Annotated in this window: 115 protein-coding genes and 1 tRNA gene (1 of these 116 only partly in view); 52 read left to right on the forward strand and 64 right to left on the reverse strand. The window is 62.4% G+C overall.

What is annotated here, in order from left to right; genetic code table 11:
* From NKI72_RS10085 to NKI72_RS10105, 5 genes are all read right to left on the reverse strand, one after another.
* Window positions 1–568, reverse strand: a 568-nt coding sequence (locus tag NKI72_RS10085; protein WP_352850104.1) for a phosphotransferase, incomplete at its 3' end; no start/stop codon positions are given.
* Between the two features lie 118 nt (window positions 569–686).
* Window positions 687–1136 carry a DNA polymerase III subunit chi gene (locus tag NKI72_RS10090; RefSeq protein ID WP_023719810.1) on the reverse strand — a complete coding sequence of 150 codons (450 nt, stop codon included), beginning with the start codon at window positions 1134–1136 and terminating at the stop codon, window positions 687–689.
* A 38-nt stretch (window positions 1137–1174) separates the two neighbouring features.
* Window positions 1175–2671, reverse strand: coding sequence for a leucyl aminopeptidase (locus NKI72_RS10095; RefSeq protein ID WP_352850135.1), 1497 nt, complete (start codon window positions 2669–2671; stop codon window positions 1175–1177).
* Window positions 2672–2720: 49 nt separating this feature from the next.
* Complete coding sequence (locus NKI72_RS10100; RefSeq protein WP_352471101.1) at window positions 2721–3104, reverse strand: VOC family protein; 384 nt, start codon at window positions 3102–3104, stop codon at window positions 2721–2723.
* A 73-nt stretch (window positions 3105–3177) separates the two neighbouring features.
* Window positions 3178–4344, reverse strand: coding sequence for a flavin-containing monooxygenase (locus tag NKI72_RS10105; protein ID WP_352471100.1), 1167 nt, complete (start codon window positions 4342–4344; stop codon window positions 3178–3180).
* Window positions 4345–4698: 354 nt separating this feature from the next.
* Here NKI72_RS10105 and lptF point away from each other — a divergent pair, with 354 nt between their 5' ends.
* From lptF to NKI72_RS10140, 7 genes are all read left to right on the forward strand, one after another.
* On the forward strand, window positions 4699–5901 hold the full coding sequence (lptF, locus tag NKI72_RS10110; RefSeq protein WP_352850105.1) for an LPS export ABC transporter permease LptF: 1203 nt from the start codon (window positions 4699–4701) through the stop codon (window positions 5899–5901).
* Window positions 5898–6983, forward strand: a complete 1086-nt coding sequence (gene lptG / locus NKI72_RS10115) for an LPS export ABC transporter permease LptG (RefSeq protein WP_023677695.1) — start codon at window positions 5898–5900, stop codon at window positions 6981–6983. Before lptF ends, lptG begins: the two co-directional genes overlap by 4 nt.
* Window positions 6983–9400: an LPS-assembly protein LptD gene (locus NKI72_RS10120; RefSeq protein ID WP_352850106.1), complete on the forward strand. Its 2418-nt coding sequence runs from the start codon at window positions 6983–6985 to the stop codon at window positions 9398–9400. Before lptG ends, NKI72_RS10120 begins: the two co-directional genes overlap by 1 nt.
* Window positions 9401–9517: 117 nt before the next feature.
* Window positions 9518–10444 (forward strand): peptidylprolyl isomerase, encoded by a 927-nt coding sequence (locus NKI72_RS10125; protein ID WP_352453231.1) that lies wholly within the window; start codon window positions 9518–9520, stop codon window positions 10442–10444.
* A 12-nt stretch (window positions 10445–10456) separates the two neighbouring features.
* Window positions 10457–11476: a 4-hydroxythreonine-4-phosphate dehydrogenase PdxA gene (pdxA, locus tag NKI72_RS10130; RefSeq protein ID WP_352850107.1), complete on the forward strand. Its 1020-nt coding sequence runs from the start codon at window positions 10457–10459 to the stop codon at window positions 11474–11476.
* A gap of 67 nt (window positions 11477–11543) precedes the next feature.
* Window positions 11544–12383: a 16S rRNA (adenine(1518)-N(6)/adenine(1519)-N(6))-dimethyltransferase RsmA gene (gene rsmA / locus NKI72_RS10135; RefSeq protein ID WP_352471097.1), complete on the forward strand. Its 840-nt coding sequence runs from the start codon at window positions 11544–11546 to the stop codon at window positions 12381–12383.
* 74 nt (window positions 12384–12457) lie between these two features.
* Complete coding sequence (locus tag NKI72_RS10140) at window positions 12458–12751, forward strand: DUF1330 domain-containing protein (RefSeq protein ID WP_352471096.1); 294 nt, start codon at window positions 12458–12460, stop codon at window positions 12749–12751.
* On the opposite strand, the gene gmk is transcribed toward NKI72_RS10140, so the two are convergent.
* The 9 genes from gmk to fabD all read right to left on the reverse strand — a co-directional run bounded on the left by gmk (window position 12752) and on the right by fabD (window position 19805).
* Window positions 12752–13408: a guanylate kinase gene (gmk, locus tag NKI72_RS10145; RefSeq protein WP_023677701.1), complete on the reverse strand. Its 657-nt coding sequence runs from the start codon at window positions 13406–13408 to the stop codon at window positions 12752–12754. It lies immediately after the preceding gene.
* A gap of 33 nt (window positions 13409–13441) precedes the next feature.
* Window positions 13442–14332 carry a YicC/YloC family endoribonuclease gene (locus tag NKI72_RS10150; RefSeq protein ID WP_352471095.1) on the reverse strand — a complete coding sequence of 297 codons (891 nt, stop codon included), beginning with the start codon at window positions 14330–14332 and terminating at the stop codon, window positions 13442–13444.
* 138 nt (window positions 14333–14470) lie between these two features.
* Window positions 14471–15697 carry an endolytic transglycosylase MltG gene (mltG, locus tag NKI72_RS10155; RefSeq protein WP_352471094.1) on the reverse strand — a complete coding sequence of 409 codons (1227 nt, stop codon included), beginning with the start codon at window positions 15695–15697 and terminating at the stop codon, window positions 14471–14473.
* 93 nt (window positions 15698–15790) lie between these two features.
* Window positions 15791–17053: a beta-ketoacyl-ACP synthase II gene (fabF, locus tag NKI72_RS10160; RefSeq protein WP_352454402.1), complete on the reverse strand. Its 1263-nt coding sequence runs from the start codon at window positions 17051–17053 to the stop codon at window positions 15791–15793.
* Between the two features lie 34 nt (window positions 17054–17087).
* The gene (locus tag NKI72_RS10165) at window positions 17088–17324 is read right to left on the reverse strand and encodes an acyl carrier protein (protein WP_006203723.1); all 237 of its coding nucleotides are present in this window, start codon (window positions 17322–17324) and stop codon (window positions 17088–17090) included.
* Window positions 17325–17511: 187 nt separating this feature from the next.
* Entirely contained in the window at window positions 17512–18249 is a 738-nt protein-coding gene (gene fabG / locus NKI72_RS10170; protein ID WP_352471093.1) for a 3-oxoacyl-[acyl-carrier-protein] reductase, read from the reverse strand.
* Between the two features lie 54 nt (window positions 18250–18303).
* Window positions 18304–18570, reverse strand: a complete 267-nt coding sequence (locus NKI72_RS10175) for a type II toxin-antitoxin system RelE family toxin (RefSeq protein WP_352471092.1) — start codon at window positions 18568–18570, stop codon at window positions 18304–18306.
* On the reverse strand, window positions 18554–18775 hold the full coding sequence (relB, locus tag NKI72_RS10180; protein ID WP_352467166.1) for a type II toxin-antitoxin system RelB family antitoxin: 222 nt from the start codon (window positions 18773–18775) through the stop codon (window positions 18554–18556). The genes NKI72_RS10175 and relB overlap by 17 nt, the downstream gene beginning before the upstream one ends.
* A gap of 52 nt (window positions 18776–18827) precedes the next feature.
* Complete coding sequence (fabD, locus tag NKI72_RS10185) at window positions 18828–19805, reverse strand: ACP S-malonyltransferase (protein WP_352471091.1); 978 nt, start codon at window positions 19803–19805, stop codon at window positions 18828–18830.
* 247 nt (window positions 19806–20052) lie between these two features.
* On the opposite strand from fabD, the gene NKI72_RS10190 reads away from it, so the two are divergent.
* Window positions 20053–21978 (forward strand): LTA synthase family protein, encoded by a 1926-nt coding sequence (locus NKI72_RS10190; RefSeq protein ID WP_352471090.1) that lies wholly within the window; start codon window positions 20053–20055, stop codon window positions 21976–21978.
* Window positions 21979–22009: 31 nt separating this feature from the next.
* Here NKI72_RS10190 and NKI72_RS10195 read toward each other — a convergent pair whose 3' ends face one another.
* A complete protein-coding gene (locus tag NKI72_RS10195) occupies window positions 22010–23554 on the reverse strand; it encodes a pilus assembly protein TadG-related protein (RefSeq protein ID WP_352835437.1) in 1545 nt (514 codons plus the stop codon).
* A 453-nt stretch (window positions 23555–24007) separates the two neighbouring features.
* On the opposite strand from NKI72_RS10195, the gene rpsF reads away from it, so the two are divergent.
* From rpsF to NKI72_RS10265, 14 genes are all read left to right on the forward strand, one after another.
* Window positions 24008–24508, forward strand: a complete 501-nt coding sequence (gene rpsF, locus NKI72_RS10200; protein ID WP_292663863.1) for a 30S ribosomal protein S6 — start codon at window positions 24008–24010, stop codon at window positions 24506–24508.
* Window positions 24508–24756: a 30S ribosomal protein S18 gene (gene rpsR, locus NKI72_RS10205; protein WP_006203718.1), complete on the forward strand. Its 249-nt coding sequence runs from the start codon at window positions 24508–24510 to the stop codon at window positions 24754–24756. Before rpsF ends, rpsR begins: the two co-directional genes overlap by 1 nt.
* A gap of 272 nt (window positions 24757–25028) precedes the next feature.
* Window positions 25029–25613 (forward strand): 50S ribosomal protein L9, encoded by a 585-nt coding sequence (gene rplI / locus NKI72_RS10210; RefSeq protein WP_254820243.1) that lies wholly within the window; start codon window positions 25029–25031, stop codon window positions 25611–25613.
* Between the two features lie 153 nt (window positions 25614–25766).
* A complete protein-coding gene (locus NKI72_RS10215; RefSeq protein WP_352471088.1) occupies window positions 25767–27056 on the forward strand; it encodes a cyclopropane fatty acid synthase in 1290 nt (429 codons plus the stop codon).
* Window positions 27057–27138: 82 nt separating this feature from the next.
* Window positions 27139–27462 (forward strand): YnfA family protein, encoded by a 324-nt coding sequence (locus NKI72_RS10220; RefSeq protein ID WP_352467171.1) that lies wholly within the window; start codon window positions 27139–27141, stop codon window positions 27460–27462.
* Between the two features lie 3 nt (window positions 27463–27465).
* Window positions 27466–28434, forward strand: coding sequence for a small ribosomal subunit Rsm22 family protein (locus NKI72_RS10225; RefSeq protein WP_352835440.1), 969 nt, complete (start codon window positions 27466–27468; stop codon window positions 28432–28434).
* Between the two features lie 206 nt (window positions 28435–28640).
* Entirely contained in the window at window positions 28641–30131 is a 1491-nt protein-coding gene (locus tag NKI72_RS10230) for a replicative DNA helicase (RefSeq protein WP_023677714.1), read from the forward strand.
* Window positions 30132–30152: 21 nt separating this feature from the next.
* On the forward strand, window positions 30153–30758 hold the full coding sequence (locus NKI72_RS10235) for a hypothetical protein (RefSeq protein ID WP_352835443.1): 606 nt from the start codon (window positions 30153–30155) through the stop codon (window positions 30756–30758).
* Entirely contained in the window at window positions 30758–32176 is a 1419-nt protein-coding gene (radA, locus tag NKI72_RS10240; RefSeq protein WP_352453216.1) for a DNA repair protein RadA, read from the forward strand. The genes NKI72_RS10235 and radA overlap by 1 nt, the downstream gene beginning before the upstream one ends.
* A gap of 47 nt (window positions 32177–32223) precedes the next feature.
* On the forward strand, window positions 32224–32895 hold the full coding sequence (locus NKI72_RS10245) for a CvpA family protein (RefSeq protein ID WP_023677716.1): 672 nt from the start codon (window positions 32224–32226) through the stop codon (window positions 32893–32895).
* A 125-nt stretch (window positions 32896–33020) separates the two neighbouring features.
* Window positions 33021–34490, forward strand: a complete 1470-nt coding sequence (gene purF / locus NKI72_RS10250) for an amidophosphoribosyltransferase (RefSeq protein WP_023677717.1) — start codon at window positions 33021–33023, stop codon at window positions 34488–34490.
* A gap of 74 nt (window positions 34491–34564) precedes the next feature.
* Window positions 34565–35305, forward strand: coding sequence for an SDR family NAD(P)-dependent oxidoreductase (locus NKI72_RS10255; RefSeq protein ID WP_254820236.1), 741 nt, complete (start codon window positions 34565–34567; stop codon window positions 35303–35305).
* Between the two features lie 89 nt (window positions 35306–35394).
* On the forward strand, window positions 35395–36015 hold the full coding sequence (locus tag NKI72_RS10260) for a hypothetical protein (RefSeq protein ID WP_502906756.1): 621 nt from the start codon (window positions 35395–35397) through the stop codon (window positions 36013–36015).
* Between the two features lie 130 nt (window positions 36016–36145).
* On the forward strand, window positions 36146–36367 hold the full coding sequence (locus tag NKI72_RS10265) for a hypothetical protein (RefSeq protein WP_254820234.1): 222 nt from the start codon (window positions 36146–36148) through the stop codon (window positions 36365–36367).
* A 34-nt stretch (window positions 36368–36401) separates the two neighbouring features.
* On the opposite strand, the gene NKI72_RS10270 is transcribed toward NKI72_RS10265, so the two are convergent.
* A complete protein-coding gene (locus tag NKI72_RS10270; protein WP_352835447.1) occupies window positions 36402–36908 on the reverse strand; it encodes an OsmC family protein in 507 nt (168 codons plus the stop codon).
* A 322-nt stretch (window positions 36909–37230) separates the two neighbouring features.
* Between NKI72_RS10270 and NKI72_RS10275 the strand changes: the two genes are divergently transcribed.
* Window positions 37231–38139 carry a DMT family transporter gene (locus tag NKI72_RS10275; protein ID WP_502898612.1) on the forward strand — a complete coding sequence of 303 codons (909 nt, stop codon included), beginning with the start codon at window positions 37231–37233 and terminating at the stop codon, window positions 38137–38139.
* Window positions 38140–38335: 196 nt separating this feature from the next.
* Here the strand turns inward: NKI72_RS10275 and NKI72_RS10280 are convergent, their stop codons facing one another.
* The gene (locus tag NKI72_RS10280) at window positions 38336–39190 is read right to left on the reverse strand and encodes a LysR substrate-binding domain-containing protein (RefSeq protein ID WP_352835450.1); all 855 of its coding nucleotides are present in this window, start codon (window positions 39188–39190) and stop codon (window positions 38336–38338) included.
* A gap of 112 nt (window positions 39191–39302) precedes the next feature.
* Here NKI72_RS10280 and NKI72_RS10285 point away from each other — a divergent pair, with 112 nt between their 5' ends.
* Together NKI72_RS10285 and NKI72_RS10290 are read left to right on the forward strand one after the other, a co-directional pair.
* Window positions 39303–39710 carry a tautomerase family protein gene (locus NKI72_RS10285; protein WP_023677725.1) on the forward strand — a complete coding sequence of 136 codons (408 nt, stop codon included), beginning with the start codon at window positions 39303–39305 and terminating at the stop codon, window positions 39708–39710.
* Between the two features lie 157 nt (window positions 39711–39867).
* Entirely contained in the window at window positions 39868–42090 is a 2223-nt protein-coding gene (locus NKI72_RS10290) for an AMP-binding protein (protein ID WP_352835452.1), read from the forward strand.
* A 121-nt stretch (window positions 42091–42211) separates the two neighbouring features.
* Here NKI72_RS10290 and NKI72_RS10295 read toward each other — a convergent pair whose 3' ends face one another.
* From NKI72_RS10295 to NKI72_RS10305, 3 genes are all read right to left on the reverse strand, one after another.
* Complete coding sequence (locus NKI72_RS10295; RefSeq protein ID WP_352471079.1) at window positions 42212–42475, reverse strand: hypothetical protein; 264 nt, start codon at window positions 42473–42475, stop codon at window positions 42212–42214.
* 224 nt (window positions 42476–42699) lie between these two features.
* Window positions 42700–43515: a CDP-alcohol phosphatidyltransferase family protein gene (locus NKI72_RS10300; protein WP_023677728.1), complete on the reverse strand. Its 816-nt coding sequence runs from the start codon at window positions 43513–43515 to the stop codon at window positions 42700–42702.
* 3 nt (window positions 43516–43518) lie between these two features.
* Window positions 43519–44217 (reverse strand): phosphatidylserine decarboxylase, encoded by a 699-nt coding sequence (locus NKI72_RS10305; RefSeq protein WP_023677729.1) that lies wholly within the window; start codon window positions 44215–44217, stop codon window positions 43519–43521.
* Window positions 44218–44518: 301 nt separating this feature from the next.
* Between NKI72_RS10305 and NKI72_RS10310 the strand changes: the two genes are divergently transcribed.
* Complete coding sequence (locus NKI72_RS10310) at window positions 44519–45349, forward strand: SMP-30/gluconolactonase/LRE family protein (RefSeq protein ID WP_502908942.1); 831 nt, start codon at window positions 44519–44521, stop codon at window positions 45347–45349.
* A gap of 5 nt (window positions 45350–45354) precedes the next feature.
* Here NKI72_RS10310 and NKI72_RS10315 read toward each other — a convergent pair whose 3' ends face one another.
* The 4 genes from NKI72_RS10315 to NKI72_RS10330 form a co-directional block, all read right to left on the reverse strand.
* Complete coding sequence (locus tag NKI72_RS10315) at window positions 45355–45702, reverse strand: antibiotic biosynthesis monooxygenase (RefSeq protein ID WP_352850108.1); 348 nt, start codon at window positions 45700–45702, stop codon at window positions 45355–45357.
* 89 nt (window positions 45703–45791) lie between these two features.
* The gene (locus tag NKI72_RS10320; protein WP_352501837.1) at window positions 45792–47678 is read right to left on the reverse strand and encodes an ABCB family ABC transporter ATP-binding protein/permease; all 1887 of its coding nucleotides are present in this window, start codon (window positions 47676–47678) and stop codon (window positions 45792–45794) included.
* A 19-nt stretch (window positions 47679–47697) separates the two neighbouring features.
* Window positions 47698–48072 (reverse strand): ArsR/SmtB family transcription factor, encoded by a 375-nt coding sequence (locus NKI72_RS10325; protein ID WP_352471075.1) that lies wholly within the window; start codon window positions 48070–48072, stop codon window positions 47698–47700.
* A 59-nt stretch (window positions 48073–48131) separates the two neighbouring features.
* Complete coding sequence (locus NKI72_RS10330; protein ID WP_352835463.1) at window positions 48132–49637, reverse strand: LysM peptidoglycan-binding domain-containing protein; 1506 nt, start codon at window positions 49635–49637, stop codon at window positions 48132–48134.
* A 114-nt stretch (window positions 49638–49751) separates the two neighbouring features.
* On the opposite strand from NKI72_RS10330, the gene NKI72_RS10335 reads away from it, so the two are divergent.
* A complete protein-coding gene (locus NKI72_RS10335; RefSeq protein ID WP_352501912.1) occupies window positions 49752–50363 on the forward strand; it encodes an LOG family protein in 612 nt (203 codons plus the stop codon).
* A 73-nt stretch (window positions 50364–50436) separates the two neighbouring features.
* Here the strand turns inward: NKI72_RS10335 and NKI72_RS10340 are convergent, their stop codons facing one another.
* Entirely contained in the window at window positions 50437–51342 is a 906-nt protein-coding gene (locus tag NKI72_RS10340; protein ID WP_352743309.1) for a LysR substrate-binding domain-containing protein, read from the reverse strand.
* A gap of 100 nt (window positions 51343–51442) precedes the next feature.
* Between NKI72_RS10340 and NKI72_RS10345 the strand changes: the two genes are divergently transcribed.
* Window positions 51443–51733, forward strand: a complete 291-nt coding sequence (locus tag NKI72_RS10345; RefSeq protein WP_352448978.1) for a muconolactone Delta-isomerase family protein — start codon at window positions 51443–51445, stop codon at window positions 51731–51733.
* Between the two features lie 56 nt (window positions 51734–51789).
* On the opposite strand, the gene rarD is transcribed toward NKI72_RS10345, so the two are convergent.
* The 8 genes from rarD to cysS form a co-directional block, all read right to left on the reverse strand.
* Complete coding sequence (gene rarD, locus NKI72_RS10350) at window positions 51790–52722, reverse strand: EamA family transporter RarD (RefSeq protein ID WP_352850109.1); 933 nt, start codon at window positions 52720–52722, stop codon at window positions 51790–51792.
* A gap of 150 nt (window positions 52723–52872) precedes the next feature.
* The gene (locus NKI72_RS10355; protein ID WP_352501831.1) at window positions 52873–53412 is read right to left on the reverse strand and encodes a hypothetical protein; all 540 of its coding nucleotides are present in this window, start codon (window positions 53410–53412) and stop codon (window positions 52873–52875) included.
* A gap of 3 nt (window positions 53413–53415) precedes the next feature.
* Entirely contained in the window at window positions 53416–55038 is a 1623-nt protein-coding gene (gene cimA, locus NKI72_RS10360) for a citramalate synthase (protein WP_352471068.1), read from the reverse strand.
* Window positions 55035–55991 carry a prolyl aminopeptidase gene (gene pip / locus NKI72_RS10365; RefSeq protein WP_352540787.1) on the reverse strand — a complete coding sequence of 319 codons (957 nt, stop codon included), beginning with the start codon at window positions 55989–55991 and terminating at the stop codon, window positions 55035–55037. Before pip ends, cimA begins: the two co-directional genes overlap by 4 nt.
* The gene (locus tag NKI72_RS10370) at window positions 55988–56464 is read right to left on the reverse strand and encodes a GFA family protein (protein WP_352835472.1); all 477 of its coding nucleotides are present in this window, start codon (window positions 56462–56464) and stop codon (window positions 55988–55990) included. The genes pip and NKI72_RS10370 overlap by 4 nt, the downstream gene beginning before the upstream one ends.
* Window positions 56461–56952 (reverse strand): GFA family protein, encoded by a 492-nt coding sequence (locus NKI72_RS10375; protein ID WP_352471066.1) that lies wholly within the window; start codon window positions 56950–56952, stop codon window positions 56461–56463. Before NKI72_RS10375 ends, NKI72_RS10370 begins: the two co-directional genes overlap by 4 nt.
* Before the next feature lie 6 nt (window positions 56953–56958).
* On the reverse strand, window positions 56959–57345 hold the full coding sequence (locus NKI72_RS10380) for a VOC family protein (protein WP_352835475.1): 387 nt from the start codon (window positions 57343–57345) through the stop codon (window positions 56959–56961).
* Complete coding sequence (cysS, locus tag NKI72_RS10385; protein WP_352615885.1) at window positions 57342–58811, reverse strand: cysteine--tRNA ligase; 1470 nt, start codon at window positions 58809–58811, stop codon at window positions 57342–57344. Before cysS ends, NKI72_RS10380 begins: the two co-directional genes overlap by 4 nt.
* A gap of 413 nt (window positions 58812–59224) precedes the next feature.
* On the opposite strand from cysS, the gene NKI72_RS10390 reads away from it, so the two are divergent.
* A complete protein-coding gene (locus tag NKI72_RS10390; protein WP_023677745.1) occupies window positions 59225–59374 on the forward strand; it encodes a hypothetical protein in 150 nt (49 codons plus the stop codon).
* Between the two features lie 57 nt (window positions 59375–59431).
* Here the strand turns inward: NKI72_RS10390 and NKI72_RS10395 are convergent, their stop codons facing one another.
* A complete protein-coding gene (locus NKI72_RS10395; RefSeq protein ID WP_352850110.1) occupies window positions 59432–60193 on the reverse strand; it encodes an SOS response-associated peptidase in 762 nt (253 codons plus the stop codon).
* Between the two features lie 123 nt (window positions 60194–60316).
* Between NKI72_RS10395 and NKI72_RS10400 the strand changes: the two genes are divergently transcribed.
* From NKI72_RS10400 to NKI72_RS10415, 4 genes are all read left to right on the forward strand, one after another.
* Window positions 60317–60742 carry an NUDIX hydrolase gene (locus tag NKI72_RS10400; protein WP_352833244.1) on the forward strand — a complete coding sequence of 142 codons (426 nt, stop codon included), beginning with the start codon at window positions 60317–60319 and terminating at the stop codon, window positions 60740–60742.
* Window positions 60743–60790: 48 nt separating this feature from the next.
* On the forward strand, window positions 60791–61168 hold the full coding sequence (locus NKI72_RS10405) for a TIGR02301 family protein (protein WP_023677748.1): 378 nt from the start codon (window positions 60791–60793) through the stop codon (window positions 61166–61168).
* A gap of 372 nt (window positions 61169–61540) precedes the next feature.
* Window positions 61541–61798 carry a hypothetical protein gene (locus NKI72_RS10410; protein WP_023677749.1) on the forward strand — a complete coding sequence of 86 codons (258 nt, stop codon included), beginning with the start codon at window positions 61541–61543 and terminating at the stop codon, window positions 61796–61798.
* Between the two features lie 80 nt (window positions 61799–61878).
* On the forward strand, window positions 61879–62679 hold the full coding sequence (locus tag NKI72_RS10415) for a hypothetical protein (RefSeq protein WP_352833241.1): 801 nt from the start codon (window positions 61879–61881) through the stop codon (window positions 62677–62679).
* On the opposite strand, the gene NKI72_RS10420 is transcribed toward NKI72_RS10415, so the two are convergent.
* Window positions 62676–64007: a dihydroorotase gene (locus NKI72_RS10420; protein WP_352833238.1), complete on the reverse strand. Its 1332-nt coding sequence runs from the start codon at window positions 64005–64007 to the stop codon at window positions 62676–62678. The genes NKI72_RS10415 and NKI72_RS10420 overlap by 4 nt on opposite strands.
* A gap of 83 nt (window positions 64008–64090) precedes the next feature.
* On the opposite strand from NKI72_RS10420, the gene ygfZ reads away from it, so the two are divergent.
* The 3 genes from ygfZ to NKI72_RS10435 all read left to right on the forward strand — a co-directional run bounded on the left by ygfZ (window position 64091) and on the right by NKI72_RS10435 (window position 67786).
* Window positions 64091–64951, forward strand: a complete 861-nt coding sequence (gene ygfZ / locus NKI72_RS10425) for a CAF17-like 4Fe-4S cluster assembly/insertion protein YgfZ (protein WP_352833235.1) — start codon at window positions 64091–64093, stop codon at window positions 64949–64951.
* A complete protein-coding gene (locus NKI72_RS10430) occupies window positions 64951–65583 on the forward strand; it encodes an HD domain-containing protein (protein ID WP_023677753.1) in 633 nt (210 codons plus the stop codon). Before ygfZ ends, NKI72_RS10430 begins: the two co-directional genes overlap by 1 nt.
* A gap of 64 nt (window positions 65584–65647) precedes the next feature.
* A complete protein-coding gene (locus NKI72_RS10435; protein ID WP_352850111.1) occupies window positions 65648–67786 on the forward strand; it encodes a putative bifunctional diguanylate cyclase/phosphodiesterase in 2139 nt (712 codons plus the stop codon).
* 129 nt (window positions 67787–67915) lie between these two features.
* Here the strand turns inward: NKI72_RS10435 and NKI72_RS10440 are convergent, their stop codons facing one another.
* From NKI72_RS10440 to rpoZ, 19 genes are all read right to left on the reverse strand, one after another.
* Window positions 67916–68188: a DUF3303 domain-containing protein gene (locus NKI72_RS10440; RefSeq protein WP_352833230.1), complete on the reverse strand. Its 273-nt coding sequence runs from the start codon at window positions 68186–68188 to the stop codon at window positions 67916–67918.
* A gap of 22 nt (window positions 68189–68210) precedes the next feature.
* Complete coding sequence (locus tag NKI72_RS10445) at window positions 68211–69674, reverse strand: RimK family ATP-grasp domain-containing protein (RefSeq protein WP_352833227.1); 1464 nt, start codon at window positions 69672–69674, stop codon at window positions 68211–68213.
* Window positions 69671–70777 carry a peptidase C39 family protein gene (locus NKI72_RS10450; protein WP_352833224.1) on the reverse strand — a complete coding sequence of 369 codons (1107 nt, stop codon included), beginning with the start codon at window positions 70775–70777 and terminating at the stop codon, window positions 69671–69673. The genes NKI72_RS10445 and NKI72_RS10450 overlap by 4 nt, the downstream gene beginning before the upstream one ends.
* A gap of 209 nt (window positions 70778–70986) precedes the next feature.
* Entirely contained in the window at window positions 70987–71778 is a 792-nt protein-coding gene (locus tag NKI72_RS10455; protein WP_352471054.1) for an anti-sigma factor family protein, read from the reverse strand.
* Entirely contained in the window at window positions 71775–72293 is a 519-nt protein-coding gene (locus NKI72_RS10460; RefSeq protein WP_023719875.1) for a sigma-70 family RNA polymerase sigma factor, read from the reverse strand. The genes NKI72_RS10455 and NKI72_RS10460 overlap by 4 nt, the downstream gene beginning before the upstream one ends.
* A gap of 154 nt (window positions 72294–72447) precedes the next feature.
* Complete coding sequence (locus NKI72_RS10465) at window positions 72448–75165, reverse strand: DUF2339 domain-containing protein (protein ID WP_352833221.1); 2718 nt, start codon at window positions 75163–75165, stop codon at window positions 72448–72450.
* 37 nt (window positions 75166–75202) lie between these two features.
* A complete protein-coding gene (locus NKI72_RS10470) occupies window positions 75203–75424 on the reverse strand; it encodes a hotdog family protein (protein WP_352833219.1) in 222 nt (73 codons plus the stop codon).
* A gap of 97 nt (window positions 75425–75521) precedes the next feature.
* Window positions 75522–76310 (reverse strand): DNA repair protein RecO, encoded by a 789-nt coding sequence (gene recO / locus NKI72_RS10475; RefSeq protein WP_352833216.1) that lies wholly within the window; start codon window positions 76308–76310, stop codon window positions 75522–75524.
* A gap of 117 nt (window positions 76311–76427) precedes the next feature.
* Window positions 76428–77516, reverse strand: coding sequence for a porin (locus NKI72_RS10480; protein ID WP_352540773.1), 1089 nt, complete (start codon window positions 77514–77516; stop codon window positions 76428–76430).
* A 362-nt stretch (window positions 77517–77878) separates the two neighbouring features.
* Window positions 77879–78583: an antitoxin Xre/MbcA/ParS-like domain-containing protein gene (locus tag NKI72_RS10485; protein WP_352833213.1), complete on the reverse strand. Its 705-nt coding sequence runs from the start codon at window positions 78581–78583 to the stop codon at window positions 77879–77881.
* A gap of 369 nt (window positions 78584–78952) precedes the next feature.
* Entirely contained in the window at window positions 78953–79879 is a 927-nt protein-coding gene (era, locus tag NKI72_RS10490; protein WP_352501817.1) for a GTPase Era, read from the reverse strand.
* Window positions 79876–80601: a ribonuclease III gene (gene rnc, locus NKI72_RS10495; protein WP_352833209.1), complete on the reverse strand. Its 726-nt coding sequence runs from the start codon at window positions 80599–80601 to the stop codon at window positions 79876–79878. Before rnc ends, era begins: the two co-directional genes overlap by 4 nt.
* 4 nt (window positions 80602–80605) lie before the next feature.
* The gene (gene lepB / locus NKI72_RS10500; protein WP_352471047.1) at window positions 80606–81355 is read right to left on the reverse strand and encodes a signal peptidase I; all 750 of its coding nucleotides are present in this window, start codon (window positions 81353–81355) and stop codon (window positions 80606–80608) included.
* 77 nt (window positions 81356–81432) lie between these two features.
* Window positions 81433–81846 (reverse strand): holo-ACP synthase, encoded by a 414-nt coding sequence (gene acpS, locus NKI72_RS10505; RefSeq protein ID WP_352467214.1) that lies wholly within the window; start codon window positions 81844–81846, stop codon window positions 81433–81435.
* Complete coding sequence (locus tag NKI72_RS10510) at window positions 81843–82424, reverse strand: DUF2062 domain-containing protein (protein WP_023677769.1); 582 nt, start codon at window positions 82422–82424, stop codon at window positions 81843–81845. The genes acpS and NKI72_RS10510 overlap by 4 nt, the downstream gene beginning before the upstream one ends.
* Before the next feature lie 230 nt (window positions 82425–82654).
* Window positions 82655–83065, reverse strand: a complete 411-nt coding sequence (locus NKI72_RS10515; RefSeq protein WP_352820945.1) for a VOC family protein — start codon at window positions 83063–83065, stop codon at window positions 82655–82657.
* 42 nt (window positions 83066–83107) lie between these two features.
* Window positions 83108–83686, reverse strand: a complete 579-nt coding sequence (gene pyrE, locus NKI72_RS10520; protein ID WP_352471045.1) for an orotate phosphoribosyltransferase — start codon at window positions 83684–83686, stop codon at window positions 83108–83110.
* 129 nt (window positions 83687–83815) lie between these two features.
* Entirely contained in the window at window positions 83816–86044 is a 2229-nt protein-coding gene (locus NKI72_RS10525; RefSeq protein WP_352501814.1) for a RelA/SpoT family protein, read from the reverse strand.
* 111 nt (window positions 86045–86155) lie between these two features.
* Entirely contained in the window at window positions 86156–86557 is a 402-nt protein-coding gene (gene rpoZ / locus NKI72_RS10530; protein ID WP_023677773.1) for a DNA-directed RNA polymerase subunit omega, read from the reverse strand.
* 278 nt (window positions 86558–86835) lie between these two features.
* On the opposite strand from rpoZ, the gene NKI72_RS10535 reads away from it, so the two are divergent.
* Window positions 86836–87417 (forward strand): LabA-like NYN domain-containing protein, encoded by a 582-nt coding sequence (locus NKI72_RS10535; RefSeq protein ID WP_023677774.1) that lies wholly within the window; start codon window positions 86836–86838, stop codon window positions 87415–87417.
* A complete protein-coding gene (locus tag NKI72_RS10540) occupies window positions 87414–88091 on the forward strand; it encodes a uracil-DNA glycosylase (protein ID WP_245274739.1) in 678 nt (225 codons plus the stop codon). The genes NKI72_RS10535 and NKI72_RS10540 overlap by 4 nt, the downstream gene beginning before the upstream one ends.
* 30 nt (window positions 88092–88121) lie before the next feature.
* On the opposite strand, the gene NKI72_RS10545 is transcribed toward NKI72_RS10540, so the two are convergent.
* From NKI72_RS10545 to dapA, 4 genes are all read right to left on the reverse strand, one after another.
* On the reverse strand, window positions 88122–88643 hold the full coding sequence (locus NKI72_RS10545) for a hypothetical protein (protein ID WP_352471043.1): 522 nt from the start codon (window positions 88641–88643) through the stop codon (window positions 88122–88124).
* Between the two features lie 63 nt (window positions 88644–88706).
* Window positions 88707–89435, reverse strand: a complete 729-nt coding sequence (locus NKI72_RS10550) for a GH25 family lysozyme (RefSeq protein WP_352471042.1) — start codon at window positions 89433–89435, stop codon at window positions 88707–88709.
* A 106-nt stretch (window positions 89436–89541) separates the two neighbouring features.
* Window positions 89542–90021, reverse strand: coding sequence for an SsrA-binding protein SmpB (gene smpB, locus NKI72_RS10555; protein WP_023768487.1), 480 nt, complete (start codon window positions 90019–90021; stop codon window positions 89542–89544).
* Between the two features lie 25 nt (window positions 90022–90046).
* Window positions 90047–90928, reverse strand: a complete 882-nt coding sequence (gene dapA / locus NKI72_RS10560) for a 4-hydroxy-tetrahydrodipicolinate synthase (protein WP_352540767.1) — start codon at window positions 90926–90928, stop codon at window positions 90047–90049.
* 327 nt (window positions 90929–91255) lie between these two features.
* On the opposite strand from dapA, the gene NKI72_RS10565 reads away from it, so the two are divergent.
* Together NKI72_RS10565 and NKI72_RS10570 are read left to right on the forward strand one after the other, a co-directional pair.
* Complete coding sequence (locus tag NKI72_RS10565) at window positions 91256–93295, forward strand: lytic transglycosylase domain-containing protein (protein ID WP_352833250.1); 2040 nt, start codon at window positions 91256–91258, stop codon at window positions 93293–93295.
* A gap of 667 nt (window positions 93296–93962) precedes the next feature.
* Complete coding sequence (locus NKI72_RS10570) at window positions 93963–94850, forward strand: alpha/beta fold hydrolase (RefSeq protein WP_352850112.1); 888 nt, start codon at window positions 93963–93965, stop codon at window positions 94848–94850.
* Between the two features lie 313 nt (window positions 94851–95163).
* Here the strand turns inward: NKI72_RS10570 and NKI72_RS10575 are convergent, their stop codons facing one another.
* The 4 genes from NKI72_RS10575 to NKI72_RS10590 all read right to left on the reverse strand — a co-directional run bounded on the left by NKI72_RS10575 (window position 95164) and on the right by NKI72_RS10590 (window position 98191).
* On the reverse strand, window positions 95164–96222 hold the full coding sequence (locus tag NKI72_RS10575) for a tyrosine-type recombinase/integrase (protein WP_352850113.1): 1059 nt from the start codon (window positions 96220–96222) through the stop codon (window positions 95164–95166).
* Between the two features lie 238 nt (window positions 96223–96460).
* Window positions 96461–97657: a porin gene (locus NKI72_RS10580; RefSeq protein WP_352833207.1), complete on the reverse strand. Its 1197-nt coding sequence runs from the start codon at window positions 97655–97657 to the stop codon at window positions 96461–96463.
* Between the two features lie 97 nt (window positions 97658–97754).
* On the reverse strand, window positions 97755–98006 hold the full coding sequence (locus tag NKI72_RS10585; protein WP_352850114.1) for a GIY-YIG nuclease family protein: 252 nt from the start codon (window positions 98004–98006) through the stop codon (window positions 97755–97757).
* Between the two features lie 94 nt (window positions 98007–98100).
* Window positions 98101–98191: transfer RNA gene (locus NKI72_RS10590), tRNA-Ser, on the reverse strand.
* Between the two features lie 449 nt (window positions 98192–98640).
* Between NKI72_RS10590 and NKI72_RS10595 the strand changes: the two genes are divergently transcribed.
* Entirely contained in the window at window positions 98641–99792 is a 1152-nt protein-coding gene (locus NKI72_RS10595) for a porin (protein ID WP_352616846.1), read from the forward strand.
* A 262-nt stretch (window positions 99793–100054) separates the two neighbouring features.
* On the opposite strand, the gene NKI72_RS10600 is transcribed toward NKI72_RS10595, so the two are convergent.
* Both NKI72_RS10600 and NKI72_RS10605 read right to left on the reverse strand, forming a co-directional pair.
* Window positions 100055–101707 carry a tetratricopeptide repeat-containing sulfotransferase family protein gene (locus NKI72_RS10600; RefSeq protein ID WP_352850116.1) on the reverse strand — a complete coding sequence of 551 codons (1653 nt, stop codon included), beginning with the start codon at window positions 101705–101707 and terminating at the stop codon, window positions 100055–100057.
* Between the two features lie 80 nt (window positions 101708–101787).
* Window positions 101788–103440 (reverse strand): tetratricopeptide repeat-containing sulfotransferase family protein, encoded by a 1653-nt coding sequence (locus NKI72_RS10605; protein ID WP_352850118.1) that lies wholly within the window; start codon window positions 103438–103440, stop codon window positions 101788–101790.
* Window positions 103441–103559: 119 nt separating this feature from the next.
* Here NKI72_RS10605 and NKI72_RS10610 point away from each other — a divergent pair, with 119 nt between their 5' ends.
* The 11 genes from NKI72_RS10610 to NKI72_RS10660 form a co-directional block, all read left to right on the forward strand.
* Window positions 103560–104672 carry a pyridoxal phosphate-dependent aminotransferase gene (locus NKI72_RS10610; RefSeq protein ID WP_352850120.1) on the forward strand — a complete coding sequence of 371 codons (1113 nt, stop codon included), beginning with the start codon at window positions 103560–103562 and terminating at the stop codon, window positions 104670–104672.
* Window positions 104673–104762: 90 nt separating this feature from the next.
* Window positions 104763–105041 (forward strand): acylphosphatase, encoded by a 279-nt coding sequence (locus NKI72_RS10615; protein ID WP_352850121.1) that lies wholly within the window; start codon window positions 104763–104765, stop codon window positions 105039–105041.
* 145 nt (window positions 105042–105186) lie between these two features.
* The gene (locus tag NKI72_RS10620) at window positions 105187–105849 is read left to right on the forward strand and encodes a TetR/AcrR family transcriptional regulator (RefSeq protein ID WP_352850122.1); all 663 of its coding nucleotides are present in this window, start codon (window positions 105187–105189) and stop codon (window positions 105847–105849) included.
* 47 nt (window positions 105850–105896) lie between these two features.
* The gene (locus tag NKI72_RS10625; RefSeq protein ID WP_352850124.1) at window positions 105897–107060 is read left to right on the forward strand and encodes an isovaleryl-CoA dehydrogenase; all 1164 of its coding nucleotides are present in this window, start codon (window positions 105897–105899) and stop codon (window positions 107058–107060) included.
* An 82-nt stretch (window positions 107061–107142) separates the two neighbouring features.
* Window positions 107143–107535 carry an AbrB/MazE/SpoVT family DNA-binding domain-containing protein gene (locus tag NKI72_RS10630; RefSeq protein ID WP_352833191.1) on the forward strand — a complete coding sequence of 131 codons (393 nt, stop codon included), beginning with the start codon at window positions 107143–107145 and terminating at the stop codon, window positions 107533–107535.
* Entirely contained in the window at window positions 107532–107915 is a 384-nt protein-coding gene (locus NKI72_RS10635; RefSeq protein ID WP_023677795.1) for a type II toxin-antitoxin system VapC family toxin, read from the forward strand. Before NKI72_RS10630 ends, NKI72_RS10635 begins: the two co-directional genes overlap by 4 nt.
* Window positions 107916–107919: 4 nt before the next feature.
* Window positions 107920–109527: a carboxyl transferase domain-containing protein gene (locus NKI72_RS10640; protein ID WP_352833188.1), complete on the forward strand. Its 1608-nt coding sequence runs from the start codon at window positions 107920–107922 to the stop codon at window positions 109525–109527.
* A gap of 1 nt (window position 109528) precedes the next feature.
* Window positions 109529–110059, forward strand: a complete 531-nt coding sequence (locus tag NKI72_RS10645; protein WP_352471028.1) for an O-acetyl-ADP-ribose deacetylase — start codon at window positions 109529–109531, stop codon at window positions 110057–110059.
* Window positions 110060–110174: 115 nt separating this feature from the next.
* Window positions 110175–110549 carry a hypothetical protein gene (locus NKI72_RS10650; RefSeq protein ID WP_352850137.1) on the forward strand — a complete coding sequence of 125 codons (375 nt, stop codon included), beginning with the start codon at window positions 110175–110177 and terminating at the stop codon, window positions 110547–110549.
* Between the two features lie 29 nt (window positions 110550–110578).
* Window positions 110579–110959, forward strand: coding sequence for a hypothetical protein (locus tag NKI72_RS10655; protein ID WP_245274740.1), 381 nt, complete (start codon window positions 110579–110581; stop codon window positions 110957–110959).
* Window positions 110960–111488: 529 nt separating this feature from the next.
* Window positions 111489–112593, forward strand: the 5' portion of a protein-coding gene (locus NKI72_RS10660; protein ID WP_352566152.1) for an acetyl/propionyl/methylcrotonyl-CoA carboxylase subunit alpha. 884 nt of this gene lie beyond the right edge of the window; only the first 1105 of its 1989 coding nucleotides appear in the window; its start codon is at window positions 111489–111491; its stop codon lies beyond the right edge, outside the window.

Genomic DNA, 112593 nt, shown 5'->3' on the forward strand with positions numbered 1-112593 from the left:
CCCCCCCCCGGGCCGGCGTTGCCCACGGGGCGCCCGGGCCCGGCGCCCACACGGCCTCGGCGGCGGCCTTGTCGATGCGGCCGCCGAGCGCCGAGAGCGCGGCTCGGGTCTCGGCGTCGTAGACCGAAAGCCGGCCACCGCGGTGGAAATTATGCTGCCCTGCCGGTGGCCCGTCGGCAGCGTCGATCCGGTAGAGCGCAACCAGAAAGCCGGCCAGCGAACGGGCGAACTCAGTAAGATCGGCAATCAGTCCACCAGCCGCCGGTCTGCCGCCAAGCCAGCGATAGACGGACCAAGGCCATAGATAGCCTTCCCCGGGCGCGCCTTTGGCCAGCGGCACGGGTATCGGCAGAGGCAGGTGAGGCGCCAAGCGGGGCAGCCAGCGATGCTCCTTCTCGACCTGGGCGACATAGGCGGCAGCGCTCGGCAGCCGCACCGACATGCTGTCGCCCAGCCGGAACGTGCGGTTGTCCCAGCCGCCAGGCTCGACCGTCTCTACCGGCAGGTCCGCCCATTTGGGGAACTGCGCGGCAATCAGCCGGCGAACAAGTGCGGCATCTATCGGCATGCCTGGCGTTCGTTCATCGGGCGGCATCGGGCTTGCTCCGGTCTTCTGAATAGCCGGCGGTCCATCTTTTTGTCGTCGCACTCTTGCGGCGCCAGTGATTCCCTTGCCGGCAAATTCTCTAAGCCTTGCGTTCCCAGCGCCGGTCAGGCGTTTGCTGCCAGTAGGTCACGGTGTGGCCGGCCTCCTTCATTGTCTTCCAGTGCGTGCGTGCCGCCTCTAGCTGGGCTGCATCGTGACCGTCGAACAGGAACACGGCGCGCTGGTAGCCGCCAAGCTCCGGCGGCACCGCCCCATCGACCAGGAAGCGTATCTGCGCCTGGTTCGGATTGTCAGGGCCGACGGTCAGAAGCACCGGCTGCTCGGCGGGATGGGCTTCGCGATCCGTTGCGTGGGCCAGGAATGAATCGTCCCGGAAAGTCCACAGATGCTGGTCCAGCGCGTCGCGCCGTTCCTCGGTGCCGGTCTGCACCACAGCACGCCAGCCGCGATCGATACTGCGCTCCAGGAGGCCGGGCAACGCATCCTCCAGCGTCGATTCGGTCAGGTGATAAAACAGAATCTCGGCCATGCGTTCAGTCTACATTGTCGGAGTCCCGCCCCAGCCGCTCATTGCTCGTAATGATCGCGCACCAGCCGGTCGAGCAGCCTGACGCCGAAGCCGGAAGCCCATGACTGGTTGATCTCGTTGGAAGGCGCGCCCATCGCCGTGCCGGCGATGTCGAGATGCGCCCAGGGCGTGTCCTTGACGAAGCGCTGCAGGAACTGCGCGGCGATAATGGCGCCGCCATGGCGGCCGCCGATGTTCTTCATGTCAGCATTCTTGGAATCGATCAGCTTGTCGTATTCGGCACCGAGCGGCATGCGCCACACCCGCTCCTGCGTCGCCTGTCCGGCCGCCGTCAGCCGGTCCGCCAACTCGTCATTGTTGGAGAACAGGCCGGCATAATGCTGGCCGAGCGCGACCATGATGGCGCCGGTCAGCGTCGCCAGATTGATCATGAATTTCGGCTGGAAGCGGTCGTTGCAGTACCAGAGCGCATCGGCCAGCACCAGGCGGCCCTCGGCGTCGGTATTGAGCACTTCGATAGTCTGACCCGACATCGAGGTGACAATGTCGCCCGGTCGCTGAGCGTGGCCGTCGACGGCGTTTTCAACCAGCCCGACAATGCCGACGACATTGACCTTCGCCTTGCGCGCGGCCAGCGCGTGCATCAGGCCGGTGACGGCAGCAGCGCCGCCCATGTCGCCCTTCATGTCCTCCATGCCCGACGCCGGCTTGATCGAATTGCCGCCGGTGTCGAAGGTGACGCCCTTGCCGACGAAGGCGACCGGGCTTTCCTTGGCCTTGCCGCCGTCCCACCGCATGACCGCGATGCGGGCGCCACGCGGCGAACCCTGCGCTACGCCCAGCAGCGAACCCATGCCGAGCTTCTTCATCTCCTTCTCGGCCAGGATCTCGACCGTGACGCCGAGCGCCTCCAGTTCGGCGATGCGGGCGGCGAATTCCACCGGTCCCAAAACATTGGCCGGTTCATTGACCAAATCGCGCGCCAGCAAGACGCCGTCGATCACCGCCGCTTCATCGGCGAAGGCCTTCTTTGCAGCTGCCGGATCGGCGGTGTGAATAGTCACCTTGACCGGCTTTTTTGGCTCGCCCCTGTCGTCACCATTGTTCTTTTTGGTCTTGTACTTGTCGAAGGAATAGCTGCGCAGCAGGATGCCCGCTGCAAGCTGAACGGCTTGCCTGCCGCTGACGGCCGCACCGGGAAGATCGAGCACGACGGCCACTTCGGTTGCCTTGCGAAAGGATGCGGCAATCGTGCCGCCGAGCTTCAGCCAGGCGTAATCATCGAGATTGGAGCCCTTGCCGGCACCGACCGCCACCAGCCGCTCGATCGATGTCCCTTCCGGTGCCAGCACTTCGACCAGGCTGGCGAATTTGCCGGTGAAGTCGGCGACCGGAAAAGCCCGCTCGAGGGTCTTTGCCGGATCGCAAGCCCTGGCGGCATCGCTGAGGCCGCCCTCGTCGGTCACCAGAACGAAAACGCTGCCTTTTTTGGGCGCGGCGAATTTGGCAAAGGCGATCGAGGGTCTCGAATTCATCATGTCCTGCTTTCGGGGAAGTGAGTTGGATTATTGCGAGAAACGTTCGTCAGTGAGCGGCGGGTTGAAACAGCTCGATAACATTGCCCGATGGATCTTCGAGCAGCGTCTGGGAACCGCCGACGCCCGTTATGATATCGTTGCGAAAGACAAGTCCAGCACTCTTGAGGCGCGCAACCTCTTCTTTCAGGTCCGGCACCACCAACAGGATGCGATTCCAACCTCCCGGCACCGGTTGCCGGCCATCCGGCATCGCCCGTGCACCCGAACTGCCGGGGCCGCTTAGAAGGAGCCGTAAAGCGCCGCGTGTCACGGAAGCAAAAGCCGGTCGCGCGTCCTGTTCAACAGCGAAGCCCAGATGTCCACAGTAGAAGTCGATCGAGGCGGCGACATCATCGACCATGTAGCGAATGCTGACTGGCGTCATGACCATTGACCTTTCGGTTCGAGCACCTTTCAACAAGGCGTGTCTATTGCGGGCGGAACAGTCGGCATAGTCCGGCTCATCATCGCTGCTTGACAATCCGCGCCGCTATCGCCCTGGCCTGAATGCGGGCGTTAGCGAAACAACCGCGAATGCTCGGCCGCATGCCGGTAAACCACAGACCGGGCAATTTCGGATCGGCATCGCCGCCGTTGAAAAGCGGAACGCCCTTGCCGTCGAGAACGCCGAGCTTGCCGAACATCTGCTCCAGACCGGTGCGATAGCCGGTCGCCGCAATGACGATATCGGGCGTGATCGACCTGCCGTCATTCAATACGATGCCGTCGTGGGTAAATTCCCGCAATGGTGGCACCACCACGATCGTGCCTGCCTTTATGGCGCGGACGGCGCCGTCATCGGCTGCGATCGCGGTGTAGTCGGCGCTCAGACGGCTCGCACCGCCTATAGGAGCCGGCGGAAGCCCAAATTTCGTCAGGTCGCCGAAAACCAGGCGCTGGGTTGTCGCCATCACCGCATCGGCCAGCCGCACCGGCAAGCTCGCCATCAACGGTGAAAGCCTGTGGACGGCGACCTTGCCGATGCGTTTCGGCAGCAGCGACGGGCCGTTGCGGGCCGACAGCCAGATGCTTTGGGCATCTGCATTCGCAAGATGGTTGAGTGCGTCGAACCCCGAATTGCCGGCTCCGACGACCAGCACCCTTTTGCCGACGTAGTCCTTCGCCTCGCCAAAATCGGCCGAATGGATAATCCGGCCTGCAAAATCCTTCATGCCTTTCCACGCAGGAATAAACGGCTGCCGGTCGCGCCCGGTGGCGACGACGACATGACGCGCCAGACGACGTCCGGCGTTCGTCCGCACGGTCCAGTGATCGCCATCGAACGTGATCTCTTCAACGGCAACGCCGAATGCGACCGGCAGACCATGCGCCTGGCTGAAATCGTTCAGATGGCGAATGACGGCCGATTTATGCGGAAAAGCCGGGGTGCCTGCGGGATAGCCGACGCCGGGCAGCGTCGAGAGATCGCGATGCGTATTGAGGTGCAGCCGCTGGTGCCGCCGATGCCAGGGTTCGGCAAGCCGGCTCTCCTTTTCCAGGACGAGCGTCGGTACGCCGGCCTTCATCAAGGCGTGGGCGGCGGCAAGGCCGGCCGCGCCGGCCCCGACCACGATCGCGCCGTCAAAGACCGCTTCCCGACCGGTTTGACCGCGCAATTTTTCCGCTTCCATGCTGGGGCTCAACAGATCCTGACCCGTCTTATCACGCCGCGGCGGTCGCGACCGGCGCGACATTTGGTCGTTTTGCCGCATTTGACAAGACTTTGGCCGAAATCGCTCCCATATGCGATATCGAACCATCCACGATTCGTCGCGGCACGGCCCCGCTTCCCGCCGCAACCTGTTGTTAACCAACAATGTTCGCCCTTTCTTATCCATTGCCGCCGACACTCCGGCCCAGCGGAATTTGCGATCCGGGACAGAACCCAGATCGAACCGCCAAACTGAGCCAGTTGTGCAGCCGGCGCCGGACGACTACCTTGTTCCAAGGCATGATGCCGTTCGAAATCGCCGAGAAAAGCCTTCATGAAGGTCGTTGAACGTTACATCATGCGCCGTGCTTTCGCGGTATTCGCGCTGGCGCTTGTCTGGACGCTGGCGATCGTCTGGACGACTCAGGTGCTCGCCCGCATCGACCTCGTCACCGATAGCGGTCAGTCGGCCCTCACCTTCTTCGAAGTCGCAGCGCTGATCATCCCGACGATCGTTCCGATCGTCGTGCCGTTCGCCCTGGTGGTCGCGGTCGCCCAGATCCTCAGCGTGATGAATTCTGATTCGGAGCTGGCCGTCATCAATGCCGCCGGCGCTTCACGCTGGACCATCGTCAGGCCGATCATGCTTCTGGCACTTGCAGCCAGCGTTTTTTCCTTCGCCGTCGACAATGGCGTCGACCCTTACGCACGCCAGAAGAACCGCGAGTTGATTGCGTCATCGCGTGCCGATCTGTTGTCGTTGATCATCCAGGAAGGCACCTTCCGCAAGATCGACGACGGCCTGTTCCTGCAGGTTGGCGAACGGCTTCCCGACAACCGCCTCGGCGGCATCTTCGTCGCCGATTCGCGCGAAGAAGGCGTCAATCTCATCTACTACGCCAAGACCGGCAGCATCATCGAACGCGGCGACGAGAAGGTGCTGATGATGAATGACGGCGTCATCCATCGCAAAACCATGACCGGCGACCTCTCGGTGATCCGGTTCACCTCCTACGCCTTCGACTTGTCCGCTTTCATGTCGGCATCATCTGATATCCTGCTTTTGCCGAAGGACCGGACGACCCAGTATCTGCTCAATCCCAGTCCGAACGACAAGATGTACCAGCAAAAGCCGAACAGGTACCTGGCCGAGCTCAACCAGCGTTTTTCCGAGTGGTCCTATTCGCTCGTCTTCGCGCTGATCGCGCTCGCCGTTGCCGGAGATGCGCGCTCGCATCGCGAGGCGCGTGTGCACCCGCTGATCACGGCAATCGCGATCGCGCTGTTCGTGCGCTGGCTCGGGTTCTTTGCCGCCGGCAAGGCCGACAAGGTGCCGCAATATGCCTATATGGTCTACGGCGTCCCGATCGTGGCATCGGCGATCGCCATCTGGTTCATTGTTTCCAACCGGACCATGGAACTGCCGATTGCCTGGGCCGATTGGATAACCAATCTTGCCGGCCGCTTCAGTGACGGCTGGAGCGCCATCAAGCTCCGTTTTGCCGGGCGTGGCGCATCCGGACAGGGAGCCGGCTGATGGGCTGGACTCTGGGTCGGTACTTCTTCTTTCGCTATGTGACGATCACCATCTGGTTCTTCATCGGCCTCTTGGCGCTGGTGTTCCTGATCGATTTCACCGAGCTTTCCGGCCGCACGACTGGCGTGCCGGGCTTCACCTACGCAACTGCGTTCGCCATTTCGGGGCTCAGGATGCCGATGATCATGCTGCAGACGGTGCCGTTCGTCGGCCTGTTCTCGGCGATGGCGACGTTGGTGTCGCTCAACCGCAAATACGAATTGGTCATTGCCCGTTCCGCCGGGGTTTCCGCATGGCAATTCCTGCTGCCGTGCTGCATCGGGGCGCTGCTGTTTGGAGCCTTGTCGGTCGGCGTCATCAATCCGGTAGCCGCGCACGCCTATTCCTGGTCCGAGGAGATCGAGACCCAGCTCCGTTCGGGCAAGTCGAACAGCGTCTCGGCCGATGCTGCGCCCTGGATCAGGCAGAAAACCAACGCCGGCGACACCATCATCGGCGCGCGCGCCATTCTCAATCAAGGCCTGGAGATGGCCGACGCGGTCTTCTTCAGCTTCAGCCCGCAAGGCGACATCATCGAGCGCAAGGATGCGGCGCGCGCCTTTTTGCGGGACGGCTACTGGGAATTGCAGGACGTCAAGGTGTTCCGGGACGGTACCATCCAGTCGTTACCCAGCGATCGGCTGCCGACCAATCTCAAGCCGGAATTCGTGCAAGAGCGGTTGGCGCGCCCTGAGACCATTCCCTTCTACGATCTGCCCGGCAAGATCGAAGTGGCCCGCTCCTTCGGCCTCAAGGCAAATGCCTTCGCCATGCAGTTCAATTCCCTGATTGCGCTGCCGTTCCTGCTTGTCGCGATGACGCTGATTGCGGCAACGGTATCAATGCGATTTGCGAGGATGGGGCAGTCGGCAACGATGATTCTGGGTGGCATCGTGGCCGGGTTTCTGCTTTATGTCGTTTCGGTGCTGGTCAAGGCATTCGGCGTAGCGGGATTCGTACCCACGGCCGTAGCGGCTTGGGTCCCGGTTGTCGTGGCTATGTTCTTCGGGGTGACATTCCTGCTATACAAGGAAGACGGCTAGTGAGGGAGGCGGTTTTGCGCAGCCATAGGCACGCCGGTTTGGCACGCCTCTCTGCGGCGAGCGCCTTGGCATGCCTGCTTGCCAGCGCCGCCCCGGTTGCTCCGGCTTTCGCCCAGGACGTCAGTGAGCTGGCAACGAAGGTTCCGAGCGGCACGCAGATGCTGCTGGCAGCCGATACGCTGGTCTACGACAACGACAAGCAGACCGTGACGGCCGTCGGCGGCGTCCAGATCGACTACGGCGGCAACCGTCTCGTCGCCCAGCGGGTCGAATACAACCGCAACACCAAACGCCTCGTCGCCAGCGGCAATGTCGAACTCGTCAATAGCGACGGCACCAAAATCTATTCGCAGCATGCCGACATCACTGACGATTTCGCCGACGGCTTCGTCAACGCGCTGCGGGTCGAGACCATAGACAAGGCGTATTTCGCCGCCGAAAGCGCGGAGCGCATGGGCGGCGTGCTGACGACGTTCCACAATGGCGTCTACACCGCCTGCGAGCCGTGCGAGGACAAGCCCGACAAAGCGCCGACCTGGCGTATCAAGGCCAGGAAGATCATCTGGAACGGCGAGAAGAAGACGGTTCGCTTCGAGAACTCGAATTTCGAGTTCTTCGGCTTTCCGCTGGCCTATCTGCCGGCTTTCGAGATCGCCGACCCAACGGTCAAGCGCAAGAGCGGCTTCCTGATCCCCGGCGTCGCCTACAAGAGCGATCTCGGCGTCGGTGTTAAAGTCCCCTATTATTTCGCGCTCTCGCCGACCTACGATCTCACTGTCACTGGCAGCGGCTATACCAAGCAAGGTTTCCTCGGTGAGGCCGAGTGGAGGCAGCGCTTCAACAACGGTCAGTACAGCCTGAAGATTGCGGGCATCCGGCAGGAGAATCCCGACGCCTTCATCGACGACAATGGCCACAACGTGAATTCGGGTACCGAAGGCGACCCGAACAGGTTCCGCGGCATGATGGGCACCCAGGGCCAGTTCGCCATCAACCCGCGCTGGGACTTCGGCTGGGACATCCTGCTGCAGAGCGATAAGAATTTCGCGCGCACCTACGACATCGATGGCTTCAACGATAGCGTGCACCGCTCCGACGTGTACCTGACGGGGCTCAACGATCGCAATTACTTCGACGTGCGCGCCATGCACTTTGAGGTTCAGGAAGACACGCTCGCCAGCGATCCGACTGCACGCGCCGCCAAGCAGCCCTGGGTGCTGCCCTCGCTCGACTACGCCTATATCCCCGACACGCCGGTGGCCGGCGGGCAGCTGTCGTTCGACGTCAACGCGCGGGTCATTGACCGCGACAGGCTCGATACGGCTCTTGCAAATTCGGGCATCCCTTCGTCCGTCAACAACGTCCGCGGCATCGACGGTCAATCCGGGCGCCTTACCGCGGAAGCCGAATGGAAGCGCACCTTCACCACCGATGGCGGGCTGCTGCTGACACCGCTCCTGGCGCTGCGCGGCGACGCCGGCTACGTCAACGCCTCCTCGGCCTCGCTCGACGCCGTCAACCAGATGGCGACCAATCTCGGCGTCGAGGACGATATGCGTTCATCGCTTGCCCGCTACATGGCGACCGCCGGCCTTGAGATGCGCTGGCCGGTGCTGTTTTCGATGACCAGTTCCAGCCATGTCTTCGAACCGATGGCGCAGGTATTCATGCGTCCGAACGAGCAATATGTCGGCGGGCTGGCGGTCCCCAACGAGGACGCCCAGAGCTTCGTCTTCGACGCCACGACGCTGTTCGAGCGCGACAAATTCTCGGGCTATGACCGCATGGAAGGCGGCACACGCGCCAATGTCGGGCTGCGCTATTCCGGCGCATATGACAATGGCTGGGGCACCAATGCGGTGTTCGGCCAATCCTACCAGCTGGGCGGCCAGAACTCGTTCGGCACGCCGGACCTGGTCAATGTCGGCGCCTATTCAGGCCTTGAAACTGCAACCTCCGACTATGTCGGCCTTGTCGGCTTCAACAGCCCCAGCGGGTTTTCCGGCTCGGTCAGCGGCCGTTTCGACGAGCAAAGCTTCGAGATCCGCCGCGCTGAGGTAAAGGCCGCCTTTTCAGGCCTGCCGGTATCGCTGAGCGCCAAATACGCCTTCATCCAGGCGCAGCCACTCTATGGCTTCTCAACCGATCGCCATGAGGTTACGCTCGGCGCCTCGACACATCTTGCCGAGAATTGGCGCGTCTTTGGCACCGGCACATATGATCTGGAGCAGAGCGTTCTGGTCAAGGACGGGGTCGGCTTTGCCTATAGTGATTCGTGCTTTACCTATTTGATGACGTTTTCGGAAAGACGTGACCTGAACACCAAGGAAGTATCGCAGAACGTCGGCTTCAACCTGTCGTTCCGCACGCTCGGCGATTTCGGCTCGTCGCAACGCTCCATCGACACCATTCAATAACGGGCAGCGGTCGGCAACGGGGCGGCTGGCGGACGACATTGTTTCGCCGCATAGAGCAGGCACGAATTTTGACGGCCTGAACTGGGATAGGTTCGGCTGAATCGGGATGGAATTGGGATGCTTTCGATGAGGAAATACCTCTTTTCGGCAGGGTTCGCGCTGCTGGTGGCGTTCTCGACCACCGCGGTGACGCGGCCAGTTTTCGCCACCGAGATCAAATACGTCGTCAACAATATACCGATCACCACCGGCGACATCCAGCATCGGGCCGCTTTCCTGCGCCTGCAGCACAGAAAGGGCGATGCCGGCCAGGAAATGATCGACCAGACGCTGCGCCTGGCCGAAGCCCGGCGGCTCGGCATCCGCATCAGCGACGAGCAGGTCGATGCCGCTTATCAGCGTTTCGCCACCAGCAACAAGATGCCGCTCAAGCAGCTTGACGGCGCGATGGCGCAATCCGGCGTCACCAAGGAGCATTTCAAGGACTTTATCCGGGCGCAGATGGCCTGGAACCAGGCGCTGACCGCGCGTCACCGTTCTAGCGACGGCGGCGGCGCCATGAGCGAGCAGGACCTCGTCAAGCGCATGCTCGAAAAAGGCGGCAGCAAACCGAGCGCCACAGAGTACATGCTGCAGCAGGTCATCTTCGTGGTGCCGGCGGCCGAGCGCAGCGCGACGCTGGCCAAGCGCAAACGCGAAGCCGACGCTATGCGCGCCCGCTTCAACGGCTGCAACACCACGCGCGAATTCGCCAAGGGCCTGATCGATGTCACCGTTCGCGATCTCGGCCGGGTGCTGGCGCCGCAATTGCCGGCGGACTGGGCCGAGCAGATAAAGGCTACAAAGGTCGGCGGCGCCACCACGACGCGCGAAACCGACCGCGGTGTCGAATTCATCGGCATCTGCTCGTCGCGCGAAGTGTCAGACGACAAAGCCGCGCAGATGGTGTTCCAGAGTGAAGGTTCGAGCGACAAGAACGCCGACGAGCTCTCGAAGAAATATGTCGAGGAGTTGCGGAAGAAAGCCCGCATAATCGAGCGCTGAAGTCGACGCGCCGTGGCTGACGCAGAGCTTCCGCTGGCGTTGAGCGTCGGCGATCCGTCCGGCGTGGGGCCGGACATCGCCATCGCTGCTTGGCAGGCCCGCGAAAGCGCTGGCGTTCCGTCATTTTATCTCCTTGCCGATCCGGCACTGATTGCCGCGCGAGCGCACAGGCTCGGCACCGATATCGCGATTGCCGAGACGACGCCGGCGTTAGCGCCGGGGGTGTTTTCGCGCGCTCTGCCGGTGGTGGCGCTTGCTGCCCGTTTCGTCGACAGTCCCGGCCGCCCGGATCCAGCCAACGCCGCCGGCATCATCGAGGCGATCGACTGCGCAGTTGCCGATTGCCTGGCCGGCCGCGCTGCCGCAGTCGTCACCTGCCCCATTGCCAAGAAGCCGCTCTACGACGCCGGCTTTCGCTTTCCCGGCCACACCGAATATCTGGCGCATCTGGCATCGCTTCACACCGGCACCGAAGTGACACCGGTGATGCTGCTTGCCGGACCGGACCTGCGCACCGTGCCGGTCACCATCCACATCGCGCTGGCCGAGGTGCCGAAAGCGCTGACGACGGACCTTATCGTCGCCACCGGCCGCATCACCGCCGCCGACCTTGCGAACCGCTTCGGAATTGCCAAGCCGCGGCTCGCCATTGCCGGCCTCAACCCGCATGCCGGCGAAGGCGGCACCATGGGCACCGAAGACGAGCGGATCGTGCGCCCGGCGGTCGACCGGCTGAGGCAGGAAGGGATCGACGCCTTCGGGCCGTTGCCGGCCGACACGCTGTTTCATGCTCGCGCCCGCGCCGGCTACGACGTGGCGCTCTGTATGTATCACGACCAGGCGCTGATCCCGGCCAAGGCGCTGGCGTTTGACGAGGCGGTCAACGTCACGCTCGGCCTGCCCTTCGTCCGCACCTCGCCCGACCACGGCACCGCCTTCGATATCGCCGGCAAGGGCATCGCCCGTGCCGGCAGCCTGATTGCAGCGCTGAAACTCGCTCGCGTTCTTGCCGATACCGGGAAAAGGCCGTAGGCCCTGAGCCCAATCAGCCATATTCGATGGCCTTAACCCGATGAGCCCGCCTGATGAGCCCAGCCCGATGAGCATAGACGGCCTGCCGCCACTGCGCGAGGTGATCGAGCGCCATGGGCTGCAGGCGAAAAAGGCGCTGGGCCAGAATTTTCTGCTCGACCTTAACCTGACAAGCAAGATTGCGCGAACCGCCGGCGACCTGAGCGACGTTACGGTTATCGAGGTCGGTCCCGGTCCGGGCGGGCTGACCCGGGCCCTGCTCCTCAACGGCGCCCGGCGGGTCGTCGCCATCGAGCGCGATGAGCGCTGCCTGGCGGCCTTGGCCGAGATCGCGAACCACTATCCGGGCCGGCTAGAGATCGTAGCCGGCGATGCGCTGAAAGCTGATTTTGCAGCGCTTGCAAAAGGAGTGCCGGGAGGCGGCGGGCCGGCGAAAATCGTTGCCAACCTGCCCTACAATATCGGCACCGAATTGCTGATCCGCTGGCTGACCGTTACCGAGTGGCCGCCCTTCTACACATCGATGACACTGATGTTCCAGCGCGAGGTCGCCGAACGCATTGCAGCCAGCCCCGGCAGCGATGCCTATGGTCGGCTCGGCGTGCTGGCAGGCTGGCGGACGGAGGCGAGGATTGCCTTCGACGTGCCGCCGCAGGCGTTCACGCCGCCACCCAAGGTGACGTCCTCGGTCGTGCATCTGGTGCCGCGCGCCAGCCCCTTGCCGGCAGAGGTGAAACGGCTCAGCCGCGTCACCGAAGCGGCGTTTGGCCAGCGCCGGAAAATGCTGCGGCAGAGCGTGAAAAGCCTCGGCGGCGAGGCGCTGCTTGCCCGTGCCGGCATCGATCCGACCAGGCGCGCCGAGACGCTGAGCGTCGAGGAGTTCGTTCGCCTGACCAACGCGGTGTGATGCCGGGACGCGTCTGCGTGGAATTTCCGCTCTCACGGCATAGATAGCCGGACAAACCTGCCCGGAGACAAGCAATGGCCGCCTATGTCATTTCCGACGTCACGATCCGCGACGCAGAGGCGATCGAAGCTTATCGCATCCGCGCGGCTGCCCCCATCGCCCAGCACGGCGGGCGCTATCTGGTACGCGGTGGCAAGGTGGAAATGTTGGAAGGCGACTGGTCTCCCGGGCCGCTGATCATCGTCGAATTCCCCGACATGGACACGGCGCGGCGCTGGTATCGCTCGGCCGAATACGCCGCTGCATTGGAGCTGCGCGACGCCGCGCTCAGCCGCAATCTGATCCTGGTCGAGGGGATAGCGCGTTGATCAATCCGTCTTCTCGTCGAGCAGCCCCGAGACGAAATCGAACAGGCCGGGCCGGCGATCGCGTCTGAGCCGTTCGGCGGTGACGATGCCGCGCACCTCGGCGAAAGCGCGGTCGAGATCGTCGTTGACGATGACGAAATCATATTCCTTCCAGTGCTCGATCTCGTTGCGGGCGTTCTTGAGCCGCGTCTCGATCACCGCTTCCTGGTCCTCGGCGCGACGCTTCAGCCGCGCCTTCAATTCCTTCATCGATGGCGGCAGGATGAATATCGAGACGATGTCGGCGCGCATCTTCTCCTTGAGCTGCTGAGCGCCTTGCCAGTCGATGTCGAACAGCATGTCGCGGCCTTCGGCCAGCGCCTGTTCAGCCGGCTCGCGCGGCGTCGCGTAGCAATTGCCGTGCACCTCCGCCCATTCGAGCAGCGCATCGGAATCGCGCAGCCGCTCGAACTCGCGCATGGTACGGAAGTGGTAATGGACGCCCTCGATCTCGCTGCCGCGGCGTGGCCGCGTGGTGACCGAGACCGACAATTCCAGGCTGGAATCGCTCTCCAGCAGATTGCGCGCAATCGTCGACTTGCCGGCGCCTGACGGCGACGACAAGACCAGCATCAGCCCGCGGCGCCGAATGCGGGAACCCACATCCCTAGCGGTCATGGGGCTTGGCAGTCATGTGGCTTGGCATCGGGATCATTCCAGATTCTGGACCTGTTCGCGAAACTGGTCGACGACCGCCTTCAGTTCCAGCCCGATGGCGGTGACCGCGGCAGCATTCGACTTGGAACACAGCGTATTCGATTCGCGGTTGAATTCCTGTGCCAGGAAATCGAGCTTGCGGCCGATGGCGCCGCCGCCGCCGAGCAGCGCCCGGCCTGACGCCACATGTGTCTTCAGCCGGTCGATCTCCTCGCGTATGTCGGCCTTGGTGGCCAGGAACGCCGCTTCCATATGCAGCCGGCTGGCGTCCAGGTTGGCAGACGCGTCCATCAACAGGCGGATCTGCTCGGCGAGCCTTTCGCGGATCGTGGCCGGTTCGCGTGATGGATCGGCCTCGGCCCGCAGCGTCAGCGCCTCGATGGCATCGATATGGCCGGACAGCAGGGAACGAAGTGCCGCACCTTCGCCCTGGCGCGCCTGGTGCAGCCCGTTCAGTGCTGCTTCCAGCGCCGACAGTATTGCGGTATCGAGCGCACTGCGCGCCTCTTCGGTTTCGATGGTTTCGGGAATGTCGAGGACGCCGCGCAGCGCAAGCAGGCCGTCGGCCGCCGCAGGGGCTACTCCGAACTGCTCCTGCAGCCGCTTGGCCAAGCCCGCCAGATCCTTCAGGAAAGCCTCGTTGACCACGGGTTGCGCTTGCGCGCCGGCGGCGCGGCCAATGGTCAGCGTCATCTGGAAATTGCCGCGCGCAAAACGCTTCTGCACCGTCTGCCGGACGGCCGGCTCCAACCGGTCGAAACCTTGCGGCAGCCGCAGCCTGACCTCGACGCTTTTGCCGTTGACGGACTTGGCTTCCCAGGCAATCGAAGTGCCGTCGTGTTCGGCGACACTGCGCGCAAAACCGGTCATGCTCTGCAAGTTCATGTAGCCGTGCGTCCCTTTGCCGAATGCCCCTCAAGCCGGAGCGATTTTCTCCGGACAGGACCATGTGAATTTCAATGCCATGGCAGCCCTTGCACATCCACCCGGATATGCACAGGGCCAAACTGATGGCGTCCGGCCCTACTGGGCGGCGGTGGGGCCTGCATCGTCAACGATGGCTCCCGCCGGCGTGTCGGCTCCGGTATTGGTTGCTCCGGCCTTGGCGGCGTCCTGCGCCTGCTTTTTCAGCAGTGCCCGGTAGCGAGCGACATTCTCGTTATGCTCATCGAGCGTCGAGGCAAAGACGTGCCCGCCGCTGCCGTCGGCGACGAAGTAGAGATCGCTGGTCTTCGACGGATTGGCGACAGCCTCCAGCGCCGCACGGCCGGGATTGGCGATCGGCGTCGGCGGTAACCCGTTGATCAGATAGGTGTTGTAGGGCGTCGGCTTCTGGATGTCCGACTGATAGATCGGGCGGTCGATGGGTTTGCCTTTGCCGCCGAACAGGCCGTAGATGATGGTCGGGTCCGACTGCAGCCGCATACCCTTGGCCAGCCGGTTGAGGAAGACGGCGGCTACGCGCGAGCGTTCATCGCCCTTGCCGGTCTCCTTCTCGACGATAGAGGCCAGGGTGACAAAATCCTCAACGTTGGCGATCGGCAGATCCGGCGCTCGGCGTTGCCAGACCTCGTCGACCAGCTTCTTCTGGTCGGCCAGAAGCTTGTCGACCATCTGCTGGCGTGTTGCGCCGCGGGTGAAACGCAGCGTGTCGGTGGCGAGGCTGCCCTCAGGTGGAGTGGTCGACGGCATATCGCCGGTCAGCGCGTCCTGCTCGGCGATCCGTTGCAGCGCCTGCTCGACCGTCAGCCCCTCGGGGATGGTCAGCGAATACATCACCGACTTGCCGCTCTTCAGCAGTTCCATGATATCGTGCATCGACGCCTGCGGCTTGATCTCGTATTCGCCGGCCTTCAGGGCGGAATCATTGCCGAAGGCGCGCACGCCAAGGCGGAAAATGCGGGCGTCGCTGATCAGCCCTCGCCGCTCAAGCTGGTCGGCGATCTCCTGGACGCCGCTATTCGGCTTGACCAGGAAAGTGTCGCCATTGGCCGACGGGCCGGGCTCGTTGAACTCCTGCTTGCCGAAATACAGCGCAACGCCTGCCGCCAGCACCATCAGCATCACCGAAGAGATGACGAAGTTCATGAACACGACGAACTGGCTGCGCGAGGCACGCGAGCGCTTCGGCGGCGGCGTGCCGGCCTCGGGCCGCAACGCCTCGCTGGCCGTCTTCGGCACGATCGGGCCGGGCGTGGGCGTTGCTGGCCGTTGCCCGAATTCCCCGTTATCGGCCGGATTTGTGTTCATAGCGCCCTACCATTTGATCTTGCGACGAATCCCCTCGGGCAGAGTAGGGGCGAATATGGCAAAATTGACGGCAGACGGAAACCGGCAGAGCGGTCAGCCATTGTAGCGCTGGAAGACGAGCGAGGCGTTGGTGCCACCGAAGCCGAAGGAGTTGGACAGCGCCACGTCTATCTGCCGGGCCCGCGGCTTGTGCGGCACCAGGTCGATCGCCGTTTCGCGCTCCGGATTGTCAAGATTGATGGTCGGCGGCGCGATGTTGTCGCGAATGGCGAGGATCGAAAAGATCGCCTCGGCAGCACCAGCCGCGCCCAGCAGGTGGCCAATCGACGATTTGGTCGACGACATCGATATCTTCGAGGCGGCGTTGCCGACCAGCCGCTCGACGGCGCCGAGTTCGATCGTATCGGCCATGGTCGAGGTGCCGTGCGCGTTGATGTAGTCGACATCGGCCGGCGTCAGCTTCGCCCGGTTCAGCGCCGCGGTCATGCAACGGAAAGCGCCGTCGCCGTCCTCGGCAGGCGCGGTGATGTGATAGGCGTCGCCGGTCAGACCGTAGCCGGTGACCTCGGCATAGATCTTGGCGCCGCGGGCCTTGGCGTGTTCGAGCTCCTCGAGCACGACAACACCGGCGCCCTCGCCCATGACGAAGCCGTCGCGATCGCGATCATAGGGGCGTGAGGCCGTTTGTGGCGCATCGTTGCGCTCGGTGGAGAGCGCGCGGCAAGCGGCGAACCCGGCGACCGACAGTCTCGTCACCGGCGCTTCGGCGCCGCCTGCGACCATAACGTCGGCATCGCCCCAGATGATCAGCCGGGCGGCATCGCCGATGGCGTGCGCACCGGTCGAGCAAGCGGTGACGACGGCATGGTTGGGGCCTTTCAGCCCATGCCGGATCGAGACCTGACCGGAGACGAGGTTGATGATCTGGCCAGGGATGAAGAATGGGCTGATGCGGCGCGGACCGCGTTCCTTGAGGATCATCGCATTCTCGGCGATGCCTTCGATGCCGCCGATGCCCGAACCGATCAGCACGCCGGTGGCGCACTGTTCCTCATGCGTCTTCGGCTGCCAGCCGGAATCCTTGAGTGCCTCGTCGGCGGCCGCGATCCCGTACAGAATGAAGTCGCCGATCTTGCGCAGTTCCTTCGGCTCGAGAACGGCTTCAGGATTGAAAGTGGCATTGGAGCCGTCACCGCGCGGAATGACGTGGGCGACCTTGCAGGCAAGATCTTCCACCTCGAATTCGGTGATGCGCTTGGCTGCGCTGCGGCCGGTCAGAAGCTCCTTCCAGCTGTGCTCGAAGCCCATGCCGAACGGCGAAAGCAGCCCAAGGCCCGTGACGACGACACGCCTCATCGCAGGTCCTCCCCGGTGATGACTGCAAATAGCGTCAGGCGGAGGCCTTGTCGATGTATTTCACCGCATCGCCAACAGTCAGGATGGTCTCGGCGGCGTCGTCCGGGATTTCGACACCGAACTCTTCTTCGAACGCCATGACAAGTTCGACCGTGTCGAGGCTGTCCGCGCCCAGATCATCGATGAAGCTCGCCTGCTCCGTCACCTTGTCGGCATCGACGCCAAGGTGCTCGATGACGATCTTCTTGACGCGCTCTGCGGTGTCACTCATTTGGGCATCCTCGTCTTTTGGTTGTCTGTCTTCGTTAGCGGGCAGAATGCCGCTAATCAAGCTGAAAGATGGTCCTGCCGGAAACGCAGCGGAACAGGACCGGTTTTTGCCCGAACCGCCGGGTTGCGGGCGGCATTACACGAAAAATCCCGTGCATCCAAGACGGAATGAAGCGTTTTCCCAAGTGTTAGATCATTGCCATGCCGCCATTCACATGAATGGTCTGGCCGGTGACGTAGGCTGCCTCGTTGGAAGCGAGGTAGGCGACGGCTGAGGCGACTTCGGCGCCCGTGCCCATGCGCCGGGTCGGGATCGCCGCCATGATCGCCTCTTTCTGCTTGTCGTTGAGCTTGGCGGTCATCGCCGATTCGATGAAGCCCGGGGCGACGCAGTTGACGGTGATATTGCGGGTGGCGATCTCCTGCGCCAGCGATTTGGAAAAGCCGATCATACCGGCTTTGGAGGCGCAATAGTTGGTCTGGCCGGGATTACCCATGACGCCAACCACTGAAGTGATGTTGATGATGCGGCCATGGCGGCGCCGCATCATCGGATGGGTAAGCTCGCGGGTCAGCCGGAACACGGCGGTCAGGTTGACCTCGAGCACGCTATCCCAGTCGGCGTCAGCCATGCGCACGAACAACCCGTCCTTGGTGATGCCGGCATTGTTGACGAGGATGTCGACGCCTTCGAGGTCAGCTTCCGCCTTCTGGCCGAGCGCCTTGACGTCGTCGCGGTTGGAAAGATTGGCCGGGAAAAGCTTGACCCGGTCGCCCAGTTCGGCGGCCAGCGCCTCCAATTTCTCGATACGTGTGCCATGCAGGCCGACGATGGCGCCCTGGCCGTGCAGCACGCGGGCGATCGCCTCGCCTATACCTCCCGATGCGCCGGTGACGAGCGCCTTGCGGCCGGTCAATTCGAACATGCTTTATCCTCTTCCCAAATCGTACTGGCCAATCATACGGGCCGGTGAGTTCGGCTATCTGTAAACGTTGCCGCGGTGGCCTATGGTTACCACCAGAATGACGAGCCGGTTATCCTGCACATCGCAAATGATGCGATAATCCCCGACGCGATATCTCCAAAAGGTTGCGAGCGGGCCCTTCAGCGGTTTGCCGAGTTCACGCGGGTTGTCGAGAACGGCAATGCGGTTTTCAATAAAATCACGGATACGGTGACGTGTCTGCGGATCCAGTTTTTCGACAAATTTTCGCGCCGAGTGGGCGTATTCAAGCGTCCAGGCCACGCCAGAAGTCCTCGGCTCTCATGACGTCTTCTTCACCACGCCTGATCCGCTCAACGACTTCGGCAGCCAGGTAGTAATCCTCCAAGTCCTCCAGACCACGTTCAATGAGCTCGCGCAGATAGTAGGCCTTGCTGCGACCAGTCTTGGCCGCGAGAAAATCCAGGCGCTGCTCGACTTCAGGAGAAAGGCGGATCGATGTGGGCATGCCGCACCTTGTTGCGATACATGTATTCATGTAGCGGCAAGCACTGATGAATTCAAGCTACGTGGTCACCCAAGGCGGCAAGTGCCGTCTCGACCTCCGCCGCCGATCCGATGCTGCTGGTGGCAATGTCGCGGTTGATGCGGCGGGCCAGCCCCGACAGCACCTTGCCGGCGCCCACTTCGTAAAGCGTCACAACGCCGTTGCTGCCGAACCACTCCACCGTTTCGCGCCAGCGCACGCGCCCGATCACCTGTTCGACGAGTCGGCGGGCGATCTCGTCGGGATCGCTCGTCGGGGTCACCGTAACATTGGAGACCAGCGGCACGACCGGCGCACTCTTCGTCACGGCGGCCAGCGCCTCCCGCATGATCTCGGCCGCAGGCTTCATCAATGCCGAATGGAAGGGCGCCGAGACCTGCAGCATCAGCGCCCGCTTGGCGCCCTTCTCCGTGCATAGCCTCGCCGCCAGTTCGACCGCTGGCCTGGCGCCGGAGATCACCAGCTGGCCGCCGCCATTGTCATTGGCGATCTGGCAAACCAAGGCTTGTGCGGGATCTTTGGCGGCGCCCTGGGCGGCCTCTGCGCAAGCGGCTTCGACGTCGGCCTGTTCCAGCCCGATGATCGCCGCCATGGCGCCCTCGCCGGCCGGCACAGCCGCCTGCATGGCATTGCCGCGGATGCGCAACAGCCGGGCGGCGTCGGCGACCGAAACGAAACCTGCGGCCGCAAGTGCCGAATATTCGCCGAGCGAGTGGCCGGCGACATAGGTGACCTTGCCGTTCAGGGAGAAGCCGCGCGCCTCCAGCGCCCGGATTGCGGCAAGCGACACCGCCATCAGCGCCGGCTGGGCGTTGGCGGTCAGCGTCAGCGTCTCTTCCGGGCCTTCCCAGATCAGCTTCGATAGGTTTTCGCCGAGCGCGTCGTCAACTTCCTCGAAGATCCGCCGCGATTCCACAAAGGTATCGGCGAGGTCCTTGCCCATGCCGACAGCCTGGCTGCCCTGCCCCGGAAAGGTGAATGCGATGGCCATCGGCGGCTCCCAGCTGCTGGTTCACGTTGCCTGTGACGCAAGGCGTGCGGCCAAGTCAAGTCCAACCTTGATCGCGTAATATCGGCCGAGTGCCTGTTTCGGCAGGCTTTTTGGCGATCACTCATGATGAAAACCGCTCACGATTTGTTTGCTGGCTCTTCTTATTTCCGCCACAGGCGCTAGGCTTTGCGTGACAGTTCGATGACAATCGAGTGACGCTTTTGTTGCGGGCCGGGGAACTATTGAAGTGGCAAAGACCAAGCAGAGCGCAGCCGAGGCGGCGCCCCAGTTTCTTGAAGGCGATCCGTCGACCGGCTATCTGCCGGCGCGCAAATGGCCTGTCATCCGCTATGGCCTTATCAGCTTGCTGGCTGCGGCCATCCTTGTGTTTGCCATCGAACTGATCGTGCGCGGCAACTTTGCCGGCACCATTGATTTCTTTCTGCAGCCTTTCAAACCCGGCTGGACCACGATCATCATTTTTGCGCTGATCCTCATCGGCCTCGACGCCGTGCTCGGCCGCAGTCATCAGAGCCTGATGATCGTCGCGCCGCTGACATTGTCGCTGGCGTTCGTCGGCCACCAGAAGTCGCTGTATCTCGGCGATCCGCTCTATCCGACCGATTTCCTTTATTCCCGGCAGATCGTGGCACTGATGCCGCTTCTGGTACGCGATCGCCCGGGAACCGCCATTGCCCTGGCGATCGGCATCGTCGGCGGGCTGTCGCTGCTCGTCTATGGCTGGCGGCTATGGCGCCGCCGCGTTCCGGCGCTCAGCCACAAGGGCCGCCTTGCCCGGCTGACGCTGACAGTACCGCTGATCGCCTTCTTCGTTTCCATCATGGACTATGCCACTTTCTCGTGGACGCGCGACCGGCTGCAGATCATCCCGATCATGTGGGACCAGAAGGAAAACTATGCCTCGAACGGTTTTGCGCTCGCCTTCGCGCTTAACGTTCCGATGGCGCATGTCTCGGCGCCGCCCGGCTATTCCGACAAGGCGATCGAAGCGATCGGCAAACCGCAGGTGACCGCCTCGGTACCTGCCGAGAAGCCCGACATCATCGTCGTCATGAGCGAATCCTTCTGGGATCCGACCAAGCTACCCGGCGTCACCATCACACCCGACCCTATCCCCAATGTGCGGGCACTGCGCACGGGTTACATGTTCTCGCCCGAGTTCGGCGGCATGACGGCCAACATCGAGTTCGAGGCCCTGACCGGCTTTTCCAACGCCTTCCTGCCGGCGGGCAGCATTCCCTACCAGCAATATGTGCGGACACCGACTCCCTCGCTGGCGACCTTCCTGAAAAGTCAGGGCTACCGGGCGCGCGCCATCCATCCCGGCACTAACTGGTTCTGGAACCGGGGGGCCGTCTATGCCGATTTCGGCTTCAACGACTTCAAGTCCGAGGAGACGTTGCCGCCCATGCAGAAGCGCGGACCGCTCGCGTCGGACGCTGCGATGACCGACGAGATCATCCACGAAGCCGATACCAGCGCCGAGCCGGTGTTCTTTTTCGCCGTCAGCCTGCAGAACCACGGGCCGTATGAGCCGTATCGCTATAACAATCCGACCCACAAGGTGCAGGCGCCGATCAGCCAATGGGCGCGTGAATCGCTGTTGAGCTATGCCGAAGGCTCTTCCGACGCGGACCGCGGCCTCGAGCGGCTGATCGAATGGGCGAAGAAACGCGAGCGGCCGACCGTCATCGCGTTCTTCGGCGACCATCTGCCGCCGCTTGGGCCGGTCTACGTCGAGACCGGCTTCCTGAAGGACAATGTTGCGCCGCGCAAGGAGGCGGCCGACCAGATGCTGCTGCACCACCAGACGCCGCTGATCGTCTGGTCGAATCGCAGCGGCCCGACCGAGGATCTGGGCGCCGTCAGCCCGTCCTTCCTGCCCTACCATATCCTGAAGACAGCCGGCATCAGCCATCCCTATTACACCGGCTTCCTCGGACAGTTGCGAGAGCGCTACCGCGTTATCGACCGCAATTTGCTTTTGGCACCGGGGGGCGACGCCACCCCCGATTGGTCGCGTCAGAAAGAGATCGATCCGGCAATCCGCGACTTCCGTCTGCTGCAATACGACATGATGTTCGGCAAGCGCCATGCGGCGCCCGATTTCTTCCCCGAAACCACAGGCAAAGTGGCTGCACACACGAGTTGAGCAGCGGCGGCGGGAGAGCGGCCGACGTCGTTCAGTTCGTCAAGTGCAGCTGCGAAATCGAGCTTCCGATTTTCAGGAAGACGCCTTCGAGCTGACTGACGTCGTTGGTCGGGTAATAATCCGACGGCGACGATGCGCAGGCCTCGTAGAGTTTGCGGTTGGCTGCGGTGTCGGCCTGCAGCAGCACTGTGAAGATCTGCACGTCCTGCTTCTTCAATGTGTTGCATACATTGGTTGTCCAATCGTCGACATTGCGCACAGCCGCGGTCTGGTCGCTGGATCCAAACCGACCCGAGGCCAGGAATCCGTAGGAGCCATAGTCCGACTTCTGTGGCGTATCCTTCGCGCCATAGACAACATTCTCGCCGTCGGTGAGCAGCAGCACCGTTTTGGTCGTGCCTGACGCCCTGAACGGCGCGCCGTCGCTGTAAGGCGGTTCCGGCGAGAGCACCCGCATCCCCCATGACAAGCCTTCCGAAACATTGGTCCCCGAGCCGTTCCATTCGATCATCTCACCGACGGCCTTCCGCAATTTGTCGAAATCATCGGTCAGCGGCACTATCGGCGTCGGACAGGCCCGGTTTGGGCCGATAGTCAGTGGGCCTCTCTTGTCGTTGATCAGCTTCATCGTCGAAACACTGTACTTCGCCATGTCGCTGGTGAGGCCGGGAAGCAGGGTGACGACGGTATCGTCGAGATAGGAATTGTTGTAGCCGGTCGCTGAATTGCCGTAGGAGCTGTTTGGATTGCTAGCGTTACCTGGATCGTCCGGCGCGAAATAAGGTACGAACAGGGTGTCCGGTTTGTTTTGGTCGGGCGAAATGTCGGAAACATTGTTGGTTCCTGGCCGCGCTTCGACGCAGCCTCTCCATTCGACGCCCAATTGCTTGAACAGATCCATATGGTTGACGCGCTTGCCGCCGACCGAGGGGAAATTGGCGCCGTTGTTCGGCGATTTGCCGGCCATGTCGATCCAGGCCGGATCGTAGTCCTCGCCCTTGACGTTGACGGCGGTGACGAACGGCACCACCGCGACACGTACGCTGCGCGTCGGCGACTTCGCCGCTTCGAGCATATCGATCAGGGCCGTCGCCGCCGTCCGCAATGCGCCGATGCGATCGTTGCTGGCCATCGACCCGGTATTGTCGAGCACCAGCACGACTTCGAGCTGATTGGTCGATTCGACGGCGCCGGCATCGACGGTGATGCGCTTGTCGTTGCCGAACAGGAAGGCGAAGTTCAAATTGACGTCCGCCGTGGCGACAGCCTTGGTCTGGATGTAATTGAGGCCCCTTTCCACGGTAAGCGTCGCTTCGGCGTTCCTCAACTCGCTGTGGCCGGCGACATTGGTCTGGAAGTAGCGGTCGAAGACGTCCTTGTGCGAAGCCTCGATGTCGCCGAGATGCGAAGATGCAAGGTTCGCGGCATCGAGCGCATTCTGCAAGCTGACCTTGGCCCTCATCAAGGTGGACACGTCCACGGCAAAGGCGACGGCGGTCAGAACCGCAGGCAGCCCGAACGCCAGCATCAGGGCAAAGTTGCCGCTCTTCGAACGGCAGAATTTGTCGAAAAGCATTTTTGTCCCCAAACCGCCTTGGTGCCGAACTCGCGCAGACTGTTTGCTTTTGCATCCGCATGATGAACGACGGGTTGCCGCCACGCCCGCCGGTGCTGGAACTTCGCATGGTGGTTAAGGTCCGGTTTCAGGAATCCGCAAGCCTTGCCGTCGAGACCCGTGGCGCTCTGGGACGGTAGGGCCGTTTGCTCCGTCGTTTGGCCTTGCTTTGCGGTCAAATTCCTGTATAGACGCCCGCAATCTGCCGGTCCTTGCTGGGGGCTGAACGGAGGGCCGGAGGTTTTTCGAAACCTTCGCGTGAAGCCAGAAGCGCTTCCGCCTCCCGTGTCTCCGCTCTCGACCGTCTCGTCATGCTCCTTTCTTCCCCGCCTTCGCAAGGATTGCGGGTCAGAGAAGTTGCAGAGGCTTTTGCCGCCGGGAACCGGGAGAGAAACGAAGAAAGGCACGAACACTATGGCTCTATACGAACATGTGTTTCTTGCCCGGCAGGACCTCTCGCAGCAGCAGGTCGATGCGCTTGTCGAACAGTACAAGGGCGTCATCACCGCGAATGGCGGGTCCGTCGGCCGGGTCGAGAACTGGGGACTGAAGTCCCTCACCTACCGGGTCAACAAGAACCGGAAGGCATATTATACACTCATGGACATCACCTGCCCGCCGGCCGCGCTCAACGAGATGGAGCGCCAGATGGGCCTGTCCGAGGACGTGCTGCGTTTCCTGACCATCAAGGTCGATGCGCATGAGGAAGGTCCGTCGGCAATGATGCAGAAGCGCGAAGAGCGCTCGGAACGCGGCGGCTTCGGCGACCGCGACCGTGGCGATCGTGGCCCGCGCTCATTCGGCGACCGCGATCGCGGTGACCGTGGTGACCGTCCGCCGCGCAGCTTCGGCGATGGCGGTGCCGATCGTGGCCCGCGCCGTCCGCGCGAAGGCTTTGAAGGAGCCGCAGAATAATGGTCGACATCAACCAGATCCCAACCCGGCGCCCCTTCCACCGTCGCCGCAAGACCTGCCCGTTCTCCGGCGCCAATGCGCCGAAGATCGACTACAAGGACGTGCGGCTTCTGCAGCGCTACATCTCCGAGCGCGGCAAGATCGTTCCATCGCGTATCACCGCCGTAAGCCAGAAGAAGCAGCGCGAGCTCGCCAAGGCGATCAAGCGCGCCCGCTTCCTCGGCCTGCTGCCCTACGTGGTCCGCTAACACTGATTAGTTGACCATGATCTTATCCGAAAACCGGTTTCCACTTTTCGGGATCATGGTCTAGCCAGCGGGCGGTTCGCCGCCCGCTTTTCACCGGCCACGACGGGCGTAGCCGGATCGAACACCAAATCCCGGGTTGGATTTCGACAAGAGATCCTAACTGCCGCGACAGGCAGGACAGCGACACAGGCGGCGACGCCCCAGCTTCCTGACCTGTTCCAGACAACTCGGCGCCGATCCTGAGGATAGCGCCCAAGCGAAGGAACAAAACCATGGAAGTCATTCTTCTCGAACGCGTTTCCCGCCTCGGCCAGATGGGCGATACCGTCAAGGTCAAGGACGGGTTCGCCCGCAATTTCCTGCTGCCGCAAGGCAAGGCGCTGCGCGCCAACGAAGCTAACAAGAAGAAGTTCGAGGGGCAGCGGGCCCAGCTCGAAGCCCGCAACCTGGAGCGCAAGTCCGAAGCCGCGCAGATTGCAGAAAAGCTCGACGGCAAGAGCTTCATCGCCGTGCGCTCGGCCGGCGAAACCGGTCAGCTTTATGGTTCGGTCTCGACGCGCGACATCGCCGAGCTGGTGACGGCGGAAGGTTTTTCGGTCAACCGCAACCAGATCCTGCTCAACCAGCCAATCAAGACCATCGGCGTCACCAATGTGGCGATCGCGCTGCACCCGGAAGTCGAGGTTACCATCACGCTCAACATTGCCCGCACGGCCGACGAAGCCGAGCGCCAGGCCAAGGGCGAAACACTGACCACCGCCGAAGCCATCTACGGCGAGGACATCAACGATAATGCGCGGCCGGAAAACTTCTTCGATCCGAATGCGGAGTTCGAAGGCGGCGAAGACAACGGCTGATCGTCATTCGTCGGCATTCGCCGGCTAATCGCTATTCTGGACCAATGCCCGGGCCTCGTACCCGGGCATTTTTATGCCAAATGGAACTTTTCGAACCCCTATATCTTGATGCAGAATAGGACAGCATGTCTGGCCGAGAGGGGACAATTGGTCATGAATATTCTGCTGAAACGCGTTCTCGACCGCCTGGTCCGCACAGGCAATCTCAAGGTGACAGGGCCGCAAGGCTCGATGGTGACTTTCGGTGACGGCAGCGGCGAGCCGGTGCACATGCACATCAAGACAAGGCATGCCGAGCGCGCAATAACCTTCGATCCGATGCTGGCGGTGCCGGAAGCCTACATGGACGGTGAACTCGACATTCTCGAGGGCGGCGTGCTGGGGGTGATGCGGATTGCCTTCCAGAACATGGGCAGCGGCGGTATCGATGCCACCTGGTCGAAGGCGATCGAAGGTCTGCGCCACGCCTTCCGGCGCCTGCAGCAGATCAACACGGCGTCGCGGGCGCGCCGCAACGTGCAGCGCCATTACGATCTGTCGGGCGACCTCTACCGCCTCTTCCTCGATGAGGACATGCAATATTCCTGCGCCTATTTCGAGCAGCCGGACATGACGCTCGACGAGGCCCAAGCAGCCAAGAAGCGCCATATCGCCGCCAAGCTCAGGCTGAAGGCGGGCCAGACGGTTCTTGATATCGGCTCCGGCTGGGGTGGGCTTGGGCTCTATCTAGCCAAGGCGTTCGACGTCGACGTACAGGGCGTGACGCTGTCGACCGAGCAGCACGGCGTCGCCACCGACCGCGCCCATGCGCAAGGCCTGCAAAACCGGGTGCATTTCGACATCAAGGACTATCGCGAACTCAATGAACGTTTCGACCGCATCGTCTCCGTCGGCATGTTCGAGCATGTCGGGGTCAATCATTTCCGCACCTTCTTCGACAAGTCGGCGACGCTGCTGAAGCCGGACGGCGTCATGCTGCTGCACACGATCGGCCGCTCCGGCGTGCCGTGGGCAACCAGCGCCTTCATCCGCAAGTACATCTTCCCGGGCGGCTACATCCCGTCGCTATCCGAAGTGATGCCGGCCATCGAAAAATCGGGGCTCGTCGTCACCGACATCGAGGTTCTGCGGCTGCATTATGCCGAGACGCTGAAGCATTGGGGCGAGCGCTTCGCGGCCAACCGCGACAAGGCCAGGGCGATTTATGACGAGCGCTTCTGCCGCATGTGGGAGTTCTATCTTGCCGCCTCGGAAGCTGCCTTCCGCTGGCAGGATCTGGTGATCTTCCAGATCCAGATTGCCAAGAAGAACGACACGCTGCCGATGACGCGCGACTACATGGCCAGTTGCGAGAAGGCGCTGGAGATGCGCGATCTTGGACGTCGCGAAAAGGCTCCGGTTGCCAAGCCCACTCGCCGCCGCAAGGTGGCGGATCCGGAGTAGACTGCCGGCATCACGCCATCGCCACTTGCCATTGCCGGCCGGCACGCTGAAAAGGGTCCCGTTAAACGCGGGACCTTTTTTCATGACCTACCTCCTCTACGTCGCCGCCGCACTTGCCGAGATCGCCGGCTGCTTTTCGTTCTGGGCGTGGTGGCGGCTGGACAAGTCGCCGCTGTGGTTGGCGCCCGGTCTCGTCTCGCTCGTGCTATTCGCGTGGCTGCTGGCGCTGGTCGACACCAGCGCGGCGGGCCGGGCCTACGCCGCCTATGGCGGCATCTACATTGCCGCCTCGCTGGCCTGGCTGTGGCTGGCGGAAGGCGTGCACCCCGACCGCTGGGATCTTGCCGGTGCCGCGATCTGCATCGTTGGCGCCTCGGTCATTCTGCTCGCACCTCGGACTGCCTAAGCGATGGAACTGCCCGTCCCGCTTAGACAAGGCGTCGACCGCCTTCTCGAACAGGTGCCTTTGCCGATGCTTAAGCACGCGGCAAAGACGCTGTCGGACCGCTACCGCGCAGAGTTGCGCGACGGTCGCCTGCACATGGCCGAAGACATGGCGGTGAAGGCCTATCTGGCAACGCGGCTACCGGCGACCTATGCGGCCGTTCGCGCCAGCCTCGATGCGGTGGGCGAGTCTCGGCCCGACTATGCTCCGAAGACCTTGCTCGATGTCGGCGCCGGCCCTGGCACGGTGCTTTGGGCCACAATCAATCTCTGGCCGGATCTCGAACAGGCGGTGCTACTCGAGGCCGGCGCCGCGGTACGAAGGGTCGGCGAAGCACTTGCCGCGGATGCGATCACGGCCAGGACCGCCTGGCGGACCGGCGACATCACCATCGACCTGGTCGATCTGGAGCCGGCCGAGCTGGTGACTTCAGCCTATGTGCTGGATGAGATCGCGCCGGCATCGCTGGCAAAACTCGTCGACCGGCTCTGGCAGCTGACCGCAGACACGCTGCTGGTGGTCGAGCCGGGCACGCCGGCCGGCTGGCAGCGTATTCTTGCCGTGCGGCGGCAGTTGATCGAGGCGGGCGCGCACGTGCTTGCGCCCTGCCCGCATGAGGCGCCCTGCCCGCTCGTTGCCCCCGACTGGTGCCATTTCGCCCGCCGCGTCGCCCGCTCGCGCCTACACCGTCTGGCCAAGGATGCCGAGGTGCCGTGGGAGGACGAGAAATTCATCTTTGTCGCGGCCTCCCGCCATCCGGCCGCTCCGCCTCGAGCGCGAGTGATCGCACCGCCGAAGTCGGGGTCCGGCAAGGTCTTGCTGAAGCTTTGCGAACAGGATGGGGGTGCTGCCGAGCGACTGTTCACCAAGCGCGACGGCGAGACGTTCAAGGCCGCGCGGCGACTGGATTGGGGTGATGCCTTGCCGGAATGACCGGCAGCTGTTTTCCTGTTTTGTTCTCGCCCGAGAACGGCTAGGCTCGCCATCTTGATTCGAGTCAATCGAGATTCTTTCCACCGAAAGATCCTGGCTGTGAATCGCGGGCATCAAAGTTGGTTGGTTGGGGACTGATGCAGATAAGTCATCACCGACTTGTCTCGTTCTGATATCGAGAGACGGGGATCAGGACCGGGGACATCATGGCAGAGGCAGCACGAAAATTCGGCGTGGCGGAAACACCGCTCTATCGCGAGGCGCCGAACAATATCGAGGCCGAGCAGGCGCTGCTCGGCGCCATACTGGTCAACAACGATGCCTTCTACCGCGTCTCCGACTTCCTGAAGCCCGGCCATTTCTACGAGCCGCTGCATAGAAAGATCTTCGAGGTCGCGGCCGAGCTCATCCGCATGGGCAAGATCGCGACGCCGATCACGCTGAAGACCTTCCTGCCGGCCGACGAGAAGGTCGGCGACATGACAGTGGCGCAATATGTCGTGCGGTTGGCGGTCGAGGCCGTCACCGTCGTCAACGCCACCGACTATGGCCGCGCCATCTACGATCTGGCGACGCGGCGCGCGCTAATCACTGTCGGCGAGGACATGGTCAACATCGCCTATGACGCGCCGGTCGACATGTCGCCCTCCGACCAGATCGAGGATGCCGAGCGGCGCCTGTTCGAATTGGCCGAAACCGGCCGCTACGATGGCGGCTTCGAGAGCTTCACCGATGCCGTCAAGACCGCCGTCGACATGGCCAATGCGGCTTATATGCGCGACGGGCATTTGTCGGGCGTTGCTACCGGCTTGCGCGATCTCGACCGCCGCATGGGCGGCCTGCAGTCGTCCGACCTGATCATCATTGCCGGCCGCCCCGGCATGGGCAAGACCTCGCTCGCCACCAATATCGCTTTCAACATCGCCGAGGCCTATGTCCCGGCGCAGCAGGCGGACGGCTCGTTCAAGGCGGCCAATGGCGGCGTCGTCGGTTTCTTTTCGCTCGAAATGTCATCCGAACAGCTGGCCACCCGCATTATTTCCGAACAGACGGAAATCCCGTCGTCGAAAATCCGGCGCGGCGAGATCAGCGAGATGGATTTCGAAAAGCTGGTCGCCTGCTCGCAGACAATGCAGAAAATCCCGCTGTTCATCGACCAGACCGGCGGCATTTCCATCGCTCAGCTGTCGGCCCGCGCGCGTCGCCTGAAGCGCCAGCGCGGCCTCGACGTCATCGTTATCGACTATATCCAGCTGATGCAGGGATCGAGCGCGAAATCCTCGCAAAACCGCGTCCAGGAAATCACCGAGATCACCACCGGCCTCAAGGCACTAGCCAAGGAGCTGGCGGTGCCGATCATCGCGCTGTCGCAGCTGTCGCGCCAGGTCGAGAGCCGCGACGACAAGCGCCCGCAGCTTTCGGATCTGCGCGAATCGGGCTCCATCGAGCAGGACGCCGACGTGGTGCTGTTCGTCTACCGCGAGGAATATTATCTGAAGAACCGCGAGCCGAAGCCGGGCACCGACGAATACATCAAATGGGAACACGAGATGAACGAGATGCGCGGCAAGGCCGAGGTCATCGTCGCCAAACAGCGCCACGGCCCAACGGGATCGGTCAGCCTCGCCTTCCAGGGCGAATTCACCCGCTTCTCGGACCTCGCCGAGGAGCATCATTTGCCGGACCGGTTCGAGTAGGCATTGTCGCGGAGCAGCCGATTGGACTTTAGCGATATCTACCAAAGGATAAAATTCGAAGAGTATGACATCTCCGAGGATGAACGCGCGCAACTCACTGAATATTTGAGATCTGCCGGGTCAATTTCTCGCACGGGATCGCACGCCGGTTTGCTGGTGTTCTGCTACTCAAGCGAACCGACGCCCGAGAACGTTGAATTGGTGAGGAAATTCCTTGCCAAGCATGTCGAAGACTATTCGCGAAGCGCGGCAGTGACCGGCCTCTATCGGATTTGGAAGCTGGGAACGACTCGCGACATCGATAATCTTCTGGGCCTTTTGGCACTTTGGTCAGGGGACTCTCGGCAGAGTACGTCTGTCGCTGCGATCGGGTGTGCATTCCTTCTCATGCATCGGCTTCAGGACCGCCGCCTCTCGTTAGCGCTCAGGCGATTGTTCGAAACGCTGCATGAAGCAGTCAGGCGAGACAATGATTTGGCGGTAAATTTGTTCATCTATGCATGTTGGTCGGCATACGACAATTGGGCTCAGAGCAACGGCCAGCGCCGCACTCATTTCGATACAGTCGAAAATGCTTTGCCGATTTACTGGGATCGTTCCAAATACCTCTTGGAACCAATAAACTGATGGCCAAATCCCGTATCCAGTTCATCTGCCAGAATTGCGGTTCGGTGCATCAGCGCTGGGCCGGCAAATGCGATGCCTGCGGCGAGTGGAACACGCTGGTCGAGGAAGGCACGTCAGGCGGCATAGGTTCCGGCCCGGCCAATACGCGCAATGCCCGCAAAGGCCGCGCGGTGGTGCTGACCAGCCTCTCCGGCGACATCGAGGACGCGCCGCGCATCGTCTCCGGCATCGGCGAACTCGACCGCGCCACCGGCGGCGGCTTCGTGCGCGGCTCGGCGCTGCTGGTCGGCGGCGATCCCGGCATCGGCAAGTCGACGCTGCTCACCCAGGCCGCGGCCGCGCTGGCGGCAAAGGGCCACCGCATCGTCTATGTCTCGGGCGAAGAGGCGGTCGCGCAGATCAGGCTGCGCGCCCAGCGGCTCGGCGTCGCCGACACCCCGGTCGAACTCGCCGCCGAAACCAATGTCGAGGACATCCTCGCCACCATCGCCGATGGCAAGCGGCCGGATCTGGTCATTCTCGATTCGATCCAGACGCTGTGGACCGATATGGCCGATTCGGCGCCCGGCACGGTGACCCAGGTGCGTGCCGCCGCCCAGGCGATGATCCGCTACGCAAAATCCACAGGGGCGGCGATCGTTCTGGTCGGCCACGTCACCAAGGAGGGCCAGATCGCCGGACCGCGCGTCGTCGAGCACATGGTCGACGCGGTGCTCTATTTCGAGGGCGAAGGCGGCCACCACTACCGCATCCTGCGCACGGTCAAGAATCGCTTCGGGCCAACCGATGAGATCGGCGTCTTCGAAATGTCGGACAAGGGCTTGCGGGAAGTCGCCAACCCGTCCGAGCTTTTCCTCGGTGAGCGCCATGCGAAGTCGCCGGGTGCCGCGGTTTTCGCCGGCATGGAAGGCACACGGCCGGTGCTGGTCGAGATCCAGGCGCTGGTGGCGCCATCGACGCTGGGCACACCGCGCCGCGCCGTCGTCGGCTGGGACGGTGCCCGGCTGTCGATGATCCTGGCGGTTCTGGAAGCCCATTGCGGCGTCCGCTTCGGCACGCACGACGTCTATCTCAACGTTGCCGGCGGCTACCGCATTTCGGAGCCGGCGGCAGACCTGGCAGTGGCGGCGGCACTGGTTTCCTCGCTCACCGGTCTTGCCCTTCCCGCCGATTGCGTCTATTTCGGCGAAATCAGCCTTTCGGGTGCGGTGAGGCCGGTTGCGCATGCGCAGCAGCGCCTCAAGGAAGCCGAAAAGCTGGGTTTCGGACGCGCGGTTCTGCCCTTGGGCAGCGAGGAACTTGTTGGTGGTAATGGGGTCGGGGGGATCGGAGCCGGCGCTTTCCAGCCCACCGAGCTTGCCGATCTCGTGGCGCGCATAGCCGGCTCTCGGCGCAGCCGCGCCGACGAGCAAGAGTGATGCGGCTCGTCGAGTCGTGAAAAAGAGATCGGAGTGGGGCGAAAAACATGCCGATTACGCTGCTTGACGGAATTCTCGTCGGCTTCACCCTGGTCTCGGCGATGCTCGCTATGGTTCGCGGCTTTTCGCGCGAGATCCTGTCGATCATCTCCTGGGCAGCCGCCGCGGCCGCCGCCTTCTTCTTCTACAAGCCGGTGCTGCCTTACATCCAGCCCTATGTCGACAACGAAAAGGCCGCCATGGCGGCGGCCGCCGGTATCGTCTTCATTGTCGCGCTGATCGTCGTTTCGGTCATCACCATGAAGCTCGCCGACTGGATCATCGATTCCAGGATCGGCGCGCTCGATCGTACACTTGGCTTCCTCTATGGCGCGGCGCGCGGCATTCTGGTCGTCGCTGTCGCGCTGCTTTTCTTCAATTGGCTGGCGGGCGCCAAGGCTCCAGGCTGGATTGCCAACGCCAAGTCAAAGCCGTTGCTCGAATCGATCGGCGCCAAGCTCGAAAGCTTGCTGCCCGAGGATCCGGAAAACGCCATCCTCAACAAGCTCAATCCGAATCAGCCGGCCACCGAGACGCCTCTGGCCCCCGACGCGCCTGCAGCGGAAGCCCCTGCCGCCGGCGACGACGCCACTGCGCCGGCACCCGACGACAGCGATGCGCCGCCGGCCGACAATGCGCCCGCGACGCCGGCACCTGCAAACCCGGCGCCGGCAAACTGATTTCGACAGACTTGCGAGGCTCAAGACTGTCGATCATGTGAACGCCGCACGACGTGCGTTGCTTTCGATGCGCTATGACCTTATATGGCGACTTTAGCGGAGCTTGAGCCCCAATGGCAGCCTCAGTGGCAGACGCAGACGACGTGCTTTCCGCCGAAGCCGACGACCATTTCCACGACGAATGCGGCGTGTTCGGCATTTTCGGCCGGCAGGACGCCGCAGCCATCGTAACGCTCGGTCTGCATGCGTTGCAGCATCGAGGCCAGGAAGCGGCCGGCATCGTTTCTTATGACGGCACCCAATTCCATGTCGAACGCCATGTCGGCCTGATCGGCGACACCTTTACTAAGCAGCGTGTCATCGACAGCCTGCAAGGCAACCGTGCTATCGGCCACACACGCTATGCCACCACCGGCGGCGCCGGTCTGCGCAATATCCAGCCTTTCTTCGCCGAACTTGCCGATGGCGGCTTTGCCGTCGCCCATAACGGCAATCTCACCAACGCCATGACCGTTCAGCGCGCCCTGCAGAAGCAAGGCGCCATCTTCTCTTCCACCTCCGACACCGAAACGCTCCTGCACCTGGTTGCCACCAGCAAGGAGCGCGACCTGAATTCGCGCTTCATCGATGCGGTGCGCCAAGTCGAAGGCGCCTTCTCGCTGGTGGCGATGACGTCCAAGAAGATGATCGGGTGCCGCGACCCGCTCGGCATCCGCCCGCTGGTGCTCGGCGATCTCGACGGCGCCTGGATTCTCGCCTCCGAGACCTGCGCGCTCGATATTATCGGTGCGCGTTTCGTGCGCGACCTGAAGCCCGGCGAAATGGTCGTCGTCACCAGCAAGGGCATCGAAAGCCTGTTCCCGTTCGAGCCGCAGAAGACCCGCTTCTGCATCTTCGAATATGTCTATTTCGCGCGGCCGGATTCGTCGGTCGAAGGCCGCAACGTCTATGAAGTGCGCAAGCGCATCGGCGCCGAGCTGGCGCAGGAAAGTCCGGTCGAGGCCGACATCGTCGTGCCGGTGCCGGATTCGGGCACGCCGGCGGCGATCGGCTTTTCGCAGGCCGCGGGCATTCCGTTCGAGCTCGGCATTATCCGCAATCACTATGTTGGCCGCACCTTCATCCAGCCCGGCGATTCGATCCGCCACATGGGTGTCAAGCTCAAGCACAACGCCAACCGCCGCATGATCGAAGGCAAGCGCGTGGTGTTGGTGGACGATTCGATCGTGCGCGGCACCACCAGCCAGAAGATCGTCCAGATGGTGCGCGATGCCGGCGCCAAGGAAGTGCATATGCGCATCGCTTCGCCGCCGACGCGCGCCTCCTGCTTTTACGGCGTCGACACACCGGAAAAGTCGAAGCTGCTGGCGTCGCGCATGTCGGTGGAGGAGATGGCCGAGTTCATCCGCGTCGATTCGCTCGGCTTCCTGTCGATCGACGGGCTCTACCGCGCCGTCGGCGAGGCCGGCCGCGACAACGAGCAGCCGCAATTCTGCGACGCCTGCTTCACCGGCCAGTATCCGACCCGGCTTGCCGACTTCGAAGGCTCCGACAATGTGCGCACGCTGTCGCTGTTAGCGGCCGGCGGGTCGTAGGCCTTGCCGGTCCGTTTGTCTCCCTCCCCTTAGCCCCTCACGGCGGTTTCACCTTGCCTGTCGGAATCCATCGTATGAGCCTTGACCTCTCCGGCCGCGTTGCGGTCGTCACCGGCGCCTCGCGCGGCATCGGCTATTTCATCGCCAGGGAGCTTGCCGCGGCCGGTGCGCATGTGATTGCGGTTGCCCGCACCGTCGGCGGGTTGGAAGAACTCGACGACCAGATCAAGGCAGGTGGCGGACAGGCGACGCTGGTACCGCTCGATCTTGCCGACATGGCGGGGATCGACCGGCTGGGCGGCGCCATCCACGAGCGCTGGGGCAAGCTCGACATACTGGTCGCCAACGCCGCCGTGCTCGGCGTCATCGCCCCGATCGGCCATGTCGAGGCCAAGACCTTCGAGAAGGTGATGACCATCAACGTCACAGCAACATGGCGGCTGATCCGCTCGGTCGACCCGCTGCTCAGGCTTTCCGATGCCGGCCGTGCTATCGTGCTGAGCTCCAGCCTTGCCCACTCCGCACGCGCCTTCTGGGCGCCTTATGCGGCGTCGAAGGCGGCGGTCGAGGCCATGACGCGTTCATGGGCGCATGAGACCGAAAACCTGCCGCTCAGGGTCAATGCCGCCGATCCCGGGGCAACGCGCACCGCGATGCGGGCGCAGGCCGTACCCGGCGAGGATCCTGAAACACTGCCGCACCCTTCGGAGATCGCCAAGCGAATCGTGCCGCTGGCCAGCCCTACGCTCAAGGAGACCGGGCTGATCTTCCAGGCCAAGCACAATCGCTTTGTCGCCTACCGGCAGCCGGAGTAACCACACATCGCATTTTGCCGGAAGAATTGCGCCGGCACCAACGTTGTCCGGGTGCCACAATTCGAGAAACGGAGGATCATTTGCGGAGACTGCTTCTCTTGACTGCCACCGCGCTGCTTGCAGTGATCGGCGCCGCGTCGTCGCAGGAGGCAACGATGAGCTTTTTCGTCACCAGCGTCGGCTCTGGCAAAGGCGCCGATCTCGGCGGTCTCGCCGGCGCCGACGCCCATTGTAGTTCACTGGCCGAAGCCGCGGGCGTTACCGGCAAGACATGGCGCGCCTATCTCTCGACCACCGATACCGATGCACGCGACCGTATCGGCAAAGGCCCGTGGTTCAACGCCGAGGGCGTCAAGATCGCCGATGATGTCGCTTCCCTGCATAGCGATGCCAACGCCATCACAAAACAGACGGCACTCGACGAAAAGGGCCAAATGGTCAACGGCCGCGGCGACACGCCCAACCGGCACGACGTGTTGACCGGCTCCAAGCCGGATGGCACGAAAATAGCCGACCAGACCTGCGGCGACTGGACGCTGAGCGGAGCAGAAGGTGTGGCCATGATGGGTCATCACGATCGTACCGGCCTCGATGGCTCGGCAGCCGCCAAATCGTGGAATTCCTCGCATGCGTCACGCGGTGGCTGCAGCCAGGAAGCGCTGAAGGGCACCGGCGGCGACGGCCTGTTCTATTGTTTTGCGGTGAACTGAACCAAAACGACCCGACATCACGTGGCTGTGATACCGTGGCTTAACGCCGCGCTTTGGCCCAGCTTTCGCCGCTGGGCCGGAGTTGCTAGGATCGTGCGACTCCCAAAACAAGCAGAGCGAGGAAATACTCATGGCGGCACCGAGCGTAGCGTTAGTCTGGTATCTGGTGATCGCCGGCCCGCAAGGCGGCATGGTCGTGCTGCCCAGCACATTCGACACCCGCGAACAGTGCGCCTTCGCCATAACCGAATACCAGAAGCAACCGACGCCGGCCGGCTGGTCGGTGCAGTGCGTGCCGAGCGCCTCGCCCTTCGCCGACGAGGGCGACGCCGAGGAGCCGTCGGCGCAGTAGGACAGCGTGATCTCCCCCCTTGAGGGAGAGATCGTCAGCGTCGCGCGCTTACCGTCAGCTCCGGCTTCTGGCTGATGGTCTGGAACACGACGCAGTAGCGCTCGGTCAGCTTGAGCAGCGCATCGATGCGCTCCTGCGGCTCGTCGGGGTCGAGGCCAAATGTCAGCCGGATGGCGCGGAAGCCAACCGGCGCATCCTTTGCCACGCCAAGCGTGCCGCGAAAGTCCAGGTCGCCTTCGGCTTCCACCGTGGCGGCCCCAAGCTTGAATTCCAGCGCCGTCGCTACCGCCTTCAGCGTGACGCCGGCGCAAGCCACCAGTGCCTCCAGCAGCATGTCGCCGGAGCAGAGTTCGAGCCCGGTGCCGCCGGTAGCCGGATGCAGCCCCGCAATGGCGATCGCCCTGCCTGTCTCGACCTTGCAGGCGATCGATTGGTCGTCGATCGAGCCTTTGGCGCGGAGAGTAATCAGCGCGCGCGAGGCGTTGTCGCGATAGGCCTCCTTCAGCGGCGCCTGCACGGCCTTCAATGCGATCGCATCCATTTTGTCGTCTCCCATAATTGCCCTGGCTTCGCTGCTTTACGGCTATGCCGCCTGCCCCAAACGCAAGTCCGCGCTGGCGTAGCGCTTGGCAGGGTTTCGCCGGTATAGCCTGACGATACGGGGAGCATCCAACGCCATCACACCGTCTCTCGCAACACATTCGTAAGGCCGCCGGACATATGGCCGATATCGCCATCGTGAAAACCCGCGAACGGGTTCTTGCCGGAATCCTGTTCAGCGGGGCTGCCTACCTGCTGTTTTCGATGCAGGACGCCTCAAGCTGACACTATGGTGTCAGGAAGGGGCAGCGTAGGCTGGTGAGATGACGGGATCGCTGGACATGCCATGCACAGTGGAAAGCGCCCGCGAACGTACCCTCGGCATCATCCTGGTCTCGGCATCGGCGGCCGTCTTCGGCCTCACCGGCGTGCTGACCAAATCGATCCATGCCGACCCGCTGACCATTACCTGCTGGCGCGGCTTCGTCGGCTCGATCCTGATCAGCCTCTATGTGCTATGGCGCCACCAGCGCTCCGACGGTCGCGACAGCCTGCGGCTCGGCTGGCGCGGCTGGCTGCTGGCGATCGAGGGCGCGCTCGCCAGCATCGCCTTCATCTCGGCGTTCAAGTTCACCTTTGTCGCCAATGTCGCGATCATCTATGCCACCGCCCCCTTCGTCACCGCGCTGCTGGCCCTCCTGTTGGTCCGCGAGCCGTTCCGGCTGCAGACGCTTGCCGCCGCCGCTGTGTCATTATGCGGTGTGGCAATCATGGTCTGGTCCGGCTTCGGCACCGGCCATTTGTTCGGCGACGGGCTGGCGCTGCTGATGACGATCGGCAGCGCGCTCTACATGATCATGGTGCGCGCCTTCCGCGACACGCCGGTGGTGTGGGCGGGTGCGGTGTCGGCATTCCTTTTGTTCGCGCTCGGCTGGTTCGTCGCCGATCCGCTGGCTGTCTCGGCCAGGGACGCTGTGCTTCTAGCCACCTTCGGCGCCTCGTTCGCGCTGGCTTCGATCCTGTGGACGGAGGGCACCCGGCTTATTCCGGCGGCCGAGTCCGGATTGCTGGGTTCAGCTGAAGTGCCATTCGCGATCCTGTTTGCCTTCCTGTTCCTGGCGGAGATCCCGCCGGCAGCCAGCATGGTCGGTGGCGCCATCGTGCTTTGCGCGGTGTTCGCTCACGCCGGCCGCGACTGGCTGATGGCCAGGCAGCGCGCAGCGGATGCATGACCAATCCTCGCCGCGTCCGAGCGCGAGTTGGTGGTCCGATCACGAGAAATCCGGTCCTGAAAATTAATTTGAAAAGTCATGGAACCATCATAGGGCTCAGGCATTATGGCTGCGACGGGCCACCCCAAGTCCCCCCAAACCCCTCGGCCCGTCCTACTCAGAAGCCGACCGCAAGGTCGGCTTTTTCTTTGCTGGCTCAATTGGCCAAGGCCAGGTTGCCGCTGAACAACGCTGCCAGATCCTGCGCCGGCCGGTCGGCATCCTCACGCAAGCGGACGGCGAATTCGGCGACCGGCACCGGCGGCAGATCAAGATCGCTCGGCGCCTCGACGATGCCGGAATGAGCGAAGCGCGCCGTCCTCAACGTCAAGGCGATGCCGGCGTGCACCGCCGTACGCAGGCCGGCAAGGCTGGCACTGCCGGCAGCAATGCGGTAGCGACGGCCGGCCGCATCGAGTGCACTGGTCGCCGCTTCGCGAAACCCGCAATGGGGATCGAGCAGCGCCAGGGGCAGTTCGTCGTGGCGGGTGGCCAGCCCGTTCTGTGAGCAAAGCCAGATCATTGGTTCCTTGAGCACACCGACTTCGTCCCGTGTCGGCACCTGCCGCATGGCAATGGCCAGATCAAGGGTGCCGGCCTGCAAAGCCTGCGCCAGTTCGGCGGAACGGCCGACGCGCAGTTCGATCCTGACGCGCGGATGGCTGACAGCAAAAGCCCTGAGAAGCTGCGGCAAGCCGCTGTCGGCGAAATCCTGCGTGGTGCCGATGGCGACGCGCCCGTCGGCGTGCGCGCCTTTGAGGGCCAGCCACGCCTCGCGGTGCGCGGCAAGGATGCGACGCGCGTGAACGATCAGATCCTCGCCTGTCGGCGTCAGGCCGCGCCCTCGCCCCTGCGGCACCAGTAGCGGTTCGCCGACAACATCCTCCAGCCGCTGCATCTGCGCGGTCACTGCGGACGGCGAGCGACCGACGATCGACGCGGCCCGCGCAAGGGAACCGCCATCGACGAAAGCGAGGAAAGTCTTGAGGAGGTCGGGATCGAACAACTGCACAATTCGATATTATCAAAGTGTTTATCAAAAACAATTCGATTTTTTTGATCAAAGGACGATGGCATGATTTTCTCGACGGCGAAGAGGCCGCTTGAAACCGAGGAGAAGAAACATGCCGATCATCAATGTCAGCGTTACCGGCAAGCCCGATGCCGCTTTGTCCGCCGCCATTGCCAAGGAAGTGACCGAACTGACGGCCACGCATCTGCGCAAGGACGCCACGATCACAGCTGTTGCCATTTCCTATCACGACCCCGAGCACTGGTTCGCCGGCGGCAAGTCGCTGGCCGAGCATGGCACCAACACGGCCTGGCTCGACATCAAGGTTGTCGACGGTACCAACACCAAGCTCGAACTGGAGGCGTATCTACAGGCAATTTTCGCGGCATTCGGCCGGCTGCTGGGTAAGGTGCATGAGGAAAGCTACGCCCTCGTGCATGAAGTGCCTGCGGCCGCCTATGGCTTTGGCGGCAAGACGCAGGAATTCCGCTTCATCAGCGGAAGGATGAAAGCGGCGTAGCTGCGATAAGCAGCCGAGCCGAATCAAACATAGGCGAATCAAACCATAGGAGAGAAGGAAAAATGGAGCCGCATTGACGTTGATCCAACTTCGGCTAGGTTCTCACCCGAAGCGGCCGGTGAAGAGCCGCGACGTGAGATCGTTGGGAGATGCGGCGATGATCCTGACACTGGCGCTGCTTGCGGGTCTTGTCGCGGCCTGGCTGCTGATCGGCGTGGTGGAGAAGTTCCGCCTCGGCCTGCGTTTGAGCCAGGCGCTGCTCTACGTGCCGTTCAAGCTCGCCTACCGGATCAGCGACGAGCGCATCAAGATTGCGCGCAGGTCGGTGGCCCCGGTCATCTATGTCATCTGGCATCAGTCACGCATCGAGCCGGCGCTGATGCTGTCGCTGCTGCCGGAAGACACGCTGCACATCCTCGACCAGGCTTCGGCCAGATCGCCGTGGCTGGAGCCGTGGCGCGAGCTCGGCCGCACCATCGCCTTCAACGCCGAGCATGTCTTCGTCAGCCGCAGATTGGTGCGGGTGCTGAAGGGCAAGGGCCGGCTCGCCGTTTACCTGCCGGATGCGGTCGAGCCAGACGTCAAGTCGTTTCGGTTGTTTCGCGCCATCACCCGTATCGCCATGCAGGCCGACGCCCGTATCGTGCCGATCTTCGTTGCCGGCGCACGCAGCCTGCCGGCCTCGCTGACGCCGGCGGACAAGGCGCCGCGCCATTGGTTTCCGCAGCTGTCGATCAGCGCGCTGGAGCCGATGACCATCGCCGAGCTGGTGGCGCGGAACCCAGATCAGGCCTCCAACACCAATGCGCTGTTTGATCGCTTCGCCGAGGCCAGGCTTTTCGGCAGTGATCTCGACCGAGGGCTGTTCCTCGCCATGCGCGATGCGGCCGACCGCGTTGGCGCTTCGCACCCAATAATCGAGGACGTCATCGGCGGTGCCCTGAGCTACCGGAAAGTGTTCATCGGCGCCAGGGTTTTGGGCCGACGGTTCGAGGCAATAACAGCGCCGGGCGAAGCGGTTGGGCTGCTCCTCCCCAACGCCAATGGCGTCGTGCTGTCGTTCGTCGGACTTCTGTCGGCAGCGCGGGTGGCAGCAATGATCAACTATACCGCCGGCCCGGCCAGCGTCACCGCCGCCGTCCGCACGGCAATGATCCGCACCGTGGTCTCCTCACGCGCCTTTGTCGAAAAGGCCAACCTCGCCGACATCGTCGAGGCGGTGGAAAAGGGCGGGGCGAAACTGCTGTGGCTGGAGGATGTCCGCGCAAGCGTGACCGTGCTGGACAAGGCCACAGCCGGCTTGCTGTGGCGCCGGCCGTTGCAGCGCCAGGATGCGGCCAAGCCGGCGGTGATCCTGTTCACCTCCGGCTCGGAAGGCACGCCCAAGGCCGTGGTGCTGTCGCACCGGAACCTTCTTGCCAATGCGATGCAGGCGGAAGCCCGCATCACCATCTCGCCGGCCGATATCCTGCTCAACGTGCTGCCGGTGTTCCACTCGTTCGGGCTGACCGGCGGCACCATCCTGCCGCTGGTCACCGGAGTAAAGCTGTTCCTCTACCCGTCACCGCTGCACTACAAACTTATTCCGGAGGTGGCGCGCAAGGTCCGGCCGACGGTGATGTTCGGCACCGACACGTTCCTCGCGAACTATGCCCGCACCGCCAAGGACGGCGATTTTTCCAGCCTGCGCTTCGTCGTGGCCGGTGCCGAGGCGGTGAAGCCGGAGACGCGCCGGGTTTACCGCGAGCGCTTCCAGGCCGAGATCATCGAAGGTTTTGGCTTGACCGAGGCCGCACCAGTGGTTGCCGTCAACACCGCCATCCACGGCCGCGACGGAACGGTCGGGCGGCTGCTGCCGGCCATGCGCATGAAACTCGAACCGGTCGAAGGCATCAGCGACGCCGGCCGGCTGTGGCTCGACGGGCCGAACCTGATGATGGGCTACATGACCGGCGACCGGCCGGGCGAGTTGCAGCCGCTCGAAGGCTGGCACGACACCGGCGATATCGTTTCGGTCGATCGCGAAGGCTTCATCACCATTCGCGGCCGCGCCAAGCGCTTCGCCAAGATAGCCGGCGAGATGGTATCGCTTGGCGCGGTCGAGATGCTGGTGCAGTCGCTGTGGCCGGAAGAGCATCACGCCGTGGTGGCAGTGCCGGACAAGCGGCGCGGCGAGCGCCTCGTTCTGGTCACCACGGCCGACAATGCCGATCCCGACGAATTGCGGGAATTCGGCAAAAAAGCCGGGGCGGCCGAACTGATGGTGCCGAACGACATCGTCAAGGTCGAGGAGATCCCGGTACTGGGCTCCGGCAAGACCGACTATGTCTCGACTAGAAAGCTGGCGCTCGAGCGGCTGGGACTGAGCGCAGCCGCCTGAGGTTTGCTGTCGAAAACTCTAAAGCGCGTCGCGTTCGACCGGCCTTGTGCGACGCGCTTTAGATTCTTGTTTTTATGCATGTCGTTATCGCAAAACCGCTGCACACTTTTGCGCGAATGCATTACAGGACTACCACCGACAACAGCAGAATGACGCCGACGGCCATCATCAGCAGGCCCGGCCAGTTCTGCGACAGGCCGAGAAAACGGAGCCCGCGTCGTCGCGGCTCCAGAGTCGGACCTGGTGTTGCGAGATTGGGCGTCGGACTGTCCGGCGCGGTGGAGACAGCGGCCGGCTCACTAAGCCGCCCGCGCATGATGGCCGCAATCGCCATATACACGAGGCCGGCGACAGTCAGTAACGCGCCGATGAGGATGACAGCCATTTCTCCTCGTTTTCCGATGGTTCTGCGCCCGATGCGGCAGCTTGCGCTAGGTTGACGACGTATCACGAGCAGCCGCTCAGGCGGACCTACCAACACAAACGGTCTAGCCGCCCAGCAAGTTCCGAAAACGGGGTTTTTGAGGTGCGTTCCACAGCGCCGCGTGCTCTGCGAGCCTTTTTGGAATCATGCACTCCCAGGCGCAACGCGAACTGGCACCAAATCCGTCAGCCAATATCCGAGGACGGCACCTTCTCACCTTCGCGCTTGGCGCGTCTCGAATAGGCCCGCACGCTGAACGGCAAGAAGACCAGATAGCCGGCAACCGAGGCCGTCAGCGTATACCAGGGATAGGTCATCAAAAGCAGGACGTAGAGGACGACTGCGAGGATGATCGGCAGCACCCTGTCGCCCGGTATCCTGACGCTCTTGCCGGAATAGACGGGCAGTCTGCTGACCAGCAGGAACGCCACCAATATTGTAAAGCCGGTGGCAATGAAGGCTGCCAGGCGGCTGGGTTCAAGCCCAAGCCTTAGGAAGAACAGATAGAGCGGCAGCATCACCAGCACCGCACCCGCCGGCGCCGGCACGCCGACGAAATATTCGGTCTGCCACTGCGGACGGTCGAGCTCTTCGTCGAGCACGTTGAAACGGGCAAGCCTCATCCCACAGGCGATTGTGAACAGCAGCGCGGCGATCCAGCCCGGCGAACCTGCCCTGTCGAGCAGAAAGGCATAGAGCACCAGCGCCGGTGCCACGCCGAAATTGACGATATCGGCCAGCGAATCCATCTGGGCGCCGAATTTGGAAGTCGCCTTCAGCATTCGCGCCAGACGGCCGTCGATACCGTCGAGGAAGGCCGCGAGCAGCACCATCACCACCGCTGGCTCGAAGCGGCCCTCGAAGCCGAAGCGAATACCGGACAGGCCGGCGCAGATGGCGAGCACCGTGACCAGATTGGGCAGCACCATGCGCATCGGGATTTCGCGAATGCGCGGGCCACCGCCGCCATGCGCCTCGAATTTCTTGAACGGCGGGGCCACCGGTCAGGAGATCCGCACGAGCGGCGTTGCGGCAACGCCGCCGAATTCCGCCAGCACCGTCTCACCGCCAACCGCGGTCTGGCCGACGGCGACACGCGGCGTCGCGGTCGAGGGCAGGAATACATCGACGCGCGAGCCAAAGCGGATCAGCCCGAAGCGCTCGCCGGTGCCGATGGCGCCGCCGGGCTCGGCCCAGCAGACGATGCGCCGCGCCACCAGGCCGGCAATCTGTACCGCGGCGACCGTTCCATTGGGGCTTTCGATGACCAGCCCGTTGCGCTCGTTCTCGGTGCTTGCCTTGTCGAGTTCGGCGTTGAGGAATTTTCCTGGCCGATGCTCGATCCTGGAAATGCGGCCACGCACCGGCGAGCGGTTAACGTGGCAGGAAAAGACGTTCATGAATACCGAGATGCGGGTCATTTCGCCGCCGCCGAGGCCAAGCTCGCGCGGCGGCACGGCCGGGCCAACCGCCGAGACGATGCCGTCGGCCGGGCTGACAACCAGCCGGTCATCGATCGGCGTGACACGCTCGGGATCGCGGAAGAAATAGGCGCACCAGGCCGTCAGGATGAGACCGATCCAGAACAGGGTCGAGGAGAAGTAGCCAAGAAAGAGCGTCGCCGCGCCGAACGCAGCGATAAAGGGATAACCCTCGCGATGGATCGGAACGAACGCATTCTTGATCGTGTCAACGAGGCTCATGGGATGAGGGCAACCTTGGTTCCAAGTCCGGCCTCAATAGCGGAAACACCCCGCGGTCGCAACGCGACAATGAGAGCGCTCGGGGGGTGGCGGTCGCCGCCGTTTTCAGGATGCCGTTAGCAGCATCCGGACTGCCGAAGTGATCAACCGGAAATGTTCATTGCGATTGTCGGAACGCAGCACTCTCGCCCGTCCTTGGCAAGACAGCGCCTCTCATCGGCCTTTCGGCCATGACGATTTGCGCAAACCCGGAGGTTCTCGGCCCATGCAAAGATCAGCAGCTAGGCAAGTGCAAGTGGTGATGAACGGCTTGGCCTTCGGCGAGTCACCGCGCTGGCACGACGGCCGGCTGTGGTTCTGCAACTGGGGCACAGGCCAGATCATCGCCGTTGACGCCCTAGGCAACAGCGAGATCGCGCTCACCGTGCCGGCCACCCTGCCCTATTCCATTGACTGGCTGCCGGACGGGCGCCTGCTTGTCGTGTCCGGCCGCGAAGGGCTGATCCTCAGGCAGGAGGCAGACGGGACATTGGTCACCCATGCCGATCTGAGACAACTATCAAAGAGCCCGTGGAACGAGATCGTCGTCGATGGACGCGGCAACATCTATTTCAATGGTGGTGGGCCCGCTCCGGGTCCCGGCCAGCATTTCGGCCCCGGCGCCATCGTGCTGGTCGCGCCTGACGGCTCGGTTCAGCAGGTGGCTGAGAACCTCGCCTTCGCCAATGGCATGGCGGTGACGCCTGACAACAAGACGCTTATCGTTGCCGAGTCCCACGCCAACCGGCTGACCGCCTTCGACATCGCTGCCGATGGTGGCCTTTCCAACCGCAGGATCTGGGCCAATCTCGGCAACGGTTTTCCCGACGGCATCTGCCTCGATGCCGAAGGTGCGGCCTGGTATGCCGACGTTCCGAACCGGCATTGCGTGCGGGTGCGCGAGGGCGGCGCGATGCTCGAAAGTGTCGATGTCGACCGCGGCTGCTTTGCCTGCATGCTCGGCGGCAGCGAGGGAAAAAAGCTGTTCATCGTCGCCGCCGAATGGCGCGGCTTCGAACATATGATCAGCGATGCCCGTACCGGCCAAGTGCTCAGCGTCGACGCTACTGCGCCGGGCGCCGGCTGGCCGTAGAGAGCTTACATCCCGGGAATCCGCTGATAGTTGGCAATATCGGCCTTGACGCCAAGTCGCGCGATGGTCTCCTGAGGCTTGAAGCCGCTGCGCTCATGCGCGGCCTTGATGATCGGCACGACCTCGTCGACGGCGGCCTGCCCTTCCCATTCGACAATGGTCACGAGGTTGAACTCGCCCGGCCCCGAGAATTGCTCGAGCAGGAAATCCTGGACGAACCCTTGCTGCTGGCGCAGCAATTCATGCGTCATCCGGACCTTGGCAAGAATCTCCTCGCGGGCGTTGGCCGGAACGACAAACTTGTCCACCCGGAATACGCTGCCGCCAGTACCTGCCTGATTTATCCCATTCATATCGATTGTCTCCGTTTTTGAACGACGCATTTTGCTGCGATCCAAAACGGCCTACGATCTCAACTTAAGTTGAGGTCAAGCACGAATTTTCAGCTCACCTCCGAGGTGCGGCGGCGGACGACGACGCCGAACTCGTCGCTTTCGCGGGCGATACGCAGCCGCTCCTCGGCCTCGCTTGCCTCGCGCTGGCGGTCCCACATCGATGCATAAAGGCCGCGCTTGGCTATCAAGGCGACATGGGTGCCGCGCTCGGCGATCTGGCCATCCTGCAGGACGATGATCTCGTCGGCCGAAATCACTGTGGACAGCCGATGGGCGATGACGAGGGTGGTGCGGCCCTGGCTGACTAGGTCGAGTGCCGCCTGGATCTCCTGCTCGGTGTGGCTGTCCAGCGCCGAGGTCGCCTCGTCGAGCATCAGGATCGGCGGCGCCTTCAAAATGGTGCGGGCAATCGCCACCCGCTGCTTCTCGCCGCCGGACAGTTTTAATCCGCGCTCGCCGACCATTGAGCGATAGCCGTCGGGCAGCCGCTCGATGAACGGTCCGATCTGGGCCAGTTCTGCCGCCTTGCGCACATCCTCCTCGCTGGCGCCGACGCGGCCGTAGCGGATGTTGTAGGCGATGGTGTCGTTAAACAGCACCGTGTCCTGCGGCACCATGCCGATGGCAGCGCGCAAGCTCTCCTGCGTCACGTCGCGAATGTCCTGGCCGTCGATCAGAATCTTGCCGCGCTGGATGTCGTAGAAGCGAAACAAAAGCCGCGAAATGGTCGACTTGCCGGCTCCGGAGGGTCCGACGATGGCCACCGTCTTGCCGGCTGGCACCTCGAAGCTGATGCCCTTCAGGATCTTGCGGTTGGGGTCGTAGGAAAAATGTACGTCGCGGAACTCGACCCTGCCGGCATCGACGACCAGCGGCTTGGCGCCCGGCCGATCGACGATCTCACGCTTGACGTCGAGCAGATCGAACATGTTTTCGATGTCGGTCAGGCCCTGGCGAATTTCGCGGTAGATCATGCCGATGAAATTCAGCGGCACCGAAAGCTGCATGAGCATGGCGTTGACGAAGACGAAATCGCCGACGCTCTGTGTGCCCGCCTTCACCTCGAGCGCCGACATCACCATGACGACGGTCATGCCGATACCGAAGATCACACCTTGGCCGAAGTTCAGCCAGCCAAGCGAGGTCCAGGTCCTGGTCGCCGCCAACTCGTAGCGCGCCGTGGACCGGTCGAACCGCTCGGCCTCCATGGTTTCGTTATTGAAATATTTGACTGTTTCGTAGTTGAGCAGCGAGTCGATCGCCTTCGTGCTGGCTTCATTGTCGCTTTCGTTCATCTCACGGCGGATCGAAATACGCCAATCGCTCGCCCTGACGGTGAACCAGACATAGAGCCACACCGTGACCGCGATCACCAAGACGTATAGCCAGCCATAGGTGACGGCGAAGATGCCGGCGGTGAGCGCGAATTCGACGATTGTCGGCGCCGTCGCCAGCATGGTGAAGCGGACTATCGTCTCGATGCCCTTGGTGCCGCGCTCAATGACGCGCGACAGTCCGCCGGTGCGCCGTTCGAGGTGGAAGCGCAGCGACAGTTCGTGCATGTGCACGAAGGTGCGGAAGGCGAGCCGGCGGACCGCATGCTGGCCGACCCGTGCAAACAGGGCATCGCGTAACTGGTTGAAGCCGAGCTGCACCAGCCGCACCGCATTGTAGGCGACGACCAGCATGACCGGCGCCAGCAGCAGGGCCGGCAGCGGCGGCGGCGATTTGCTATCGCCGGCCAGTGCGTCGGTCGCCCATTTGAAGAAATAGGGTCCGGCCACCAGGGTCAGCTTGGCGACCACCAGCAGTACGGTGGCCCATACCACTCGGGCCCTCAGGTCGGCGCGGTCGGCCGGCCACATATAGGGCCAGAGATTGCGCAACGTTCTGAAGGTCGAGCCGGAATCTGCGGAAACGGTTTTCTCGGCCATTCTTGTTTACCTTATGATTTTAGCGGCCGGAGCAGCAGGAATCGACCAGCGCGGCCAGCGATGCCGAAACATCGGCGAGCGCGGCGCGGTCGAGCTCATAGCGGGAGCGCTGGCGGTCAGGCTCGAAGCGGATCAGCCCGGCCTCGACCAGGATCTTCAAATGCTGGGAAACGGTGGACTGCGCCAGGTCGAGATGCTCGACGACCTCGCGACAGCAGCAGGAACGGCTTGCGGAAAGGTGTTTGAGAATTTCGATCCGCGCTGGATGCGAAAGGGCCGCGAGCCGGACAGCGACAGCGCGGCTATCCGGCATGCAGTTGGCCGGCGTGCAGTTGGCCGGCGGGCGTTCATCTGCCGCGCGGCTTCGGTCCGTTACGAGGGGGGATTCGGTCATCGTCCATCGGCGATAAACGATGACTGGCCCTGCCGCAAGCTATCCTGATGGGCAGAAGGCTATTCGGCCTTGACTGGCGCCGTCGTCATCTGGTCGCCCATTGCCTTGAGATCGGCGGGCTCGCCTTCCTTCGATTTCTCCGGCACCTTGAACACCTGCCCCGGCCAGATGCGGTTCGGATTGCTGATCTGGTCCTGGTTGGCGAGATAGATGGTCGAGTAGCGCATGCCCTGGCCATAGACCCGCCGCGAAATCCGCCACAGCGTGTCATGGCGGCGGATGATGACTGCACCATCGGCATGTTCGAGCTTTGGCGCCACGGTCTCGGGCGTTTCGCCCGGAGGCGTTGCGACAGCCATTTCGGCCGGGGCCTCGGTTGTAGGAGCGGGGGCAGTTGCGGGCGTTTCGGCGGCCGTTGCCGGTGCGCCTTCGGTCGCCGGAGCATTCGGCTCGGCTGGTTTTATCCCGGCAGGCTTCTGCTCGGCCGGCGCCACGGCCGCAACCGCCTCACCAGGCTCGCGCTCGAACGGCACAGCCGCACGGGCAACCACCGTCACGCCGTCGGCATCGAGCGCATCGACGTGGATGGTGTAGGTGCCGACCGGGATGTCGCGTGTCGCTTCGACCAGGAAGTGGCGGTCGGGCGAGGTCTTCGCGTCACCGAGCAGGATATCGTTGGCATACGCACGCACCTTGCGGCCGGGATCGGCGACGCCGGCAACGAAAATCTTGTTGCCGTCGATTTCGACAGCTTCGACGACGATCTTCCGCTCCGCCGCGGAAGTAGCGGGCGCTGCCGGTGTGGCGGGCGCTGCCGGAGCCGGCGCGGCTTCAACAGCGGCCGGCGCGGCAGGAGCAGACGCTGCTGGAACGTCAGCCGCCGGGGCGGCTGGCGCCGGCGCTGCGGCAGCCGGCAATTCGGTGCCCGTGGCGGGTGGCTGAACGGCCGCCTGTTCGCCGACAGGCGGCGAGGCGTCAGATTTCGCCTGAGGGGCCGGAACAGTGAGCAGTTCGGACGGCTTGCCCGGCTCCTCGACCATTGCCAGCACCTGGCCGGTGGAATTCTGGGGGATCGAAACGACGGCGGTCTGCGCCGAGGCGGTCACGACATTGCCAGCCGTCGAGCGCAGTGTGATCGTGTAGTCGCCGGGCTTCAGCGGATCGTCGAGAATAATGGCAAAGGCGCCGTCGGGACCGGCGACCGTCGAGCCGAGCACAGCCGAACCGTTGAGAATCTCGACCTTGGCGTTGGGCGCCGCATTGCCGGCGACGACGATCGAGCCGTTGCTTTCGACGCGCACGATGTCGAAGGTCGGCACGATTGCACCTGCTGTGGCCGGCGTGGCGGGCGCTGCCGCATCGGTGGACGCGGCAGACGCAGGCGGCAGCCGGTCTTCGGTCGCCGGAGCGGCCGGTTTAGAAGCCCGCGGCGTCAGCGCCGCGACCTCCGCAGGCCGGGTAGAATTGAGATACGGGTCGAGTGCGCCCGATACATAGGCGGTTCCCGCCGCTGCGACAGAGCCGCCAGCCGCGAACAAAAACGCCTTCAATGGATTAATTGCCATGTTTCCCTGCCCCTTAGCCACCTAATTTCGGTCTAGCCTGTTTTGCCAAAGCCGACAAGAAAAAGCCCGCCCCGGGGCTTGACCATGCCTATAGTCCCTATCACCAATCATAACATGAACACGATTCGATCTGTCTGCGTCTATTGCGGCTCGTCCTCGGGCCGAGATGAGACCTATATCAAGGCCGGACACCTGCTTGGCCGCTCGATCGCCAAGTCCGGCCTGCGTCTGATTTATGGCGGCGGCACTAAAGGGATCATGGGTGCCGTCGCTGAAGGGGCATTGAAGGCCGGTGGCAAGGTAACCGGCATAATTCCACGCTTTCTGATCAACCGGGAGGCGACCGAAACCGCGCTTAACCGGCTCGACGAGCTCGTCATCACCGACAACATGCACGAGCGCAAGCACAGGATGTTTGAGAAATCCGACGCCTTTGTGGCGTTGCCCGGCGGCATCGGCACGGTCGAGGAGATCGTCGAGATCATGACTTGGGCGCAGCTCGGCCATCACCGCAAGCCGATCGTCTTCGGCAACGTCGGAGGGTTCTGGGATCCGATGCTGGCGTTGCTCGACCACATGGCAACGGAGGGCTTCATCCACACGGCGCAACGGGTCAAGCCGCTGGTGGTCGAGGATCCGGAAGCAATCGTCGCCGCTATCATGGTGGCGGGATCCTCCGTCGATGCACCGACGGAGGGTGTGCAGTCGGTGATTGATAAGATGTAGAGTGAATGGTGAATGGTGAATGGTGAAGTAGAAGACTTTCCAAACCGGCGCCTGTCCATTCACTATTCACTATTCACTCCTTGCCTACTGCCTTCCTCAAGTCTCCGATGACCGCACGCTTGTCCTGACGCCGCCAGGCGAGATGGATCGAGACGGTGCGTTCAAACCACGGCAGATCGCGAAACACGGTCTGAGGCGGCGCGGCACTCCGCAGGCTGGCCTGCACCGTCGCCAGCCCAAGCCCGGCGCTGACCAGGCCCAACGATGTCAACGGATCGGTCGTCTCATAGGCAATGTCGGGCAGGAAGCCCGCCTTCGCGCAGGCGGCGAGAAATTGGCTGCGGTTGGTGTCGTCAGGCTGGCGCACCACCGTGATCCAGGTGCGTCCGTCCAGTTGCTGCGGCAGTATCTCCGCGATTTCTGCCAATGGATCGCCTTCCGGCATCGCCAGAACCAGCGGCTCGCGCATAATGAGCATGGCGGCGATGTCGGGATCGTCGGCAGGAGGAGGCGTGTAGACGAGGCCCAGATCGAGCGATCGTTCGCGCAGCGCTTCGATCTGGGCGGCGGAACGCTGACCCTTCAGTTGAAGATGAAATTCGGGCCGGTCGCGGCGAAACTGGCGCAGCATCCGAGCGACAAGCCCGGCATGGACCGCACCTTCCACATAACCGATGGCGAGACGGCCGACCGTACCGCTGGCGAGATTGCGGCCGAGCTCCTCCAGCCGTCTTGCATGGGCCAGCAACGCACGCGCCTCGGCAAGAAAAGCGCGGCCCTCGGCATTGAGATGAACACGCTGCCTCGCCCTCTCGAACAGTGCGACGCCCAGCTGCTCCTCCAGCTGAATGATCTGACGGCTGAGCGGCGACTGCGAGATGTGCAGCAATTCGGCGGCACGCCCGACGTTGCCGGTTTCGGCCACCGTGATGAAATAGCGAAGCTGGCGCAGGTCGAACATTGTTGCTTCGATGCTCAAGTCCCGTGAGGTCTCAAATTTAGCCTAATCAGTCTTGGACTGTCTGGCCAGCAGAAGCGAATATTTCCGCCATTCCAACCGCCAACATCAGGAGATTCCGATGCAGTTCTTTGCCCTTCTTGCACGCAACACCGAAAAGTTCACCGACGCCGATTTCGCGCCGCTGCTGCCTGGCGAGGCCGAGCAGCGCCGCACGCTCTATGCCGAAGGCGCCGTGCGTCAGGTGTGGAATCGGGGCGACATACCCGGCAGCGGCATGATGTTCGAAGCCGGCAGCGATGCCGACGTGCGCCACCATCTTGCAACTTTGCCGCTGGTCAAGGCCGGCATGATGGATATTGCCGCCGTCGTGCCGCTGCAGCCATATCCCGGCTTCGGGCCGAAGCGCTGAGCGCTCGTGAAAGACGCGGCTGCCGGCATTAAGACCGGGCCAGCCGCCTTTCTTCGTTACGCGGCTCGAACTGATGCGGAAACGGTCTTGCGCGCCGAAGAAAACATCGACCAGGAGTACATCGCCAGTGCCGCCCAGATCAGCCCGAAGGCTATGCCCTGAACACTGCCGAAAGGTTCGCCGAAAATCAGCACCGCGATCAAAAAGACGATCGTCGGCGCGATATATTGCATGATGCCGATGGTGGAGAGGCGCAGCAGCCTGGCGCCGAACGCAAACAACAGCAGCGGCACGGCGGTGACCGGACCGCAGCCGATCAGCAAGGCGGTGTCGTTCAGCGAGCTCGAGACGAAATGATCCTGTCCTGTGGCGATCAGGAAGATGATGTAGCCGAGTGCCGGCACCGACAGCAGCAGCACTTCAAGCAGGAAGCCCTGGCTCGGGCCGATTGGCAGCGTCTTGCGGAAGAAGCCATAGGCGGCAAAGGAAAAGGCTAGCACCAGCGACACCCAGGGCAGTTTGCCGGCGTCGATGGTCAGCACCGCGACCGCGATTGCCGCCAGCACCACCGCCGCGATCTGCAGGCGGTCGAGCCGCTCGCCGAGGAGCAGCGCGCCGACAACGACGCTGACCAGCGGGTTGATGTAGTAGCCGAGCGCGGTCTCGATGGTGCGGTCGACCGCGATCGCCCAGACATAGATGCCCCAGTTGACCGAGATCAGCGCCGCCGTCAGCACCGCCATCGAAATGATGCGCGGCGAACGAACTGCCGCTTTGAAATCGGCAGTGCGACGGGCCCAGACCAGGACAGCGGCCGCGATCGGCACCGACCAGACGATGCGGTGGGCGATAACTTCGGCCAGCGGCAGATGCGCGACAGCCTTCATGTAGAAGGGCAGCAGCCCCCAAAGCAGGTAGGCGCCGAGCGCCAGCAGGAAGCCGCGACGAGCTTTGGTATCGGCATCGATTTGAAGTGCTTGGGTAGCCATGGCCCAAGGCTATGCGCCAGCGGCTTGCCCAAAACCATCGCAAATTGCTGATGGATCAATGGAGTCTTGCTGATGGTTCAACACGACCGCTAAACGTCGAACAATTGCCGCTGTCTGCGAGAGTGATTGCAGGCCCGGCACGACACGGTCTCAAGGCGGAGCAGGCTTCTCCTTGAGTTCGAAAAAGACGTTGTCGGGCGAACCTTCATCGTGCCTAAAGCCCGTCAGTTCCGCCGCAAGATCGAGGGGAAGGTCAAAAACAAGATCGACCTCTGTACCTTTGCTATCTTCTTCATCCTGCTTTGAAAAACACTGTTGCTTCAGCGCTTCGAAAGACGCGGGGAGATCACCCGTGACATGCAAGTCCCGCACGGTCTTGTCGCCGCTGTGCCAGACTTTCCAGATGTTCCTTCCGTCGCGCCAGAGCTCGGCGCGCGCGAACATTACATGCTCTTCTATGTGCGCGATCACGATTTCCCGCTCTTGCGAAATCGCGGCCAGATATTGCTGAGGCGGGTTCGGAAAGCTGCAGGGATCGAGGATGATGATCGCCCAGTTCTTTTCGCTGGCATAGGCGTTCACAGGCGCTTCGAAAATCTCCGATGGATCGCCAATCTCGCGCCCGAACAACGCCGCAGCTTCCTTTATCCCGTAACCGCGAAAGCCCAGCCAGCTTATCGAAAAGCCCATTTCTTACTCCGCCGCCGCCAAGCCCGCCATGTCGCGGTTCTTCATCAGCTTATAGACGATCGAATCCATCAGCGCCTGGAAGGAAGCATCGATGATGTTTTCGGAGACGCCGACCGTCCACCAGCGCGCACCGGTGCCGTCATGCGATTCAATCAGCACGCGGGTGATCGCCTCGGTGCCGCCGTTGAGGATACGCACCTTGAAGTCGGCCAGTTCGAGATCGGCGATCTCGCTCTGGAATTTGCCGAGATCCTTGCGCAGCGCAATGTCGAGCGCGTTGACCGGGCCGTGGCCTTCGGCCACCGACATCTTCTCCTCGCCCTCGACCAGCACTTTCACGATCGCCTCCGAGACCGTCTTCAGCTGGCCGTTGGCGTCGAAGCGGCGCTCGACCATGCAGCGGAACGAAGTGACGCGGAAGAATTCCGGCAGGCCGTGCAGCATCTTGCGCGCCAAAAGCTCAAAGCTGGCGTCGGCACCTTCGTAGGCATAGCCCTCGGCCTCGCGCTCCTTGACCACGGCGATCAGCGCGTCGAGGCGATGGTCGTCCCGGGGCATGTCGATGCCACGCCGTTTCAGCTCAGCCAGGAAATTGGCCTTGCCGCCCTGGTCCGAAACCATGACGCGGCGGCGGTTGCCGACGGTCTCTGGCGGCACATGCTCGTAGGTCGCCGGCTCCTTTGCCAGCGCCGAGGCATGGATGCCGGCCTTGGTAGCAAAAGCGGAGGCGCCGACATAGGGCGCCTGCGCTTCGGGCGCACGGTTCAGCAACTCGTCGAAGGCGCGGGACAGGCGCGATATACCGGTCAACGCCTCTGCCGAAATGCCTGTAGCAAAGCGGCCCGAAAAGGCCGGCTTTAACGCCAATGTCGGCACGATCGAGATCAGGTTGGCGTTGCCGCAGCGCTCGCCGATGCCATTCAGCGTGCCCTGGATCTGGCGGACGCCGGCATCCACGGCGGCAAGCGAATTCGCCACCGCCTGGCCGGTGTCATCATGGGCGTGGATGCCGAGATGGTCGCCCGGTATGCCAGCGGCGATCACCTTTTCGACGATGGCGCGCACCTCGGAGGGCTGCGTGCCGCCATTGGTGTCGCACAGCACCACCCAGCGCGCGCCGGCATCGTAGGCCGTCCTGGCGCAGGCCAGCGCATAATCGGGGTTGGCCTTGAAGCCGTCGAAGAAATGCTCGCAGTCGACCATCGCCTCCTTGCCAGCAGTGAGCGCCGCCTCGACCGAGGCCTTGATCGCCTCGAGGTTCTCCTCATTGGTGCAGCCGAGCGCGACGCGGACATGGTAGTCCCAACTCTTGGCGACGAAGCAGATGGCGTCCGACTTCGACTGGACCAGCGCGGCAAGCCCAGGATCGTTCGAGATCGACACTCCTGCCCGTTTGGTCATGCCAAAGGCAACGAACTTGGCATCGGCCGTGCGACGCTCGGCAAAGAAGGCGGTGTCGGTTGGATTGGCGCCGGGGTAGCCACCCTCGACGTAGTCGATGCCGAACTCGTCGAGCAGCTTGGCGATGGCGATCTTGTCCTCGACGGAGAAGTCGATACCCGGCGTCTGCTGGCCATCGCGCAGCGTGGTGTCGAACAGATAAAGGCGCTCGCGAGCCATGGTCATTTCCCGGCAAACATGTCCGTTGCGCGGATCAGCCTGTCGAGGATACCCGGCTCCGAATAAGCGTGGCCGGCGCCTTCGATCAGATGGAAATCCGCTTTCGGCCACGCCTTGTGCAGCGCCCAGGCGTAGCGCGCCGGGCACGGCATGTCGTAGCGGCCGTGAACGATGGTACCCGGGATATCCTTAAGCTTCCATGCATCGCGCAGCAGCTGTCCCTCTTCCAGCCAGCCGGCATGGACGAAATAGTGGTTCTCGATGCGGGCGAAAGCCAGGGCATAATCATCCTGGCCGAAGGGACCGCTGGTTTCCGGTTCCGGCAGCAGCGTGATCGTCTCGCCCTCCCACAGGCTCCAGGCGCGGGCTGCCTCGACCTGCGCCACAGGATCGCTGCCGACCAGCCGTTTGCGGTAGGCGGCCATCATGTCGCCGCGCTCGGCCTCCGGGATCGGCGCCAGAAACCGCTCCCACTTGTCGGGGAACATCTCCGACACGCCGAACTGGTAGTACCATTCGAGTTCGGCGCGGGTCAGCGTGTAGATGCCGCGCACGACCAGTTCGCTGACCCGCTCGGGGTGGGTCTCGGCATAGGCCAGCGCCAGCGTCGAACCCCACGAACCGCCGAACACCAGCCATTTGTCGAAGCCGCACATTTTTCGCAGGCGCTCGATGTCGGCGACCAGGTGCCAGGTGGTGTTGGCTTCAAGCGAGGCATTAGGCGTCGATTTTCCGCAGCCGCGCTGGTCGAACAGGATGACATCGTACAGCTTCGGATCGAACAGCCGCCGGTGCTTTGGCGAAATGGTGCCGCCCGGCCCGCCATGCAGGAAGACAGCCGGCTTGGCCCCTCTGGTGCCGGAGCGCTCCCAATAGACCTGATGGCCATCGCCAACGTCGAGCATGCCGGACTCGAAAGCCTCGATCTCGGGATAGAGGGTACGGAATTCGCTGCTCATAATTTCAGGCCCTGCTGCGGCCAGTTGGCCGTCTCGTGATCGGGATGCTGGAAGGAGATGATGGATTCCTGTCGCGCGTAGAAATCCGGGTCGTCATGGATCGGCGCGTCGAAGATCGTCTCGACCCAAGGCAGCCTGGCGGCGTAGTTAACCTGGATCTGCGGCGCCAGATCGGAACGGTCGTCGAAGGCGCCGATGGCGATCTCCAGCGCGCCGGGCTGGCGGTAGGTCAGCGGTGTGCCGCAGCGGGTGCAGAAGCCGCGATCGATGTTGACCGACGACTGAAAGTAACTCGGCTCCTCGCGCACCCATTCGACGCCGTCGCTCGGCACTGTCACCAGCGCGCCGAAAAACGACCCGAACTGTTTCTGGCACATGCGGCAATGACAAATGGACGGGCGGCCGAGCGCGCCGTGGATGCGGAAGCGCACGGCGCCGCACTGGCAGCCGCCGGTACGAACGGTTTCGGTCATGATTTTTCCTCCGGCGGCCATTGTTCGGTGTCGTGGTCGGGATGTTGGTAGGAGACGAGATCGGCGAGATAGGAGGCCGGCGAGACGTCGGCCATCGTTTCCTCACCTGGCAATTCGTGGACGTGATCCACGTACGGGAGCTTGGCTTCGACACCCCATTGGATGGTCGGCGCAATCTCCTCGGGGTGGTCGAATGTGGCGATGGCGAGGGCCACCCCGTCGGGCGCTTCGAAGGTCAGCGGCGTGCCGCATTCGGCACAGAAACCGCGCAAAGCCGCGTTGGACGAGCGGAAGCGTTTGGGCTCACCGCGCGTCCAGTCCAGCCTTGCGCCGCGCACCGAGACCAGCGGCAGGTAGAAATTGCCGCTCGCCTTCTGGCACATGCGGCAATGGCATACGGAAGCATCGCCGAGAGCTCCTTCGACGCGGAAGCGCACCGCGCCGCACTGGCAGCCGCCTGTATAGACTGGTCTGTTGTCGAGGCTCATCGCGCACTACTCCGCGGCATGGCAAACCGCCTCGATATTGTTGCCGTCGGGATCGAAAACAAAAGCGCCATAATAGTTCGGATGGTAGTGCGGGCGCAGGCCCGGCCGGCCATTGTCCTTGCCGCCGGCGGCAATCGCCGCGGCGTGAAAGGCAACGACCTCGGCGCGGCTGCGAGCCGTGAAGGCGACATGCTGATGATCCTTCGGCTTGTCCTTGCCGGCATGCAGCCAAAACACCGGCCGGTCGCGGCCGTAGCCGCCGACCTTGGCGCCGCCGGTATATTCCTGCGGCACCATGTAGAGCAGCGAGGCGCCGAGCGGCGCCATCGCCTTGTCGTAAAAAGCCTTCGACGCGTCGAAATCCGAAACGGTGATGCCGAGATGATCGATCATCTTTTTACCTCCCAGGTGGTGATGCGTTCGCCGGTGACGGGGTCCTTGCCGTCCTTCAACTGGATGCCTTGCGTCAGCAACTCGTCGCGGATGCGGTCGGCCTCGGCCCAGTTCTTGGCGGCGATCAGCGCGAGGCGTTTGGCGATCGCCTTGGCAATGGCGTCTTCATCCACCTTGGCTGTTGCGATGTCGAAGCCGAGGAACAGAAGCGATGCCTTCAGTGAAGCGGCAGCATCGTTGTCTTCGGCGGCTGCGTTGCCGCTACCTGCGTTGAAATCAACAGCATCACCAGCCAACTGCGTCAGCAACTGGAATGCGGCGTAGGTGGCAAGGTCATCCGACAGCGCTTCGATCACATCCGCCGGCACCGGCTTTGCCGTCGGCGGCGCCAGATCGGCCGCCCGCTTCCATTTGCGCAGCGTATTCTCCGCCTCTTCCAGCTTGCGCACGGAAAAGTCGATCGGCTCGCGATAGTGCGTCATCAGCATCGCCAGCCTGAGCACCTCGCCCGGCCATTTGCGGCCGCCAAAGGTATCCGTCTCCAGCAATTCGGTGATCGAATAGAAATTGCCCAGGCTCTTGGACATCTTCTGGCCCTCGACCTGCAGGAAACCGTTGTGCATCCAAATCTTGGCCATCGTTTCGGTGCCGTGGGCGCAACGCGATTGCGCGATCTCGTTCTCGTGGTGCGGAAAGATCAGGTCGAGACCACCGCCATGGATATCGAACACCTCGCCGAGATAGGCGGCCGACATCGCCGAGCACTCGATGTGCCAGCCCGGCCGACCCCTGCCCCACGGGCTGTCCCAGCCCGGCTCCTCGGGCGAAGACAATTTCCACAGCACGAAATCCTGCGGGTTCTTCTTGTGCTCATCGACGGCGACGCGGGCGCCGGCCTGCTGCTCATCGAGATTGCGCTTCGACAACTGCCCATAATCCGGCATGGAAGCGGTGTCGAACAAGACTTCTCCAGCCGCGACATAGGCATGGCCGCGTTCGATCAAGCGTTGAATCAAGAAGATCATGTCGACCTTGCCGTCGGGCCTGGGCTCGACGAACTCGGTGGCGCGCGGCTCGACCGTCGGTTCCAGGCAACCGAGCGCCGCGACGTCCTTGTGGAACTGACCGGCGGTCTTTTCGGTGACCCGCCTGATCGCTTCGTTCAGCGACAGCTTGCCCGATGCAATTTCGCCGCCGAAATCGCGCAGCGCGCGAGCGTTGATCTTGTCGTCGACGTCCGTAATGTTGCGGACGTAAGTGACGTGCGCTTGCCCGTAGAGATGGCGCAGCAAGCGGAACAGCACGTCGAAGACGATCACCGGCCGCGCATTGCCGATATGGGCGAAGTCATAGACCGTCGGGCCGCAGACATACATGCGCACGTTGCGCGGATCGATCGGGAAGAAATCCTCCTTGCTCCGCGTTAGCGTGTTGTAGAGGCGCAGGCTCTTCGATGCGTCAGACATACGTGCGTTCCCGGTGCGTTACTTTGGCATGACCTTCTGGGATCGTGCTCTGGATGGAGTCGGTTACGCCGAGGCGCAAATCGGCTCCAGCCTGCTGGCCGGGGCGTTTGTCCAATCTGGGAGGAGATGAGGCGAAAACGTCCAGGACCAGCGCGAGGCTAGCCAATAATGCAAATGCCACAAATGGCGAAAGACGTTCTCATGGCCGGCTTTATCGCCTTGCCCGGTGTTGCCGTCAAGTCGCTACCTTCGCCAAAAATATCGTTGGCTCACAGGAATTGAGCCACTGAAACATTTTATTAAACAGGTCGGCACTGTGATGAAACATTCGCCGGCTAGATCAGCAAGCGTCACGATTTGGTCGGATTCGGCCAGCAAACGCAGACACGAAGACGTTACCAGGGAAGAGAACAATGCCTAAGCAAGAATCCAACCGCGCCAAGCAACCGGCGCTCGCCAGCCATTACCGGGCGATCGGCCCGGCAGCAATCGTCGCAGCTCTTCTGCACACCGCGAAGAAGAAGAAGCCGGCGCAAAAAATCGTTTCGCCGCGCGCTGCCTGAGAATGCCGTCGGGAAAGATTTGAGGCGCTCACGGCGAACCAGTAATAGTAGCTTTTGCTAAAATAAACTCATCTGACTGTCGTTCGCGCCGGACTTCTGGCGCTTGACCTTGTCGGGCTCAAGCTCGACGACGCCCTTCTCCTGAATCTCCGGCCCGGTATTGGCGACCTTGTTGACGAGGTCGGAAATCGGGATCGCTTCGAAGAAATCGAGCTGGGCGGGTCTCAGCAGATCGGCCACGTCGCGCGGCTCGAGCGTGCGGCAATCCAACCAGCGCGCGAAATCCTCGGGGTGGATCACTACCGGCATGCGGTCGTGGATATGGGCAGTATCGGCATTGGCGTGGGCGGTCAGAATAGCGCCGGTGTCCATTTCCGAGCCGCCCGGCTCAGCATAGGTCTCAATCAGCCCGGCGAAGGCGACAAGCCCGCCATGCCTTGGCCGCACCCAATAGGGCTGCCCTCTTTTGCCACCGGTTTGGTGCCATTCGTAGAATCCCGAAGCCGGTACCAGGGCGCGGCGATGGCGCATGGCAGCGCGAAACGACGCCTTTTCCGAAGCCCCCTCAGAACGCGCGTTGAACAGCAGCGGGAAGTTACGCGTATCCTTGACCCAGGCCGGGATCAGGCCCCAGCGCACCAGCATCGAGCGGCGGTCGGGCAGGTTCGAGCCCGGCGCCTGTGGCAATCCGGCAAACGCCATCAGCACCGGCTGCGTCGGCGCGATGTTGTAGCGGGCCGGAAACTCCTCAAGTTCCGCTAGGCTGAGAAAGGCGGCGGTCTGGTCCGGAGTGGCCGTCAAAGCAAAGCGTCCGCACATGAATTCAGCTCTCGAATTGGTGGCATGTGAAAGTGGCCATGGAATCCGCCTTTCGCAACCGCTAAAGCTGTTCGCCGGCGGCCGGTCCACAACGGGCTATGCCAATCGAGCGATCCGAAGCCCATGGAAGCACGCAAGATCATTCCGGCAGTCTCGGTCTGCGTGGTGCGCGAGAACACGGTGCTGCTGGTCAAGCGGGCCAGGCCGCCCTCGCAAGGTCTCCATGCCTTTCCCGGCGGCAAGGTCGAAGCCGGCGAGACGCTGGAACAGGCAGCACAGCGCGAATTGCTGGAAGAGACCGGATTGCAGGCGCGCAGCTACCGGCCGCTGCGGGAAATCCACATCGACGGCAGCGGCGACGGGCATCCGGTCGACTACTGGCTGACGGTGTTTGGGGCCGAGTATGCTGGCGGCGAGGCGGTGGCCAGCGACGATGCCGAGACCGCGGCTTTCTATACGCTGGCCGAAATGACAGCGATGCCGCTCGCCGATGCAGTGTTTGAAATTGCCGACGATCTACTCGGTCCCGACAAAGACGGCGAGATCTGAGCCAGAGAATCGCCTTGCAGGCGACAAATTGTTTCAGCACAAGGACCCATGAGCCGCACGTCTTCGTTTCTCGCCGCATGCCTCGCCGTCAGTGTGGTTGTCGGTGCGCGCCCGGCGATTGCCGCCGAAGCACCGTTCGAGCCCGGGCTGATGCGGCTGGCGGAAGTGCTCGGCTCGCTGCATTTCCTGCGTAATCTGTGTGGCGAGAAGGGCGATCGGTGGCGAGCCGAGATGGAAAAACTGATCGCATCGGAAAATCCGAACCCGGAGCGGCGCGCCCGCTTCATCGCCAGCTTCAACCGCGGCTACCGGTCGTTCGGCGGTACTTATACGCAATGCACGGCCTCGGCGACGGAAGCCATCAGCCGCTACATGAAGGAAGGCGAGACGCTGTCTCGCGACATCGCCTCGCGCTACGGAAACTGACGGCGGCAGCCGCTTTGCGAAAAAGCCGCATCAAGGGTCGGCGCCGTTGCGGCGGACGCGTTCGACGCTTCTCCGCTTGCCTCGAGTGAGGTCTTGGTGCAAACCTGATGTTGCACTTTTGCAACTATGTTAACGAAACGTTAGCGCGCAGATGTGAAATTAACTCAAACTGAAGGTTTCCGTCCCCTTGGCCTGCCTAATCGGCTAAGTTTGAAACGGATCGGACGCAGGTTTGCTGGACGCGACGGAATTTGTAGACGACGACCAAAAAAATGTCGCATTTACAAATACTTACTGCGCCTGCGTGTAAAAGGGACAACTCAAGCTTGATCCCTGTCCAACGGATCACCGCTTGAAAGGGTGGACATCGCAATGGAACATGGCGTCAACGACATCGACGCGCTGGTCAGGGAAGAAAAGCGCCTGACCGCCGTGGAAAGCCACAGCGAAGCCTGGGCAGAAGGATTGTCGGCCGGGATCGAGCCGGAAATCATCGCCGAGGCGGCCCTCGAAACGGCATTCGGCGAAATGCTGCGCACCAATGGCGAGACCTCGGCGCTTGCCCTGCTCGATCGCATGCGTGAAAAGGTGATTGCCGGGGCCTTCGAGCCCGAAAGACTGCGTCACTGACCCCCGTTCTTTGACGACGGCGCGCCGCCGGACATCATGTCCGGGCACATGGATGGGCTGGAACCAGGGAGTAGCAGGCGGTGAATTTTTTGATATCAGGCAAGCCGCGCGGCCTGGTCCTCAGCATTTGGTTCACCGCTTCCTGCGCGATGATTCCTTCTGCACTGTTTCTTGCGAGCAGTCCCTCTCAAGCCCTCAGCGAGATCAAGCGCGAAGACCTTCCCTCACCGGTCACACCGCCGCCCGACGCTGACATGTCGCCGCCCGGAAGTACCGTGCCGATGCCCGGCCCGCTCGGCACGACGCCACAGGCCAGCCAGCCGACGCCATCCGACGAGCCGGAACAAACCGAACCGAAAGGGCCGGCCAACGATGGCGGCATGGCCAATCCGCATGTCGATCCGGACGCGCCCGTGCCCGAAGTCGTCTACGACCTGGCCAAGTTGCCGGAACCGGTCAGGCGCATGCACGATCTGATAGTCGAGGCCTGCAAAAGCGGCGACATCGAAAAACTTCGGCCGCTGATCGGCAAGGGCGACACGATGACCCAATTGTCGCTGGGGGACATCGAGGGCGACCCGATCGCCTTCCTGAAGGGCCTTTCGGGCGATACGGAAGGCCAGGAGATCCTCGCCATCCTGGAAGAAGTGCTCAGTGCCGGTTTTGTCCATGTCGATGCCGGCACGCCGCAGGATCTCTATGTCTGGCCCTATTTCTTCGCCCTGCCACTGGACAAGCTCGACGCCAGACAACGGGTCGAGCTGTTCAAGATCGTCACCGCCAGCGACTATGACGACATGAAGCAGTTCGGTGCCTACATTTTCTACCGCGTCGGCATCACGCCGACCGGACAATGGACGTTCTTCGTCGCCGGCGACTAGCGCGCCAGCGCCTCGGAAAATTCCACCGCCCTGCCCTGGCTTGGCGTGACGATCTCGCCTTCCCACATCACGCGCCGGCCGCGCACGATGGTGCCGACGGGCCAGCCGGTCACCTGCCTGCCGTCATAAGGCGTCCAGCCGGCCTTGGAGCCTTGCTGGGCGTTGGCGATGGTCTCGCGGCGCTTCAGATCGACGATGGTCAGATCGGCATCGTAGCCGGCGGCAATACGGCCTTTCCTGGCGATGCCGAAAATACGCTGCGGGCCGTGGCTGGTCAGGTCGACAAAGCGCTGCAACGTCAGCCGGCCGGCGTTGACATGATCCAACATGATCGGCACCAACGTCTGCACCCCGGTCATGCCGGACGGCGACGCCGGATAAGGCTTTGCCTTCTCGGCCAGCGTGTGCGGCGCATGGTCGGAGCCGAGCACATCAACGATGCCTTGCGCAACGCCGTACCAGACCCCGTCGCGATGGCGCGTGGCGCGCACCGGCGGGTTCATCTGGATCAGGGTGCCCAACTGCGCATAATCATCGGCGCTCAGCGTCAGATGATGCGGCGTCGCCTCGCAGGTCGCGACATCCTTGTGCTGTTCGAGGAAGCCTACCTCCTCGGCGGTCGAGATGTGCAGCACATGGATCCGGGCGCGGACCTGGCGCGCGATGCGCACAAGGCGCTCCGTGCAGCGCAACGCAGCGATCTCGTCGCGCCACACCGGATGTGAGGACGGATCGCCCGCGATGCGCTCGCCAAGCCGCTCGCGCAGCCGGAACTCGTCCTCGGAGTGAAAGGCGGCGCGGCGGCGTGTGTTCCTCAGGATCGAGGCAACGCCTTCGTCGTCCTCGACCAGCAGGTCGCCGGTGGACGAGCCCATGAAAACTTTTATGCCGGCCGCACCAGGCAGCCGCTCGAGATCGCCAGCGTCTTTTGCATTGTCGCGGGTCCCGCCAACCCAGAAGGCAAAGTCGCAATGCATGCGGCCGGTGGCACGCCGCACCTTGTCGGCAAGGGTTGCCTCACTGGTGGTCAGCGGATTGGTGTTCGGCATCTCGAAGACGGCGGTGACGCCGCCGAGCACCGCTGCCCGCGAGCCCGTCTCCAGATCTTCCTTGTGCTCCAGGCCCGGCTCGCGGAAATGCACCTGGCTGTCGACGACGCCCGGCAGGATGTGCAGCCCACGGCAGTCGATCGTCTCACCGGCCGACGCCTGGCGGAGGTCGCCGATGGCAGCGATGCGCCCACCATTGATGCCGACGTCGCGAAAACCCTGGCCGTCGTGATTGACCACGGTGCCGCCTGTCAGGATGAGATCGTAGATGGGGGCCATACGGATCCGGTCTCTTGCGGGGGAAGTGCCAGCGGCTTACGTAATGGCCGATAGTTTTGCAAGATCAGGCTCGTTTTCCCACCATGCCCTTTGCCCCGCTCAGAGATCGCGCACTCGTTTCCGTGTCCGGGCCGGATGCCGAGCACTTTTTACAGAACATCCTGACCACCGACCTCGACGTGCTCGGCAGCAGCGAAGCAAAGCCCGGCGCGCTGCTAACGCCGCAAGGCAAGATCCTTTTCGACTTCCTGATCTCGCGCGCCGGCGAAAATGCTTTCCGACTTGAATGCCGTACCGAGACCGCCGATGATTTCATGCGACGGCTGACGCTCTACAAATTGCGCGCCAAAGTCGAAATTGCCAAGCTGGATCAGCCGGTTGTGGCCGTCGCATGGGGAAGCGATTCAACCGCTTCGCAATTTGAATCAGCACCGTTTGCTGATGCGCGGTTTGTCGATACTGCCGTCAAGCGCTTCTATGATGACACCGCAGATGGCGGCGACCTTGCCGCATGGCAAGCCTTTCGCATCGTCCATGGCATTGCCGAAAGCGGCGCGGACTACCAGCTCGGCGACGCTTTTCCGCATGACGTGCTGCTCGACGAGATCGGCGGTGTCGGCTTCAAGAAAGGCTGCTACGTCGGCCAGGAGGTCGTCTCGCGCATGCAGCATCGCGGCACTGCCAGGCGTCGGGTGTTGATTGTCTCGGCCGGACGCACCCTGCCCACTTCGCGCGCAGAGTTGACCGTGGAGGGGCGACCGGTCGGCACGCTTGGCTCGACCGCGGCCAGGACAGGCCTTGCCATTGCCCGCATCGACCGGGTCAAGGCAGCGCTCGACGCCGGCCTGCCGATCCTGGCGGAGGATGTCGCCGTGTCGCTCGCTATCCCGTCCTGGGCGAAATTCAGCTTTCCGCAGGAAGCCATCGGCGCGGAGGACGCCTGATGGCTGCCGATCGCGCCGGGGCGCCGCCGCGCGCCTGGCAGCGCATGCTGTCCGGCCGACGGCTCGATCTGCTCGATCCCTCGCCGCTCGACATCGAGATCTCCGATATTGCCCATGGCCTTGCCCGCGTCGCACGCTGGAACGGCCAGACCAGAGGCGATCACGCCTTTTCGGTCGCCCAGCATTCGCTGCTGGTCGAAACGCTTGTCGGCGAGCTGATGCCGGATGCCGACGCCGACGCGCGGCTGGCGGCGCTGCTGCACGACGCGCCGGAATATGTCATCGGCGACATGATCTCGCCGTTTAAATCCGTGATGGGCGGCAGCTACAGGGATTGCGAGATCAGGCTGCAGCGCGCCATCCATCTGCGCTTTTCACTGCCGGCCGAACTCGACGCGGGACTGCGCAAGGAGATCAAGCGAGCGGATCAGATCGCCGCTTATTTCGAAGCAACGCTGCTTGCGGGTTTTTCGACGGCAGAGGCGACGGAGTTCTTCGGCAGGCCGCGCGGCTTCAACGCCGAGCGCTTCGACGTCACGCCGCGCTCGGTGACTTGGGCGCAGAATGCCTTTCTCAAACGCTTTGCGGCGATCGAAAAGTCGCGACGCCAGACTGCCGTTCCAGCCGGCTGAAAACGGTAAATTAACCGGCAGGGACAACAGTGCCATGGTTAACCATGGTCCATAGGCTTGCCTCATGCCCGTTGCCGGTATCAAGGCTGGTTCGTCCGTCCGCCGACAGAGGGCCAAAGGCGTTGGTCAGCCGCAACCTATTGAAGACGAGCTGCGCGAACAGAACGAGCGTTTTTCGGCAGCGGTCGAGAACATGTCGCATGGCCTGTGCATGTTCGATGCCGATGAACGGATGATCATCTGCAACAGGAACTACATCAGTATCTTTCGCCTCGACGCCGAAGTGGTGCGCCCCGGCGTCCGGTTTTTCGACATCCTCCAGCACAGCGTGGATATCGGCATCGCCTCGCAAAGCGCTGAGCAACTCTATGCTATCCGCAAGCCCTATATCGACCAGGCAAAACCTTCCACCTATGAGGAAACGCTTGCAGACGGGCGTATCGTCAACATTTCGCACCGGCCGCTGGCGTCAGGCGGTTGGGTATCGATCTACGAGGACATCACCGAGCAACGGCGCGCCGAGCAGGAGTTGAAGGAGCAGCACCGCCGTTTCGACGCGGCACTTGCCAACATGTCGCAAGGCCTTTTGATGTACGATGCGGATGGCAAGCTGATCGTGCGCAACGAACGTTTCCTGGAACTTTATCATGTCAGCCCGGCCGACTTCCCGCTTGGTATGAGCCACCGTGATGCGTTCAAGCGGCTGCTGGAACTGGGCATTTATACAAAGCTCGACCCCGACAGCGAAATCTCGCAAATCGAAGCCTGCCTGCGGGCGGGGAAAACACACGTAACGCATCGCCATCTCGCTGATGGCAGAACGCTGCTGGTTGCGCGCCGGCCGATGAGCGGCGGCGGCTGGGTCGCGACGTTCGACGACGTGACCGAGCGCAGGCGCGTGGAAGAGCGCATGACCCATCTTGCGCACCACGACACACTGACCAACCTGCCCAATCGCTCGATGCTTCGCGAACGGCTCGACCAAGCCCTGAGTGAGACGAGAGACGGATCGCTGGCGATATTCTCGCTCGACCTCGATCACTTCAAGGCAGTCAACGACACTTGGGGCCATCCTTCCGGCGACTGGCTGCTGAAATGCGTGGCCGAACGGCTGCAACGGTGCCTGCGCAATGAAACGGACGTTGTCTCCCGCTTCGGCGGCGACGAATTCGTCATCATCCAGTTCAATCTCAAAAGCCCGGGCGACGCGGAAAAGCTGGCCAAACGCATCGTCGAGATCATCGGAAAGCCGTTTCGCGACAAAAGACACGACATGCGTGTCGGCATCAGTCTCGGCATCGCGCTGTTTCCGAATGACGGCAAGGACGCCGACACTTTGCTGAAAAATGCCGATATGGCGCTCTATCGGGCAAAGAGCGAAGGGCGCAACCTGTACCGCTTCTTCGAACCAGCCATGGACGCGATGGTGCGGGCACGCCGGGCGCTCGAAATCGATCTCAGGGCAGCGCTGTCGCGCCGGGAATTCGAGCTGGATTTCCAGCCGATCATGAACATCGCCTCCGGCGAAATCGTCGGTGCCGAAGCCTTGATGCGCTGGCGTTCGCCGGTGCGCGGCCTGGTACGGCCGGACGACTTCATTCCGGCCGCCGAGGAGACCGGGCTGATCGTGCCGCTTGGAGAATGGGCGCTGCGAAAAGCCTGCACGACCGCGGCAGGCTGGGCGGCTTGGCGCATCGCCGTCAATGTCTCCGCCGTACAGATCAAAAGCGGTACCTTTGCCCGCAGCGTTATCTCGGCCCTGGCGTTCTCGGGCGTGCCGGCCAACCGGCTTGAACTGGAAATCACCGAAACGGTGCTGATGGACGAGAGCGATCTGGTGCTCAAGACACTCAGGCAGCTACGCGATCTGGGCGTCCGCATCGCGCTGGATGATTTCGGCACCGGCTATTCGTCGCTGGGCTACCTCAGGCGCTTTCCCGTCGACAAGATCAAGATCGATCGCTCTTTCACCCGTGACATCGACAGTCACGATACCGCGGCGATCGTGCGCACCATCATCGGGCTTGGCGCACAGCTGGGCATCACCGTCACCGCCGAAGGTGTCGAGACCGAAGCGCAGCTTGAATTCCTGCAAAAGGAGGGTTGTGTCGAGGCCCAGGGCTATTTGATCGGGGTGCCGTCAAAGCCGTCGGACATTAATCGGCTGCTGAAGTCGAGCGCGACGATCCGGCAGTCCGGCTAAGTGCGACAGTCTCGCGGAAGCGCGGGCAACCGGCTTAGATCTCCTTGGGATGACACTCGATCCGCGTGTTAATTCCTTGATAGAAGAAGGCGGCATTCAGCTGTGGCGAACCAGGAGGTTCCCAACGGGTCAGAGATGTCCGCTCAATGCCTCCACCATATCCTTGTTCGTCGCCACGGGAACGATCTCGAATTCGACCAGATCCGCCCATTCGATGACCCACCGCTGCAGGAGTGTGACGTCATCGGCCTCCACCACCAAGAAGCAGCGGCTCATATCCGCTGCGATCCAGCTGTGGTGCACGAGAAGCGCGTCCGGCTTCAGGCGGCCCTGGTCGCGGAAACGGCGGTAGATCTCCTTGCGGTCGCAGCCGCGAAAATCCTCGGTTACGAAGAACAGCATCTTTTTCCCCTCAGTTCGGATATTATCGCCCCGGCCGGTCCAGCCGCTCCAGGAACCACTGCGTCAGCCGCACCCAGACCTCGTCTTTTTCGCCGGAGTCTTCCCAGCCGTGGTCGAGGTTGGGGTTGTCGTTGACCTCGATGACGAAGACGCCGTCCCTGGTTTCCTTGAGGTCGACGCCGTAGAGGCCGTCGCCAATGCAGCGCGCCGCGCTCACCGCCGTCTCGACGACATGGGCCGGTGCTTCCTTCAGGGTGAACGTCTTGATGCCGCCCTGGTCGGGCTTGCCGTTGGCCTTATGATTGACGATCTGCCAATGTTTCTTGGCCATCAGATAATGGACGGCGAACAAGGGCTGGCCGCCGAGGACACCGACGCGCCAGTCATATTCCGTCGGAATGAATTTTTGCGCGATCAGGAGGTCGGAATCCTCCAGCCATTCGGTTGCGAGCGTCTTCAACTCTTCAAAGGTGCCGCATTTCTTGACGCCGCGCGAAAACGAGGAGTCCGGGATCTTCAGCACCAGCGGGAAGCCCAGCGTCTGTGCCGCAACTTCCAGGTCCGAAGTGCCAGCAATCATCACCGTCGGCGGCACCGGTACCTTGTTGTAGGTCATCAGCTCGTTGAGATAGACCTTGTTGGTGCAGCGGATCATCGACAGCGGATCGTCGATGACCGGCATACCTTCCTGCTGGGCGCGGCGGGCAAAGCGGTAGGTATGATTGGAGATCGAGGTGGTCTCGCGGATGAACAGCGCGTCGTAGTTGGCGAGCTTGGCCAGATCCCGCTTGGTGATCGGCTCGATTTCGACGCCCATCTTTTCAGCGATCTTGGCCCAGTGGCGCAGCGACGAAATCTCCGACGGCGGCAGTTCCTCATGCGGATCGACCAGCGTGGCGAAAGTGTAGCGCGCCGGCGTGCGGCCCTTGGTGTCGCGCCACTCGCGGTTGGTGTAGGTCTCCAGGGACTGGAGAAAGTGCGTTTCCTCGTCCTCGGTCATCCTGGCCAGGGGATGGAACCCGATCTTGCGGATCGAGGCCCATTCGGCGCTGTCCCTGATGTGAACCTCGAGCGCCGGGGCACGGAACCAGTCGAACAGAAGTTTTGCGAAGCGGTCCCAGATCCTGGATGGTCCGATGCCGAAGAAGATGCAGACCTTCTGCGGAAAAGCGCCGCCCAGGTCCTTGCGGCACTTGTTGAGTGCGAGTTCGAGTTCCGGCAACGCGTGCTCATAGAGCTTGCGTTCTGACAGGTCGATCATCGTTTCGACCGTCGGGATGACCTTATGGCCGCGCGAACCGGCAAGCAGCGACGCGTAATAGCCGCGGCTCTGGTAGCCGTAATTGTTCGACAGGTTGATTACCTTCGGCCGCTGACCGCGAAACAGTGCCGGATGGGCAAGGTAGTCGCGATTGGTGATGATCTTGTGCGGCGTCGCCACTTGGTCGAGATCGTTCTGCCGGCCGGTAAGGATGACCCAGGTCATTGGCTGTCGCGCTTTCCGAGAGTGATGGCGGCGCGCAATCCGTCGCGGCCGAATTGCGCCATGTTCATGAAGATGCCGTAAGGCACGGGAATGTTGGCAGCATCGAGGATCGTCTCCTGCCGCTCGTCCTCGACCCAAGGGTCGTGGATCAGGATATGATCGCCGTCGTCACCGATGGCCAATACCCAGTGCGGAACCTTCTTGCCGAACATCAGGAAGCCGCTGATCAGGACCAGTACCAGTTTTCCCTCTGCGATCGCGGTGCGAATGTCGTCAAGCCCGAATGAACGGTAATTCACCGGGATGCCGTAAAGTTCCGCGCGGCGGCGAAAGTCGACCTGCGCCAGCTCCATCACCCGGCGCTTGTCCTCGCTGCGCACCGACTGCAGGAACAGCGCGCCGTAGAAGGAGACATAGATCTCAGCAGCAAGCCCGCTCTCATAGCCGGCGACGGCCAGCCCGAACGGTTCGCAGCCGCCCGGCCCCGACATCATGAAAACGGTCGTCGCCTCACGCCACAGCCTGATTTCCATAACCGGATCCGGCACGAATCCGGGGTCGAAGTTAGCCATCGCCATCATCAGGCAGCATGGTCCGCAGGTGAATTCGCAAGTCTGCTGATAAAACGGCACTTCGGTGGCGACCGGAATGTCGCCGCGCAAGGTCTTTTCATAGCGCAGCGCAGTGGCGCCATCCTCGTAGTAGCCCGGTTCGCGACCGATCTTGCGGTAGCCGCTCTGCTCGTAGATCTGGATGGCGCGCGGGTTGTCCTCGCGGACTTCCAAACGAAGCATCATGCGGCCATGCTCGAAAGCGGCGGCTTCAGCCTGTTCCAGCAGCAGGCGGCCAACGCCGCGGCCGCCGAAAAATGGACCGACGGCGATCGAATAAAGCCGCGCGACGCCGCTGCCCTTGCGAAACAGCACGACCGCATAGCCGGCGACGTGGCCATCGTTCTCGCCAACCAGCAGTTCGGCGGTGTCGCGTTCGATCAGTTGGCGAAAAGAGCGGCGAGAAATGCGGTCGCTCGAGAAAACAGCTTTTTCGATGGCGGCGAGGTCATCGACGTCGGACGCGCGGGCCTTGCGAATCTCGGCAGGCATGCGGGCTCAGAAAACCTCGATTGGGTTGTGGAAACTGCCCTAGTCTAAACATCGGTCACACCAGCCGAAGTGCCAGCATTCAGCAAGCGCTATCGCACCTCGATTAGGGCCGAATTGTGACAGTTTTCAAGGCAGGCAGGTCGCGCAAAGGCTTTGAAACGACCTTCGTGTTTCGGCATCGGCGCGGCTCCGGAAAAACGAGATCCTGCTCAGCTTTTCAAGCCCGCCAGAAGCTGGCCATAGGCGCTCTTGGCCACTGCGGCCAGCTGCTCGCGCGGCAGCGATCCGACGACGGCGCAGCCATAACCCTTGTCCAGCCAGTAGACGGCCTCAGGACCATCTTCTTCCCCATAAGTGCCCTTGGCCTTGGCTGCCGATTCGGCGATGACGAAGAGCGAAATGCGCTCGCCCTTGTCGTCCTCGTAAAGCAGCATCGCGGCCTTGCCCTGGCCGGCAGGCAGCAGCCGGCCACCGACCAGTTGGAAACCTTGCGCCGCCAGATCCGGTGCGACGAGCTTCAAACCCACCTGGTTCGACAACCAGCTCTGCAAATGATCCTTGTCGCTTGCCGGCACTTCCACCGCATGCCGCTTTTCGGCGGCATAGATGACATGGGCGGCGATCGCCTCTTCGGCAAGCTGGTCTTCGGCCGTGTTTTCCAGGCCGAGGCGGCCGATGCCGGCAAGGTAGCCGCCAGCGCCGCCAATCACCAGGATGGCGGCAGCGGCGGCCGCAAGCCACCAACGCGAGCGCGATGGCGACACTCTGACCACCGGCGCCTCGCCAAGCACCACCTTGGTCAGCCGCACCGGGACGGGCTCGTCCAGCACGCCGTTAAAGGCTGCGCGCAACGCTGCCCGGTCGGCGGCGTAGCGTGCGCTCCTGGCCTTCATCTCGGCATTGGCCTCGAGCCATGCCTCATAGGCCGTCCGCTCATCGCCCGGCAACTCGCCATCGAGAGCCATGTGGATGTCGCGTTCGGAGAAATCGCGTCGGCTCATTTCTCGACGATCCTTATCGACCGGCGGCGCGCGGTATCATCAAGCAGCGCGCGCAGTTCCTCGCGCCCGCGCGCGATGCGCGACATCAAGGTGCCGGCGGGAACCCCAAGGATGTTGGCGGCTTCGGCGTAGGAAAACCCTTCGATGGCGACCATCACAAGTGCCGCGCGCCGGTCAGGGCTGATCGCCTGCAGCGCGTCGACGATCTCGCGCGAGGCGATGCTCTCGACCTGCTCGGCGGGTGCTGCCTGCGCCTCGCTCGCCTCGAGCGGCAGCATCGCTGCCTCGCCGCGCCGGTTCACCTTGCGCATCTGGTCGATGAACAAATGATGCATGATCGTAAACAGCCACCTCCTGGGGCTTTCTCCTGTCTGCCAATTGTCGAGCCGCACAAGTGCCCGCTCGAGACAATCCTGGACGAGATCGTCAGCGGAATCGCGGTCGCGCAACAGCGAGCGTGCATAGCGGCGCAGACGCGGTATTTCACCAAGGATTGCTGCCTTCTTTTCGTCCATGACCGCTGGTTCTGGGGGGCCCTGTCCGTGGTGATTGAACGCGCCTTTGCAGCGCGGCGCAAGCGGCCAGCGCGAAGCGGTCCGCCGCCCCGGTCACCCAAGCAACTGAATAACGCTGCCAGTGGCAGGTTTATTCCCGGCCAAATTGAAATCGTCAGCTATTGCTCGTCTCGAGCTTTGCTTTCGCGGCCCTTGTCAGCAGCCGCTGATAGAACAGGCCGATGCCGATGAGCACCGCGCCGAGGCCGATGAAGGACAGCGCCCGCAACACGCCTTCCAGTTCCGACATGTCGAAGATGAAGACTTTGAGCACGGCGATCGAGATCAGCGCCGCCGACGCTATGCGAAGTACCTGCGACTTCAGCCAGACACCGGCGGTGAGCAGCGCCACGCCGATGACCAGCCACAGTGCCGAATAGGTATAGGTCTCGAGCTGGCCGAGACCGCTCCACAGCCCGATGAACTCGCCCTTGAACAGGCGCCTGACCGACAGCGTGGCATAGGCGAAGCCGAGCACCGCCGCCACCATCGCCAGCATCGCTGCATACCATTTCGGTCGTTTGTCGCGGGCATAGAGCGCCAGTGCGCCGGCCGCAACCGCCGGCAAGAGGTAGGCGAGGAACAGAAGGTTGAACACCGGAATGCTGCCGGTCGATTCATCCATCAGCAGCGGGTTCAGCGCCAGAAAATGCTGGAGGACGATGAACACGACCGAGACCACGCCCGCTGCAATCGAGCCGTAGCGCAGCACCGAACTTGGCGAGCGCATGTCGATGGCGACCAGGATGGCACCGGCACCGATGGCGATCAGCGTGTAGATCGCCTGTTCGGCAAGCGTCGCAGCAGCCGTATCGATGACGCCGCCATGCATGGCATGGCGCACCAGCATGGCGACGGTGAGCAGGGCAAACAGCGCGGCGCCGGCCTCCATTGCGAGGCGCGGTCGGCCGTTGGTGGTTCGGGCAAGCTGCCAGGCGGCAAAACCGAAAGCGAGCGCCGGCACGCCATATCCAAGCAGCAGCCAGTTGAACACCGGCGTCTTCGACAGGAACTCGGCACCGACGATGGTCGGGTCGAAGGCAGCGCGACCAAGCACTGCAATCACCGCACCAACGGAAATCCAGCCAAGCACCGGATAGCTACGCCAGCGCGTCGCCAGCGCCGGCACGGCGGCGGCTGCTCCGAGCAGGATGGTTGTCCAGCCGGAACCAAAGGCCATGTGCAGCATCAGCAGGCCGGCAATCGCCGCCCCGCCGAGCGCAAAGGAGACAGCAGCGTCGCCGGTTAGCGGCGGCGCTTCGCCGCGCGCTATCCACTCGCCGCCGGCGACGAAGACTCCGACCAAAACGGCTGCGACCGCCGCATAAGCAAGGTCTCGGTCGAGATTGCCGAAGGTAGCCCAGAGCGCCAGCAGGATGACCAGTGGCGCGACAGCGCTCCAGGCCGCCCATGCGGCGGCGCGCAGCCAGCCAGAGGCCGCAAAACGGCGCGCCGCCCAAAAGCCGGCGCCGATGAAGACTAGTCCGAGAGCGATGCCGACCCTGAGCATCAAGGCATCGGACGCCACGACCGGCATGCCGTCGACGCCGAGAGCGCCACCCGAAAAATCTGAAGCGATCGTGGTCGGCGGAATGATGCCGAGATAGACCAGTACCGTCGCCAGCCCGGCGGCGTGCAGCAGTGCAAGCGCCCGCGGCCGGTAGAGAGCCACCGCCACCAGGGCTGCGACAAGGGCGGCCCCCGGCAATGCACCGCGGATGGCGACGAAGGCCGGATCGACAAACAGGGCCAGCGCCGAAAGGCCGACGAAGAAGCCCGGCGCGATTGACGGCCAGTCGAAGCCGCTGCCAGCGCCCGCTTCGTCGCGGCGGCCAAGCCAGACGAAGGCGAGCACGGCCAGTGTCACCCCGTCGATAAAGAGGATGACGGCAAGGTTCGCCCCCGGCGCGTCGGTCATATAGAAGATGGTCCAGACGCCCGTGGCGACGAAGGCTGCGGCCATCAAAAGCCTCCAGTCGCGGATGCGAGCAATGACGCAGGTGGCGGCGAGCACGATCGCCAGATAGCCGAACAGCGCCCACGGATTGGGCGCCTGCGAGGCGACCAGCAGCGGCGTCACCATGGCACCGAGCAGGCCGACGCCGGCCAGCGCCTGACCGTGGACCAGGCTTGCCGCGATCGTCGCCACCCCGATGGCGCCGAGCAGCGTGAAAGCGAGCGTCGGGCCGATGAAGCCGTAAATGCTGTATGCGGCGTAGACGGTACCGAACAGGATGAAAGCGCCGGCCGCCGTCAGGATCGCCGGGATATAGGCACCGGCAGCACCTTGCACCGGCACCCTGAAGCCGGTGCGCCGGATGAACTCGCCGCCGGCGACCAGCACCAGCCCGAGTGCCGCCGCCATGACAAGCCGCACGCGTGGCCCGAAAATGCCGGCCTCGATGGTGTAGCGGATCAGAAACAAGCCACCCAGCGCCAGCGCGATGCCGCCGACCCAGACCGCCCAGCGGGTACCGAGCGCCGTTTCGACGTCGGACTGGCGAGCTGCCTTCGCCGCTGCCGCCGGTTGCGCCGACTCCGGCGCGGACGGCGCCGTTGTATCGGCATCGGCCTCTGTAGCTGACACGACCGCTGCGGGCCGTGGCGATACGGCCATGTCGGCTGTGACCGCAAGCGGGATTGCGGCATCCGCCGGTTTGCTGTCGTTTGCAGCCGGTTCCTTGGCTTGCGGCGACAGCGCAGGCGTGCCCGAAAGCACAAGGCTGCGCAAGGCGCCAAGCTCGCGCTCGATCAGGCCGATGCGGCTCTGCTGGCGTGAAATGATGACGAACAGCACGATGATGGCGACGAGGCCAATCAGGCCTTCAAACATGGCGGTTCCCCCAAACCAGGCCAGTTGTCACTGACATTCAATGTTCAGTGACATTCAAATGCGGCGGCCAAACGGCCGGTCCATTCAACGTGCCGCCAGATTGGCCGGAAAGATCGAGCATGTTTCGGTGCCGAAAGCCAGCAGCTTTGCCGTTGGCGTCCTTCAGCGCCGCTTCCGAAACCGTCAGCGTGCGGCCCTTGTGCACCACTTTGCCCTCGCACACCACCTCGCCCGTCCTTGGCGTGATCGGCCGCGTCAAATTCGCTTTGAACTCGGCCGTCGCATGGCCTCGCCCACCTGCGAAATGGTGCCAAGGCCGAGCGGCGAAACGTTTTCGGGATCAGGTTCAACTTCGCTCATCTGGTGGTTTCCCCGGTGGCGGTTTCCCCGGCGCTTGCCTTGCCGGATTCATGGCCGGGTGAATGATGCCTGCGCAAAGCGGCGAGAAACCCGGCGCGGGCGCCGGGAGGCTCGATGCCGCGCGGTTCGTAGACACGGCGGGTCAAAAAGAAGCCGGTCAGCCGGAAGGCGTCCTCGATCGCCGCCGGATCGGCGCGCAGCCCGGAGCCGCGCTGCAGGAAGGCAGGCAGCGCCAGCATCTTGTCGCGCCACGGCGCGCCCGCCGCCAGCGACACAGCGCGGCCGGATTTCGGCGAGACATAGGCAAGGTCCTGCCTGGTGCCGGTCGCCGCACACTGGCTGAGATCGAGGCCGAAACCGAGTTCGTCGAGTACCAGCAGCTCGAAGCGGGCCACCAGCTCGCCGGCGGCATCGGCATCGTCGAGATGAGCGATCATCACCGCAAGCGTCTCGTAAAGGCCGCCATGGGCGTCACGCTCAGGCAGAAGACGCAAATGCGCGGCCATCGTCTGCAGGCCGTAGACGGCAACGGCGCTGTCCATCAGCCGGGCGGCGTTCATCTCGATAGCCTCGATCTGGAAGGTGCCGAGATGCTCGTCGAGCCGCGCCCGCCACAACAGGTCGACGCGATTGCCGGGCTGCAAGACAGGCTGCTGTTTGCGCGAACGGCCGCCGCGCACGAGACCGAGATGGCGGCCATGCGCGCGTGTCATCACCTCAAGAATGGCGCTGGTTTCGCCATGCTTGCGGGTGCCGAGAATGATTCCCTCGTCGCGCCATTCCATGACGAGAGCTTGTCACCGGTTGGATGGCGAAATCAAGATGAGCGACGAATCCGCCGCCAAACCAAAACGGCCCGTAGCGTATCGCTACGGGCCGTTTTTTACGAGATCGTCGTTTGATCAGAACGAGCGCTGGAAGCGGAAGATGCCGCCGATTGCGTCGGCATCGTCGGCATCGAAATTGTCGTAATAATCGACTTCGGCGGTGATCGTGTAACCAGGAACGATGGTGTAGGCGACGTTGGCCGCAACGGCGAAGTCTTGGTCGTCGGTATAGGAGACCTGGGCGTTCAAAGAGGTCTTCTTGTTGACGGCATAGCTGCCGCCGCCCCAGACGGCAAAGTTGCCAGTCCACGGCTTGTAGAAGTTCTTCGCGACGTTGTCGTCGCTGCCGTAGCCCGCCATCACGAACAGGGTCAGGTCAGTAATCGGCTTGACGTCGAGGCGAGCTTTGCCGGCCCATTCTTCCGACGTGCTGTTATAGGCGCCGACCGCGGTGATCGCACCCCAGTCGCCCTTGTATTTCACGCCGCCGACGACAAACGGAACGTAGCTGTCGATCGACTGGTCAGCGCCGGAGCCCGTTTCGACCGAGGCGACTGCCGTAAAGCCATTACCGCCGTCGAAATAGTAACTGATCAGGTTGGTGTCCTTGGTGCCGTAAGGAATGATAGTGTCCTGGACGACGTTGCCGGCGTAACCGATGAACGAATCATAGACAGTTTCATCCTTACCGACGCGGAAACCTCCAAGCTGGATCCAGGCGAAGTTCAGGGTAACCGCCTTGTTGTCCTGCACGCTGAAATCAACACCGCTCACGGTGCGTTTGGTATTGCCGAAGTTGAAACGGGTCTCGGTATAGGTCTTCAACGTGCCGAGCTCGGTTTCCTGGCCGGTCCACGTCTTCAAATTGAAGCGGGCATTCTTGTTCCAGGTCTGCTGCTCGTCACCGTCCAAAAGGTCGTGTGTCGTCGCGCCATCGAAAACGCGGCCGGCGTCGCCGAAGCTTGCGTCATAGCGGACATAGCCGCCGATGCGCAGGCAGGTCTCGGTGCCGGGAATGTAGAAGTAGCCGGCGCCGTAGACGTCGCAAATCTTGACGTATTCGGCGGGTTCCGGCTCGGCGACCACAACAGCGTCGGCGGCGCGCGCACCGGAGACCGCGACGAATGCCGCGGCTGAGCCGAGAAGAAGGCTCTTGATATTCATTTTCTGACCTCTCCAGTCAAAGTTAAAAATGGCTTTGGATTCATGGGTTGAACGGCTGAACGCCTCACCCACGTCGAAAAAGGCGCGCACCGCACCCCCTCTTCAGGCGGCGAACATATTCATCCGCATTCCAGTCTCAATGACGATTCCAAAAATAATCAATGTTTGCGTAACAGAATAAATCCATGTTGCACAAATATCACTTCACATTTTCTTCACACTTGCCCCCGGCACAAACGAGACACTGTCACAATTGTACAAAAATATACTTATGCCATTAGCCGGCAAACCGATCGGAATCCGACATACATTCCTTGTGCGTGTTCTTTTTTTAGAATAGACTTCTACCGTTGGCAGCGAGATCAAGTCGACTTCGCCATCGCTGCGTTCTGTGCGGCAAGAACGACTTCCGCCACCAGATCCCGTTTGAGCAGTTCAATGGGAATACGTCCGGCGAGGCCGGGCGCGGGGCCGATCAGCCACGACCAGGCATGCCGTGGATCGGGCATCGCGGATAGCACTTCCTTGATACCCGGCGCCGGCCTGCCGTCGATGAACTGGGCCAGGGGAAATACATGTTTGCGGCCACCGGTGCGCAACGCAACGACCGTGCCGCTGCGCTGCCAGCGATGCAGAGTCGAGCGCGATATGCCGAGATTGTGCTGCAGGAACGTCGACCCGGCGACCCGACCGGCCCAGTCCTCGACCCGCATCGCGTCGAGGTCGCCCGTTCCGGCCAGGCGTTGGATGTCTGCCCCTTGGCCGTCGTGCGCCGTCGACAGAGGCCTCCTGGCACGGCGTTCCGCAGCTTCGGCTGCCAATATCCGCACGAAACGCGACGCCATGCCGGGTAATCTTTCCCGCATGGTGTCGATCGCACTGATGTCGGTCGGCGCAAGCAACGCGACGGCGGCGGCAACGGCGCCGGCGACCCTGCCCGCTGCAACGACCGCATCGCTGTTCGTCACCTTGCCTTGCCGCGCCAGCACGCGCTCGATCTCAACAGCGACGGCGTCTGCAAACTCGGTCTGACGGATGGGGTCGATGCGATTCCAAGTCCCGGTCATGTCCTGATCTGGCTGTTTGCCTGCCGGTTCCGGTTTGCTCGGAAGCGGGTCTTTCGCACAGCCTATAGGCAGGGTGTATGACGGAGAGACGACAAACGGGAACCACGCGAGGTCGCAGTATCGGCAGGAGTTCCATTCGATCCACTGGCCGATTTTGCATGAAATATCGCAAATTTTTCAGAACCCGCTCAGGATTTCCCGTCGCGCCGGTACCAATAAGGAACGGGTCGACCCGACATGGCCGGCGCATGGTCTCCCGGAATGATTCGGTCGGCTGTTCAATATGCAAGTCGACCGATCGGGCAGCCCGGCGACCGCTCAGAAACCTGAGGCGGCCAACAGGCCGCTCTGCGGATCGCCCAAACAGGCTCAGTGCGGAAATTCGAGCCCCATTTCGCGGTAGCGCTCGGGGTCGTCACCCCAGTTCTCACGCACCTTGACGAACAGGAAGAGGTGCACCTTCTGTTCGAGTACGCCAGCTATTTCCATGCGTGCCGCCTGGCCGATGGCGCGGATCGTCTCGCCCTTATGGCCGAGCACGATCTTCTTCTGGCTGTCGCGCTCGACATAGATGGTCTGGTCGATGCGCACCGAGCCGTCCTTCTTCTCTTCCCATTTCTCCGTCTCGACATGGGAGGAATAGGGCAGTTCCTGATGCAGCCTGAGATAGAGCTTTTCGCGGGTGATCTCGGCGGCGAGCTGGCGCATCGGCAGGTCGGAGATCTGGTCTTCCGGGTAGTACCAGGGTCCGGCCGGCAGGGTCTCGGCGAGATAGTCGAGCAGGTCCTTGCAGCCGGATCCGGTCAGCGCCGAAACCATGAAGGTGCGCTTGAACGGCACCCTTTCGTTGGCTGCAGCCGACAATGCCAGCAGCGTCTCGTGCTTGACCCGATCGACTTTGTTGAGGATCAACACCATCGGCTGCCGAACATCCTTCAGCCGCTCGAGGATGGCGTCGGCATCGCCCCGGATGCCGCGCTCGGCGTCGATCAAGAGCAGCACGATATCGGCGTCCTTGGCGCCGCCCCACGCGGTCGTCACCATCGCCGTGTCCAGCCGGCGCTTCGGCTTGAATATGCCCGGCGTGTCGACGAAGACGATCTGCGCGTTGTTGTGGGTGGCAATGCCGCGCACGATCGCACGGGTGGTCTGCACCTTGTGCGTCACAATTGACACCTTGGCGCCGACCAATTGGTTGACCAGCGTCGATTTCCCCGCATTGGGCGCGCCGATCAGCGCGACGAAGCCGGAGCGGGTAGCGGGAGCTTCTGTTGCCGGAGCTTCGGTGGCGGTCATGCGGCACTCCCTTGATCGAGCCAGACGCCTTCCCGCTGCAGAAGTGCCGCGGCTGCAGCCTGCTCCGCCTCGCGCTTGGAGCGCCCGCTGCCGGTCGCCGGCGGATAGGCGCCGACCTTGACACTGACGGTGAACAGCGGATCGTGGTCCGGTCCCTCGCGGCTGTCGATTATGTAAACCGGCACTGCGCCTGCCGCCTGATGCGCCCATTCCTGCAGTTCGGTTTTCGCATCGCGACGGGCGGCGTCAATGGCTTGCGAGCGCGGCTGCCAGTATCTGTGGATGAAGGCACGGGCCGCTTCCAACCCTCCGTCGAGATAGAGCACGGCGATCAGCGATTCCAATGCATCGGCGCGCAGATTGACGCGCTTGCGCCCGTCGAGGCCGCGTACGTCCGAACCGGCGCGAACAAGTTCCGGCAGGCCGATCTCCTCGGCAATTTCCGCCAGGGCTTCAGCGTTGACCAGAGCGTTCAATCTCAGCGACAGCTCACCCTCGGCGGCGTCGGGAAATGCCGCCAGCAGCATATCGGCAACGACAAGGCCGAGAACGCGGTCGCCCAGGAATTCGAAACGTTCGTAGTCGATGCCGGCGTGACTGCCGCGAGCGCTGGCATGGGTCAGCGCCCGCTGCAGGCGCTGATGGTCGCCAAAACTGTGGCCGGTGCGCTCCCTGAGCGCCTCGGCGAGCCCATCGGCGGTCAGCCGTTTCGTCGCCGCCATGGCCCTAATTGACGAAATGGAACAGGCGCGAGGCGCGCATCAGTGACGGCCATTTCCAGATTTCGAGCGGGCTGGCGCTGCCGCCGATCGAGAAGAAAATGAGGTTGGCGCGGCCAACCAAATTCTCGTCCGGCACGAAGCCGACGGTGAAGCGGCTGTCCGACGAGTTGTCGCGATTGTCGCCCATCATGAAATAGTGACCGGGCGGCACCTTGAACTCTTTGGTATTGTCGCCGATCGAAGCCTGCGTCAGGTCGAGCGTGTCGTAGCTGACGCCGTTCGGCAGCGTCTCGCGATAGACATCGACCGGCCCGTTCTCCTCGGTGATGTCGCGGTTGTCGATCTGCCCGACCTTGACGCGCGGCACGCCCACGTCATTGATGAAGAGCTGGCCATCCTTGACCTGGATCTTGTCGCCCGGCAGGCCGACGACGCGCTTGATATAATCGACAGAAGGATCCGGCGGAAACTTGAACACCACCACGTCGCCGCGCTTCGGCTCTGAGCCCCAGATGCGGCCCGAAAAGATGTTCGGCCCGAACGGCAGTGAATAGCGGGAGAAGCCGTAGGACCACTTGGTGACGAAGAGATAGTCGCCTTCGAGCAAAGTCGGCCGCATCGACCCGGACGGGATCGAGAACGGCTGGAACAGGAGCGTGCGGATGACCAGCGCAAGCAGCAGGGCCTGGACTATGACGCTGACGGTTTCGCCAAGTCCGCCGGATTTCTTCTGGGTTTTTTCAGCCACGCTCATGTCGTCCTCGATTGTGCGTTGGATGGTATAGAGTCTCGGCGCGCGCTGGGCAACGTCATGCCGGTGGTCAGATGCAATCAATGTGGCGCTTCTTCGACCGGCAACGCTTCAATGATCACAAAGGCTTGAGCGAGCGGAAAATCATCGGTGATGGTGAGGTGGATCACCGCGCGGTGCCCTTCAGGCAGAATTTCGTCCAGCCGCGCTGCCGCCCCATTGGTCAGCGCCATGGTCGGCTTGCCGCTGGCCAGGTTGACGACCCCCATGTCGCGCCAGAACACACCCTGCGCCATACCGGTGCCCAATGCCTTGGCGCAAGCTTCCTTGGCAGCGAAACGCTTGGCGTAGGAGGCCGCACGCGCCGCGCGGTTTTCGGACCGCGCCTGTTCGATCTCGGTGTAGATGCGCTGGATGAAGCGTTGGCCATGGCGTTCCAGCGACTTCTCGATGCGTCTGATGTCGATGAGGTCGCTGCCAATACCGATAATCATTCGGCAGGAACTTCCGGCCCGGTTTTTCCAGCCTTTGCCGCTCTTTCGGCCAGCCGCTTGCGGCGCTGCTCGTGGAAAGTGACCATGCCCCAGCGGGTGATGCCGTAAAACAGCAGGCCGAAAACCAGGCCGAGCGGTATTGCGCCGATCGTCATCGGCTTCAGCACCGGTCCCCACAATTGCGCAAAGGAAAGATTATGCAGCATGTCGCCGAGATGCGCGGGCGGGCCATGCGCCGGCAGGTGTTCATGCAGGATCAGCTTGCCGACCTCCCAGGAGGCGGCCCATAGCAGTGGAAAGGTCAGGGGGTTGCCGAAGACCGTGCCGAGTGCTGCCGCGACCAGATTGCCGGCGATCAGCCAGCACAGGATGGCAGCAATGATGAAGTGAAAGCCAAGCGGGAAAAACGACGCGAATACGCCCGCCGCAACACCGGCGGCCACGGCATGCGGCGTGGCCCTAAGCCGCAGGATGCGTTTGGAGAAATACCGCAGCGAGCGCGAGAACGAGCGGCGCGGCCACAAATAAGTACGCACCCGCTCGAAAAAACCATCAGGCTTGCGCCGTCGAAAAAGCACTCTGTTCCTGTTCCTAGTTCCGTCGATGGCTTCACGCCGGCCTTTCCAGCCAGGCGCGACAGCCTATGCTGCGCTCTGCGGTCGCCGAAAAGCAACTACGACTTTGATATAGCGATGCGCTGGCCGAAGAACAACGAGGCCGAGGGCATCCGCTCGGTGGCCGGTCGCGCCAGCCTTGGGTATCGCCGTTCTGAACAGGGCATGATCGCGGCGAATTTAAGGAGCGTCACTTAGGATCGATATTCGCTGACCTCGACGAGGTTGCCGTCCGGATCGCGGAAATAGACCGACATCATCGCGCCCCGAGCGCCGACACGCTCGACCGGGCCGATCTCTATCACCACACCATTGGCGGCGAGGTTGGCACATATCTCGGCGAGCGGCCGGGCAGCAATCAAGCAGAAATCTCCGGAGCCCGGCGTCGGCGCCTTGGCCTTCGGCTCGAAGGTACGCCCGACCTGATGCACATTGATCTTCTGCATTCCAAACAGCAGCGCCGTTGGTCGATCCGGCTCGTCGAGGCGCTCGAAGCCAAGCACGCGCTGATAGAAGGCGCAGGTATCGTCCACCGAACGAACTGTCAGCACGAAATGATCGATGCCAGCAACCACGGCAGCGTCTCTTGACTTGTTTTTGTGCATGTCGTTGTCCCAAAACCGCCGCACACTTTTGGGCGACATGCATTAGATATTGCGGCTGCCCGGCTTGATCGCCGGTATGGCGGCGAGCTCGGGCGGCAGCCTGTCGGCCGGATAGGCCGGAACTTCATATTCGGCGAGCGCGATCAGCGGCACGCCGACATCGGTCTTGCCGGCCGAGCGGTCGATGATGCACGCAGCGGCAACGACATCGGCGCCAAGTGCGCGCAGACAGTCGATGGTCTCGCGGATCGACAGGCCGGTGGTGACGATGTCCTCGACAATGACGACGCGCGATCCCTTGGCGATCTCGAAGCGGCGCAGCCTGAATTCACCCCCTTCCCGCTCGACCCAGATCGCCGGCGCACCAAGATGGCGCGAGGTCTCATAGGCCGGGATCAGCCCGCCGATCGCCGGGCCGACGACGTAGTCGATCCTGCCGGGCACGTCAGTGCGGATCTTTTCGGCGAGCGCCTTGCACAAGCGCTCGGTCTTGTCGGCATGCATGAAAACACGCGCTTTCTGCAGAAAGACCGGGCTGCGCAGGCCCGACGTCAGGATGAAATGCCCTTCGAGCACGGCGCCGGCCTCGCGAAAAATACCCAGCACTTCATCGGTGTTCATCGTTCACTCCATGTCCATGGTGAATGGTGAATGGTGGTAGGGTAGTAGGGTAGTGAGCACCCTCTTTCACTATTCACTATTCACTATTCACTATTCACTATTCACTATTCACTATTCACTATTCACTATTCACCCATTCACGCGCCTTGCGTCACTGACGCTCGAATTGTCCTTTAGCTGCGACAGCAGCCGGTTCAAGTGCTTGAGGTCCCACACTTCGAGATCGATCAGCATTTCGGTGAAATCGGGCGCGGTGCGCACCATCGACAAAGTATGGATGTTGGCGTCGTTGGATGCGACGACCTGTGCAATATCGGCCAGCGAACCCGGCGCGTTGATGGCGGTGACCGAGACGCGCGCCGGGAACCGCTCCTTGGTGCGCTCGTCAATGTCCCAGCGCACGTCGATCCAGCGCTCGGGCTGGTCGTCAAAGGCCTGCAGCGCCGGCGACTGGATCGGATAGATGGTGATACCGGTTCCCGGCTGCACGATGCCGACGATGCGATCGCCTGGCACTGCCCCCTCCGGCGCGAAGCGCACCGGCAGATCGCCGCGCACACCGCGGATCGGCACTGCGTCGTCGCGCGGCTGGTTCTTGTCCTTGCGTGCGGCGCGGCCCGGAATCTGGAACAGCATGCCGGCGGCGTTGCGGATCTTCGACCAGCCCTCCTCGCGCTGCTTGGGCGCGACCAGCGTGACACGCTCGTCCTTGTAGTCGGGAAACACCGCCTTCATGACATCGGTGGAGGCAACTTCGCCTCGGCCGACCGCGGCCAGCACATCCTCGATGTCCTTGCGCGCCAGCCGGTGCAGCACCGGCTTCAGGCTTTCCTTGGTGAAGGTCTTGCCGGACCGTTCGAAGGCGCGCTCCAGAATGCGGATACCGAGACCTGAATATTGCTTGCGAATGGCGTTCTTGGTGGCGCGGCGGATGGCCGAGCGTGCCTTGCCGGTAACGACCACCGATTCCCACGCCGCCGGCGGGACCTGCGCCTTCGAGCGGATGATCTCGACCTCGTCGCCGTTCTTCAGCTCCGTCATCAGCGGCATGATGCGGCCATTGACCTTGGCACCGACGCAAGTGTCGCCGACGTCGGTGTGGACGGCATAGGCAAAGTCGATCGGCGTGGCGCCGCGCGGCAGCGCGATCAGCATGCCCTTCGGCGTGAAGCAGAATACCTGGTCCTGAAACAGTTCCAGCTTGGTGTTTTCGAGGAAGTCCTCGGGATTGTCGCCTTCGGCAAGCTGCTCGATGGTGCGCCGCAGCCAGGCATAGGCATTGGTTTCCTTCGAGATCGCATGGGCGGCACCATTCATCTTGCCACCGGTATCCTTATAGATCGAATGAGCAGCGACGCCGTATTCGGCGATCTTGTTCATTTGATAGGTGCGGATCTGCAATTCGACGCGCTGGCGCGACGGGCCGACGATGGTGGTGTGGATCGAGCGGTAGTCGTTCTGCTTCGGCGTGGAGATGTAGTCCTTGAAGCGGCCGGGCACCATCGACCAGGTGGTGTGGATGGCGCCGAGCGCCCGGTAGCAGTCCTCGACGGTATCGACGACGACGCGAAAGCCGAAGATGTCGGACAGCTGCTCGAAGGACAACGCCTTGGCTTCCATCTTGCGGAACACCGACCACGGCTTCTTCTGCCGGCTCTTGACCTCGGCCTTGATCGAATATTTGTCGAACAGCGCGGAGAGCGCCTTCTCGATCTCCGACAGCACGCCCTTGTTGCGCTCGAAGATTTCGGCCAGCCGTGCGGTGACGGCGCGGTAGGCTTCCGGATTGATGAAGCGGAAGGCAATCTCTTCCAGCTCCTCGCGCATGCCTTGCATGCCCATGCGGCCGGCCAGCGGCGCATAGATGTCCATCGTCTCTTCGGCGATACGCAGGCGCTTGGCTTCCGGCACATGGTCGAGCGTGCGCATATTGTGCAGGCGGTCGGCGAGCTTGACCAGAAGCACGCGCACGTCTTCCGAGATCGCCAGCAACAGCTTGCGCAGGTTCTCCGCCTGCTCGGCCTTCTTCGAGACGAGGTCGAGCTTCTTCAGCTTGGTCAGGCCCTCAACCAGCTTGCCCATTTCCGGGCCGAACAATTCGTCGATCTCGGCCCTGGTCGCCGTGGTGTCCTCGATCGTGTCGTGCAGCAAGGCAACGGCGATCGTCGCCTCGTCCATGTGCATTTCGGTGAGGATGGCGGCGACTTCGAGCGGATGCGAGAAATATGGGTCGCCGGAGGCGCGTTTCTGGTGGCCATGCTTCTGCATGGCGTAAACATAGGCCTTGTTGAGCAGCGCCTCGTTGACGTCAGGCTTGTAGCGCTGCACGCGCTCGACAAGCTCATACTGACGCATCATGGGCGGGATCTCGCAATGCTGAAATGAATCATGCGCCGCACTGGCGTACGGCGCATGTCATAGATAGCCACGAAACTGCCGACGCGAAAGTGTCGGCAGTTGTCGCTAAGATCAATAATCGTCGCTTTTTTCCGGCGGCACCAGGCCTTCGATGCCGGCCAACAGGTCTTCTTCGGTCATGCGATCGAAGGTGACGTTGTCCTCGGCGTCGTCGGCATCGGTGGCCGCAACGGCGCTGCCGGTCTGGTCGGCAATCGCCTCGCCATCGGCTTCCGGCTCGTCGACCTCGACATGCTTCTGCAGCGAATGGATGAGATCTTCCTTGAGGTCGTCCGGCGACAGCGTCTCTTCGGCGATTTCGCGGAGCGCAACGACCGGATTCTTGTCGTTGTCGCGCGGTACGGTGATCTGCGCGCCCTGGCTGATCTGACGGGCGCGGTGGCCGGCCAGGAGCACCAGCTCGAAGCGGTTGTCGACCTTGTCGATGCAATCTTCAACGGTTACGCGGGCCATGAGTTGCCCCTTTCATGCCTGGATTTGATGGAAAACAGGCGCGGTCCATAACCCGAACGCCGCCAAAATACAAGCTTTTATGGCGGTGCGCAGCTCTGACGCGGGCCGCCTGCGGCGACACAGCGCCGATCACAATTGCTTGCGGTGCGGCATGGTGCCTTGGATTGCCGTAAAACTGGCGTTATCTCGAACGATGAAGGCCAACAGGTCTATTATCAGACCGGCCGATAGTCGCCACGCATTTAGACGACCGCTTATTTCGAAAAAGGACATTTTCCATGTTCGATCCTCGTGAAAAAATCGCTCTCTTTATCGACGGTGCCAATCTCTACGCCACCTCGCGCGCGCTGGGCTTTGACATCGATTACCGCAAACTTCTGGCGAGCTTCCAGAAACGCGGCTATCTGCTGCGCGCTTATTACTACACCGCGCTGGTCGAGGATCAGGAATACTCCTCGATACGGCCGCTGATCGACTGGCTCGACTATAACGGCTTCAAGGTGGTGACCAAACCGGCCAAGGAATTCACCGACTCGACCGGCCGGCGCAAGATTAAGGGCAATATGGATATCGAGCTGACCGTCGATGCGCTCGAGCTTGCCGATGTCGTCGACCATTATGTCATCTTTTCGGGCGACGGCGATTTCCGCACGCTGGTCGAGGCGCTGCAGCGGCGCGGGCGCAAGGTGTCGATCGTCTCGACCATGGCTTCGCAGCCGCCGATGATCTCCGACGATCTGCGCCGCCAGGCCGACCATTTCATCGACTTGATGACGCTCAAGAATGAAGTCGGCCGCGACCCGTCGGAGCGGCCGGTGCGCCGGCCCGAACCGGCCGAAGTCGACGAGGAAGACTATTGACGGTCGTTGCCTTGACCGCTCCCCTGGTCGTCTCCCCCGAACCCGATCGCGATTGCCCGCTCTGCCCGCGGTTGCACGACTTCATCGCCGAGTGGCGGCGGCGCGAGCCGTCCTGGTTCAACGCGCCGGTGCCGACCTTTTTGCCGCCGGAAGGCGAGGACGCAGTGCGTCTGCTGATCGTCGGGCTGGCGCCTGGACTGCGCGGGGCGAACCGGACGGGGCGCCCCTTCACCGGCGATTTTGCCGGCGACCTGCTCTACAACACGCTGATCGCGCACGGCTTTGCGCGCGGCGAATTCAAAGCGCGACCGGATGACGGGCTGGAGCTTGTCGGTACGGCGATTACCAATGCGGTGCGCTGCGTGCCGCCGGACAACAAGCCGGTTGGCGCCGAGATAGCGACCTGCCGGACGTTCCTGGTGCCGACGATCGCGCGATTTCCAAATCTGCGCGCTGTGCTGGCGCTTGGCTCGATCGCGCACCAGTCGACCGTGCGGGCGCTCGGCCAACGCGTTGCCGCCTATCCGTTCCGGCATGGTGGGCAGCAGCAGGCCAATGGCATCACGCTGTTTTCCAGCTATCATTGCTCGCGCTACAACACCAATACCGGCGTGTTGACGGAAGCGATGTTCGTCAACGTCTTCAGTCAGATAGAAGCTTTTCTGAAGACATAGAGTCGGACGACGCCCGCCAGGGCACGAGCCCTAGATTCGGGCGATCGCGAACAACCAGGCCAGGAGATCCAGCAACCACAGAAACAGTGCAAGCTGCAGCGCGACGCGCAGGCGTTGGATGATCCGCCAATTGCTGGCCATGTCGGATTTGATGCGCAGCGCAAGCGCTCGGTGCATCCCGTCCAGGGTTGCGGGAGGGTGCTGATCGACGAAGTCCTGGAGCAGCTTCTCTGGATCGAAACGGAACGTATAGTTATAATACGGCCACACCATAATCGCGACCAGCAGCCCGATAAGAAAAAGCAATATCAGCGCCAGCCAGTCCCAAGGCCCCACGCCATCCAGGAGCGCCCTGCCTCCGAGGAGAGAACTCGCGAACGCGGTTGCGAAGATCAGATTGCCGGCGCGCGTATTGAGACTTTCAACCACGCCCTGCTGGTGCTGGAGGCCACGCACCGCCTCCGCATAGACAAATGCCAGGCGGGGGTCGCCGCCGTCCGTCGCAGCAGGCGGGGCGTTGCTGTCATTGGTTGATGAAGGGCGCTCCGGCATCAAATGTACTTAGCACGGCGCCGCCTGCGATATGAGAGGGTGTTTTGGTGGACGGGAATAGCATCAATCCGACGCTGTCGTTTCAGGCGCTGCGGCAAACAATGCGGCCAGCGTCGCAGGTCCGCCCTGGAGAACATTCAGGTCGACGTCGCCGCTGATGCCGTCGACGCGGCCCCGGTTGTGATACTGCCAGTAGATCCAGTTGTCATGGCCCGGCCGCAGCGCCAGTGAACGCAGCCAGCGCGGGCGGCTGGCTAGCTGCCCGGCATAGGCTTGCGCCACCTCGTCGGTCACATAGAGGATCGCCGTCTTGCCGAACGCCGCCTCGACCGGGCCGAGGAAGGCGGAGAGTTCGGCGCTCAGCTGTTCGGGAGTTGGCCGCTGCGGGCAATTGCCGCCGAACTCGATGTCTACCACCGGCGGCAGCAAAGGCTGATTGTGCGGCACCACCGAGATGAAGTTGCGTGCCTGATCCGCACCCGATCTGCAGAAGGTGAAGAAATGATAGGCACCGACGGCAAGACCGGCGGCGCGGGCCGCGCGCAAATTGGCGGCGAAGGCATCGTCGACATGATCGCCGCCTTCCGTCGCCTTGATCACGGCGAAGGCGACATCGTCGGCGGCAACACGCCGCCAGTCGATCTGCCGCTGATGATGGGAGACGTCGATGCCCCTGACCGGATATTTGCGGCGGTCCGGAGAAAACGTCTGGAAGTAGGTATAGCCGCCGGCCAGAACGAGGCCCGCCACGAGCAGACCGGCCGCGCCCCATAAGACGATCCGGTTTTTCAAACGAGACCTATCCCTTTTGGTCCGCCCCGCCCGCCGCTAAGGCTCCGGGCGTTCGTCGCTCGAAAAGCCAAATCGCTGGCTTTTCCTCCGCTTCGCGGACCGCTCCTCACCCTCGCTCCTTCAGCAGCCGGCCCTTCTCGCGCGACCAGTCGCGCTGCTTTTCGGTCTCGCGCTTGTCGTGCAGCTTCTTGCCGCGGCCAACGGCGAGCAGCAGCTTGGCACGGCCTTGGTCGTTGAAGTAGATCTTCAGCGGCACCAGCGTCATGCCTTCGCGGTCGACGCTTTGCGCCAGCTTTGCCATCTCGCGCTTGTTGAGCAGCAGTTTGCGGCGGCGGCGCGGCTCATGGTTGAAGCGGTTGGCCTGCAGATACTCCGGCAAATAAGAGTTGATCAGCCAGATCTCGCCGCCCTCGACCGAGGCGTAGCTGTCCTGGATATTGGCCTGGCCCTGGCGCAGCGATTTCACTTCCGTACCGGTCAGCACCAGGCCGGCCTCGATCGTGTCGAGCACCTCATAGGAAAACCGCGCCTTGCGGTTTTCCGCAACGGTCTTGTTGTTGGGATCGGCTTTTCTGACTTGATTCATGATGCGGAGAGGTGGCGCCTCATCCCTAGTTTATCAAGCCGGCGTGCTTCATCGCCGCGTCGATCTTCTCGGCGGTCGACGGCTCGACCGTCATTAGCGGCGAGCGCAGCACGTTCTCGACCTTGCCCAGCTTCGACAGCGCATATTTCGCGCCGGAAACGCCGGGCTCCATGAAAATCGCCTTGTGCAGCGGCAACAGACGGTCCTGCAGGTCGAGCGCCTTGGCGCTGTCGCCGGAAAGCGTTGCCTCCTGGAATTCAGCGCAAAGCCTGGGTGCGACATTTGCCGTCACAGAAATACAGCCGACGCCGCCATGCGCGTTGAAGCCGAGCGCCGAGGCGTCTTCGCCGGAGAGCTGGATGAAATCCTTGCCACAGGTGGCGCGCTGCTCCGAAACCCGCTCGACCTTGCCGGTGGCATCCTTGACGCCGACGATGTTCTTGAAGTCATGCACCAACTGGCCCATCGTCTCGGGGCTCATGTCGACCACCGAGCGCGGCGGAATGTTGTAGATGATGATCGGCAGACTGGTTGCCTTGGCGACGGCGGCGAAATGCGCATAGAGGCCGCGCTGTGTCGGTCTGTTGTAATAGGGCGTGACGACAAGGGCCGCGTCGGCACCCGCCTTCTCGGCATACTGGACCAGGCCGACCGCCTCTTCGGTGTTGTTGGAGCCGGCGCCGGCGACGACCGGAACCCGGCCCTTGGCGACCTCGATGCAAACCTTGACGACTTGGCGGTGCTCGTCATGCGACAGCGTCGGCGACTCGCCGGTGGTGCCGACCGGGACCACGCCCGTCGTGCCTTCGGCGATCTGCCAGGTGATGAACGCGCGAAAGGCTTTCTCGTCGAAACGGCCGCTCTTTTCGAACGGTGTGACGAGCGCGGTCAGCGAGCCTCTTAGCATGTCGTCCAACTCCTTGGGACTAGCGCATGACCCCGAAAATCGCAGTCGATTTCGGAAAGGGTTATGCGCCAAATTTAAATTGCTACAACGTCCTTTGCGCGTCTGAGAAGACCCGCGGCGCTGTAGGTGTTTGTCGTGCGCGCCTTCTAGCCGAAAGCGAAGCGGCGCACCATAGTCTCGACATTGTTGCGCGGCAAGCATTGCGCCAGCAATTGCAATTCGAACGACCTCGATAAGGTTTTCTTTACGGGCCCTTCATCACAGACGAATAGGCTGCAGTTCATCTGTGCCAGTGGTAGCATCGAAGAATTGGAAATGACCAAATCCATGCCGACCAGGCGGCCTCATCTTTTCGCGCTTCTCGGCGCGATCGTTGTGCTGGTCCCCGGCGCGGCGATCGGCGGCAGCGTCGATGGGCAGGTCACGTCGGCGATCCCGATGACGGAGCCGCAGAACGATGCACTGCAGCAGTCCCCTTCGCCATCCGCCAGCGTCGCGGCGCTGAAGAGCGGTCTCGATGCGCTTGCGGCAAACGACATTCAGCGCGCGCGCCAGGTGCGCGAAGCGCTGCCGGCCAAATCGCTCGATCGGCACATCCTTGCCTGGGCGATTGCGCTCTATGGCGGCGACCAGGTGCCGAGCGGCGACATCGCCGATGCCGCGAAGATGCTGCCGAACTGGCCGGGCACGATCGCCTTGCGCAAGAACAGCGAGCGCGCGCTCTATCGCGAGAACCCCGCGCCACAGGTCGTGGTGCGGGCGTTCGACGGCAGCCAGCCGCTGACCTTCGAGGGCGTGGTGATCCTTGCGCGCTCCTATGTAGCGCTAGGCAATACCAAGGCGGCGCGCTCGGTGCTGTCGCCATTCTGGCGCACCGAAAAGCTCGAAGCCGGGGACGAGGCGGCGGTCATCCGCGAGTTCGGCGCGCTGATCCCGGCCGCCGACCATCGCTTCCGCATGGAGCGCATGTTTTATGCCGACCGGGTCGCTTCGGCGCTACGCGTCGCCGGTCTCGCCGGCGCCCAGCAATTGGCCGACGCCTGGGCGGCGGTCAGCAAGGGCGACAAGAACGCGGCCAAGCTGCTGAAGGCGGTGCCGGCAGCGCAGCGGGCGGTCGGCTATCTCTTTGCCGAAGCCGAATATCTGCGCAAGCAACAGAAATTTTCCGACGCAGCCGCGCTGGTGATGAAGGCGCCGGGCGATCGTGACGCTCTGGTCGATGCGGACGCCTGGTGGGTCGAACGCCGGGTGCTGTCGCGCGAGCTGGTCGACCAGGGCGACATGAAGACCGCCTACAGAATAGTCGCCGCGCATGCCGCCGAAAGTCCCGCCAATGCCGCCGAGGCGGAATTCCATGCAGGCTGGTACGCGTTGCGCGGCCTCAACGACCCGAGCACCGCCGCCAAGCATTTTGCGCAAATCGCGGAGCTCGCCCAAGGGCCGATGTCGCTGTCGCGCGCCTATTACTGGCTCGGCCGTGCCGCCGAAGTCGGCGGGCCCGGCAATGCCAAGGATTTTTTCAGCCGTGCCGCTAGCTACGGCACGACCTTTTACGGCCAGCTCGCCGGCGAGCGTGTCGGCCGGCAGACCCTCAATATCGTCTACCCCCAGCCAAGTGCCGCCGACCGCCGGAATTTTACCACCCGCGAGGCGGCCAGCGCCATCGAGCGGCTGCAGCAGGCAGGCTATGACCGCTATGCCGAAACCCTCTACCGCGACCTTGCCGGGCAGCTGAACAGCCCCGGCGAACTGGCGCTGCTTGCGGTGTTGGCGGAAAGACAAGGCAACCATTTCATGGCGCTGAAGGTCGGCAAGATCGCCGGCGCCCGCGGCATCGACGTAGGCGCGCTGTCGCATCCGCTCGGCGTCATTCCCGACACCGCCAACGTCTCCGGCTCGGGCAAGGCGCTGGCCTATGCGATTGCCCGGCAGGAAAGCGAGTTCAACATCGGCGCCGTCTCCAGCGCCGGCGCGCGCGGACTGCTGCAGCTGATGCCAGGCACGGCCAAGCAATTGGCGAAGAAGGCCGGCATGACTTTCTCGCAGGCGCGGCTGACCACCGATGCCGGCTACAATGCAACGCTGGGCGCCGCCTTTCTGGGCGAGCAGCTCGGCCGTTTCGACGGCTCCTACGTGCTGACCTTCGCCGGCTACAATGCCGGCCCCGCCCGCGCCGCCCAGTGGGTGGCGAAATACGGCGACCCGCGCGGCGAGGACGTCGATGCAGTCGTCGACTGGATCGAGCGGATTCCCTATACGGAAACAAGAAGTTACGTTCAGCGCGTGATGGAGAATTACGAGGTCTACAAGATGCGTATCTCCGGCAAATATGACATTGTCGGGGACTTGGTGAACGGCCGGGGGTGACGACCGGGCTTCAAACCGAGTCAGGCTACGAAGAAACGCGAATTTGTCGGCCACGGCGTATTTTGTTCTTGCTTTGTGCCGGCAGCTATGCTACTAATTTCGGTATGGTGCTAATTGGCTCCAACGACCCGCCCACCGAGGCGGTTTTTTTGTTTCTGGCTATGAAGGTTCCGGACGTGGAGTTGGCGGGACAGCGGCCCGCTCTGTCCTGCCCTCCTTGCCAATCACCAGACATCCCCCCTCAAGGGGCAGGGCAATCGCATTTGGATTCTTACGAAGATGGACCCCCACCCTAACCCTCCCCACAAGGGGGAGGGAACGCTGCCGCCCGCCCTTACTTCCCCTTTTGGCGCCGAAAGGCAGGCAATTTGCCGAGGTCAGCGCCAACGGAAGTCTCCCTCCCCTTGTGGGGAGGGGTTAGGGGTGGGGGTCCGTCGTAGAGCGAAAGCCTCGGCTTTCCATCTGCGATAGCCCTGCCCCCAAGTGGGAGATCGGCAGCTTCGGGGACAGTGCCTTTCTGCATCCTACGAAACCTGGCGAAAGCGACGATGGCAGCCAATCTTCCCGTTGAGGGACCTCCAACGCCGGCGCCTTCCCTATTTTGACCTTACCTGCCCCTCGCCTGTAGCAGTCGAAGCGATCCGGCGGTGAGAGGAACGGAGTCTACATGCCAATCGAGCAGGGTTTTTCCGATTTCTTCTACGCCGCGCCGGACGGGCTGTGCCTGCACGCCCGCATCTACGGCGAAGCGAATTCCGGCCGCTGGCCAGTCGTTTGCCTGCCCGGCCTGACCCGCAATTGCCGTGACTTTCACGAATTGGCGCTTTATCTGTCGGCGCAGGCGAAGCGCAACGTCGTCGCCTTCGACTATCGCGGGCGCGGGCAGTCCGCCTACGATGCCGATATCGGCCATTACAATGTCGGTATCGAAGCGGGCGATATTCTCGCCGGGCTGGCGGCGCTGAGCATCGAGGAGGCTGCCTTCATTGGGACGTCGCGCGGCGGACTGATCATCCATGTGCTCGGGGCGATGCGGCCGGCCGTGCTGAAGGCCATCGTCTTCAACGACATCGGCCCGGTGATCGAGGCGCAAGGTCTCGCCCATATCCGCTCCTATCTCGATCCCGCGCCAAGGCCAACGGCGTACGCGGAGGTGGTCCGCGGCCTGCGCGGCACCCATGGCGCGGATTTTTCGACGCTGACCGATGCGGATTGGGAGCGGATGGCATCAGCCCTCTACCGCGAGACCGAGGAGGGATTTCTGCCCGATTTCGATCCGAAACTGGTCGAGACGCTGGCGGGGCTCGATCCCAGCCGGCCGCTGCCCGATCTTTGGCCACAGTTCGACGCGCTGGCGGCCATCCCGATGCTCGTCATACGCGGCGCCAACTCGAAGCTGCTGTCCGCCGAAACGCTCGAGCAGATGCGGACGCGCCATACCGATATCGAGACGATCACTGCCGATGGCCAGGGGCATGCACCGTTTTTGGACTCCGGGATCCTGCCGGGCAGGATCGCTGGTTTTCTTGACCGGGCGGAGCAGCGGGGTGGTTAGAAGTAAAGCTCGACCGAGCGAAGTAATTCACGCGCAGGTTTTGCGTCGGTCAAAGCATTCCGGCGGCCGTTGACAGTTCCGTTGGAATTAGCGGTGTAATAATTTTCTCGATGTCGGCGCTGCCCCTCATCCGCCTGCCGGCATTTCTCCCGTATGGCGACGGGGAGAAGGGAGGTATCTGCAACGCTGGGGATTAGCGAAATCTTTCGCAAGAGCGCATTTCTCCCCGTCGCTATTCGGGGAGAAATGCCCGGCAGGGCAATGAGGGGCAGCGCAACCCTGAGCGGCTGGCTGATACCTCACGTCAGATCCGTCAGGATTTGGCGCTTCTCTTCGCTGGCTTTGGGGCCTTGCTTGCGGCCGGCTCGCTTTTTGGCCCTCGCCTTGCCGGAGGTGGAGCAGACAAAGCACCTGCGCCGCCACTGTCCGCGCCACTGCACCGCGGCGTCTCCAGCACAGTGACGCAGCCATCGAGGTCGTTGGTGGCCAGATGCGCGTAGCGCATGGTCATCGACAGCGTCTGGTGGCCGAGCCACATCTGCACACGCCTGATATCGATGCCGCCCTGGACGAGACGCGAGGCACAAGTATGGCGCAATATATGCGGCACGACCTGATCGTCGGCGCCAAGCCCGACTTCGGCCTTGGCATCGTTCCAGATGGCGCGAAACTGCGCCTGGCTGAGCTTGGTGAACGGGCCTTTGGGCCGGCGGCCCTCGGTGGCCGGCAGCTTGATCACCTCTTTTACCCGCTCGGTCATCGGAATGGTGCGGCTGCGGCCGGATTTGGTGATCCAGAAACTGACGCGGTGCTCCTGGATATCGTTCCAGATCAAACCCAGCGCTTCGCCGAGGCGGCAACCGGTGTCGACGAGAAAGACGGAAAGCCGATAAGCGTCCTCGCTGCGGCTCTTGATGGCAGCGAACAGCCGGGCCTCCTCGTCCCTTTCGAGGAAACGAATCCGTCCCGCCCGCTCCTTCTGGCGGCGGAACTCGGGCAGGCTGTGGATATCTCCCATCTTGTGAGCCTTGCGCAGCAGTTTGCTGAGGGCAGCCATCTTCCGATTGATGGTTGCGTTGCTGTTGCCGCGCTGGCGCAAGGTGCCGATAAGATTGTCGAGGGTGCTTTGGTCAAAGGCGCTGAAACGCTCCCCAAGGAGGATCTCGTCTATTTCGCCGATGAAGGAGCTGACATTGTATTTATGCCGCCCGTCATCCCAAAGTATATCCCGGTATGCTGAAAAAAGTTCTCCGATCCTATGCGACTTTACTTCTCGTATCTTGTTGTAACTGTATTTTATCTTTGCAGTTTGAGAAGAAAACATCGAAAAATGATCAGAGGTTCCTCCCTCTTGAATCGCATCGTTCGTCATTATTCGCCACACCCCCGAGTGGATAGGCCTAGACCTACCTGCTTGGCGGTGCCCTTTCAAGAGTTTTAAGCGCTGCGGCCGATCTCATCCACCACTGGCGGATCCCAACGACATCGTTCCACAACCCTGTTCAGCTACCGAACCCCCTTTTCCTTCTGTTTGCTACCAGTCGCGAAAACACAAACAGCCCGGGCGTTAAAGCGCCCGGGCTGGATTTCACTTGCCTTAAGTCCAGCCCTTAGAACGAGCGCTGGAAGCGGAGGAAGCCGCCAACGGCGTTTTTCTTGTCCGCCGGGATGCCGGTCCAGTTGTATTCATAGCCAGGCAGCGAGTCGCTATCGATGTGGTGGCTGTTATGAGCCCAGTCCACTTCGGCCGTGATCGTCATGCCGGGAACGATATCGTAGGCGATATTGGCCGCGACGCCAGCTTCCTTGGCTTCGTCATACGACGCCTGCAGGTTGAACGAGGTCTTCTCGTTGATGGTGTAGGTGCCACCACCCCAGACTGCCCAGTTACCGCCCCACTGCTTGTAGAAGTTGCGCGGGAGATTGTCGTCAGAGCCGTAGCCGGCCATCAGGAACAGCGACAGGTTCTGCATCGGCGTCACGTCGAGGCGAACCTTGCCGGCCCATTCTTCCAGGCTGCTGTCATAGGCAACAACACCGCTGATGGAACCCCAGCCCTGCGTGTACTTCACGCCGCCAACGACATACGGAACATAGCTGTCGACCGAGTCGTGACCGAGAGTGATGGCAGTATTGGCGCTGTTAAGGATAAAGCCTTCACCGGTTTCCAACGACGCCACGGCCGAGAAGCCGTTGCCGGCATCGAAGTAGTACTGGACGACATTGGTGTCGAAGCCGCCGTAGGGAACGATCGTATCCTGGATGACGTTGCCGGCGTAGCCGGTGAACGTGTTGAAGGCTGTTTCGTCCTTACCGACGCGAAGACCACCGAGCTGGATCCAGGCGAAATTCAGCGAAACGCCTCTGCTACCAAACCTGGAAAAGTGCTCGTCGAACCCAGGCACGTCTTGATAACCGGTTCCCCAGTTGAAGCGGGTCTCGGTGTAGGTCTTCAAGGTGCCCATCTCGGTTTCCTGGCCGGTGTAGGTCCTCAACGTGAAGCGAGCCTGCTTGTAATAGCCGTCGTTGACGTTGTCTTCACCATCCAAGGCATCCGACAGGTCCTGGTACCTGGCGCCGTCGAACGAGCCAGCCTGGCCCACGGAGATGTCATAGCGGACATAGCCGCCGATGCGCAGGCAGATTTCGGTGCCGGGGATGTAGTAGTAGCCAGCGCCGTAGACGTCGCAGATCTTGACGTATTCAGCGGGTTCCGGCTCGGCGACGACGACGGCGTCGGCGGCGCGCGCACCGGAAACTGCGATCAGTGCCGCAGCGGAGCCGAGAAGAAGGCTCTTGATGTTCATTTTCTGACCTCCAGTCAGAATCGGGACGGAGGTCGGCGAAAAGCAGCTCGTTGGGTTTGTTTTTATTTATATTTCAAATAGATAGGTCCTAAGGCCGTCAGCGAGGCCCTGTCGGCCAAAAACGTTTACTCGCAAAGGCCTTGCCCGAACCGGTCTTGAAATATCGCTCGAGTTGCCGTGCGTTGGCCTCGGTTTCAACCCCGATGTAGGCCTTCAAAGTTACAGGCAGATAGGCCTTGGTCGAAGTCACATAGCCTGATCGATGCGATTCGAAACGGCGCCAAAGGTCGTTGGTCGACCCGACGTAGACATCGCCGTTACGAAGTTGCAGGAAATAGACGTACCACATGGTCCCCCTACGCTACTTCGTAGCTTCGGGCGACACCCTACGCCCAAAATGCGGGTCCGGGTGGCCTGCCACCCGAAGCCCGCAGGGCGTGGGGTGGCGGAGAGGATGGGATTCGAACCCACGAGAAGCTTTTGACCTCTACTCCCTTAGCAGGGGAGCGCCTTCGACCACTCGGCCACCTCTCCGTTGCGCCGGTGGATAAAGAAAAGCGCCGGCACAATCAACAAGCTGACGCTATTATCCTTGAAAAATCGACCCTTCGCCAAAGCGCCGCGCGGCGATGTGGCGATTCTACGGCAATTCCCTGGTTCGCGACTCGGACCATGGTCACATTTCGGGCCGACCATCGCCGGAATCCGCGGTTTGCAACGGCTTGCGAAGGGCCGTTGGTTAACGGGAGCTTTCGGAGTGAGGCCAAATCGTGTCATTTGTGCAACAACGCCGGGGTATAGCGCCAACACAAACCTTTTGCCGGTACGATCGTGGTTGAACGCCGCCGTCTCATGGGTAATGTCGGGTTTGAAGGAGCGGCGCGGTGCGCATCTTTTTCGGTAGTGGGGATGGGGCAGGGAACGCTGTCCTTCAGCAAAGAATACCCAGACCCGTTTTTTAACTTTTGACTGGAGGTCAGAAAATGAATATCAAGAGCCTTCTTCTCGGCTCAGCCGCGGCATTCGTCGCGGTCTCCGGTGCGCGCGCCGCCGACGCTGTTGTGGTCGCCGAGCCGGAACCCGCCGAATACGTCAAGATTTGCGACGTCTACGGCGCCGGCTACTTCTACATCCCCGGCACCGAGACCTGCCTGCGCATCGGCGGCTACGTCCGCTATGACATCGGCATCGGTGACGTCGGCTCATTTGACGGTGCAAAGACTACCGATCAGCAGGACGGCGACTCGCAGGATACCTACTACAAGCACGCCCGCTTCACGCTCAAGACCTGGACCGGCCAGGAAACCGAGCTCGGCACCTTGAAGACCTACACCGAGACACGCTTCAACTGGGGTAACCACAACGATTACCTTGATGACAACTTCAATGGCGGTACGAGCGTTTCGCTGAACTTTGCCTGGGTCCAGCTTGGCGGTCTCCGCGTCGGTAAGGACGAATCGGCGTTCGATACCTTCATCGGCTACGCCGGCAACGTCATCCAGGATACGCTGGTCCCCTACGGCGGCTTCGACACCAACGTCGTCCAGTATTACTTCGATGCCGGAAACGGCTTCTCGGCCGTGGCTTCGTTGGAAACCGGTTCGGGCAGTGCCGCCGCTGATCCTGGCATTTTCCAAGACAGCAACAGCGGCAATGATTCCATCGACAGCTATGTCCCGTATGTTGTCGGCGGTATCAAATACACGCAGGGCTGGGGCTCGATCACCGGTGTCGCCGCCTATGACAGCACCTGGGAAGAGTGGGCCGGTAAGGTTCGCGTCGACGTTACGCCGATACAGAACCTGACACTGTTCATCATGGCCGGCTACGGCTCTGACGACAACATCGACCGCAACTTCTACAAGCAGTGGGGCGGCAACTGGGCAGTCTGGGGTGGTGGCACCTACACCATCAACGAGAAGACCTCGTTCAATCTCCAGGCCTCGGCTGACGATGACAAAAACTACGGCGTCGCTGCGAACATTGCCTACGATATCGTTCCCGGTCTCACGATCACTGCCGAAGTCGATTGGGCCCGCGACGGTCAGTTTGACAAAGCCTACGATCGCAACTGGACCAATGCCGACGACAAGGACAGCGTCGGCGGCATGCTCCGCTTCCAGCGCTCATTCTAACAGTCCGAGCTAGATTGAGATTGAACCCGGCGGGCAACCGCCGGGTTTTTCGTATCGGCGCGACGCAGCTGTCAACTCTCGACGCATAATGCAGGCTGCTGCTGAGCAGCCGATCGCAGGGCTGGTCGAATGCAATGCTCGCTCCGCACGCTTGTTCGTGCAAAAGAAAAACTTGGGCCGATCTGAAGAGCTGGCCTACCGGATCAATGTATCTCGACAGCAAGTCACGATCGACCTCGGCCGATCGGGCGCATCTACTTGTTCAAATTTCAGCCAGATCGCCCAAGGCGTCAATCAGCGGCTGAATTGCGCTCTCATACTTTTTCCAGCGTTTGACGGATGAACTATAGATCGGCTGCCGGACCTGCCAGCGGCTGGGGGTATTGACCGATCCGCTCCTCTCGAAAAAGCGCAGGCAGGAATCGTCCCAAGGCAAGCCGAGATGATCGATGAGACGGCGCGATTGCGTCTCCTGATCCGCAACCAGCGTCTCATAGCGGCTTTCGAAAATACGTCCGGGAAAGACCTTGTCCCAGTGCCGCATCAAGCGATCATATTCGCGGTAGTACAACCCGAGTGTCTCAAGGTCGGCGTTGTAGCCGTGGTCCTTGGTGAAATGCAAGACGAAGCAGGAGACGCAATTGTCGATGGCATCGCGCCGGCAATGAATGATGCGTGCGTTGGGAAAGAGAATTCCAATCACGCCGATAAACTCGAAGTTGTGCGGCATCTTGTCGACAATGCGGGGCGCGGCAGGCGCGTGCTGGCGCAGATAAGACAGGTATTCTTCGGCCAGCGCCCTCGACTGATGCCTCGTCATCGACATAATCGAACTGCGCAGGTCCTCATCCGACAGTATTCTAAAGCCCATCGAGTTCGCTATTCGCCGCAGCTTCGTAAGCTCCCCGGCGCCATGGACATCCGGATGGCTCGCGCAGATCTGCTCGGTCAGCGTCGTCCCCGACCGGGGCATGCCCAGCACAAACACAGGCACTTCAGACGGACTGCCGTGGCCAGCTTTGGCTTCCAATAGTGATGGGCTGAATATCTCGATCATGGAATCGACGCTTCGGCGGTAGTACTCCAGGTCGAAATCGTGACCAGCGGCCTTTTTCGCCCTCTTGAAGTGATCTATCGCCTCTTCATAGCGTTGAAGATCGTTCAGCACTTTGCCTGCCGCGTGGTGGAGCTGCGATGCAGCAACGGGTTCGAGCCTGGGATTGGAGAGTTCGCGCAGGATAGAGTCGAGCTCGGCAGGTTTTTCGGTGAACTTTTGCGTGTCGACCAGGTAATTGTAGGCTGCCCCAACATCGACCCGACGTTCTATTGCCTGATCGAGATAGGCTCTGGCTTCGTCCATGCGGCCGAGGCTGGTGAGCGCACCAGCCAGACCAATCCGGACCATGGGATGGTCGCCGTTGATCTTTAGCGCCTTCTCGTAAAGGGGCAAAGCCATCTCGGCCTTGTCGAAGTTGACGTAGGCACGCGCCAGTCCGCAAAGCGCTTCCACCAGATCGGGTTTCAATTCGCAGGCGCGCTGCAGGTGCCTGATCGCAAGCAAGCTGTCGCCAAGCTTCAGACCGGCCTCTCCCAGGCTAAGGTGGAAATATGGATTCTGAGGCGTCTGGCTTACTGCCCGCGCAAAATATTTGAGAGCCAACTCGTCGTCGATACCGAGCCCCAACGTGCCGAGGATGTAGAGCGAAAGCGGGTGGTTGGGCGTGCGGGCGAGAACGCGATGGCATAATTCCTCCGCCTCCGGGAGCCGCTTGGCTTGCTGAAGTTCGAGCGCCTGTCGCAGCAGCATGTCGTCAGCTTGCGCGCGCGAGGGCGATTTCACTTTCGACGGCTGCAGTTTCGGCGCCGAACGGGACTTTATGTGTTTGGACCAAGCGGGCGGCAGTCGGTTGCTCATCATGTCTCGCTAGCAAAATGGTCCGGGAGAATCCAGCCTGGCCTGAAGGGCTGGCCTATCCTGTCGGGCGCCCTCCTTGTTCAAAGTTCGGCTAGGTCGCCCAAGGCGTCGATCAGCGGCTGGATCTTGCCCTCATAATTTTTCCAGTGCTTGATGGACGAGTTGTAGATCGGCTGCCGGACTTGCCAGCGACTGGCCGTGTTGACCGATCCGCCCTTCTCGAAGAAGCGCAGGCAGGCATCGTCCCAGGGCAATCCAAGATAATCGATCAGACGGCGCGATTGTGCCTCCTGATCCGCAACCAGCGTCTCGTAGCGATTTTCGAAGATGCGTCCTGGAAAAACCTTGTCCCAATGCCGCATCAGACGATCGTATTCACGGTAGTACAGCCCGAGCGTCTGCAGGTCGGCGATGTAGCTGTGTCCCTTGGAGAAATTTAGGAAAAAACATGAGAGGCAATTGTCGATGGCGTCGCGGCGACAGTGAATAATCCGCGCGTTGGGAAAGAGAAGGCCTATGAGACCGATCAGTTCGAAATTCTGGGGCATTTTGTCGACGACGCGAAGTGCGGTCGGCGCACGCTCACGAAGGTAGGACAGGTGCTCCTCGGCCAGGATTTTGGACAGGTCAGGGGTGATCGGCACTATCGATTGGCCCAAAGCCCGTGCCGAAAGCCTGGTGAGGCCGGTAGCATTTGCGGCTCGCCTTAGCTTTTTAAGTTCTCCTGCGCCGTGAACATCCGGGTGGCTCGCGCAAATCTGCTCGGTCAGGGTGGTCCCCGACCGGGGCATTCCCAACACAAACACGGGCACTTCCGATGGGCTTCCATGACCCGCCTTGGTAGCCACCATGTCCGGGTTGAAGAGCTCGATCGTAGAGTCGACCCAGCGGCGATAGGCTTCCAGATCAAACTTATAGCCTGCGGCCTGCTTGCCTTTCTTGAAATGATCTATCGCGTCTTCGTAGCGCCCAAGGTCGTTCAGCACCTTGCCGGCTGCGTGATGAAGTCTCATCGCACTTTCGGGGTCAAGCTTTGGGTAGCCCAGTTCGCGCAGGATGGACTTAAGTTCGGCCGGCTCTTCGGTGAATTTGCGCGTATGCACAAGCTCGTTATAGGCAGCGGGCATCGCGATGCGACGTTCGATCGCTTCTTTCAGATAGACTTCGGCTTCGTCCACGCGACCGAGACCGGTGAGTGCGCTGGCCAGTCCTGTCCGAACGCGAGGATGATCGCGGTTGATCTTGAGCGCTTTCTCGTAAACCGGGACAGCCATGTCAGCCTTGTCGAATTCGACGTAAGCGCGTCCCAACGCGCAAAGCGCTTCCAGCAAATCGGGCTTCAACTTCAATGCTTGCTGAATATGCCTGATTGCGGGCGAATATTCGCTGACTTTTAGATAAACTTCACCCAGACTAAGGTGATAAAAGGGGTTTTGAGGCTCCTCGCCGACGGCTCGGGTCAAATATCGCAGCGCCATTTCATCGTCGAGCCCGATGAATAGCGTGCCCATGATATACGAAGCCAAGGGATGGTTGGGCGTGCGCTCCAGCACGCGACGGCACAGTTCCTCAGCCTCGGCCAACCGCTTGGCCTGCTGCAAGCCATACGCCTGTCGCAGCAGCGCATCGTCGGCCTGCGCGCGCGACGGCGATTTCGCTTTCGGCGGTTGCACGTTCGGCGCCGGGCGGGACTTTATGTGCTTGGACCAAGCGGGTGGCAGTCGGTTGCTCATCATGTCTCGCTAGCAAAATGATCCGGGAGAATCCAGCCTGACGTTCCCGCCTGCCGCGGAACTTGCGCAGGCCAAGCCGGCAGGCTAGCAAGAAGGCCCCCTTTCGAACGAGCCCTATCATGCGCCTGCGCCCTCCCCTTACGCCGCTCATCGACGCGCTTCCCTCCACGGTGCCGTTTGTCGGCCCGGAGGCGCAGGAGCGTGATCGCGGCCGCGCCTTTCGCGCCCGCATCGGCGCCAATGAGAGCAGTTTTGGCCCTTCCCCGCGCGTCATTGCCCGCATGGCTGAGATTGCCGGCGACATGTGGATGTATTGCGACCCCGATAATTACGATTTGAAGGTAGCTGCCGCCGGGCATCTCGGCGTCGTCGCCGAAAACGTCGTCATCGGCGAAGGCATAGACGGGCTGCTCAGCCTGGTGGCGCGCATGTATGTGGCGCCCGGCGACGCGGTGGTGACCTCGCGCGGCGCCTATCCGACCTTCAACTTTCATGTTGCCGGCGTCGGCGGCCGGCTGGTCGCAGTGCCCTACGAGAACGACCGGGAAAACCTCGACGGCCTGCTGGCGGCAGTGGCCAAGGAAAAGGCGCCACTGGTCTACCTGTCCAATCCGGACAATCCGATGGGCAGTTGGTGGGAAGCCGCCGAGCTCAGCCGCCTCATCGAAGCCTTGCCGGAGACCACGATGCTGGTACTCGACGAAGCCTATGGCGAATTAGGGCCAGCCTCAGCGCTGCCACCGATCGATATGGCGCGGCCGAACGTCATCCGCATGCGCACCTTCTCCAAGGCCTATGGGCTGGCCGGCATACGCTGCGGCTATGCGGTGGCCGAGGCCCAGGTGATTCGGGACTTCGAGAAGATCCGCAACCACTATGGCGTCAGCCGCATGGCGCAGATCGCCGGTGTCGAGGCGCTTGCCGATCAGGCCTGGCTGGAGAGCGTGGTGGCGCGGGTCGCCGCCGGCCGTCGACGCATTGCCGCAATAGCCGAAGCGAACGGGCTGAAGCCGCTGGCTTCGGCGACCAATTTCGTCACCATCGACTGCGGCCGCGACGGCGCTTTCGCACTAAAAGTGCTGCAGGCGCTGTTGTCACGCGACGTCTTCATCCGCAAGCCGATGGTGCCGGTTCTCGACCGCTGCATCCGGGTCAGTGTCGGCCTCGACCACGAACTCGACATCTTTGCCGAGGAACTGCCTGGCGCGCTGGCGGCAGCGCGGGGGAACTGAAGAGCCTTCGCCCTATGTGGCTGACCGGCGGCAACGCGGTTGAATTTGCACGGCGATGCGCCAGACTCGACTCAGAGGATGGAGAGCGTGATGACCGACCGGACTGTGCAGGTACGCATTTACGGCAAGGTGCAAGGCGTCAGCTACCGGGTCTGGGCGCGGCGCGAGGCGTCGGCGCTTGGCCTTGCCGGGTGGGTGCGCAACGAAGTTGACGGCTCGGTGACAGCCTTGATTGCAGGGACCGATGCGGCGGTCTTGGCAATGATCGAACGGCTTCGGGAAGGGCCGCCAGGGGCAGCGGTTTCGAAGGTCGATGTCGAAGAGATCGAGGCTCGCGACACGTCGGCCGATTTCAGGATTGTTGCCTAGCAAGACATGGTCCTGCTCATTCGCCGCCATCGCACATGATTCTCGAGGGTGCAGATAGAGCAAATCTGAAGCCATTGCCCTGCCCGGACATGCCTCTTGAATTAATTGAACGTTTGTTTTATTGCTTTGTGAAAGGTGACTTGTCATGGCGCGCACGACCGGTTCCGACGGCGAAAAGACCGAAGCTGCGGTCCGCGAGGCGGCGGTCAGCCTGATTGCGCGTCTCGGCTACGAGGCGATGTCGATGCGCCAGCTGGCGGCCGAGGTCGGCGTCCAGGCAGCGGCGCTGTACCGCTACTTCCCGACCAAGCAGGACCTTCTGTTCATGCTGATGCGTGAGCATATGGAAGGCTTGATCGAGGCGTGGCGCGCAACACGCCCTGTCGGCGCTGATCCGGCAGCGCGGCTTGCCGCTTATGTCGAAAACCACATCGCTTTCCATATCGAACGCCGCCACTCCACCCATGTCTCGAACATGGAGCTGCGCAGCCTGTCGCATGAAAAACTCACGCAGATCCTGCGCATGCGCACGGCCTACGAGAAGGAGCTGCGCGCCATCCTGCGCGACGGCGTCGAAGCGGGGTTATTCAGCATCGAAGACACCGGGCTCACCGCCATGGCGCTGATCCAGATGATGACCGGCGTCATTGTCTGGTTCCGGCCGGGCGAGCGGCTGTCGATCGCCGAAGTCACCGCTACATATCTGGCAATGACAATGCGCCTTGTTGGAGCAAAGAGCGATGGCGCGTCAACGAGCTACGACGCCGCGCCTCTATTCGGGCGCGCAAAGGACGCTCTAGTAACTTGATTTCGCGCATGATCCCGATTTCGGGATCGTGCGCCGGGAGGAACGGCATGTACATGCATACGCTCAACTTCGGGCTTGACGAAGACATCGAGGCGCTGCGCGACCTGGTGCGGCGCTTCGCCCAGGAAAAGATCGCACCGATCGCCGCCGAAATCGACCGCTCGAACGAATTCCCGGCGCATCTGTGGGCGGAGCTCGGTGGGCTCGGCCTGCTCGGCATCACCGCCGATCCCGATTTCGGCGGCACCGGCATGGGCTACCTCGCCCATGTCGTGGCGATGGAGGAGATTTCGCGCGCCTCGGCCTCGGTCGGCCTCTCCTACGGCGCTCATTCCAACCTCTGCGTCAACCAGATCAACCGCTGGGCAACGCAGGCGCAGAAGGAAAAGTATCTGCCTTCGCTCTGCAGCGGCGAAAAAGTCGGCGCACTGGCGATGTCGGAATCGGGTGCCGGCTCTGATGTGGTGTCGCTTCGCCTGCGCGCCGAAAAGCGCAACGATCGGTATGTGCTCAACGGCACCAAAATGTGGATCACCAACGGGCCGGACGCCGAGACGCTGGTCGTCTACGCCAAGACCGATCCGGAACTCAATTCGCGCGGCATCACCGCTTTCATCGTCGAAAAAGCCTTTGCCGGTTTTTCCGTGGCGCAAAAGCTCGACAAGCTCGGCATGCGCGGCTCGAACACCGGCGAGCTGGTGTTCGAGGATGTCGAAGTGCCGTTCGACAATGTGCTGCACGAGGAAGGGCGCGGCGTCGAGGTGCTGATGTCGGGCCTCGACTACGAACGCGCCGTGCTGGCCGGCGGGCCGGTCGGGCTGATGGCAGCGTGCCTCGACGTGGCGATCCCTTACGTGCATGAACGCAGGCAGTTCGGCCAGCCGATCGGCGAATTCCAGCTGGTGCAAGGCAAGCTCGCCGACATGTATGCGACGATGAACGCGGCGCGCGCCTACGTCTATGCCGTAGCCGCCGCCTGCGATCGCGGTGAGACGGCCCGCAAGGATGCTGCCGGCTGTATTCTCTTCGCCGCCGAAAAGGCAACGCTGATGGCGCTCGACGCCATCCAGCTTTTGGGCGGCAACGGCTACATCAACGACTACCCGACCGGCCGGCTTTTGCGCGACGCCAAGCTCTACGAGATCGGCGCCGGCACCAGCGAAATCCGTCGCTGGCTGATCGGACGAGAAATCATGTCCGAGAGCGCCTAATGGCATTCTTTTGAGCTTTTGCCAGAAGCCGCACGATGTGGCATACTTCGGGTAATGTGCCACAATCCAGGCGAGGCGGACCATGGCGGGCAGAACGGGAAGGTCCGGATTTGACGAAGATCCGCAAGCACGGTTCGATGCCGGTGCTCGCCAACCACAGCTTCGTGCTCCGGCGAAACGCGAGCGTGTCAAGCTTGGCGAGGGCGGGCGCTTCGTCATTCCTGCCGCGATGCGCGAGGAGATGGGCGTGAAGCCTGGCGAGGACATGATCCTGCATGTCGAGAACGGCGAGCTGCGGGTAAGATCGTGGCTGCAGAATCTGCGACGCGTCCAGGCCGAATTGTCGGCGCTGAAACAGCCCGGTGAAAGCATCGTCGACGAATTTCTGAAGGAGCGTCGGGAAGAGCAGCGTCGAAGCGACAAGCGTCTCGACCGGCTTCACGCCGAAGGGACAACGGGAAAGCGGGCGAAATGAAGCCCTATGTCATGGACAGTTCGGCGGCGCTCGCAATCCTGCTCAACGAGCAAGGCACCGATAATGCTTTGGGGTTCGCGCCGGATGCACAATGCAGTTCGGTCAATGCGGCCGAAATCATCGCCAAACTGATCGACAAGGGACGCAGCATGGAACAGGCTGCGGACGACCTCGCCAGTCTCGGCATGCCGATCGCCGTTTTCGACGACGCGATGGGCATCGCCGCCGGGCAGCTTCGCCAATTGACGCGGCATCGCGGCTTGTCGCTGGGCGATCGGGCTTGCCTGGCGCTGGCAATTCGCGAGAATGCCATTGCCGTCACCGCTGATCGCGATTGGGGCGACCTCGATGTCGGCTGCAAGATCGAGCTGATCCGGTAGCGCCATGGCCCCCCTCACCTCGCAGATGTCGCCCGCCTCCGATATTTTCCGCGGCAATGCCGAGCGCATGCGGGCGCTGGTCGCCGATATTGCTGAAAAAGCCGCCGCCATCGAGGGCGGTGGCTCGGAAGAGGCGCGTGAGCGGCACGTCTCCCGCGGCAAGCTCCTGCCGCGGCAACGCCTAGCCCAATTGCTCGATACAGGCTCGCCCTTCCTCGAAATTGGCCAGTTCGCGGCATGGTCGATGTATGGCGAGGACATCCCTTCGGCCGGCCTCATCGCCGGCATCGGCCGCGTCGAAGGCACCGAAGTGATGGTCGTCGTCAATGACGCCACGGTGAAGGGCGGTACCTATTATCCACTAACGGTGAAGAAGCATCTGCGTGCACAGGAGATCGCATTGCAGAACAATCTGCCTTGCGTCTATCTGGTCGACAGCGGCGGCGCCAATCTGCCCAACCAGGACGAGGTGTTTCCCGACCGCGATCATTTCGGCCGCATCTTCTACAACCAGGCCAACATGTCGGCCGCCGGCATTCCGCAGATCGCCTGCGTCATGGGTTCGTGCACGGCCGGCGGCGCCTATGTGCCTGCGATGTCGGACGAGACAATCATGGTGCGCAACCAGGCGACCATCTTTCTCGGCGGGCCGCCGCTGGTGAAGGCGGCCACCGGCGAGGACGTCACCGCCGAGGACCTCGGTGGCGCCGACGTGCACACAAGGCTTTCGGGCGTTGCCGACCACTATGCGCTCGACGACGAGCATGCGCTGGCCATATGCCGGCGTATCGTCAAAAACCTGAATCGGAACAAGACTGTAAGCCTTGCCTTACAGAAATCGATTCCGCCGCTTCACGATCCACATGAACTCTACGGCATCGTGCCGACGGATCTGCGCCAGCCCTACGACGTGCGCGAGGTAATCGCCCGCACCGTCGACGGTTCCGAGTTCGATGAGTTCAAGCAGAATTATGGCACCACGCTGGTCACCGGTTTCGCCCATCTCAGCGGCATGCCGGTCGGCATCGTCGCCAACAATGGCGTGCTGTTTTCGGAAAGCGCGCTGAAGGGCACGCATTTCATCGAGCTGTGCTGCCAGCGCAGGATCCCGCTGATTTTCCTGCAGAACATCACCGGCTTCATGGTCGGGCGAAAATACGAGGCCGGCGGCATCGCCAAGGACGGCGCCAAGCTGGTCATGGCGGTCGCAACGGCCAAGGTGCCGAAGGTGACCGTGATCATCGGCGGCTCGTTCGGTGCCGGCAATTACGGCATGTGCGGACGCGCCTATTCGCCACGCTTCCTGTGGATGTGGCCGAATGCCCGCATTTCGGTGATGGGCGGCGAGCAGGCGGCAACGGTGCTGGCCGTGGTCAAGCGCGAAGGCATCGAGCGCAAGGGCGGGGAATGGAGCGCTGAGGAGGAAGCGAAATTCAAGAAGCCGATCCTGATGAAGTACGAGCACGAGGGACACCCGCTCTATTCGTCGGCAAGGCTCTGGGACGACGGCATCATCGACCCGGCCAAGACCCGCGAGGTGCTGGCGCTCAGCCTTTCGGCTGCGCTCAACGCCGAGATCGAGGAGACAAAATTCGGCGTGTTCAGGATGTGAGATGAGCGAAATCGGCCAGAGGATTCGCATTCAAACCGGCGACATCACGAAGCTGGCGGTCGATGCCATCGTCAACGCCGCCAATACCTCTCTTCTCGGAGGCGGCGGCGTCGACGGCGCTATCCACCGCGCGGCCGGCCCCGAGCTTGTGGCAGAATGCCGGACCTTGCATGGCTGCAAGGTCGGAGACGCAAAAATCACCAAGGGCTACAGGCTGCCCGCGCGCTACGTCATTCATACGGTCGGGCCGGTCTGGCAAGGTGGCAGCAAAGGAGAAGCCGAACTGCTCGCCTCCTGCTATCGCCGGTCGCTCGAAATCGCCGCCGCAAAGGACTGCCGGACGGTGGCGTTTCCTGCGATCTCGACCGGGGCCTACCGCTATCCGAAGGATCAGGCGACGCAAATTGCTGTCGGGACCGTGAGCGCCTTCATCGGCCAGAACATCGCTCCGGAAACCGTCATTTTCTGCTGCTTCGACGAGCCGACGGCCGAATTGTATCAGCGGGTCGTCGCTGCACTCGGCAGGGTGTGACCCTGCGCGGGAGACAACCCACCACATCTCCAGACTATTTTTTGCTTCTCGATCTGGCCAGACGAAAGAATCACGGCTATTGATCATCGCAAATACCAATGGGGATTGGGCGAAGATGAGGCGGCGCGTTTTTCAGAGAACAACTGTGCATTTACTTGCAGGGTTGCTTATATTAGTGACCCCTGGCATCGGCGCAGCGCAGTCGCTGGCGGGAAGCAAGGGCGAGACCCGTTTCTATCCCTATTTGCCGCAGAGCCCGAAGGATCCGTGTACCAGGGCCTATAAGGCCTATGTAGCGGCCGGCGGCCATTCAGCCTATGCAACCACTCCGTATTCCCGGGTGCGTTTTCTGTACATCATCTGCGGCTCGCGCTTGAATGCACCGTCACAGCAAGCTGCCGAAGAATTGGCGTTGAAATGCTGTCAGGCCGCCCGCAACAGTTACAGAGTTACAACAGGCGGCGGCTGCGAAATCGCTGCCTCCAAGTAGGCGAATATATTTCAGTGTTTGGGGTTCAAATGGGTTTGGCAATGAAATCTTTATCAATCAAGCGAGCAACCATGTCGGTACTTGCACTGCTTGTGGCCTCTGCACCGAATGTCGGCGCCGCCGAATCGCTGGCGGGAAGCAAGGGCGACAGCCGTTTTCCGGTCTATTTTGCACCGGGTACAATCGGAGGCTGCGGCAAGAATTACAAGGACTATGTGGCGGCTGGCGGTCACTCGGCCTATGCGATGACGCCATTCAACTGGGCAACCGAATTCACTATTTGCGGTGCTTATCTGAATGCAACATCCCAGAAGGCTGCGGAGGCGCTGGCGTTGAAATCCTGCCAGTCCGCGCGCAGCAAGTACAAGGTCACGACTGCAGGGGCCTGCGCCATAGCTGCCTCCAAATAGACCGACACTCGTCGGCCTTCGACATATTCAATGCGTGGGAAAAATGAAATCTATAAGCGTCAAACAAGCAGTCTTCTCGCTAATAACCGGGTTGCTTCTAATCTCGAGCCCCAATGTCGGCGCGGCGGAATCGCTGGCTGGAAGCAAGGGCGACGTCCGCTTCTACCCGTATTTTCCGGCGACCGCGGATCGGCCATGCACCAAGGCATATAAGGCCTATGTCGCGGCCAGCGGCCATTCAGCTTATGCGACCACTCCGTATTCCCGGGTGCGTTCGTTGTACATCCTGTGCGGCTCGCGCTTGAATGCGCCCTCGCAAAAGGCTGCCGAGGATATGGCGATGAAATCCTGCCAGGTCACCCGCGACCGTTACAGGGTCACGACCGGGGGAGCTTGCGAAATCGCGGCCTCAAAGTAGGCAGGCCTCGCTTGCCTACCCTTTGACCGCCAGACTACAAAGCAGGGCATTGCCGCAGTTCGCGTGACGAGAATTCGCGCCGTTGGCGGCAGCTCTGCCTGTGGAGGCCCGATGTTCGCCAAGATCCTGATCGCCAACCGTGGCGAGATCGCCTGCCGGGTGATCCGCTCGGCACGCAGGATGGGTGTGCGCAGCATCGCCGTGTATTCCGACGCCGACGCTCACGCCCTGCATGTCGAAATGGCCGACGAAGCGGTGCATATCGGCGCCTCTCCCGCCAACGAAAGCTATCTGCGCGGCGACAAGATCATCGCGGCGGCTTTGGCCACAGGTGCCGCGGCTATCCATCCGGGCTACGGCTTTCTTTCGGAAAACCCCGATTTCGTCGACCAGGTGGTCGCGGCGGGGCTGATCTTCATTGGGCCGTCGGCGGCCTCGATCCGTGCCATGGGACTGAAGGACGCGGCCAAGCGGCTGATGGAAAAGGCCGGCGTGCCTGTCGTTCCGGGCTATCACGGCGAAGCGCAGGAGATCGTGTTGCTCGCCTCCAAGGCGCGCGAGATAGGCTACCCCGTACTGATCAAGGCGCGCGCCGGCGGCGGCGGCAAAGGCATGCGGCGCGTCGAGCATCCCGATGATTTTTCGGAAGCACTGTCGGGCGCGCGGCGCGAGGCGAAAGCCGCGTTCGGTGACGACCGCGTCTTGGTGGAAAAATATGTCGACAAGCCGCGCCACATCGAAGTGCAGGTGTTTGGTGACAATTTCGGCAACGCCGTGCATCTTCACGAACGCGACTGCTCGGCGCAGCGCCGCCACCAGAAGGTGATCGAGGAGGCGCCTGCCCCCGGCATGACGCCGGCACTGCGCAAGGCGATGACGGAGGCGGCGGTGAAAGCCGCCAAGGCAATCCACTATTCCGGCGCCGGTACCATCGAGTTCATCGTCGATGCCTCGCAAGGTCTGAAGGCCGACCGTTTCTGGTTCATGGAAATGAACACCCGTCTGCAGGTCGAGCACCCCGTCACCGAAATGGTTACCGGCATCGACCTGGTCGAGTGGCAGTTGCGGGTAGCCGCCGGCGAAAAACTGCCGAAGACGCAGAGCGAGATCGCGCTCTCCGGCCACGCCTTCGAGGCGCGCATCTATGCCGAGGACGCGGCAAGAGGGTTTTTGCCGGCGACCGGCACCTTGCACCATTTGAAATTTCCGCAGCCGG

The sequence above is a fragment of the Mesorhizobium sp. M0437 genome, assembly GCF_040321335.1.
GTDB lineage: Bacteria > Pseudomonadota > Alphaproteobacteria > Rhizobiales > Rhizobiaceae > Mesorhizobium.

Coding starts and splice junctions, on each gene's coding strand:
- NKI72_RS10450 (WP_352833224.1), bottom strand. CDS start 70,777: ATGCCTGCCGAGATTCGCAAGGCCCGCGCGTCCGACGTCGATGACCTC.
- NKI72_RS10615 (WP_352850121.1), top strand. CDS start 104,763: ATGACCGACCGGACTGTGCAGGTACGCATTTACGGCAAGGTGCAAGGC.
- NKI72_RS10095 (WP_352850135.1), bottom strand. CDS start 2,671: ATGAATTCGAGACCCTCGATCGCCTTTGCCAAATTCGCCGCGCCCAAA.
- NKI72_RS10390 (WP_023677745.1), top strand. CDS start 59,225: ATGCCTAAGCAAGAATCCAACCGCGCCAAGCAACCGGCGCTCGCCAGC.
- NKI72_RS10645 (WP_352471028.1), top strand. CDS start 109,529: ATGAGCGAAATCGGCCAGAGGATTCGCATTCAAACCGGCGACATCACG.
- rpoZ (WP_023677773.1), bottom strand. CDS start 86,557: ATGGCCCGCGTAACCGTTGAAGATTGCATCGACAAGGTCGACAACCGC.
- ygfZ (WP_352833235.1), top strand. CDS start 64,091: ATGCCCTTTGCCCCGCTCAGAGATCGCGCACTCGTTTCCGTGTCCGGG.
- NKI72_RS10620 (WP_352850122.1), top strand. CDS start 105,187: ATGGCGCGCACGACCGGTTCCGACGGCGAAAAGACCGAAGCTGCGGTC.
- NKI72_RS10410 (WP_023677749.1), top strand. CDS start 61,541: ATGGAACATGGCGTCAACGACATCGACGCGCTGGTCAGGGAAGAAAAG.
- NKI72_RS10405 (WP_023677748.1), top strand. CDS start 60,791: ATGAGCCGCACGTCTTCGTTTCTCGCCGCATGCCTCGCCGTCAGTGTG.
- NKI72_RS10215 (WP_352471088.1), top strand. CDS start 25,767: ATGAATATTCTGCTGAAACGCGTTCTCGACCGCCTGGTCCGCACAGGC.
- cysS (WP_352615885.1), bottom strand. CDS start 58,811: ATGTCTGACGCATCGAAGAGCCTGCGCCTCTACAACACGCTAACGCGG.
- NKI72_RS10320 (WP_352501837.1), bottom strand. CDS start 47,678: ATGGCCGAGAAAACCGTTTCCGCAGATTCCGGCTCGACCTTCAGAACG.
- NKI72_RS10515 (WP_352820945.1), bottom strand. CDS start 83,065: ATGCACAAAAACAAGTCAAGAGACGCTGCCGTGGTTGCTGGCATCGAT.
- NKI72_RS10650 (WP_352850137.1), top strand. CDS start 110,175: ATGAGGCGGCGCGTTTTTCAGAGAACAACTGTGCATTTACTTGCAGGG.
- rarD (WP_352850109.1), bottom strand. CDS start 52,722: ATGGCTACCCAAGCACTTCAAATCGATGCCGATACCAAAGCTCGTCGC.
- NKI72_RS10345 (WP_352448978.1), top strand. CDS start 51,443: ATGCAGTTCTTTGCCCTTCTTGCACGCAACACCGAAAAGTTCACCGAC.
- NKI72_RS10525 (WP_352501814.1), bottom strand. CDS start 86,044: ATGATGCGTCAGTATGAGCTTGTCGAGCGCGTGCAGCGCTACAAGCCT.
- NKI72_RS10630 (WP_352833191.1), top strand. CDS start 107,143: ATGGCGGGCAGAACGGGAAGGTCCGGATTTGACGAAGATCCGCAAGCA.
- NKI72_RS10370 (WP_352835472.1), bottom strand. CDS start 56,464: ATGACCGAAACCGTTCGTACCGGCGGCTGCCAGTGCGGCGCCGTGCGC.
- rnc (WP_352833209.1), bottom strand. CDS start 80,601: ATGGCGGCGACGAAACGGCTGACCGCCGATGGGCTCGCCGAGGCGCTC.
- NKI72_RS10310 (WP_502908942.1), top strand. CDS start 44,519: ATGAACGGCTTGGCCTTCGGCGAGTCACCGCGCTGGCACGACGGCCGG.
- NKI72_RS10395 (WP_352850110.1), bottom strand. CDS start 60,193: ATGTGCGGACGCTTTGCTTTGACGGCCACTCCGGACCAGACCGCCGCC.
- NKI72_RS10100 (WP_352471101.1), bottom strand. CDS start 3,104: ATGGTCATGACGCCAGTCAGCATTCGCTACATGGTCGATGATGTCGCC.
- NKI72_RS10275 (WP_502898612.1), top strand. CDS start 37,231: ATGACGGGATCGCTGGACATGCCATGCACAGTGGAAAGCGCCCGCGAA.
- NKI72_RS10655 (WP_245274740.1), top strand. CDS start 110,579: ATGGGTTTGGCAATGAAATCTTTATCAATCAAGCGAGCAACCATGTCG.
- NKI72_RS10455 (WP_352471054.1), bottom strand. CDS start 71,778: ATGAGCCGACGCGATTTCTCCGAACGCGACATCCACATGGCTCTCGAT.
- NKI72_RS10290 (WP_352835452.1), top strand. CDS start 39,868: ATGATCCTGACACTGGCGCTGCTTGCGGGTCTTGTCGCGGCCTGGCTG.
- NKI72_RS10580 (WP_352833207.1), bottom strand. CDS start 97,657: ATGAACATCAAGAGCCTTCTTCTCGGCTCCGCTGCGGCACTGATCGCA.
- NKI72_RS10195 (WP_352835437.1), bottom strand. CDS start 23,554: ATGCTTTTCGACAAATTCTGCCGTTCGAAGAGCGGCAACTTTGCCCTG.
- NKI72_RS10165 (WP_006203723.1), bottom strand. CDS start 17,324: ATGAGTGACACCGCAGAGCGCGTCAAGAAGATCGTCATCGAGCACCTT.
- NKI72_RS10335 (WP_352501912.1), top strand. CDS start 49,752: ATGAACACGATTCGATCTGTCTGCGTCTATTGCGGCTCGTCCTCGGGC.
- radA (WP_352453216.1), top strand. CDS start 30,758: ATGGCCAAATCCCGTATCCAGTTCATCTGCCAGAATTGCGGTTCGGTG.
- NKI72_RS10570 (WP_352850112.1), top strand. CDS start 93,963: ATGCCAATCGAGCAGGGTTTTTCCGATTTCTTCTACGCCGCGCCGGAC.
- NKI72_RS10305 (WP_023677729.1), bottom strand. CDS start 44,217: ATGAGCCTCGTTGACACGATCAAGAATGCGTTCGTTCCGATCCATCGC.
- NKI72_RS10325 (WP_352471075.1), bottom strand. CDS start 48,072: ATGACCGAATCCCCCCTCGTAACGGACCGAAGCCGCGCGGCAGATGAA.
- NKI72_RS10480 (WP_352540773.1), bottom strand. CDS start 77,516: ATGAATATCAAGAGCCTTCTTCTCGGCTCAGCCGCGGCATTCGTCGCG.
- mltG (WP_352471094.1), bottom strand. CDS start 15,697: ATGAACACAAATCCGGCCGATAACGGGGAATTCGGGCAACGGCCAGCA.
- NKI72_RS10140 (WP_352471096.1), top strand. CDS start 12,458: ATGGCCGCCTATGTCATTTCCGACGTCACGATCCGCGACGCAGAGGCG.
- pip (WP_352540787.1), bottom strand. CDS start 55,991: ATGAGCAGCGAATTCCGTACCCTCTATCCCGAGATCGAGGCTTTCGAG.
- NKI72_RS10270 (WP_352835447.1), bottom strand. CDS start 36,908: ATGGATGCGATCGCATTGAAGGCCGTGCAGGCGCCGCTGAAGGAGGCC.
- NKI72_RS10565 (WP_352833250.1), top strand. CDS start 91,256: ATGCCGACCAGGCGGCCTCATCTTTTCGCGCTTCTCGGCGCGATCGTT.
- NKI72_RS10400 (WP_352833244.1), top strand. CDS start 60,317: ATGGAAGCACGCAAGATCATTCCGGCAGTCTCGGTCTGCGTGGTGCGC.
- smpB (WP_023768487.1), bottom strand. CDS start 90,021: ATGAATCAAGTCAGAAAAGCCGATCCCAACAACAAGACCGTTGCGGAA.
- NKI72_RS10230 (WP_023677714.1), top strand. CDS start 28,641: ATGGCAGAGGCAGCACGAAAATTCGGCGTGGCGGAAACACCGCTCTAT.
- NKI72_RS10255 (WP_254820236.1), top strand. CDS start 34,565: ATGAGCCTTGACCTCTCCGGCCGCGTTGCGGTCGTCACCGGCGCCTCG.
- dapA (WP_352540767.1), bottom strand. CDS start 90,928: ATGCTAAGAGGCTCGCTGACCGCGCTCGTCACACCGTTCGAAAAGAGC.
- NKI72_RS10640 (WP_352833188.1), top strand. CDS start 107,920: ATGGCCCCCCTCACCTCGCAGATGTCGCCCGCCTCCGATATTTTCCGC.
- NKI72_RS10375 (WP_352471066.1), bottom strand. CDS start 56,952: ATGAGCCTCGACAACAGACCAGTCTATACAGGCGGCTGCCAGTGCGGC.
- NKI72_RS10440 (WP_352833230.1), bottom strand. CDS start 68,188: ATGCTGTTCTTCGTAACCGAGGATTTTCGCGGCTGCGACCGCAAGGAG.
- fabG (WP_352471093.1), bottom strand. CDS start 18,249: ATGTTCGAATTGACCGGCCGCAAGGCGCTCGTCACCGGCGCATCGGGA.
- relB (WP_352467166.1), bottom strand. CDS start 18,775: ATGCCCACATCGATCCGCCTTTCTCCTGAAGTCGAGCAGCGCCTGGAT.
- acpS (WP_352467214.1), bottom strand. CDS start 81,846: ATGATTATCGGTATTGGCAGCGACCTCATCGACATCAGACGCATCGAG.
- pyrE (WP_352471045.1), bottom strand. CDS start 83,686: ATGAACACCGATGAAGTGCTGGGTATTTTTCGCGAGGCCGGCGCCGTG.
- NKI72_RS10105 (WP_352471100.1), bottom strand. CDS start 4,344: ATGGAAGCGGAAAAATTGCGCGGTCAAACCGGTCGGGAAGCGGTCTTT.
- NKI72_RS10265 (WP_254820234.1), top strand. CDS start 36,146: ATGGCGGCACCGAGCGTAGCGTTAGTCTGGTATCTGGTGATCGCCGGC.
- NKI72_RS10220 (WP_352467171.1), top strand. CDS start 27,139: ATGACCTACCTCCTCTACGTCGCCGCCGCACTTGCCGAGATCGCCGGC.
- NKI72_RS10460 (WP_023719875.1), bottom strand. CDS start 72,293: ATGGACGAAAAGAAGGCAGCAATCCTTGGTGAAATACCGCGTCTGCGC.
- NKI72_RS10625 (WP_352850124.1), top strand. CDS start 105,897: ATGTACATGCATACGCTCAACTTCGGGCTTGACGAAGACATCGAGGCG.
- fabF (WP_352454402.1), bottom strand. CDS start 17,053: ATGAGGCGTGTCGTCGTCACGGGCCTTGGGCTGCTTTCGCCGTTCGGC.
- rpsF (WP_292663863.1), top strand. CDS start 24,008: ATGGCTCTATACGAACATGTGTTTCTTGCCCGGCAGGACCTCTCGCAG.
- NKI72_RS10605 (WP_352850118.1), bottom strand. CDS start 103,440: ATGAGCAACCGACTGCCACCCGCTTGGTCCAAGCACATAAAGTCCCGC.
- lepB (WP_352471047.1), bottom strand. CDS start 81,355: ATGAGCGTGGCTGAAAAAACCCAGAAGAAATCCGGCGGACTTGGCGAA.
- NKI72_RS10330 (WP_352835463.1), bottom strand. CDS start 49,637: ATGGCAATTAATCCATTGAAGGCGTTTTTGTTCGCGGCTGGCGGCTCT.
- rplI (WP_254820243.1), top strand. CDS start 25,029: ATGGAAGTCATTCTTCTCGAACGCGTTTCCCGCCTCGGCCAGATGGGC.
- NKI72_RS10355 (WP_352501831.1), bottom strand. CDS start 53,412: ATGGGCTTTTCGATAAGCTGGCTGGGCTTTCGCGGTTACGGGATAAAG.
- NKI72_RS10600 (WP_352850116.1), bottom strand. CDS start 101,707: ATGAGCAACCGACTGCCGCCCGCTTGGTCCAAACACATAAAGTCCCGT.
- recO (WP_352833216.1), bottom strand. CDS start 76,310: ATGGAATGGCGCGACGAGGGAATCATTCTCGGCACCCGCAAGCATGGC.
- rsmA (WP_352471097.1), top strand. CDS start 11,544: ATGAGCATAGACGGCCTGCCGCCACTGCGCGAGGTGATCGAGCGCCAT.
- NKI72_RS10225 (WP_352835440.1), top strand. CDS start 27,466: ATGGAACTGCCCGTCCCGCTTAGACAAGGCGTCGACCGCCTTCTCGAA.
- NKI72_RS10090 (WP_023719810.1), bottom strand. CDS start 1,136: ATGGCCGAGATTCTGTTTTATCACCTGACCGAATCGACGCTGGAGGAT.
- NKI72_RS10150 (WP_352471095.1), bottom strand. CDS start 14,332: ATGAACTTGCAGAGCATGACCGGTTTTGCGCGCAGTGTCGCCGAACAC.
- NKI72_RS10245 (WP_023677716.1), top strand. CDS start 32,224: ATGCCGATTACGCTGCTTGACGGAATTCTCGTCGGCTTCACCCTGGTC.
- NKI72_RS10595 (WP_352616846.1), top strand. CDS start 98,641: ATGAATATCAAGAGCCTTCTTCTCGGCTCAGCCGCGGCATTCGTCGCG.
- NKI72_RS10585 (WP_352850114.1), bottom strand. CDS start 98,006: ATGTGGTACGTCTATTTCCTGCAACTTCGTAACGGCGATGTCTACGTC.
- NKI72_RS10435 (WP_352850111.1), top strand. CDS start 65,648: ATGCCCGTTGCCGGTATCAAGGCTGGTTCGTCCGTCCGCCGACAGAGG.
- era (WP_352501817.1), bottom strand. CDS start 79,879: ATGACCGCCACCGAAGCTCCGGCAACAGAAGCTCCCGCTACCCGCTCC.
- rpsR (WP_006203718.1), top strand. CDS start 24,508: ATGGTCGACATCAACCAGATCCCAACCCGGCGCCCCTTCCACCGTCGC.
- NKI72_RS10610 (WP_352850120.1), top strand. CDS start 103,560: ATGCGCCTGCGCCCTCCCCTTACGCCGCTCATCGACGCGCTTCCCTCC.
- NKI72_RS10295 (WP_352471079.1), bottom strand. CDS start 42,475: ATGGCTGTCATCCTCATCGGCGCGTTACTGACTGTCGCCGGCCTCGTG.
- NKI72_RS10575 (WP_352850113.1), bottom strand. CDS start 96,222: ATGACGAACGATGCGATTCAAGAGGGAGGAACCTCTGATCATTTTTCG.
- gmk (WP_023677701.1), bottom strand. CDS start 13,408: ATGACCGCTAGGGATGTGGGTTCCCGCATTCGGCGCCGCGGGCTGATG.
- NKI72_RS10485 (WP_352833213.1), bottom strand. CDS start 78,583: ATGACCGGGACTTGGAATCGCATCGACCCCATCCGTCAGACCGAGTTT.
- NKI72_RS10315 (WP_352850108.1), bottom strand. CDS start 45,702: ATGAATGGGATAAATCAGGCAGGTACTGGCGGCAGCGTATTCCGGGTG.
- lptF (WP_352850105.1), top strand. CDS start 4,699: ATGAAGGTCGTTGAACGTTACATCATGCGCCGTGCTTTCGCGGTATTC.
- NKI72_RS10465 (WP_352833221.1), bottom strand. CDS start 75,165: ATGTTTGAAGGCCTGATTGGCCTCGTCGCCATCATCGTGCTGTTCGTC.
- NKI72_RS10535 (WP_023677774.1), top strand. CDS start 86,836: ATGTTCGATCCTCGTGAAAAAATCGCTCTCTTTATCGACGGTGCCAAT.
- NKI72_RS10125 (WP_352453231.1), top strand. CDS start 9,518: ATGCTTTCGATGAGGAAATACCTCTTTTCGGCAGGGTTCGCGCTGCTG.
- NKI72_RS10420 (WP_352833238.1), bottom strand. CDS start 64,007: ATGGCCCCCATCTACGATCTCATCCTGACAGGCGGCACCGTGGTCAAT.
- NKI72_RS10285 (WP_023677725.1), top strand. CDS start 39,303: ATGCCGATCATCAATGTCAGCGTTACCGGCAAGCCCGATGCCGCTTTG.
- NKI72_RS10430 (WP_023677753.1), top strand. CDS start 64,951: ATGGCTGCCGATCGCGCCGGGGCGCCGCCGCGCGCCTGGCAGCGCATG.
- fabD (WP_352471091.1), bottom strand. CDS start 19,805: ATGGCCATCGCATTCACCTTTCCGGGGCAGGGCAGCCAGGCTGTCGGC.
- NKI72_RS10545 (WP_352471043.1), bottom strand. CDS start 88,643: ATGCCGGAGCGCCCTTCATCAACCAATGACAGCAACGCCCCGCCTGCT.
- NKI72_RS10445 (WP_352833227.1), bottom strand. CDS start 69,674: ATGACCTGGGTCATCCTTACCGGCCGGCAGAACGATCTCGACCAAGTG.
- cimA (WP_352471068.1), bottom strand. CDS start 55,038: ATGACCATGGCTCGCGAGCGCCTTTATCTGTTCGACACCACGCTGCGC.
- NKI72_RS10380 (WP_352835475.1), bottom strand. CDS start 57,345: ATGATCGATCATCTCGGCATCACCGTTTCGGATTTCGACGCGTCGAAG.
- NKI72_RS10635 (WP_023677795.1), top strand. CDS start 107,532: ATGAAGCCCTATGTCATGGACAGTTCGGCGGCGCTCGCAATCCTGCTC.